The organism is Kribbella sp. NPDC056861 (assembly GCF_040687575.1).
Taxonomy (GTDB): domain Bacteria; phylum Actinomycetota; class Actinomycetes; order Propionibacteriales; family Kribbellaceae; genus Kribbella.
The window spans coordinates 1019658-1133759 of sequence record NZ_JBFBNQ010000001.1; the positions used below are offsets into that span (position 1 = coordinate 1019658).

A 114102-nucleotide genomic window follows, 5' to 3' on the forward strand; every position below is an offset into this window, starting at 1 on the left:
GCCCGGATCAGCGAACTGACCCCTTCCAGCACTTCCTGGGCCGGGGTATCCCGCTGGACTAGTTGCATAACCCAACTATATACATATTTAGTTGGTTTCTGCAACCATATGGATGGTCCGGGGGCTTGAAGTGGGTACTGGCTGGTATTAGCTGAGGTCGAGATTCAACCGAGCGAGCAGCCGGGCCAAGTCCGCCAGATCCGGCGTCTCCCAGCGATCCAGAATCGCCCGGAAGTCCGCCTGCCGCTGCGCCCGCATCGCGCCGAACCGGCTGGCGCCGATCTCGGTCAGCCGGAGAAGACGGGCGCGCCCGTCATCCGGGTCCCCCACCCGCTCGATCAGCCCGAGGCTCTCCAATTGGGTCAGCCCGCGGCTGACCGTCGACTTGTCCAACCCGAGCGCCTGCGCCACATCCGAGGCGCGCACCCCGGCCCGGCCGCTCGAAGTACCCAGCTCGATCTGGGAGATCAGCGCGTACCCGGCCGCGTCCATCTCCGGGTGCACCCGCCGCGCCATCATCATCTGCGCCGACCGCGACCGGCGGAACAAGGTGGACAGCTCGTGCTCCACGTCGGCAAGAAGCTGCAGGCTGCCCTCGGGCCGCTGGGTCACCATGCCGTTCACCGGACCACGATGCCGGCGTCGCGCAGAGCCTTCTTCACGTCCGCGATCCGCAGTTCACCGAAGTGGAAAACACTCGCGGCCAGTACCGCATCCGCCCCCGCCTCGACCGCCGGCGGGAAGTGCTCGGGCAACCCCGCTCCCCCACTGGCGATCAGCGGCACGTCGACCACCGCACGCACCGCCCGGATCAGCTCCAGGTCGAAACCCTTCTTCGTCCCATCGGCGTCCATCGAGTTGAGCAGGATCTCCCCCGCCCCCAACTCGGCGCCACGCCGCGCCCACTCGATCGCGTCCAGCCCGGCCGACTTGCGCCCGCCGTGGGTCGTCACCTCAAACCCACTCGGCTGCCCAGCGGACCGGCGTACGTCGAGCGACAGCACCAGCACCTGATTGCCGAACCGGTGTGCGATCTCCTCGATCACCGCCGGCCGGGCGATCGCGCCGGTGTTGATCCCGACCTTGTCGGCCCCCGCCCGCAACAGCCGATCCACATCAGCCGCCTCGCGCACCCCGCCACCCACGGTGAGCGGGATGAACACCTGCTCAGCGGTCCGCCCGACCACGTCGTACGTCGTCTCCCGCGACCCGGACGACGCGGTGATGTCGAGAAACGTCAGCTCGTCAGCGCCCTCGGCGTCGTACAGCCGAGCCATCTCCACCGGATCACCGGCATCACGCAGATCAGCGAAGTTGACACCCTTGACCACCCGGCCGGCATCGACATCCAGACAGGGAATAACTCGTACGGCGAGGCTCACGCGCCAAGCCTACCGATCCGGCGTCGCTCTCCACGCCAAATATCACCGCACGGCACGCAACTCCGCGCCGTGCTCACGTCCTGGCCCGAGGTCTTGCCGACGTGGAGACGGCGGTCTACTCTCACTGGAAATTATTAGGAAGGTTTCCTATTAGTTAGGATCCATGATCCTCGCACCTCACCATCGAAGGCGCCGCCGGCTCGCAGTACTCGCCGCGGTTGGGTTGGCTTGCGGAATGCTGCCGATCACCGCGGTCACCGCCTCCACTCAGCCCGGTGTTGCCTCGGAGTCCCTGTTGTCTCGCGGCAAGACGGCGACCGCCTCTTCAACGGAAAGCAGCGCCTTCGCGGCGAAGCTCGCGGTCGACGGCAGTACGACGACCCGCTGGGCCTCGCGGGAAGGGCGCGATTCCGAGTGGATCCAGGTCGACCTCGGTTCTTCGGCGAACCTGAGCCGGGTGAAGCTGAACTGGGAGGCGGCGTACGGCAAGGCCTACCGGGTGCAGGCTTCGGCGAACGGGACCAGCTGGACGACTCTGCACTCGACGACATCGAGCGATGGTGGCGTGGACGAGATCGCGGTGTCAGGGAGCGGGCGGTATGTGCGGATCGCCGCGACGAAGCGCGGTACGGCGTACGGGTACTCGCTGTGGGAGTTGGAGGTGTACGGGTCGGTTGGTGGCGGCACCCCGCCTCCGACTGGTGGTTCGGTGGTGGACGTGTCGACGGGCGCGCAGTTGCAGGGTGCGTTGGCGAATGCTCAGCCCGGTCAGACCATCCGGCTCGCGGCCGGGCAGTACCACGGTGACTTCCTGACCCAGAAGGCCGGAACGGCGGCGGCGCCGATCACGCTGACCGGGCCGTCGACCGCAGTACTGATCAACGATGGACCGACCGGGACCGCGCCGGCCTGCCCGGCGCCGACGGCCGGGTGGGACTCGGGGTACGGGCTGTGGTTGTTCGGTGCGCCGTACTGGAAGCTGACCGGATTCACCGTGCAGGACTCGAAGAAGGGCATCGTGCTGGACAACTCCCAGCACGTGACCATCGACGGGGTGTCGGTTCACCACACCGACGAGGAGGGCGTGCACTTCCGCCGGTCGTCCGCCGACGGGGTGATCAAGAACTCGAAGATCGCCGACGCGGGGCTGGTGCAGCCGGGGTACGGCGAGGGCGTGTACCTCGGGTCCGCCGGGTCGAACTGGAGCTGCCACGGCAACTCGGGTGGAGTGGACAAGTCCGACCGGGTGCAGGTGCTCGACAACCAGCTGGGTCCGAACATCGCGGCCGAGGCGATCGACGTCAAGGAGGGCACCACCGGCGGGGTCATCCGCGGCAACACCTTCAACGGCCGCGGCATCTCGGGCGAGAACTCGGCCGACTCGTGGGTCGACGTCAAGGGCTTCGGCTACGTGATCGAGAACAACACCGGGAGCTTCTCCTCCCCCGGCACGTTCGCGAACGGCTATGAGACGCACAACCCGTCGTCTACACCATCCTTCCCGAACGGCTGCGGCAACGTCTGGCGCACCAACGCCTCCGACCTCGGCGGCGTCGGAGCGTATGCCGTCTTCATCAGCTCCACCTCCAAATGCGCCGCTGATCCGAACGTCGTCCACGCCTCCAACACGGTCCGGAACGCCCGTACCGGCCTGACCAACGTGCCGGTCACTCCCTGAGCCGCTCCCTGAGCCGCTCCCGCTGCCGGGCCATGCGTCCGGCAGCGGGAGATTGACTCATGAGCCAGACTTGGGCGGGTGACTACTCCTGAATCGCAATGGCGTACGCCGCCGCCCGAGATCGCCGAGCACGCGGCCGCCATGCCGGGTGGCTGGGTGTACGAGATCGACCACGAGCTGGTCGACGACCCGAACGGCTTCGTCCCGCCCGAGGCGGTCCGCGGTGGCTGGCGGGTCGACGACGCAGGCAAGGCGACCGGCGAGTTCGTGCCGAACGACAAGCACGGACCGGTACAGGACGACTTCACCACACTGACCGAACCGGACCACTGGCTCGGCTGGCTGGGCGACAACCCGGGTCAGACCGTCCGCGACAGCATCGAACTGACCCTCGGCCAGCAGGTCGAAGGCGCGAAGGTCCAGTGGCTGAAGTTCCACGGCACGCCAGAGTTCCTCACCGGCGGCAAGAAGCTCCCCGACGACCCCGGCCGCATGCAGGTGGTCCGCACCGGCCTCGCCGTCCAGTTCGCGCTTGCCGTCGTCCAACCCGACGGCCGCCGAGACACCCTGACCGGCGTCTTCAGCCTGGCCGTCGCCGGAATGGACGAGCCCGAGGCCCGAGAGCGCTCCTGGCTCGACCTGGGCGCGACGATGGAACAGATCGGCCCACTCCTCGCCACCCGCCTCGCGGAACTGGACCAGCAGTCTGATGACCATCCCGCCTGAGTCTGCCGCGTACACCACCATCCGCGAGGGAATCGCTCTTCGCGAGCAAGGCCGCTCCCCCGAAGCGAAGACCCTGATGGAGGCGATCGTCGCCGAGGTCGAGAGCGGCGACGACACCTTCGCCAAGATCTTCCTCGCCCACTCACTCGCCGACGTCCAGGAAACCCCCGAAGACGAACTCGCCTGGGACCTCCGAGCCCTCGCCTTCATGGCCGACCTGACCGACCAACACGCCCTCGACCGAGGCAACCCCGGCGGCAAGAACGCCCTCCTGCCGTCGCTGCACCTCAACCTGGCCGTCGACTATCACCGCCTAGGTGATGACGCCAATGCCCGCCGACACTTCGCACTAGGCGAGGCACACCTGGGCGCACTCGCAGACGACGCCTACGGAGACAGCATCCGCACTGCTTTCGCTGAAGGCCTCTGAGACAACTGTGGACGGAACCCGCTCAAGGGTCCCGTCCACAGTCAGTTCCAGCACGGCGGATGACCGGGGTCTACTTCCTGACCTTCTCGACCACCTCTCACGAGACGATCAACCCGAGTCAACCCTTACCGCCAGGTCGGCCGCGGACCCAGTATTACAAGGCGATCGATGCTTCGGCGCCAACCAGTTGATGTCTTCTCGGCGAGCGGGCACAAGCACGCGCGCTGAGCAGTAGAAACCTGCGCAGGCGAGCTGCGTCCACCCGCAACACCTGCACGGGTGGACGCAACACAGCCACACCATCCGCATCACGAGCACCCCGCAACTAGGCCGGGGTGGGCACGCCGCTCTCCCCCGCGATATGAGTACGGGTGGGGCGAAACAGCTCCACCACCATCAGCTGGCCGCGCCGATGAGCTTCCATGGCTCGTGGTCGGGGTCGGCGCCTGTGCCTGGCGCGTTGTTCTGGTTCCACCATTTGGCTTGCCAGACCTTGCCGTTGTACTTGACCGTCGTCTGCTCGACAGCCTGCGTCGCCGGGTCGTAAACCTTGGCCGAGTCCCAGTTGCCCGCACTGCAACCACCCGCCGGGGGTGTCGCCGTGCCCAGGCCCTTGAGGTTGTCGGTCACCGGCGAGTACGCCGTACCGCCGATCGACAGGCTGGTATTGACCGGCCCGGTCACCGGCAGGAAGTAGATGATCGGCAGGTCGAGCGTCTTCCCGGCGGGGATGATCTGGCAGTAGGCGAGGGTCGTGCTCACCCGGTGGAAGGTCGAGCCGGAGGTCAGCTTCCACTGGCCGCCTTGGTCGCCGGTCTGCCAGTTGACGTCCTTCACCAGCGGCGACGTCGACGCCGGCAGGTCGAACGACAGCGTCGTGTCCTTCCCACCGCCCAGAGTCCGACCGGTGTTGTTGGTGATCCGGACCGTCGGCGTCAGCGGCCACAGGTTCGCCGTCGTGGTCGGGTAGTTGACCATGTCCACACTGATGTTCGCGGTCACCGACGGTGCGGCGCCACTGCTCCCGGCGCGCAGATTGTTGCTATAGGCACCAGAATTGCCGAGCTTGTCGTTCAGCCGGGTGGTCAACGTGTAGCCCATCCCGCAAGGATGCTGGGCATCGACGACCTCCGGACACGCGAAGTCGCCACCCAGCTCCCACATCATCACGCCACCAGCACCCGTACTCCGAACAAGCTCCGTGACAGCGTCGATCCCCTGCTCGTCCTCGGTGGACAGGAACACCTTCTTGTCGTTGTTCCACAGCCACGACGTCTTGGTCGTGTCGTCCCAGTGCCGTGCATAAGTACCGGACAACCGATCGGTCGCGTCGGTCTCCGGGGTCAGCCCGACGTTCGGCGCGTACCTGGGGAGGATGTTCTTCTCCAGGTTCTTGGTATGCCAGATCGGGTTCGTGCCCGAGCCGAGCTCGCCGCCGTTGTTCGTGTCGTCGTGCCAGATGTTGTCGATCCCGACCGCGCCGTCGCCACACGGACGCCGGATCCCGGTGCCCGGCTCGCAACCTGCCTTCTGCGAGTTCCCCCACAGTCCGTTCGTACCGCCCGTGACGTTCTTCCACCCACGCGTGTAGTACGGCACCCCGACGTTCACCCGCCCGGCCTGCAGCGCGCCGCGAAGATACTTCAGCGCCCAGTTGGTGTTGAAGTACCCGATCCCGCCGTACTCCGGTACCGAGTACTGGTCGGCCAACTCAGGATCCTTGCCGTCGTCGAACAGCGCCGCGTTCGGCCCGACCACGTCGTTCCAGGTGCCGTGATAGTCGTACGCCATCAGGTTGGTGAAGTCCTGGTAGTCCAGCGCAGTCTGGTTCGCCATCCCGCGCACCAGGTAGCCAGAAGCCGACGACGCCGAGGTGACCATGTAGTACTTGTTGTCCGCGACCGAAGCCCGATTCAGGGAGTCGCGCAGGGTCTTCATCAGCGCGGTGTAGGCGATCGGCAGGCCCTTGCGCCGCGGATTGGCCGCGCTCCAGTCGTTCGGATTACCCGTGTCGTCCAGCACCGTCGGGTACTCGAAGTCGATGTCGACGCCGTCGAACCCGTAGGTCCGCAGGAAGTCCACCACCGAGCTCGAGAACGTGTCGATCCCACCCTGATTGACCGTCCCGTCGGTGTTCGTGGTCATCGAGTAGAAGCCACCCGACCCGGCCCAGCCACCGACCGAGATCAGCGTTTTGACCCGAGGGTGCAGCCGCTTGTACTTCGTCAGCAGGTTGAAGTGACCGCGGTACGGCAACGAGGTGTCCATCTCCGCCCCGGTCTGACCCGGCCACTCCATCCCCGTCGCGGGGTTGTCGGCACCGGCCGCGCCCACCGAGATGCGGTTCCCGTCGACGGTGGCGAACGCGTAGTTCAGGTGCGTGACCTTCGACCACGGGATGTTCTTCACCAGGTAGTGCGGAGTACCGTCGGCGCCCGTCCTGCCACCGTTGAAGTAGGCAACAACTCGGCGATCGCGACCTTGCCCGAGCCACTCCCGGCCGTCGCTCTGGTAAATCTTGCAGTACGGGACGGCTACGCCCGGCGTGGTCGCCAGTCCGTCGGGCCGGCAGTCGTCTGCCGCCGGCGCCTTGGCTGCGGCCGGCCGCGGGCCGCCGTCGTCACCGCCCGGGTGCTGCTCCATCGGGTCGCCGACGCCACCGTTGTCGTCCACCGGATCGGCGCCGACCGGATTGCGCTCGACGATCTCGTCGATCAGCCCGCCACCGGGGAAGTCCATCATCACCACCCCGGTCCGCGACATCGAGGGCTCGCCGCCGAACTTGTCATCCCGGCCGGGGTAGAACTCCGGGCACCGGCCGTTCGTGTTGTGCAGGCACTGGATCAGGAACTCGTTGACCCCGTTCGCGGTCGGAGTACCGCCTGCCACGGTGAACGGGTGCGCACCGGAGCCAGAGCCGCTGGTGTAGTTCACGTACATCGAGTTCGGCTGGTACACATGCTCCCGCTCACCCGGCCGGCTCAGGTCCCACACGCCGTTCGTACGCCGCATGTGGGTGCGGACCTTTTCCCACTTGTCGTCGATGTCGCTGACATCGTCGACCTGGTAGTCGTCCTGCACCCATTCCTCGTTGGACCCACCACCGGGGTACGGCACCTTCAGCCCGTACCCGCCGTAGATCCCACCACGTACGCCGCGGAAACCCATCAGCACGATCTTGCCGCGCGTCTCGCCCAGCTTGGGAGTGTCAGCCTGGCCGGTGCCGGTCACCGACGGCGTCCAGAAGAGGTTGCTCCAGTTGGTCGCCGGGTTGGAGGCGTCGCCGTCGCCGGTGTACGCCTTGCCTTCCAGGTACGAGCGCAGCGTCTTGAGCCGCCACTCGTCGTTGCCGTACCCGTCGGCGTCGTTGCAGGACCCGGTCTCACCGGTGCACTCGGCCTTGAGGTGCAGCAGGATCGTCTCGCGGGGATGCGCGGCGAGAAAGGCCTGTGCCTTGGTCAGCACGTCGGCGAAGTTGGCCCACTGGTAGTACGTGCCGTGGTGGACGGTGAAGCTCATCCCGGCATCGCCCTTGTCCACCCGGACCCGGATGTCGATGGCCCGGATGCCGGCGTTGAACTGCTTGGTCAGCGTCTGCGCGCTGTAGCCGTGGTTCTCCTGGGTCTTCGTGATGCTGGTCGTCACCGGGTCGCAGCTGTCGCCGCCGGTACCGGAGTACCCGCAGAGGGCCAGGCTGTCGTGGGTGCCTGGCACCGAGAGCTTGTCCAGACCGGTGTCGCCGGGGACGCGACTCATCCAGTCGACGTTGGCCGCGGACGCGGACTCGAGGCTGTTGTAGTACTCGTTGGCGGCGGCGGTGCCGGTGGTGATCACGAGCGAGGCGGCTGTGAGCGCCACCGTCGTCGCGGCCGCGAGAAGCAGGCGGAGTCTGGGCATGGGTTCACCTTCGGTCGACAGGGGGCGGACGTCGATCGCCTCGATAGTAGGGCCATGGAAACGCTCCCACAACTGTCGGTGCTCAATACGCTTCGATGAGTAGCCGATAGTGGCCACTACTCGGTGATACTGTGTACTGGTACTACGTAGCACGTAGTACCAGAGCGTGGAGGAGCCCGATGGACGACCTGACCGAGATGCTGAAAGGCACCCTCGAAGGCTGCGTGCTGGAGATCATCGGCGCCGAGGAGACCTACGGGTACGCCATCACCCGGCAACTCAACGAGCTCGGCTTCGCCGACGTCGTCGAGGGCACGGTCTACACCATCCTGCTGCGGCTGGAGAAGAACGGGCTCGTCCAGGTGACGAAACGACCGTCCGGTCAGGGCCCGCCGCGCAAGTTCTACGCGCTCAACACCGCGGGCCGCGAGGAGCTCGCGAGCTTCTGGACGAAATGGGACTACCTCACAGCACGGATCGAAAAGCTCAAGGAGGGCGGCAGATGAACTTCTGGGAGACCATCACCGGCAGCGACATCAGCAGGGAGTGGAGGGCGTTCGAGGTCCGGGCCGAGGCTTTGCCGAACGACTTCCGGGCCGCCTGGGACGAGATCAAGACCCATCTCGCGCCGTACTCCGATTTCACCGGCCGCAATCTGACCCCGATCCTCGACGGCGCTCTGGGCCTGCTCGAAGAAACTGCCGCCGACGGGCAAACCATCTACCAGGTCGTCGGCGACGACATCGTCGGTTTCAGCGCAGCGCTGGCCGGCGGCGAGGGCGCCCGAAACTACCGTGACCGCTGGCGCGAACAGCTGAACCGCAACGTCGCCAAGAAACTCGCCCGGTTAGGAGACTGAGATGGGCATCCAGGACATCATCGAAGGCAAAAAGCAATGGCGAGCCCACATGGCACGAGTCAAGGCGCTCCCACCGGACTACCAGATCGTCTACCAGGAGATCCAGCGCTATCTCTTCAAGGTCGGCCCGGTCGACCTGCTCGGTGACTCGCTGCTCTCCGGCATCGTCGACTTCTTCGAGGAAGGCGCCGCGTCCGGCAAGGGAGTCATGCAGGTGATCGGCCCCGACGTCGCGGCATTCAGCGACGGGCTGATCGCGGACTCGCCTACCTATGCGGACCTCTACCAGAAATCCCTCGGCGAGAAATAAGGTCTGCAGAAGCCGCGGCAAGGTGTCGGCCGGGGTACCGGCGGGTCGTGGAATCCTCGATGCCCAGCAGAACCGCTCCTCGTGTGCTCATCGCCGGCGCCAGCATCGCCGGCCCGACCCTTGCGTACTGGTTGCACCGCTACGGCTGGCAACCGGTACTGCTGGAGCGGGCAGCTGAGCTACGAACGGGTGGGCAGAACATCGACGTCCGCGGCGCGGGGCGCGAGGTCGCCCGGCGGATGGGCATCGAGGACGACATCCGCTCGGCCGGCACCGGCGAACTCGGGATCCGATTCATCGGCGGCGACGGCGGAACTGTGGCGCGATTCCCCGCGGGGACATCTGACACTGCCGGGGCCACGGCCGAGCTGGAGATCCTCCGTGGTGATCTCGCCCAGCTGCTCGTCGAACGCACCGCGGAGCACGCGGAGTACCGCTTCGGGGACTGGGTGACTGGACTGCACGAGGACCCGGCCGGCTCTGGCGTCACCGTGTCGTTCGCCCACGCCCCTGACGAGCAGTTCGACCTGGTCCTCGCCGCGGACGGAATCGGGTCCAGCACCCGAAGCCTGGTGTTCGGCGACGACGAGGTCGAGATCCGGTCGCTGGGGATGGAGATCACCTGGGCCACGATCCCGCGTACTGCGGCCGACGACGACTGGTGGCGCTGGTACAACGCCCCCGGCGGGCGGACCATCAACCTCCGCCCGGACCCGGTCGGCACGATCCGCGCGAGCCTGTCGTATCCGAACGACCGGAACGGCTCCGGTACCGAGTACAGCTCCCTCGACGAGCAGCGCGCCGTTCTGCGCGAGCGCTTCGCCGACGCAGGCTGGGAAGCTTCTCGCGTCCTAGACGGCTTCGACAAAGCCGACGACCTGTACTCCCAGTCGATCGGCCAAGTCCGTGCCCCGCAATGGTCCCGCGGCCGCGTCGGCCTGCTAGGCGATGCGGCCTACTGCGCCTCCCCGGTCAGCGGGATGGGCACCAGCCTGGCCCTAGTCGGTGCCTACGTGCTGGCCGGCGAACTCGCCGCCCACGTCGACCACCGCGACGCCTTCCGGGGTTACGAACGAATCATGCGCCCGTACGTCGCCCAGGCGCAGAATCTCCCACCCGGCGTCCCCCGCATCGCCAACCCCAGATCCCCCGCCGGAATCAAACTCTTCCACCTCGGCCTGCGGGTCGCGTCCAACCCGCTGGCCGGCAAACTCGGCGAGCGCCTCTCCACCCCACCCGCCGACCAGATCGACCTGCCGAACTATTCCCACCTGGAGCGATGAGCCCGAGTACGTTGGGGCGAAACGGCCCCACCACACCACTAATCGCTCCGGCCGCAACCAGGTCGGGTGAGCGGGCTGCTTAAGCCCACAACACCAGTGCGGGTACACCCGCTACGGGTCCCACGACATCACCGAACGATCGGGCTGCGAGCACCCCTCAACCGGGAACGGGTGGGCACGCCGCTCTCCCCCGCAACGCGAGTACGGGTGGGGCGAAACAGCCCCACCCATCAACCCGTGACTACTTCCAGGCCCGGCGCTTCTGCCCGGCAGGCTTCACCGGGGTGGTCGACTCCCACACTCGACGCCAGCGAGCAGCGTCTGGACCGGACTGGGAAGGCGAAGTACCGGCGGCGACCCGGCGGCGGGCCTCCCACCAAGTCGAGCCTTCTTCATCCAGCAGAGCAGACACAGCAGCAGCGATCCGCGGTGCGAACTCGCGAGCAGTCTCGCCCTTGGCGGGGTACAGCGGGTCGCCGTAGCGGACACCGACATTAGGCCGACCAGGAACCGGCCACCCACGCCCACGCGGCATGGCAGCAAACGACCCCTTGATCCCGACCGGGATCACCGGGACGCCTTGCTCCACAGCGATGTACGCCGCACCCATCCGGAAGCGTTCCATCCAGCCATCCGGCGAACGAGTGCCTTCAGGGAAGACGACAACGTTCCAGCCGTCCGCCAGCAGGTCGCCTGGAGTCGCGCTCAGCTTGCCGCCGCGGCGCTCGATCGGGAACGTGTTGAACACGATCGCCGACGCCGTCGCCCGCCACCACGTGTCGAAGAAGTAGTCCGCCGCGGCAGCGACGGCCGTCTTGCGACGCATGTCGTCGGGCAGGGTGCAGAGCACCAGCGGGGTGTCGAGATGGGACGAGTGGTTCGCCACGATGACGGCCGGCCCGTGCACCTTGCGGAGCGAGTCGAGCCCGCTGACCTGCGGGTTCACCTCGAACCGCAGGACCGAGTTCAGCGCGCCCTTCTGCAGCACCTCGCGGACCGCGATCGCGGCCGGTGTCCGGGCCCAGCGGGTCGGGAAGACCGAGGTCTCCTTCTTCACCACGTACGGCTCGGCCGACCGCGGCACCTGCGGACGGCGACCCCAGCGGAAGCCGCGCGCGACCTGCTTCACGTCCCGCGCGGTCTCCCGGCTGAACTTGACCAGGTTCGTCCCCATCAGCGGACGTCCGCGAGCAGGTGCGGCGGGTTGTGCAGGTAGGTGATGGACGGCGACCGGCCGACCGAGTGGCTGACCATCTCCAGCGCGTCCTGCAGGGTCGAGGCGGACCGGAAGCCCATCCGCTCGACCGTCTTGCGGTTCGCGCCGACCCAGACGATGTCGCCGCAGTGGTCCAGCGCGTGGCTGATCCAGTACCACATGTAGAACGGGTGCACGCCGTGGTAGGCGTTCGAGGTCCGGTACAGGTGGATGTACCACGGGTCCTCGGCGTACTGCTTCTCGAACTTCGCCTCGATGGTGGCCGGGTCGGTCGACTCCGACAGCACCTCCTCGAAGAAGTCCACGTACGACGGGTGGTGCAGCTGGCTGAACTCGTAGTCCACCGGGTGGTACAGGATGACCGCGCCGTCCTTGCGCACGATCGGCTGGCCCCGGTAGGAGTTGAAGTAGTAGCCCAAGCCCATGCAGGCGGCCAGGATCGGGTTCATCACCGAGTTCACGTTGTACGGGCCGACGAACGGCACGCCCATGATCGCGACGTCGGACTGCCCCTGCACCTCGACCAGCTGCTGCTTGTGCACCGCCTCGATGGTCTTCTCGTGCACCGGCTCGATCTTGCCCGCGTTGATCCCGGTCAGGCCGTAGTTCGAGCGGACGTCCTGGAAGATCTTGCGCCGGGCCTTGGCCGGGGCCAGCGCGAGGCCGCGCTTGGCGCCGAGCATCGCGGCCTGGTCCTTGATCGACCACTCCCACTCGCGCTTCTGCAGGAACTCCAGCCCACCGCCGAAGATGTCGTTGTTGAGCGTGGTCTCGATCTGGAAGACCTTGACGTGCTCGGTCAGCACCTCGCCCATCCGCCAGGCCGAGTGGTGCATCTTGGAGGCCTTGTGGTCCATGAAGGACCGCGAGTGGATCATCGTGTGGCTGTTGTGGTGGTGCTTCAGCGATTTGTACGACGCCAGCCCGATCGACGTCGACTTGTGGCCGCCGTCCATCGCCACCAGGTTCACGTTCACGTAGACCAGCAGGTCGGACTCGGCCGCCCGCTTGGAGATCTCGACGTCCTCGCCGTGCTTGGTCTGCCCCAGGTGGGTCAGGTTGTCGGCGTCCTCGGCATCGAAGTTGTAGAGCTTGCCGTCGGGGAAGAACGACCGGAAGACCCGCTCGCCGACGATCTCGCGCAGCTCGTTCGGGGTCAGCCGGCGGTGCAGCGCGTTCGCGGAGATCAGCTCGACGTCGTCGACGCCGGCGTCCGCGGCCATCGTCAGCACGGCCTCGATCACCCGCTGGCGGATGTCCGGCTTCTTCATCGGCGGCAACGGCAGCGAGATGTCGTCGAAGGCGATCGTCAACCGCATCCCGGGCGTCAGCAGCTCCGGCAGCGGCTCCGACTCGATCGGGTGCAGCAACGCGTTCTGGATCGCCTCCTCGACGTCGCGCACCGCCGGCAGCGCCTCCGGCGGGTACACCACCCGGGTGCCGAGCGGGAAACGCTCCAGCAGGAAGCCTTCACCGTTGTGCACGAGCAGCGGCGGCGTCCGGTCGTCCACCTCAAGCACAAACCCTGGCCGAGACATGTCAGAACCTCTCTCGTCGTACGTTCAACGGTGCAGCAACAGCGGTAGCGATCACAGCGGCGGTCATGAGGCCCTCACATCGAAGGCCACCTTCACGGTGCCCAGCCGGCCGGCGGACTGCGCGTGGTCGAGCGCCTCACGCCAGCGGTAGAGCGGGTACTTCGCCCCGACGATCCCGTCCAGCGGGGCCTTCTGGGCCAGCTCCAGCGCGGTCTCGAAGGCGGGCCGGCCGTTCGGCTCCCCGCGCGAGGAGGCGTACGTGCCGGTCACCTCCAGCTCACGGAACCACACCGGCGACAGGTCCGCGCCCGTCGACGGCATCCCGGCCAGGACCACCCGGCCACCGGCCTTGGTGACCCGCAGCACGGTGTCGATCGAGTCCTTGCTGCCGACCGCGTCGACGGCGACGTCGACCCCGCCGAGCAGGAACTCCTTGGCGTTCAGCTCGGGCTTCAGCCGGAAGGCGCCAGTGGCCCGGCGTACTCCGCGGAAGACCTCGTCGGGCGCGACCACGTCGCTCGCCCCGAACGCCCGGGCCAGCTCGCGCTGCTTCGGGTGCTTGGCGACGACCGTGATCCGGCCGGCCTGGGTCAGCTCACGCAGCGCGAGGGTCGCGAACAACCCGACCGCGCCGGCGCCGCTGACCAGGACCGACTGACCCGGCTGGACCTTGGCGCGAAGAGCAGTGTGTACCGCGCCGGACAACGGCTCGGTCAGCACAGCCCGCTCGTCCGAAAGGCCCTCCGGTACGGCGTACAGCTGGCTGCGGTGGGCGACCATCACGTTGCCCCAGCCACCACCGGTGTCGGAGCAGAAGCCGGTCTGCAGACCAGGCGAGACGTGGCCGACGGTGATCCGGTCGCACAGGTTGGTCCGGCCGGCGGCGCAGCCCTCACAGGGTTCGACGCCGCGCGCCGCGCAGGTCAGGACGCTGTCCATCACCACCCGGGTGCCCTTCGGCAGGTCCTCGCAGTCGTCGAGCAGCTCGCCGACGACCTCGTGACCCGGTACGAACGGCAGCGACACCAGCGCCGAGAAGTACAGCTTGGTGTGGCCGGTGACCATGCCCAGGTCGGAGCCGCAGATGCCGGACAGGATCGGCCGGATCCGTGCCCAGCCTTCCTTGTCGGCCTTCGGCTCGTTGATCGTGACGAGTCGCAGCGGCGCGGCCGGGCCGGTCAGGATGGCCGGGATCCGGCTCCCCATCGCCTTGGCAGCAAGGAACTTGGCCGGTGAGCGGTACATCTCGAGGGCGAGCATCATCGGGCGTTCACCCCGGGGATCTCCAGACGCGAAGAAGTGGCGGGTGTCTTCCAGTCGACGATCTGCCAACGCGCGGCCCGGGCGGCCCGGAACAGCGACACGTCCGGCGAGACCGCGACCGGGTTGCCGACGGTGGTCAGCATCGGCAGGTCCGAGTGGCTGTCGGCGTACGCGAACGACTTGGACAGATCGATGTTCGTACCGCGGGCGCGGTGCTTGATCCACGCGGCCCGGGACTCGCCGACCAGCGGCGGCCCGGTCAGGTAGCCGGTGCAGCGACCACGGTCGTCGACGGCCAGCTCGGCCGCCACGATCTCGTCGAACAACGGCTCCAACGGCCGGGTCAACGGCCGGACCGCGCCGGTGATCAGGATGGTCCGGTGACCGGCCGCCTTGTGCTCGCGGATCCGGCGTACGGCCGCGCCGCTGAGCCGCTCGAGCACGTGGCCGGCCAGCGTCTCGTCGACGATCCGGTTCAGCTCTTCCAGCTCCGCGCCCTGGTAGCGGCGGTAGATCGTCCGCAGGAAGGTGCCGCGGTCCTTGCGCTCGGCCGAGATCAGCTTCGGCAGCTTGCGCAGCATCGCGCCGATCTCGCCGACCCGCTGGTGGCTGTCCAGTTCGGGCAGCCGCATCCACAGGTAGGTCTCGATCACGTTCGAGGACAGCAGCGTGCCGTCCATGTCGAACGCGGCGATGATCTCGGCGTCGTCGGAAGGCTGAACCTTCTTCAGCGTGCCTGCGGTCTCGGCGAGCGACTTGTTCCGCTTCTTCCGGACCACGTCGAGCCGGCGCAGCGAGTCGGTGACGCTCGGGCAGTGCACTTCCTGCAGGTAGTGCTGCCAGTCCACGATCGAGGTGTCGCACCAGAACTTCTCCTGGTCGTCGCCTTCGAGCGCGTTGTGCAGGGCTAGAACGTTGTCGTCGATGAACTGCAGCTCGGCCTGCGCGTACTCGGAGTACAGGTCCATGTAGCGGCGGAGGAAGTCGATCCGGCGCTTCTGCACGTCGAGCTCGCGGGCGTACTTGCGGGTCCGCTCGCCGCGCGGCACGTGGGTGATGATCGAGTCGGCGATCTTGTGCGCCTTCTCGCCGTACCGCAGCATGCTCTCGACCGAGTCGCCGCCGGGGAACTTCCAGACCGGCAGCCGGACCGCGCCGCGCTCGCCCAGGTCGAACGGGTGCTTGGAGAAGTACGCCCGGACTCCGGCGTACAGCTGCTCGAAGGTCAGCGGGTTCCGGGCGCCGGAGCTGACGTGGTAGTACTCCGGCTTCGACAGCTCCGGCTCGGTGGCCATCACGGCGCAGATCGCGCCGACGACGTGGTCGACCGGGATGATCTCGACCACGGAGTCGGGGCTGGCCGGGAACTCCGGCAGCTCACCGCGGCCGTAGGCCAGGATCAGCGGCTCGGCCATCTTGAAGCCTTCGATCCAGCCCGGGTGCGGGCTCTGCACCGCGGACTCGATGATGGCCGGGCGGACGATCGAGGTCGGCAGCTTGGACGCGAACTCCTCGACGACCCGCTCGCCGAGCGCCTTGGTGAAGGTGTAGCAGTCGGTCCAGCCGAGCGAGCGAGCCCGCTCGGTACCGGTCTCGATCAGCTTCTTCGCGACCCACTCGGTACGCCGGCGCTCGGTGTCGGCCGCCGCGGTCAGGTGACCGGCGCGGCGGTGCAGCTTCTCCGACTCCTTGCGGAACCGGATCAGCATCGCGGCGCTGCGCGAGGTCTCCTCGATCCGGGACTTCATCGCCATCCCGGCCTCGGCCTCGGTCCGCCAGTCGACGTTGTGGTCGACCGGGGCCTCGGGGATCGCGCCGCGGCGACGGCCGGCGGTGTACGCGGTGGAGATGTGCACGTAGTGGACCGGGCGGCCCTCGCTCGCCTCGACGATCCGCTCGAGCAGGCTCTTGGTGCCCAGCACGTTGGTGGTGAAGGCCTCGTGGATCGGCGGGTCGAAGGAGACGTCGCCGGCGCAGTGCACCACGATGTCGAGATCCTTCGGCAGGGCCGGCACGTCGGACAGGTCGCCCTCGACCACCTCGACCCGGGCGGCGGTCAGCTCGGCGGCGTCGGCGTACGGGGTGCCCTCGCCGTAGAACGGCTTGAAGATGTCCTTCTTGAGCATCTGCGCCATCCGGTCGGTGCCCTTGAGGGACCCCTTCGGCCGGATGATCGCGACCACGGTGGTGCCGGGCAGATCACCGATCATCCGGTGCAGCAGCGCCTCACCGACGAATCCGGTGATGCCGGTGACCAGGACCTTCTTGCCTGCCAGCTTGTCGGCCAGGCTCACTTGTCGCCTCCACGGGTGAGTTCGAGTGCCTCGGTCAGGGTGAACGCGCCGGCGTACAGGGCCTTGCCGACGATGACGCCCTCGACGCCGTCGCTCACCAGCGTGCTCAGCGCGCGCAGGTCGTCCAGGCTGGAGACGCCGCCGGAGGCCACGATCGGCTTCTCGGTCCGCGCGCACAGGTCGCGGTACAGGTCCAGGTTGGGGCCTTGCAGCATGCCGTCCTTGGTGACGTCGGTGACGACGTACCGCTCGCAGCCGGCCGTTTCGAGCCGCTCGAGCACCTCGTAGAGGTCGCCGCCTTCCTTGGTCCAGCCCCGCGCGGCCAGCGTGCGGCCGCGGACGTCCAGGCCGATCGCGACCCGATCGCCGTACTGCGCGATGATCCGGTCGCACCACTCCGGGTCCTCGAGCGCGGCGGTACCGATGTTGACCCGGCGCGCGCCGGTGGCCAGCGCAGCTGCCAGGGAGTCGTCGTCGCGGATCCCACCGGACAACTCGACCTGTACGTCGAGCTTGCCGGTCACCTCCGCGAGCAGCTCACGGTTGCTGCCGCGACCGAACGCGGCGTCCAGGTCGACCAGGTGGATCCAGTCGGCGCCGGCCTCCTGCCAGGCCATCGCGGCGGTCAGCGGGTCGCCGTACGAGGTCTCGCTACCGGCCTCGCCCTGCACCAGACGGACAGCCTGCCCATCCGCCACATCCACGGCAGGGAGCAGCACCAGGTTCTCAGACATGGGCCACACCTTAGATGCCGGAGTTCGTTGTTTCGTAACCCACTACCCTGCTGAGTCGTTGAGATCCGATCTGTCGCAGCAATACCAGTACTGCGAGTGGTATCTACCAACCGGAGGCTCAGTCAGTCGGTCGCCTGAGCACCAGGACGCCCGCCGGGAAGGTCGGCAACTCGCCGTCGGGGTCAGCCGCCGCGTCCCGCTCGAACTCGGCGAATCCGCGGTCGAGCTCGTCCGCGTCGATGTGCTCGAAGGTCGAGAACGCCCGCAGCTTCAGTCGCTCGTACAGCGCCTGCCGCGTCCGCACCTCCGCCGCCTCGACCCACTGTGGTTCCTCGTCGGCGACCAGACCGGCCTGCGACGCCAGGGACCGGACCTCGTCGAACGGCAGGTACATCGCGGCGTCGACCTGGCGGGCGGTCGGGAAGTACCTGTACCAGTAGAGATCGGGCATCCGGTCGCCGAACTGGGTCCGGAGTACGACGGCGCCGCCTGGCCGTAGTACTCGGTTGACCTCTCGGAAGCCCTGCAACGGGTCGGTCCAGTGATGGATCGTCAGGAACAGCCAGACCAGATCGCAGGACCCGTCCGGCAACGGGACCGCCTCGGCGGAGCCTTCGAGATAGGTCACGTCCGGATGCGGCGCCGCCTGCTCCCGCATGCCCGCCGACGGCTCGACGCCGTACACGGGTCCGCCGAACGTCTCGGCCAGCGCGGGAGTGAAGCGCCCGGTGCCGCAGCCCAGGTCGAGGACGGTCAGCGGTCGCTCGGCGGGAGCGACTCCGGCGGCCACCTCCATCCAGATGTCCAGGCTGTCTGCCGGTAGCGAGCGTCCCGCGGCGTAGACCTGATGAAGCCGACCGTCGTAGTCCACCATCACCCGAGCCTAGCGGCGGGAACGTAGCCGGTCTTGTCCTTTATCGCGGCTGCCGCGGCAGCGAACCGCTCGGCCTCTGCTGCCTGGCCCGCCTGCCGATTCGTCTCGGCGAGCAACCGGGAGGTCCTGCATTCCACGATGCGCAGTCCCAGCTCGGTCGCCAGGTCCAGCGCCTGGCTGCCCTCGTCGAGCGCGATCGCCAGGTCGTTGCGAGCAAGCGCGGCAGCCGCCAGCCCAAGCCGAGACTCGGCCTCGGTCCCCCGATGACTGAGCCGTACTGCGATGCCGAGCGCCTCCTGATGACTCTGCACCGCCTCATCCACGCGCTGCTGGCCGAGCCGGACGGCGCCGAGCACGTTGAGAGCCGTGCCCTGATGCCACTCCAGTCCATCCCGACGGCTGATCTCCACTGCGATCTCGGTCAGCTCGGCGGCCTCCGGGATGCGGCCGAGGTCCAGGTACAGCCGGGCGACCTCGTAGTACCCGGCGACGGCAGGCCGGTCCACCATCTCGAGTGCTCCGACCAGATCTGTTTCGGCCCCGACCAGCTTGCCCTGCAGCCGGAGCGCCGCGCCGCGATTGATCAGCGTCACATGGCGCTGGTACGGCTCGGGCCCGATCTCCCAGGCCTCGTTGGCCGTCGCGATCGCGTCGTCGAGTTGACCCAGGCCGGCGTAGACATCACTCAGGCAGTGGACCGCAGGCGACACGTCGGTCTTGCCGAGCGATCGGAAGAGCTCCACGCCACGCAACAGCAGATCGGCGCAACCGGTGATGTCGCCGAGGTCGTTGTAGGCCATCCCCAAATTGCAGAGCAGCGCTGCCTCACCCAGCTCGAAATCGACCTCTCCGTAGCAAATGCAGCCCGCTGTCTCGTCCTCGATCGCGGCCGCCGGATAGCCGGTGGTGAAGTGCAGTACTCCGAGGCTGTGCAACATCGCGCCCTCACCGCCCTTGTCACCGGCCGCGACCGCAGCGCGCAGGCCGGACGTCGCGGCGCGACGCCAGGGCCCGATCCGGAGCAGCCTGGCGAAGTACTGCCGCAGTACGTCGGCGATCTGCCAGGCGACCTGGCTCGGTCCGCGATCGGCAGCACGCTCGATGCAGGCGATCAGGTTCAGTTCTTCGGCAGCAAGCCACGAATTGGCCTGGGTCGCGTCGTCGAACGGGTTCTCGTCGAACAGCCGTCCGGTCAGCCGGACATGGGCCTGGTAGTCGAAGGCGACAGCAGCATCGGCGGTGCGCAGGTACCAGTCCGACAGCCGCTGCCAGGCCTCGTCGGCACCAGGCTCCACCTCGGCCCGGCCGACGGCGTACAGGCGGATGAGATCGTGCATCCGGTACCGGCTGTGCTCGCGCTGCAGCAGGTTGACGCTGGTGAGCGCGTCCAGCAGCGGGGCGACCTCACGTGGTGAGCAGCCGAGCAGCGCTGCCGCGGCAGGCGCAGTGAGGTCGCCGCCAGGAACCACGCCGAGCAAGGCAAACAGTTGACGTGGCAGTGGCGGCAGGGACTCGTAGGACAACGCGAATGCGGCCGCGACCGCCGTATCCGGTTCATCGCCGATCGCCAGGGCAGCCAGGCGATCGCCGGTCCGGAGCTCTTCGGCGTACTCCGCGACGGACTTGTCCGGGTGGGCGGCGAGCAGACCGGCCGCGATTCGCAGCGCCAGCGGGAGATGCCCGCAGAGTTCAGCCAACTCGACGGCCGCGGCCGGTTCGACTGCGACCCGATCGGCGCCGAGCATGCCCGCGAGGAGGTCGGTGGCCTCGACAGGTTCGAGCATCGTGAGGCGGGTCCCCCGGGCGCCGACCGTGACCGACAGACCGGTGAGGTCATTGCGACTGGTGACGAGGACGGCGTTGCCCGCGGTACCGGGGAGGAGGGGGCGGACCTGTCGCGCATCTCGTGCGTCGTCGAGCACCAGGAGAACGCGCCGATCGGCCAGGGTGGATCGCACCAGCGCTGCCCTGGCATCCAGCTCGGCAGGGATCTCCTGGGCGTCGACCCCGGCCAGGCCGAGCATTTCGCCGAGTACGTCGAGCGGCTCCCTCGGCGTACCGCTGGCGCCCGCGAGGCGGACATGCCAGTGCCCGTCGGGAAAGTGGTCCCGCAACCAGTGACCGAGGCGAACGGCGAGCGCCGACTTCCCGACGCCCGGCGCGCCGGAGACGACCACGACCGGCATCGCCTGAGGATCGAGCAGCCGCGCGCTGATCTCCTCGATCACCTGCTCGCGGCCGACGAAGTCACTCAGGTCCATCGGCAACTGCCAATGCCTGCGCCAGCCACCCGCCGACGCGTGGTCAGCTGTTGCCGGCTCCTGGCCGACCGCCGGCACCTCGCCGGTCAGGATCGCCTGATGCAGAGCCCGTACTTCGGCCGCAGGCTCAACTCCTAGCTCCTCGGCGAGCACAGCCGTCAATTCGCGGTACGCCGCCAGCGCCTCGGCCTGCCTGCCGCTGCGATAGAGCGCGAGCATCAGGTGCACCCAGACGCGTTCCCGTAGCGGGTGTTCCTTGGTCAGGACCGTCAGTTCGCCGATCAGGCTGGTGTGCTCGCCAAGGGTTAACCGTGCCTCGACCAGCTTCTCCATGGCGCGCAGCCGATCGAGCACCAGCCACGGCCGCCCTTGCAGCGACTCGGCCGCGGTGTCGCCGGCCAGTGGAACCTCTCGCCACAGGTCCAGTGCCTGGGTGAGTATGCGCTTGCGTTCCCGGGGATCGTCGACAGCGTCTGCTCGCTCGACCAGTGCCTGGAACTCGGCCAGGTCGAGCTGATCCTCGGCAACCTCGATCAGATAACCGCCGGGCACGGTGCGCAGCGAGTCAGCCGCCGGTCCGAGCGCCGCTCGCAGCCTGGAGAGTGACGTGTGCAGAGCGCGCTCGGGACCCGCCGGCGGTTCGCCGCCCCACAACGCCTCGATCAGCGTCTCGGGCGCGACCACGCGATTCGCCTCGATCAGAAGAGCGGTGAGCAACGCCCGCAGCTGCTTGGCGCGCAGGGGTACGACCACGCCGTCCACCCGGACCTCGGTCGGCCCGAACACGCGAAACCGCAGCCGCTCCATACGTTGTCGCCCACCTCCCGCGCGCTAGGGCAGGACGTAACCGTAAGCGAAATCAGGTCGAGAAGCGGTCATATCCGAGGCGCGGGACCAGCGGCGGGAGCAGCGGCGGGAGCAGCGGCGGGAGCAGCGGCGGGAGCAGCGGCGGGAGCAGCGGCGGGAGCGTAGCCGGTCTCGGCTGTGATCTCGGCTGCCCGCGCTGTGAGGCGTTCGGCCTCGTGCGGGTCGCCCGCCCGGCTGTGCGCGTCGGCGAGCAGCAGCGCCGCGCGGCATTCGACGATCCTCAGCTGCAGTTCACCAGCGATGGCCTGCGCCTTGCGCCCTTCCGCCACCGCGCCGTTCAGCTCTTCGCGGCTCAGAGCGACCGCGGCCAGGCCCAGACACGCCTCCGCCTCAGTCGCCCGCTGACTGAGCCGTACTGCGATATCGCGCGCCGTCGTGTGCTGCAGGGCAGCCTCGTCACTCCGGCCTTGCCCGAGACGAGCCGTCCCGAGCGCGTTGAGACCGGCCGCCTCGTGCCACTCCTGCCCGTGCAACCGGCCGAAGTCCACCGCGGTCCCGGCATGCGCGGCCGCCTCGTCGAACCGGCCGAGATCGGCGTACAGCAAGGCGATCTCGTAGTGGATCGCGAGCTTGACGTCCGGAATCAGCCCGAGCGCTTCGGTCAAGTCAGCCTCGGCCTGCCCGAGGTCGCCCAGCAACCGGAACGCCGCGCCGCGATTGATCAAAGCGATGTGCCGCGGATAGGGATCGGGGGCGACCGCGATCGCCTCGTCCGCGGCCGCCACTGCCTTCTTCAGCTCGCCGAGGTTGTACGCGACGTTGCTCAGGGCATGAAGCGCCGGGCCCATCGCGACCGTCTGCCCGAGCGACCGGAACAGACTGATCCCGCGCTCCAGCAGGTCCAGCGCGCGCACCGATTCACCCAGGTCGTCGTGGCCGATGCCGAGATTGCACAGCAGAGCCGCTTCACCGAGGCGGAAGCCGATCTCGGCGTAGCACTCACTGGCCACGGTCAGCGCGGCGATCGCGGCCAGGTTGTCACCGGCGTTCCCGTGCAGCACGCCGAGGCTGTGCTGCATCAGCCCCTCCCCGGTGCGGTCGCCGGTCAGCTGGGCGGCACGCAGTCCGGCCTCGATCGCCCGCCGCCAGTTCGCCAGCCCGTCACCGAGGTTGAAGTAGTGCCGCAGGACGTCGGGCAGTCGCCAGGCGAGGTCATGGGGTCCGATCTCGGCGGCCCGCACGATGCAGGCGACGAGATTGTCCTCTTCGACAGCCAGCCACGCGGCGGCCTGATTCGCGTTGTGGAACGGGTTCTCCTCGAACAACTGGCCGGCCATCCGGATGTAGGGCCGATGGGCGAAGTCGACCGCGGCGTCGGTGGTCACGAGGTACCAGTTCGCCAGTCGCTCCCATGCTGCATCGGCGCCGGGCTCGACCTCCGCGCGGCCGACCGAATACAGGCGGATGAGGTCGTGCATGCGATAGCGGCTGCGTTCGCGTTGCAGGAGATTGGCGCTGGTGAGGGTATCCAGCAATGGACCGACCTCCCGCGGAGTGCAGCCGAACAATGCGGCTGCGGCCGGTGCGGTCAGGTCGCTGCCGGGGACCACTCCGAGCAGGGCGAACAGTCGGCGCGGAAGCGGAGGGAGCGATTCGTAGGACAGCGCGAAGGCGGCCGCGACCGCCGTGTCCGGTTCACCGCTGATCGCCAGTGCCGTCAGTCGGTCACCGGCGCGGAGTTCGTCGGCGAAGTCCGCCAGCGACTGCTCCGGGCGGGCCGCCAGCAGACCGGCCGCGATCCGGAGAGCGAGTGGGAGGTGATCGCACAGCTCCGCCAGGTCGGTGGCCGCCGCAGGCTCGGCGGCGACCCGCTCGGTGCCGAGCATTCCGCCGAGCAGGTCGGTGGACTCCAGCGGGTCGAGGATCCCGAGCCTGGTGTGCCGGGCCCCGATTGCCACCGACAGGCCGACGAGGTCGTTGCGGCTGGTGACGAAGACGGCGTTGCCCGCAGTACCGGGCAGGAGTGAACGGACCTGATGGGTGTCGCGGGCGTCGTCGAGTACGAGGAGCACCCGGCGGTCCGCGAGTGTGCTGCGTAGCAGAGCCGCTCGGGGATCGAGCTCGGCGGGCAGGTCGTACGGGTCGATTCCCGCCAGCGCAAGCAGTTCGCCGAGGACATCCCGGGGGTCCCGGGGCGAGCCACTCGCGCCGGCCAGGCGTACGTGCCACTGCCCGTCGGGGAAGTCGGCCCGCAACTGGTGGCCGACCCGGACCGCGAGCGCGGATTTCCCGACTCCCGGCAGACCCGAGACGACCACCACCGGCATCGCCGTGGCCTCGCGCAGCCGCCCGTAGATGTCGGCGATCGTCTTTTCGCGACCGACGAAGTCGCTGAGGTCCGCAGGCAGTTGCCAATGCTTCTGCCAGCCTTCAGCAGGCGCCTCGTCGGCCGGCGGCGGCTGGTCTGCCGCCGGGACCTCGCCGGTCAGGATCGCCTGATGCAGACTCCGTACTTCGGCCGCAGGCTCGACGCCCAACTCCTCGGCGAGCACAGCCGTCAGTTCGCGGTACGCCGCGAGCGCATCGGCCTGCCTCCCGCTGCGGTACAGGGCGAGCATCAGCTGCACCCACAGCCGTTCGCGGAGGGGATGTGCCCTGATCAGGATGGTCAGCTCGGCCAGGAGATCCGCGTGTTCGCCGAGCGCGAGGCGGGCGTCGACAAGTTGCTCCATCGCGCGCAGCCGATCGAGCATCAGCCAGGGCCGGCCGCGCAGCGATTCGGCCGCACTGTCACCGGCCAGCGGGACGTCCCGCCACAGGTCGACGGCTTGGGTGAGGATCTGCCGACGTTCGCGGGGATCGTCGAGACTGTCTGCCTGCTCGAGCAGTGCCCGGAACTCGGTCAGGTCGAGTTGGTCAGTCGTGAGCTCGATCAGGTAGCCGCCCGAGACTGTGCGGATCGACTCGGCGGCCGTGCCCAGCGCAGTACGGAGTCTGGAGACCGCGGTGTGCAACGCGCGCTCGGGTCCGGCCGGTGGCTGGTCCGGCCACAGCGCCTCCATGAGGGTCTCCGGCGTTACTACCCGGTTCGCGTCGACGAGCAAGGCCGTCAGCAAGGCGCGGAGCCGCTTGGCGCCCAACGGGACGAGCACGTCGTCCACCCGGACCTCGGTCGGCCCGAGCACGCGAAACCGCAGCCGCTCCATCCGTTGCCGCCTACCTTCTGTCAGCGCCTCGGCGCAAGAGCTCAACGAGACGACGCTCGCCGCTCACGGTAGGGCATCAGCCGACGAAGACGTCGTACCCCAGCCGCAGGATGAGCGCCGAGACGACCACCAGGAAGATCACCCGGACGAAGCGCGAACCACGAGCCACCGCGGTCCGGGCGCCGAGCAGGCCGCCGACCATGTTCGCCAGCCCCATGATCAGCCCGAGCCGCCACAGCGGAGCGCCGTGCACGGCGAAGACGGCGATCGCGGCGAGGTTGGTGGCGACGTTCGCGATCTTGGCCTTGGCACTGGCCCGGAGGAAGTTGTAGCCCATCAACCCGACCAGCGCGAAGATCAGGAACGAGCCGGTCCCCGGCCCGACCGCCCCGTCGTAGAACCCGATCAGCAGCCCGACCCCACCGGCGGCGAGATAGTGCGCCCGGCCGTCGAACCGCAGGATGGTCGCCGACCCGAGATCAGGCTTGACCCAGGTGTAGATCGCGACGCCGATCAGCAGCACCAGCACGATCGGCTTGAACCACGCCATCGGGATCCTGGTCGCCACCACCGCCCCACCGGCCGCCCCGATCGCGGCCAGCCCGGCCAGCGGCAGCACGGTCCGGCGATCCGGCCGCACCTTGATCCCGAACGTGACGGCGCTGGTCGCCGTACCGAACAACGAGGAGATCTTGTTGGTGGACAGGATCTGGGCGGGCGAGGCGTTCGGCAGCCCGAGCAACATGGCCGGCAACTGGATCAGCCCGCCGCCGCCCACCACCGCGTCGATCCAGCCCGCCGCGAAAGCAGCGAGCACCAGCAACAGGATGGTCAGGAGCGAAACGTCAGGCACCCCTGAATCCTCCCGTAAGGCCATTATCCCGCTCTACCCTTACAGCTGACAGAACGGCGTGGCGAGTGCCACAGTGATCCGATGGGCTCATCGATCCTGCCGCCCGAGGGCGAGCACCTCGCAACCGGCTGGGAGCCCGAACTCCCAGCCGCTGACTCGCTGGTCCGCCAGGCAGTCCTGGCGCACGCCTCCTGGGCAGTCGACGCCGCCCAACGCGCCGGCCGCCCCTGGCACGACGGCGACTCCTGGGCCGGCGGCATCGTCGCCGACCGCGGCTCGATCACGAACTGGGTCGTCGCCAAACAACCCGTCGACCCCAACGCGATCCTCACCGAGGTCGCCGCGCTCTTCCCGCCGTCGGTCCCCTACCTGTACGTCAGCCCCTGGCCGACCGGCGACCTCCGCCCCCACGGTCTCGGCCTGGCCGGGCACCCACCACTCATGCTCCGCCTCCCCGGTACTGCGACCACTCCACCAGCCACGTCGCTGGAGATCCGGCGGGTGACCACTGCCGCCGGGTTGGAAGACGCCGAGCGTGTTCTGGTCGAGGGCTATCCGTTGCCTGAGTTGCAGCCCTACTCCCCCGGCAGCCTGTACTCCGCTTCGTTCCTCGACGGCCCGTCAACAGTCTTCGTCGGGTACGACGGCGACGTACCGCTGGCAACCGCCACGGCCCACACGGCGGCCGGGGTGACGGTGGTCGAGAACGTCGCCGTGATGCCTGCCGCACGAGGTCGAGGCGCCGGCGCTTCGGTCACCTGGGCGGCTACCACCCACCATCCGGACCAGCCCGCCGTTCTCATCGCCAGCGACGACGGCCAGCCGGTCTACGAACGACTCGCCTACCTACGTGTCGAGCGCTGGACCGTCTGGGTGCGAGGCTGACCGCCAACTGCAGCTCTTGGAGGGGACTTGGATGGACGAGCGGACTTTGGAGCAGGCTGAACCTGCTGTCCAGGAGCGGATCCGGACGAGCTTCCAGTTGCAGGGGTTGATGTCGCATCTTGGCGCCCGGTTGAGTCATATCGGGCCCGGGCGGGTGCACATTGTTTTGCCGAGCCGTCCTGAAGTGACGCAGCAGCATGGGTATTTCCATGCTGGGGCTACTAGTTCTATTGCGGATAGCGCAGGTGGGTATGCGGCTTTCACGCTGTTTCCCGAGGGGACTTCGGTGCTGACGGTGGAGTACAAGATCAATTTGCTGTCACCGGCTGAAGGTGAGTATTTGGAGGCGGTGGGTGAGGTGCTGAAGGCGGGGCGGACGCTGAGTGTTTGCCGGCTGGAGGTTTATGGGGTGGTGGGGGCGAAGCGGTCGCTGGTGGCTACGGGGCAGCAGACGTTGATCCAGATAGAGGCCCGCGGCGAGGGGTAAGTTGCTGGGGTGATGTTGTGGTGAGTGTGGGCGGGGTCGTTGCCTGCTGAGCATGTGCGACTAGCCAGGCATCACTGCGTCAAGCCCAGTCACCTGCCGATCGAACAGATCGGTTAGCCACCACCGTGCTGCGCGTCGCCCGACCCTGGCAAGCAGCAACGGACTGCCCCAGCCGCGTGCAGATCGCGCATCGCGACCACCACGCAGTCGCACTCGCGCGACGAAGGAGCGGCTTCACGGGCGGGCGGGAGCACCCAGAGCAGCGAGCGACGCAGGAGCGAGCCGCGCCGGGCGCGCGGGACGCAGTACCCCACAAAACAAAACCGCCGCCCCCACCCGAAGGTGAGAGCGGCGGTCGAAAAGCATCAGCCGCGAACGACAGCCACCAGATGATCAACAACCTCGCCGACCGCGACATCGGAGCGCTCGCCCGAGCGACGGTCCTTGACCTCGATCGTCCCGTCGGCAAGCCCCTTGCCCACCACAGCGATCGTGGGGACCCCGAGCAGCTCGGCGTCCTTGAACTTCACCCCGGGAGAGACCTTCTCCCGGTCGTCGTAGATCACCGACAGCCCCCGCCCTTCCAGCTCGGCAGCGATCGACGCCGCCTTGGCGAACAGCTCAGGGTCCTTGCCGGTAGCAATCAAGTGCACATCGGCGGGCGCGATCTCGCGCGGCCAGATCAGACCGAACTCGTCGTGGTTCCCCTCGGCGATCGCAGCGACAGCACGCGTCACGCCGACACCGTAGGAGCCCATGGTGACGGTCACGAGCTTGCCGTTCTGGTCGAGCACCTTGAGGTCCAGCGCCTCGGCGTACTTCTTGCCGAGCTGGAAGATGTGTCCCATCTCGATCCCGCGCGCCGACGACAGCGGACCCGAACCATCAGGCGCCTCGTCACCGTCGCGCACCTCGGCCGCCTGGATCGTGCCGTCGGCGGTGAAGTCGCGACCGTGCACCAGGTTGAGCACGTGGTACCCGGTCTTGTCCGCGCCGGTCACCCACGCCGAACCCTCGGCGACCCGGGGGTCGAGCAGGTAGCGGATCTTCGACGAGTTCTCCGACCCGAGCACACCGGGACCGATGTACCCCTTGGCCAGCGCCGGGTTCTTCTCGAAGTCGGCCTCGTCGAAGGCGACGACCTCGGCGGGCTCGACCTGCGCGCCCAGCCGCTTCTCGTCGAGGTTCCGGTCGCCCGGTACGCCGATCGCCAGCGGCTCGCGGGTGCCGTCGGGGTTGACCAGCATCACGATCACGTTCTTCAGCGTGTCCGCCGCGGTCCACGCGCGACCGTCCGGGCGGGCGTGCTTCGCGTTCAGCACCTCGACCAGGGTGTCGATGGTCGGCGTGTCCGGAGTGTCGACCACCTCGGCGGCGGGCACACCGGAAGCGTCCAGGGCCGGTGACTGCGGCACCAGCACGGCCTCGACGTTCGCCGCGTAACCACCGGCGGAGCGGACGAAGGTGTCCTCGCCGTTCTCGGCGATCGCCAGGAACTCCTCCGACGCCGAGCCGCCCATCGCGCCCGACATCGCCTTCACGATCACGTAGTCGAAGCCGAGCCGGTCGAAGATCTTGATGTACGCCTGCCGGTGCAGGTCGTACGACGCCTGCAGCCCGTCCTGGTCGATGTCGAACGAGTACGAGTCCTTCATCACGAACTCACGCCCGCGCAGCACGCCGGCCCGCGGCCGCGCCTCGTCGCGGTACTTGTTCTGGATCTGGTAGATCGACAGCGGCAGATCCTTGTACGACGAGTACAGGTCCTTCACGACGAGGGTGAACATCTCCTCGTGCGTGGGCCCGAGCAGCATGTCGGCGCCCTTGCGGTCCTTCAGCCGGAACAGGTTCGGTCCGTACTCCGTCCAGCGGCCGGTCGCCTCGTAGGGCTCGCGGGGCAGCAGCGACGGGAAGACCAGCTCCTGGGCGCCGATCGCGTCCATCTCCTCGCGCACGATCGACTCGACCTTGCGCAGCACCTTCAGCCCGAGCGGCAGCCAGGTGTAGACACCGGGCGCGGCACGACGGATGTAGCCGGCCCGGACCAGCAGCCGGTGGCTCGGGACCTCCGCGTCCGCCGGGTCCTCGCGAAGGGTGCGAAGGAACAGCGACGACATGCGCAGAATCACGGGAATCTCCAAGCAAGTGAACAGGTGGTGGAAGAACTACTGACAGCAAAGAGGATATCCGGCCGCCGGTAGCAATCTCACCACCTTTCCACAGGCCCCCTCTAGCTGCCTTCGCGGGATGCCTTCAGCGCCGCCCGGATCATCGGGATCTGCAGCGGCAGCCGGGCGAATCCGATCGCCTTGGCCCGCGGTGATCCCTTCCGGTTCAGGTCGAGCGCCATTTGCACGTTCGCCGGGAAGACGGCGGCCAGCAGGCCCACACTGGCCAGCCCGGCCGCCCGTCGCGTCCGCGGGTGCAGCAGCCCCGCCGCGCAGGCGATCTCGGCCACACCGGAGGCGTAGACGAGCTCTTTCTTGCGCGGCAGCTGCCGCGGCACGATCTTCTCGAACGGCTCCGGCCGCACGAAGTGCAGCACCCCCATCACGCCGAACATCACGGCCAGCCCGGTGGTGCTCTTGCTCCGTCTGCTCATGCGGACGACCATAGCCGATCGTGTTACCCGCGGGTAAGGAGCCTACGGAAGCTTCCCGTACGGCGTCGCCGCCGCGCGGGCGGCGTACAGCAGGGCCTGTTTCTGGGCCGGCCACAACGTGCTCGAGAAACAGCTGTACGCCGGGAAGAAGCCGCCGCAACTCCCCGAGTCCGGCCCGATCTCGAACGTGTACGACGGCACGCCGCGGGTCCCGTACAGCCAGTCGTCGGTCGCACCCGGCGCGAAGTACCCGACCCCGCCGTCACCGGTCGAGACCGGATACCCGTTCAACGCCCCCATCTTCTTGCCCAAGGCAACCAGTGCGGCGCGGTTCGGCGCGGCCGTGTTGGTGTACCCGTACGGCGCCAGGATGTCGTTGCCGAAACTGTGCAGCGTCAGGAACACGCCGGTGGTGTCGGCCGCGGCCGGCTCCCCCACCGCGCCCTTGGTGTCCCGGAAGATCTTGTCCAGCAGCCCTTGGACCGCGACGGTCTCCGGCTCGGACACCGCCTTCGGCCCGGGATAGGTCTCGTCGCACGGACCGCCCTGTTGCACGTCCCACTGGAAGCTCGAGTTCCGGTTCAGGTCGACGCCGGCGTCGGCCACCGGGCAGCCGCCCTTGGTGTTGTCGACGTTCTTGCGCTGCATCACCGGCTCGCTCGGGTTCGTCGCGACCACGTCGACACCGTCGGGATTCGCGATCGGGATCACCCACAGCTCGCGGGTGTCCAGCAACGAGGTGATCGCCGGATCCGACCCGTACGACGTGACCAGCAGATCGATCCACTGGTACGCGATCTCACCGGTCGCGATCTCGCGCGCGTGGATCTGGGTGTGCAGCACGAACTTCGGCTTCTTGCCGGTGCTGTTCAAGGCACAGTCGCCAGCAGCACGCTTGCTGATGCACAAAGCCTGGATGTCGTGCCCACCCTGGCCCTTGGTCTTCTTCCAGGAGTCGCCGATGTCGTACAGCTTCACCAGGTCCGGGTGTGCGGCTGTTACCGCCGCGTTGTGCTGCTCGTGTCCTGCAGTCGTGTGATAGCCGCCGTAGTACGTAGTACCGGCTGCGGCTGCTGTGGAGCGGTCGACCGGCTGGTAGACGGTGCCGGTCTTGCCGACGATCACACCGCGGCCACGGAGGCGGTTGGCCTCGGCAGGAGTCGCGACGAGCGTGGGGCGGGCAGCGTGGCCGTGGGTGATGTCGTAGCCGTCCCGAATCAGGTCGGCAGCAGTCAGCCCGGCGGGCAGCTTGAGCGAGTAGTAGGAGGGCCTGTTGTCGACAGGTGCCGGGGGCACGGCTGCTGACGGGCCTGGGGCGAAGCCGGCGACGGCAATCGCGACGGTGGCCAGGCTGGCCAGGGAGACAGCAACTCTTCGCATGAAGTTCCTTCGGCTGGGCGGGGGCGGCGCTGCCGCTCAGCAAACCTCACCAGTGGTCACCGGACCATCACAGTGAGCGCTCAGCCTTAGAACAGGATGGTGGCAAAGGTCTCGATGGTCCGGAAACCGACCCGCTCGTACGCCGCTCGCGCGGGCGTGTTGAAGGCGTTGACGTAGAGCGTGACCACCGGCGAGATCTCCCGCGCCAGCTCGACCACGGCCGCCATCCCCGCGGCAGCCAGCCCCTGGCCACGTCGTTCCGGGTCCACCCAGACGCCCTGGATCTGGCAGACGCCGCTGCCGACCGAGCCGATCTCGGCCTTGAAGACGACCTTGCCGTCCTCGATCCGGGCGAACGCGCGGCCGGCCCGGATCAGCTCGGCCACCCGCGACCGGTAAAAGGTGCCGTCCGGTCCCGTCTGCGGCGGTACGCCGACCTCCTCCGTGTACATCGCCACGCAGGCCGGGTACAGGATTCCCAGCTCGACCGGCTCGACCTGGCGGACCAGCGGGTCGGGCGCGATCACCGGCGAGTCCTCGATCACCATGAACGGCTGCTCGCCGCGGACCTCCCGCGCCGGACCCCAGTGCGGCTCGAGCGCGGTCCACAGCTGGTCGACCGCCCGGGCCGGGCCGAGGATCTGGAAGCAGTTGCGGCCCCGGCGCAGCGCGTACGCCGCGAACGAGCGCAGCGCGGCCTCCCCCGCCCCGACCGGCACCATGTTGCCGCCGGCATGGCAGAGCGCCTCGAGTTCGCCCTTCTCGACGTATCCCCAGACCTCCGCGCCGCGGCGCGGGTCGAGCCCCGAGGCCTGCACCAAGGAGTCGACGAAGACGTTCACGACCGGATCGCGGGCGATGACGGCCCTCGCTGCTGAGAGGTCGCGAGGACCCAGTACCCGTACGCCCACGCCGCAGAACTTAGCTGATTACTTCGCCTTCGGCGCGCAACGGGTCGTGCGCCGCCGCAATTCGCCGCAACGGCGAGGTCCAGGCGACCCCGACGGCGACGAAACCGAACAGCCCCATCACCACCATCGCGGGCCGTACGCCGAGCTGGCTGCTGATCACTCCGGCGACGATCGAGCCGAGGGTCCAGCCCACTCCCCACGACAACATCCGGCCGGCCGTGTTGACTCGGCCGAGCAACTGCTCCGGCGTCACCTGCTGCCGGTAGGAGACGGAGTTGACGATCACCAGCACGTACGCCGAACCCCAAGTCAGCAAGGCGATCGAGGCCAGCGGCCAGCTCGGCATCAGCACCGTGACGATCCCCAGAACGGCCGAGAAAGGAAGCGCGTAGAGCGTGATCGCGGCCGCCGGCAACCGCTTCAGCAACCGCGGCAACGCGACCGCGGCGGTCAGCCCGCCGATCCCCCAGGCGCCGAACACCAGCCCGAACCGCAGACCCGAAGTACCGACGTCCAGAACGCGGTCGCACCAGACCACCATCAGCGCGACGAACCCACCGCCGGCGAACGACTGCAGCGAGCCCACGATCGTCATCGTCCGCACTCCGGCGTGGCGGACCAGGAACAGCACCCCTTCGGCGATGTCCGCGAAGATGACCCGCGGCCGCAACGGTGCCTGGTCGGCCCGCTGCTCCGACATCACCCGGACGATGCCGCGGACTGCGAGGGCCGAGGCAACGAAACTCAGCGCGTCCAGCGTGAGCAGACTGGCCGGGCTGAGCACCGCGAGCGTGAGTCCCGCGAGCGGCGGGACGAACAGCTCGATCAGGCTGCCCGCGGTCCACACCGCCGCGTTCGCCTGCGCGACCCGCGCCCGCCCGACCAGCACCGGCAACGCCCCGAAGTTGGCACCGTCGAAGAACGTGAAGACCGTCTGCACGACGAACCCGACCACCAGCACCTGCGCGACCGTCAGCACCCCGAGCAGGTGCGCCACCGGGATCGAGCCGATCACCACGGCGTTGATCAGGTCGGCGGAGACCATCACCCGCTTGCGGTTCCAGCGATCCGAGAGTGCGCCCGCGAACAGCCCGGTCAGCAGGTACGGCGCTGCCTCCAGCGCCGTCACCAACGCGGTCAGGAACGGCGAACCGGTCAATCGGTAGACGAGCACAGGCAAGGCGACAGCCGTCACCATCGAGCCCGTCATCGAGAACGACCGCGCCAGCCAGTACCGCCGGAAGTCGGCGTCGTCACGCAACCTAGAGGTCAAGGGCCATCCACATCAGCTCATCCCCGAGCTCACGATCCGGCGTACTCCGCGCCGTCCCGAACCCATTCTTGCGGTAAAACCCGATCGCCGGTTCGTTCGTCACCAAAACATCGAGCAGTAACTGATCGACCCCTCTCGGCAACGCCGCGATCGCCGCGTCCAGCAGCGCTTTGCCGACGCCCTGCCCCTGGTACTCCGGCAGCACATAAAGCTTCCACATCACCCAGAAACCCTGCTCCTGCCCGAGCCCGACCATCCCCACGACCTGCTCGTCATCGGCAACAGCCACCAAGGTGATGCCCTTGTCAATACTCCGCTCGACCGCCTGCACCGACCACCACTCGGCCAGCCCGTGCTGCATGAACTCGTCCGACACCAGCCCGTCGTACGCCACCGGCCAGGTCTTCAGCCCGACCGCCCGCACCGCCTCGACATCGTCGAGCTCCGCCCGCCGCACCCGGATCATCCGAGCACCCGCACGCTCTGCCCGTCGGGATCCTTCACAGTCAGCACGCCGTCGCTCAACTCCGCCGGATATCCAGCCGATGCCAGCCGCGCGGCCACCTCCGCCAGACTCTCGGAGGTCGCCAGCTCGATCCGTACGTCGAACGCCGCTGCCTCCCGGAACTTCACCAGCTCGGGACTGTCACCACCGAGCACCGCGAGCAGACGCTCCCAGCCGGCCTGGTCGGCCGTCCCGAGCACCGGCGTCACCGACCACCGCACATCCGGCTCCGCGGCATGCAGCTTGTAGCCGTAGAGATCCTTGCTGCGCTCATCGATCCACAGCTTGGCGCCGTCCGGCCCACTCGCCGTCAGCACCCGCCCGAACGCCTCGTCGAAGATGCTGGCGTCGTCGTACCCCGCCGCCTCGAACCGGCCCAGCAGCTCGTCGATGTCATCCGCCTCGAACGCCAGCTTCGTCTCACCCTGCGCGGCTCCCGTGGTGGAGCCGGTGGCACTGTGCAGCGCCACCATGCCCCGGCCGGCGACCATGTCGACCCAGCCGCCGCGCTCCGACTCGATCCGCGAGCGCAGCCCCAGCGCTTCCAGAAACGCCCGCATCCCGGCCACCTGGTCGGTGAACCGCAATGGGCGAACCACTACCTCCGTCATCCCCGCGCCTCCTGATGCTCGGCCAGGTACGCCGTCAACGCCTGCTCGACGAGGGCGGACAGGCTCGCGCCCTCGTCGATCGCCTGGTGCTTGATCCGGCGGATCAGCTCCGGTGGCAGGTAGACGTTGAACTGCGCCTTCTTGGCGGCTTCCTCGGTCATGCTCGGATGCTAGCAATCTAGCTAGCTACCAAGCAAGAGGCGCGGAGTGGTTCAGACCACCGTCAGCAGCGCGTCGTCGAGCTCCTTCAGTAGTTTCGCCTTCGGGCGGGCGCCCACCACCGACCAGATCAGCTCGCCGTGATGGAACAGCATCAGCGTCGGCAGCGCCATCACCCGGTACTTCGCGGAGATCGCCGGGTTCTCGTCGGAGTTCACCTTCACCACCGTCAGCCGGTCGGCGCGCTCGGCGGCGACCTGCTGCAGGATCGGCACGATCTGGTGGCACGGCGGGCACCACTGCGCCCAGAAGTCCACCAGCACGGGCTTGTCGGCGCCCAGCACCACCTGGTCGAAGTTGGCCTCGTCCGCGGTGAGTAGTTCGGTCATACCTTGGTCCTCCAGTTCTCGGCATCGGTCAGGAGGTCGGCCAGCTTGGCTCGTAGCTCGGTCAGCTCGGCGATCCGTCGATCCACCTCGTCGATCCGGGCCCGGTACGCCGTCAGTGACGCCGGGCAGACGTCGGCGCGATCGTTCCCGGCCCGCAGGCACTCGATGAACGGATACGTCTGCTCCGCGGTCAGCCCGAGCGACAACAGCGCCTTGACCTCCCGCACCACGATCACGTCCTCGGCGCTGTAGAGCCGGTACCCGTTGGCCTCTCGCCGGGGCTTCAAGAGCCCCTGCGACTCGTAGTACCGGACTGCCTTGACCGTCACGCCGGCCTCAGCCGCCAAGTCACTGATGTGCATGCCGCCTCCTCTGACCACGACGCTAAACCCTGCCCCTGGGGGCAAGGTCAAGCGTAGGTGTCAGGGTGCTCAGTGCAACTCGGCGCGAAGCCACTCGCCCAGGACCTTGGCGCTGGCCTCGACCATCGCAGGCCAATCGAGGGCGGTCTCGTCGGCCGAATCGGAGACGTGCTTGACCAACCGCACCGGTACGCCGAACTGCCGGCAGGCGAACGCCACGCCGTACGCCTCCATGTCGACCAGGTGGGCTCGCTCGGCCAGCTTCGCCCTGACCACCGGATCGGTGACGAACACATCGCCCGAGGCGAGCACCGTGCCGTCGCCGCCCTCGATCAGCAGCGACTCCTTCGGGTCCAGCCCGATCGCCCGGACGGCTTCCGCGTTGATGTCGTGGTTGACGACCTCGCTCGGCAGGTAGAGCCCGGCCAGGCCGTCGCGCAGCGCGCCCGTCGTACCGATGTTCAGGACGACCAGGTTGCAGGTGTCGCGACCGGCCAGGGCCTGCGCGGTGATCACCGCCGCCGCCGTCTTGCCGACCCCGGTGATGACCACCGGGATCCCTTCCGGAACGTACCGAGCCTCGCCGCGGGTCGCGCTGACCACCATGTACTCCGTCACGCGGCGAGGGTACCGGTCACCCGAAGCTGAAGGTGAAGGCGGAGACGCCCGCGCTGTAGGTCAGCGTCATCGTCTTGCGTTCCTGAGCGGGCTTGTCGACCAGCTGGTAGGCGTTCGGCGTACCGGAGACCTTGACGATTTTGTCCGGCTCGCCGGGGATCGACACGGTCACGGTGCCATCGCCGGATAGGACGTGGAACACCTTGGCCGCCTGGAAGTTGAGGCGGGCCTGCGAACCCTTGCTCGAGGTGACGCTCTGCGTGCCGACCGCCCAACTGCCGCCGAGGCTGAAGGTGTCGTCCGGCTGCGTCGCGTTGAGGCCGAAGGCAACGGTCTTGTTCGGGGTGAGCTTGCCGGTGCCGTTGAGGTTGGTCGACCTCGAGTAGCCCAGGTAGGTCTCCGGCGTGGTGCCCTCCGCGCCGATCGAGTCCGCCTGCACAGTGCCGTCCACCGGCGACGGCAACTGGACGTTCGGGTTGGCAGCCTTCAGCAGTTCGCGGATCTGGTTCTCGGTCTGGCCGTAGTCGCCTTCACCGAACTTGATCGACCGGACGGTGCCTTCGGCATCGACCAGGTACTTCGCCGGCCAGTACTGGTTGCGATAGGCGGTCCAGGTCGCCAGGTTGTTGTCCTGCCCGACCGGATAGCCGATCTTCTCCTTGCTGATCGCCGACTGCACGTTGCCGGCCGACTTCTCGAACGCGAACTCCGGCGAGTGGATGCCGACAATCTGCAACCCGAGCGACTTGTACGCCTTGTCCCAGGCCAGCAGGTGCGGGGTAGCACGCTGGCAGTTGATGCACGAGTAGGCCCAGAAATCGACCAGTACGACCTTGCCCTTCAACCCGGCCAACGTCGCCGGCTGCCCACCCGGGGTGTTGAACCACTTCTGCGTACCCCGAAACTCCGGCGCCGCGCCACAAGAAGCCAACTCCGCGACACCTGGGGTGCACTTGGCCAGCTCTTCGCCGCCGACCCCGATCGCCGGGGCCAGCGCGCCCTGCACGGTCTTGTTCTCCGCGACCTTCTTCTCCAGCCCGCTGGTGTAGCTGGGCAGCGAGCGCTGGATCACGTCGGTGATGTTGAAGGCCAGCGCGATCGCCAGCAGGATCATCACGATGCCGCCACCGACGCGGAAGCCGCGAGCGTGATCGCGGTACGCCTTGACCCGCTGCGAGATCCGCGACCCGGCGGACGCGAAGATCAGCAACGGCAGCGCCGCGCCGAACGCGAAGGACACAGTCAGTACTACCGTCCGCCAGCCAACGTTGCCGGTCGCGCCGGCGACAGTGATTGCCGCGAGCACCGGTCCGGCGCAGGGAACGTAGAGGGTGCCGAGACCAAGACCGAGGACGAAGGCGCCGTTGTTGTTGCGGTTGATCTTCGGCAGCCGGTAGAACGGCTTCTCGATCCAGTGCCCGAGGGCGGGGAAGATCAGGCCGAGGCCGACCAGGGTCAGGATGGTGAGTCCGCCCCAGCGCAGGAAGTCGTCCGGCAGGCCGAGCGCGGACAGGATCACCGAGCCGGCCAGCGTGAAGACGCTGAAGCTGACGATGATCCCGGCGATGATCTTCAGCGGCCGCCAGTCCCGGGCCGGTTTGCCGAGCTCGACCTCCTCCACCAGCACGTCGCCGTCGGCAACGGTCTTGCGGGCAGGCTTGGCAGCGGTGTTGTTGGTGCCGGCGAAGAAGATGATCGGCAGCATCGGCAGGACGCACGGCGAGACACCCGTGATCAACCCACCCAGCAATCCGATCAGGGCCAAGGTGATCATGGTGCTCCATCCGAACGCAGTGACGAACAGGTCACTGGCACTTCGGGACGGCAGACCACCCGGATGGGCGCGGCGCCGGTTACGCCGCGCTTACCGCAGGCCCCGCTGACCGCAGGCTGCGCTTACTGCAGTGGGGGAATCAGCTGACGGTGACGGTGGGCTCGCCGCCCTGGACGGACTCGCCCATCTCCTCGGCCAGCCGCATCGCCTCTTCGATCAGGGTCTCGACGATCTTCGACTCGGGCACCGTCTTGATCACCTCGCCCTTGACGAAGATCTGGCCCTTGCCGTTGCCGGAGGCAACACCGAGGTCGGCTTCGCGGGCCTCGCCCGGACCGTTCACGACACAGCCCATCACGGCGACCCGAAGCGGGACCTCCATGCCCTCGAGGCCGGCGGTGACCTGCTCGGCCAACGTGTAGACGTCCACCTGGGCGCGGCCGCAGGACGGGCAGGAGACGATCTCCAGCTTGCGCTCGCGCAGGTTCAGCGACTGCAGGATCTGCAGGCCGACCTTGACCTCCTCGACCGGCGGCGCGGACAGCGAGACCCGGATGGTGTCACCGATGCCCTTGGCCAGCAGCGCGCCGAAGGCGACCGACGACTTGATCGTGCCCTGGAACGCCGGGCCGGCCTCGGTGACGCCGAGGTGCAGCGGCCAGTCGCCCGCCTCGGAGAGCAGCTCGTAGGCCTTCACCATCACGACCGGGTCGTTGTGCTTGACCGAGATCTTGAAGTCGTGGAAGTCGTGCTCCTCGAACAGCGACGCCTCCCAGACGGCCGACTCGACCAGCGCCTCGGGGGTGGCCTTGCCGTACTTCTTCAGCAGCCGCGGGTCCAGCGAGCCGGCGTTCACGCCGATCCGGATCGAGGTGCCGTGGTCCTTCGCGGCGGCCGCGATCTCCTTGATCTGGTCGTCGAACTTGCGGATGTTGCCCGGGTTCACCCGGACCGCCGCACAGCCCGCCTCGATCGCGGCGAACACGTACTTCGGCTGGAAGTGGATGTCGGCGATCACCGGGATCTGCGAGTGCTGGGCGATCTCGGCCAGCGCGTCGGCGTCGTCCTGCGACGGGCAGGCGACCCGGACGATGTCGCACCCGGCCGCGGTCAGCTCCGCGATCTGCTGCAGCGTCGTGTTGACGTCCGAGGTCAAGGTGGTGGCCATCGACTGCACGGAGATCGGAGCGTCGCCACCGACCAGCACCTTGCCCACCTTGATCTGGCGGGTCTTGCGGCGCGGGGCGAGGGTCGGCGGAGGCAGCGCGGGCATGCCCAGGGAGATGCTCATTTGTCCTTTGTCCGTTGGAGGAGGTTCTTAGCCGTTGAAGAGTCGGATCGGGTTCACGATGTCGGCGATGACGAGCAGCACGCCCATCACCACGATGACGCTGGCCGCCACATAGGCGATCGGCAGCAGCTTGGCCACGTCGACGTACCCGGGATCGGGCCGGCCGAACAGCTTGGCGAAGCCGCGCCGGATGCCTTCCCAGATCGCGCCGATCATGTGCCCGCCGTCGAGCGGCAGCAGCGGAATGAAGTTGAACAGGGCGAGGAACAGGTTCAGCGAGGCGAGCAGCGAGACCAGGAACGCGATCCGGGCCGGCACCGTCAGGTCCTGGTTCGAGGCGACCTCACCGGCCACGCGGCTGGCGCCGACGACGCTCATCGGGCTGTTCTCGTCGCGCTCGCCGCCGACGATCGACTTGGCGACGCCGACCAGCTTCTCCGGGAAGTTGCCGAGCGCCTTGACGGTGGCGACGGTCAGCTCGCCCATCTTGTCGACGACGAAGCCGAAGTCCTGCCGGACCACCTTCTGCTCCGGTGAGACCCCGAGGAAGCCGACCGAGACGATCTTGTCCGAGCCGGCCTTCTCCACCACCTGGTTGAGGATGGTGTTGGTGGTCAGCGTCACCTGCTGACCGTTCCGCTCGACCACGATGGTCGCGGCCTTGTCGGTGTTCGCCCGGATCAGCGGGGTCAGGTCGTCCCAGGAGTTGATGGTGCTGCCGTTGAAGGACAGGATCTTGTCGCCGACCTGGAAGCCGGCCGTCTTGGCCGGCGAGACCTTGTCGGCGTTCGTGCAGACGCGGTCCGGCTTGGCTGCCTCCGACGCGGGGATCACACAGTCGGTGACGGTGGCGACGGTGGTCTGAGCGACGTTGGCGCCGTACAGCATGAACAGGCCGCCGAACAGGACGAACGCGATCACCACGTTCACCAGCGGGCCGGACGCCATCACGATCAGCTTCTTCCACCACACCTTCTGGTAGAACAGCCGCCCGTTGTCGGCCGGATCGATCGTCTCGTACTCCGCCGTGCGGGCGTTCTCGACCAGCGACTGGATCGGCCCGGTGTTGGCCTTGCGCACCTTGCTCGGGTCCTGCCCCTTGGCCGGCGGCATCATCCCGATGATCCGGACGAACCCACCGGCCGGAATCGCCTTGAAGCCGTACTCGGTCTCCCCGCGCTTGGTCGACCAGACCGTCTTGCCGAAGCCGACGAAGAACTGCGTGACCTTCATGCCGAACGCCTTCGCGGGCAGCATGTGACCCATTTCATGCAGCGCGACCGACGCCAGAATGCCGATCACGAACAGCACCACGCCGATGAAAGTGAGGAGTGCGCTCATACCTGTGTGGTCTCCTGGGCCTCTTTGTTGCCGCTGTCGTCCGTGGTACCGGTCAGTTCGCGGGCCCGGGCGCGGGCCCAGGCGTCCGCGGCGAGCACGTCGTCGACGGACAGTTCCTCGTACGAGGGTACGTCGTGTTCGGTCACCACCCGGGCGACGGTGTCGACGATGCCGAGGAACGGCAGCCGGCCGTTGCGGAACGCCTCGACGCAGACCTCGTTCGCCGCATTCAGGACGGCGGGCGCAGTACCGCCGCGCTCCCCCGCCTCGCGGGCCAGCTGGACGGCCGGGAAGGCCTCGTTGTCGAGCGGCTCGAACTCCCAGGAGGACGCCGTGGTCCAGTCGCAGCTCGGCGCGGCGTCCGGAATCCGGTCGGGCCAGCCAAGTGCGAGCGCGATCGGCAGCCGCATGTCCGGCGGCGAGGCTTGGACCATGGTGGAGCCGTCGACGAACTCGACCATCGAGTGCACGATCGACTGCGGGTGCACGACGACCTCGATCCGGTCCATCGGCAGGCCGTAGAGCAGGTGCGCCTCGATCACCTCGAGGCCCTTGTTGATCAGGTTCGCGGAGTTGATCGTGATCACCGGGCCCATGTCCCAGGTCGGGTGGTTGGCCGCCTGCTCCGGGGTCACGTCGGCCATCTCGGCGCGGCTGCGGCCACGGAACGGCCCGCCGCTCGCGGTCACCACCAACCGGCGTACCTCGTCGGCGGTGCCGGCGCGCAGACACTGGGCGATCGCGCTGTGCTCGGAGTCGACCGGAACGATCTGGCCCGGCTTGACCCGCTTGACGACGAGTGGGCCGCCGATGACGAGTGACTCCTTGTTGGCGAGCGCGAGCGTCGTACCGGCGTCCAGGGCGGCCAGGGTGGGCCGCAGTCCGACTGATCCGGTGATGCCGTTCAGTACGACGTCGCAGGTCAGGCCGGCCAGTTCGGTCGAGGCGTCCGGCCCGGTGATGATCTTCGGGATCCGGAACTGTCCCTGGGCATAGCCGCGCTTCTGCGCCTCGGCGTAGAAGGCCAACTGCAGGTCTTGCGCCGTCGTGGCCTTGGCGACCCCGACCACCTCGACCTCGAACTCCAGCGCCTGCTGCGCGAGCAGGCCGACGTTGTCGCCGCCCGCGGACAGCGCGAGCACCCGGAACCGATCCCGGTTCCGGCCGATCAGCTCGAGGGCCTGCGTCCCGATCGAGCCGGTCGAACCGAGGATGACGACGGTGCGTTGATTCACGCGACCTATTGTCACAGGTGCCGGCCACCGGTCGGGCCTCGGCAGCGCTACCGTTGGCTCATGAGTCTGGAACAGCCCCCGCCCGCCCGCAGGGCCTCCGATCACGACCGCGAACGCGCCGCCGCGGTGATCCAGGAAGCGCACAGCGACGGCCGGCTGGACTTCGAGGAACTGGACGAGCGGCTGACGCAGATCTACGCCGCCAAGACCGAGATCGAACTGCGAACCGCCACCGCGGACCTGGAGCCGGTCGCGCACGGCAGCAACTCGGCCGAGCTGACGATCCGCGCCAAGCACAGCGCGCAGAAGCGCGAAGGCGCCTGGGTGGTGCCGGAGCGGGTCACCGCCGTCGCCGAGCACTCGTCGGTGAAGCTCGACTTCACCGACGCGGTGGTCCGCTGGCGTGAGGTGCACGTGGAGGCACACGCCAAGCACAGCTCGGTGGTGATGGTGGTGCCGCACGGCTGGAGCGTCGACATCGACAACGTCGACATGGTGCACAGCGCGGCCAAGAACAAGGCGACCGCGCCGACCGCGGGCGGCGTACGGCTCGTCGTCACCGGGCAGGCCAAGCACGGGTCGATCGTCGTCCGGCATCCGCGGAAGCGGCACTGGTGGTGGCCCTGGTACTCGAAGTGAGGCCATCGGGTGCTTCGACTGCCTCGACTGCTTCGAGTGCCTCGAGTGTGAGTTCTTCCTCAGGGTGTTGAGGCGCTGTTGCCGTTAGCGTGTGGGCATGACCGTTTCGCTGGATCTCGTGGATGTCGACTCGCTGCTCACCGAAGAGGAAGTCGCGATCAGGGCGACGGCCCGGCGCTTCGCGGACGAGCGGTTGCGGCCGCAACTGCCGGAGTGGTTCGAGTCGGCGAGCATTCCGGCGCGGGAACTGGCGAAGGAGCTCGGCGCGCTCGGACTGCTGGGGATGCACCTGACCGGCTACGGATGCGCCGGTCTCGGACCGGTGGCCTACGGGCTCGCCTGCCTGGAGATCGAGGCGGCCGACTCCGGGATGCGGTCGCTGGTGAGCGTGCAGGGATCGCTGGCGATGTACGCGATCTGGAAGTACGGCAGTGAGGAGCAGAAGAACGAGTGGCTGCCGCGGATGGCCGCCGGCGAGGCGATCGGCTGCTTCGGGCTGACCGAGCCCGACTTCGGGTCGAACCCCGGCGGCATGCGCACGAACGCGCGCCGCGACGGCGACGACTGGGTGCTGAACGGTTCGAAGATGTGGATCACCAACGGGTCGGTGGCCGACGTCGCGGTGGTCTGGGCCAAGACGGACGATGGGGTGCGCGGTTTCGCAGTACCGACTGACACGCCGGGGTTCTCGGCGCCGGAGATCACCCGGAAGATGTCGCTGCGGGCCTCGGTGACGTCGGAGCTGATCTTCGACGACGTCCGGCTGCCGGCCTCTGCCCTGCTGCCCGAGGCCCGCGGACTGTCCGGCCCGCTGGGCTGCCTGAACGAGGCACGCTTCGGGATCATCTTCGGCGCGATGGGCGCGGCCCGCGACTGCCTGGAGACCGCGATCGCGTACGCCGGTGAGCGCCAGGTCTTCGACAAGCCGCTCTCGGCGTACCAGCTGACCCAGGCGAAGCTCGCGGACATGGCCGTCGAGCTGAACAAGGGCATCCTGCTCGCCGTCCACCTCGGCCGCCTGAAGGAGAGGGGCACACTGCGCCCCGAACAGGTCAGCGTCGGCAAACTCAACAACGTCCGCGAAGCGATCGCGATCGCCCGCGAGTGCCGCACGATCCTGGCCGCGAACGGCATCAGCGGCGAGTACCCGATCATGCGGCACGCCAACAACCTCGAGTCCGTCCTCACCTACGAAGGCACCTCCGAGGTGCACCAACTCGTCATCGGCCAAGCCCTGACCGGCCAGGCAGCCTTCCGCTGAGTGCATGACCTTCCGTGAATCGGGTACTTTGAGTAAGCACTCATTCACGGAAAGTCACTCCTGGAGGTGGCGATGAGGATCAACGGGGGAATTGCGGTCATCGTGGTCGGTGCCGTTCTCGCTTTCGCGGTTCGTGGCGGCGACTCGAGCAAGATCAACCTCACCGCGGTCGGCATCATCATCATGCTCGGCGGCGTCTTCGGGCTCTGGTTCTCGTACCGGCTGGCCAACGCCAAGCACGCCGACGAGATCGAGCTGATCAAGCCGTCGGTCGAGGAGCAGTACACGACCGAGCCGCATCACTATGTGATCGACGAGCAGATCGACGTCACTCCCAGCCATATGCCCAAGGAGTAGTCCGGCTCAGACCAGGCGGGCGCCGCCGTCGAGGTGCAGGACGGTGCCGGTCAGGAACGGATTGGTGATCGCGCCCAGGACCGCCGCCGAGATGTCTTCCGGAGTACCGATCCGGCGGGCCGGGTTACGCGTCGCGACGTCGGCGAACATCTTGTCCTTGTCCGCGCCCATCCCGTCCCACGCACCGGAGTCGACGATGCCCGGCGACACCGCGTTGACGCGGACCGGCGCCAGTTCGACCGCGAGCGCCTGAGCCAGGAACGCCACAGCACCGTTCGTGGTCGCCGTGACGGCCATCCCGGGCCGCGGCCGCCAAGCCACGATCCCGGAGAAGAGCGTCACCGACGCCGTCGGCCGCAGATGCTTGACCAGCAGCAGGGCACCGATCACCTTCACATCGAAGGCGCGGGTGATCACCTCCCGGTCCAACTCCTCCACCGGACCTTTCGCCGGAGCGTTGGCCAGCGAGATCAGGTGATCAACCGGTCCGTGCTGCTGCGCGAGCGCGGCAATCGACTCTTCGTTGCTCAGGTCAACGACCGCGGTCGCCACCTCACCTTCGATCGCCTCAGCCACAGCCCGTACTGCGGAAGCGCTGCGCCCGGTGATCGTCACGTGCGCGCCCTGATCGACGACGTCCTGAGCGATCCGCCGGCCGATCCCCGACGTTCCCGCCACGATCACCACTTGGCTGCCTTTGAGTTCTGTCATGCCATCCAGCCTGATCGCCGAAACCCATCAGCACAAAGACAACTTTTTGTGGCCACCCATAGAATTCTCCTATGCCAACGCTCCGAGCCCTAGAGTGCTTCGTCGCCACCGTCGAGGCGGGATCGATCACCCAGGCCGCCGCGCGGTTGCACCTGTCCCAACCAGCGCTCTCCCACCAGATCGCAGTCCTGGAGAGCGAACTCGGCTCTCCCCTCCTCGAACGACTCCCCCGCGGAATCAGGCCGACCGCAGCCGGCCGGGAGGCGCTCACCCACGCCCGCGGAGCCTTGGAGGCGGCTGACCGCGTCGTCCAGGCAGGTCGCGCGGTGGCCGCACTCGACGAAGGACAACTCCGGATCGGCTGCGCCGGCTCGATGACCGCCGGCCTGGTCGCTCCCCTGCTCCGCACCTGGCGCAAGCGTCACCCCCGCGTCCGCCTGGTCCTGCAAGAACGGAACAGCGCCGACGCACTAGCGGCGATGATCACCGCCGACGAGATCGACGTCGCGATCAGCCCGCGACCGACCCGCTGGGACGGCGCCGTCGACCTCATCAGCAGCGAGGAAGTCGTCGTCGTCTTCGCCACCGGCGACCCCCTCGGCGATCAGCCCGGTCCCGTCCCGATCAGTGCCCTGCACAACTACCCAGTCATCCAGTACGCCGGTCCGCATGGCCTGGCCGGCTGGCTCGACGGACTGTTCGTCGAGCACCACGTCTCGCCTGAGGTCGTCATCCGCACCAGGCAAACCACCTCGGCGCCCGCCTTGGCCGCGGCGGGGCTGGGAGCGGCCGTAGTACCGGTCAGTGGGGTGCCGGCCGGGTTTGCGGGGACCGTGCATCGACTGGATCCGCCGCAGTCGCGGGATGTGGTCGCGCTGACGGCCGGGCGCAGCGACGTACTCGTGGCACGGTTTGTCGCTTCGGCTCAGGCAACCGGTCTGCGGATCCCGGCCGCTGTGGCGCGCCAGCTCGATCCGGTTTAAGACTGGCTGAAGACCGCGCCTCAGGCTGGGCGGAAGAAGGGCGGGTGGTTGCCATGACCGACAAGAATCGCGACCTGCTGGAGCGTCTCTGGCCGATGGACGGGCAGCTCGCGCTGTCCGCCGAGGCCGAGCACGAACTGCGGACCGAGGACTACGTGCTGGAGATGCCGCAGTCCGGCGAGCGGATCGTCGGCCGGGACACGATGCGCGCGATGCAGCGCGAGTATCCGGCACCGCCCTCGATCGAGATCCAGCGGATCATCGGCGAGGGCGACCACTTCGTCGTGCTCGGGCGCTCGGACTACGGCGGCGAGATCTTCCATGTGGCGAACATCGTCGAGTTCGCCGACGGCCGGATCGCCCGCGAGACCCGGATTTACGGATCGCCGTTCGAGCCGCCGGCCTGGCGCGCGAAGTACCAGTGAACGCTACTTCGCGACCTCGGTCGCGCGGGATTCGCGCACCACGGTGACGCGGATCTGGCCCGGGTAGGTCAGCTCCTCCTCGACCTGCTTGGCGATGTCGCGCGCCATCACCTGGGCGGCGATGTCGTCGACCGCATCCGGCAGCACCATCACCCGGATCTCGCGGCCGGCCTGCATCGCGAACACCTTCTCGACGCCGTCGTGGTGCATCGCGATCTCCTCGAGCCGCTCCAGCCGCTGCACGTAGGCCTCGAGCGACTCGCGCCGCGCACCCGGCCGGCCACCGCTGATCGCGTCCGCGGCCTGGGTCAGGACCGCCTCGACGGTCCGCACCTCGACCTCGTTGTGGTGCGCCTCGATGCAGTGCACGACGTCGAAGTCCTCACCGTACTTGCGGGCCAGCTCGGCCCCGACGATCGCGTGACTGCCCTCGGACTCGTGCGTCAACGCCTTGCCGATGTCGTGCAGGAACGCGCCGCGCTTGCAGCGCTCGGGGTCGAGCCCCAGCTCGGCAGCCATCATCCCGGCGAGGTGCGCACACTCGATCAGGTGCTTCAGCACGTTCTGCCCGTACGACGTGCGGTAGCGCAGCAGCCCCATCGTGCGGACCAGCTCCGGATGCAGATCGGTGATGCCGACATCGGCCATCGCGTCCTCGGCGGCCCGCTCACACAGCTCGGCGACCTCGCCCCTGCTGCGCTCGTAGATCTCCTCGATCCGGCTCGGGTGGATCCGGCCGTCGAGCACCAGCGAGTCGAGGGTCAGCCGCGCTGTCTCCCGGCGTACCGGGTCGAAGCAGGACAGCAGCACCGCCTCGGGGGTGTCGTCGATGATCAGGTTGACGCCGGTGGTCTGCTCGAAAGACCTGATGTTGCGGCCCTCGCGGCCGATGATCCGGCCCTTCATGTCGTCGCTGGGCAGGTGCACGACCGACACGACCGACTCGCTGGTCTGCTCCGAGGCCAGCCGCTGGACGGCGCCGGTGATGATCTTGCGGGCCTTGACCTCGCCCTCGTCCTGCGCCTGCCGCTCGATGTCGCGAACGATCGTGTGCGCGTGCCGCTTGGCCTCCGCCTCGATCGCGTGCACCAGCTCGGCCTTGGCCTGCTCGGTGGTCAAGTTGGCGACGCCCTCCAGGATCCGGCGGCGCTCGTCTTCCAGGTCGCGGATCTCGGCCTTGCGCTGATCGAGCTCGGCGAGCTGGGTGGTGAGTTCGCTCTGCCGCTCCTCGATCCCGCGGTGCTGCTCGTCGAGGCGTTCCTCGCGCTCGGTCAGCCGGTGCTCGCGGCGCTCCATCTCGAGACGCTGCTCGCGCAGGTCCTCGCGAATCGACTGCGCCTCGGACTCGGCCTCCCGGCGTACGTCGGAGGCGCGCTGCTCGGCTTCCCGCCGTACGTCGGACGCCCGGGTCTCCGAGTCGCGGCGGATCTCCTCAGCGCGGGTCTCGGAGTCACGCCGGATCTCCTCGGCCCGCTGCTCGGCGGACTCGGCGCGCACCCGCAGTACGGCGGCTGCTTCCTCGGCCTGCCGCGTGACGCGATCGGCGGCCGACTTGGCGTCGGCAGTGATAGTGGCCGCCTCGAGCTTGGCGTTCGCCTCGGCGGCGGTGTGGGCCGCGGACACGTCGGCGACCTTGCGGCGAGACAGCGTGAACCCGATCCAGCCCAAGAGGCCGACGATCAGCAACCCGATCAGAACGAGCCCCACAGATGCTGCCGTCGGCATGGCCGCGAGTGCCATCGGCGTCTCCCCTCTGCGAGTCGCGCCCGAGGGCGTGACGTTGTCGGCGTCAAGGGAGCACACAGCGGGGTACGACGATGAGCACCACCCGGTGCGGCGGTGCGTCGAACCCCCGGCAGGGCCGGGTCGTCCTATGCGGCAGCTCGGTCGAGCGTTGGTCTCGTGTCCCGCGCCACTGGTGATGGCCCGGGTTTACGGCCGGTCACGCCGGCCGCTGCTATGTACGCCACCTTGCGGTGGAGTGATCCCTTACTGAATCCGAGGCTAGGCGCGGCTATCCACAGGGTCAAGACGAACACCCGTGCACCGGATTCCCGGTCAAATCGAGACCTTGGTTGTCTCACTCAGGGTGAGCGGGCTGTGGTCGGGGTGCGACGGCGCCCGCCCCCTCAGACCAACGACCCGGCTCTCCACGCCGTGAGGCTGGAGAGCCGGGTCGCTGAAATGACTCCAAGCCGACTATCTCGGCCCGGGAAGCCCGCCGTCCGAGGTACCGGTCACAGTACTCCCCGTCGTCGCACCTTCAGTCCCGGAACCAGCCGAACGACTCGGGTTGCTTTCGACGTCAGGGGTCTCCCCACCGACAACCGAGCCATCCACAGCATCCGGCGACGCCTCGTCGACAGTCTCCGCGGCGTCATCCGCAGTACCGGTCGCCTCGGCGTCACTCGAGCCGCCCTGATCTACTCCAGAATCATCTGCCCCAGGCGCCGGTGTCGGTGCCTGCTCAGCGGGCGTGGCCTCACTCTTCTGCTCGGTCGAGGTGTTCCCGGCATCACCGGCGGGCTGCGAAGACTCAGCATGAGTGTCGACATAGCTGCCGACCTTCTCCTGGACCGAATCGACCTTCTCGGCGTACTTCCCGCCGGTCTGCTTGTCGATCAGGTCGCCTGCTTTCTCCACGCCCGCCTTGATCTTGTCCGGGTTTTGCTTGACGACATTCCGGAGCCAGTTCTTAGCCTGTTCCTGGAAATCGTTCATTGCACCCTCCGAGAGGTGTCAGGGGCGGATCGGACGAAAATCCCAGCCTACGGACCAGTCAAAACGATCCGTACTTCGGATCAGACACCGTCAGCCCTCACCCGTCAACGTCCCTCGCCGCTGGCAGCCCGCTCTCCTTGCCTCAGTCACCTATTCACAACCTCACAAGCCGGCGTCTGAAGCCAACCTGACGCCGTTTGACGAACCCCCCGCCGGCGCTCACCGCCGTATCGGCTACTCCCCGTCGCCACCCGACTTCTCAAGCAGCTTGTCCAGTACCTCGCCCGCCTCGTCGTATCCAGCATCCGCGATCCGCTGCAACTCCCGTAGATCCCGCGCCTCAGCCGCCCGCCGAGTCAGCAACTCCCCCGCGTGCATCGACCCCTCGTCCAGCAGCTCACTCAGCTCATCCACATCCCCGCGCCCATCGGCAAGATCGGCCAACCGATCCAGCGCCTTCTCGTTCCCGTCATCCGCCAACGCCCGCAGGGTCTCTCGATCAGTCGTCATAACCCGATGGTCCCCCGCCGGCCGTCCACCCAGCGCCACACCCCACCCACTGTGCCGAGCCCACCGCTCACAGCCAACCGCTGCTTGAAGGCTCCCCGCCCAGCCCGAGCAACCCCATCGGCGCGCAAATAGTCCCGAAACAGCAGCGCATAACGCGCATTCGGCCCTCCCACGAGCCGAATATGAATATTGCACCTCCGCCCACCCCCCGGCGGCGCGAACACCAACTTCCGGCACTCCTACCCGCCAGAAATCTCCACCCGATTCCACACCTCAGGCTGGCACCTGAAACCGCCCTCAGCCAGCGCCGAGACAAATTCCTCCTCCACCAACGACCCAGTACGAACCTGTACGTCGATGCAGTCCTTCGCCGCCAACCCCGGCACCGATGTGGACTCCACATGGTCGACTGCCAAAGCCCGACTCCCCAACCTCGAGCGCAACTCATCAGCGATCAACTTGAACTCAGCCGGCCACTCCGGCCGATAGTCGACAACACAAACCCCCGAGCGAACCTCAATCTGGGAACGGCATCCCCCGATCCTGACAGAGCATCACCACGCGACGGGCGCTAATGCCGAATCAATCCCCCAACTCGGATCGACGCGACATGCCCACTCGCCGGAGTCGCCTGCGCCAAAGCAATCCCCACATCAACCACTACCGACCGAGGCAGTCCGGCGATCTCCGACACCGGAGTCCACACCGACTCAGCAGTCTCACCATTCGGCTCCGGCCGAAGCTCCCCGCCGATGATCCGAACCCCATAGAAAACCCCAACATTCTGATGCAAGGTTCCAGCCGTGCTCTCAGCCGCGGAGATCAACCGGGAATCCACCCCCAGCAACCGTTCCACCACGCCATCACACCCGGTCTCCTCGGCAACCTCGCGAATCACCGCATCAAACGGATCCTCACCATGCTCGACCTTGCCACCCGGAAGAGTCCACCAACTCCCCTCTCCTTTCGGCGACACATACCGAGCAAGCAACACCCGCCCACCCTCGACACAAACCGCGTACGCCGCCAGCCGAAAACTCATCCCAGCACCCTAATCAACCACCATCTCCCCCGGCCATTCGCGATCGCGCGCTGCCGGACGGCGGCCAGGTCCAACACGGTCCAGGTCAGCTACACCGTCGCCCCACACAACCGACTCGCGCTCCCCGACCGCCACAGCTACCACCTCCACCACCACTGACCTCGGCCACAGCCACCACCACCGCCACCGCCACCGACCTCGGCCACAGTCACGACCAAGGCGGACTGACCCCTCCGCTGCGAGGATGACCAAGTGGAGTCCTACGTCGAGCGCCCGCCACTGCCAGCTCTGGCAAACGTGGTGCGCACAGTCTGGATCCAACGCACCGGCACAACGCCGTACACCCAACGCCACCTCCCCACCGGCGGCGTCGAACTCCACTTCCCACTCGGCGGCAACCCCCACCTCATCGGCCCCCTGACCGGACCCAAGCTCGAGCTCATCCCCCCGAACACCACCATCATCGGCGCGCGCTTCCACCCAGGAACACCACCGCCACTCCCCACAGTCCTCGACGATCTGGTCGACCAACGCCTAAGCCTCATTGACCTATGGCGCACTTCGGCGACCCACCTAGCAGAAACACTGGCCCAGGCCACCACCCCCGAGCACGCCCTCCTGTCACTACAGGCAAACCTCCTGCACCAGTTTCAAAGCACCGCCCACGTAGATCCACTGATAACCCAAGCCGTCAAAGCACTCATGCCCTGGCACCCGGTCAACATCAACAAACTCGCGACCGACCTGACCCTCTCCCCCAGCCAACTCCGCCGCCGCTGCCTCCAAGCAGTAGGAATGACCCCCAAAGTCCTCCAACGAACCCTGCGCTTCCAGGGCTTCCTCGCCCTGGCCCAAGCCGGCGCAACCCCCACAGGCACCCAAGGCACAGACGGCACCGCCGGCCTGGCAATCGACGCAGGCTACGCCGACCAAGCACACCTCAACCGCGAATGCCTCCGCCTAACAGGCCTAACCCCACGCCAACTCCTAGGCGGCACAACCAACCAGTGCTCCTGCGACCACGACCACACCGCCTCATACCAACCCTTCCTAGCCCTCCGCCGCAGCCTGTCCCTACCCGCCTAACCCCACGCCACTAGCTCAAGCACCCTCCTCCAACACCTCAAGCCCCAACCCCAGCCCTCTCCGACACCCGCACGGCATGTACGCAGGCCGGAGCATGGCGCGGGACGCACAACAGAGCACGAGCGCAACAGAGCAAGTGCGACGCGGCTACCAGAGCGGGGTGCAGCCGGGCGAGGGTGCGGTGCATCGCGGTCGGGGGTGCGGCAGAGCCGGGGTACAGGCTGCCCCAGCTGGAATGCGGTGCAGTGCGCCCGAGTGCGGTGCAGCCAGCCGGGATGCAAGAGAGCGGGTGCGGGTGCATCAGGGCTCGGCGCGCTGCGGCCGGGGTGCGGTGCAGCCAGGCAGCATGCGACAGAATGGGGTGCGACACAGGTGTACCAGTGCGAGTGCCAGGGTGCAGCCGGGCGAAGGTGCGGTGCGCTACGGCCGGGGTGCGGTAGAGCCGAGGTACGGGTGCCCCGGGCAGAGTGCGATAGGTGTGCTCAGCCACCCCCAGCATGTCCTTGCCGTCGAACCCCTCTACCCCGTCCCCCGCAGTACGGCGGGCTGCGGTGCGGCCGGTCTGAGCAGTACAGCCCCGGTGTGGTACTGCCAGAGCCCGTCAGTGACGGCGTGCGGTGCGGCAGAGAGCGGGACGCGCTGCGACGCGGGTGCACCAGAGCAAGTGCGCGGCGCAGGTGAGCGAGGCGCCTTGCGGCGGGTGCTGCGGTGCACGGCCCACGGTGCGTTGCTGCCAGAGCCGGGCCGGGGTGGCGTGCGATGCGGAAGAGAGCGCGAGGCGCTGCGCCACGGGTGCATCAGGGCGGGTGTATGGCGCAGCCTAGCGAGACGCCTTGCAGCCAAGGCTGTGCTGTACGTCCCGGGTGCGTTGCTGCCAGCGCCCGGCTCGGACGGCGTGCGATGCGGCACACAGCGGGGTGCCGCGACGCGGGTGCACCAGAGCGGATGCGCGGAGCAGCCGAGCAAAGGGGCTGTCCGGCCAGGGCTGTGCTGCGCAGCCCCGGTACGTTGCTTCCACAGCCCGGCTGGCACGGCGTGCGGCGCGGCTAAACAGCCGGGTGGGGTACAGCCAGGCGGATGCAACAAAGCGGCGTGCGACGCGAGTGCACCAGACCGGGTGCCGGAGTGCAGCCAGGCGGGGGTGCAGTGAACTGCGACTGGAGTGTCACAGCGCCGCGGTACCCATGCCTCGGCGGAGTGTGCGGTAGGCATGCTCGGCCAATCCCAGCATCCCCTCGCCATCGGACCCTTCGAACCCGTCCTGCGCAGTGCGGCCGGCTGCGGTGCAGCCAGGCGGGATGCACCAGACCGGGTGCTCGGGTGCTGCCGGCCGAGGGTGCGGTGAACTGCGACCGGGGTACCGCAGAGCCGCGGTCCGGCGTGCCCTCGGCAGAGTGTGCGGTAGACATGCTTAGCCACCCCAACATCCCCTCGCCATCGAACCTTTCGAACCGTCACCCGCAGTGCGACCGGCTGCGGTGCAGCAGGTGCCGGGGCGCGAAGCGCGACCGGCTGCGGTGCTGCGGGTGCCGAGGCGTGCAGTGCGCGGTGTTGCCGGCTACTCGGCTTCGAGGCCGGAGTCGTTGAGGAGTGGGAGTTCTTCGTCGCTGGCGTCTAGTGCTTGTTTGATGATGCTCATCGCCAGGGCGCCCGGGTAGCCCTTGCGGGCGAGCATGCCGACGAGGCGGCGCATTGCTACCTGGCGCTCCAGGTTGCGCATCGAGCGGAGCTTCTTGCGGACCAAGGCTCGTGCGGTGGCTTCTTCTTGGTCGGGATCGAGTTCGTCGAGGGCGTCGCGGGCCATCTCGTCGTCGACTCCACGACGGCGCAGTTCCTGTGCGAGGGCTCGCTTGCCCAAGCCGCGACCACGGTGGCGAGATTCGACCCATGCGTTCGCGAAAGCAGCGTCGTCGATCAGCCCGACCTCGGTGAACCGATCGAGTACCTCGTCCGCCACTTCGTCGGGAATGTCCCGCTCGGCCAGCATGTCGGCCAACTCGGCCCGGGTCCGCGGTTGCCCACTCAGTTTGTCGAGCAGAATCGTCCGAGCCGCCGAGTGCGGATCGGTCGACGGATCACGCTCAGCATCCACCGACGCATCCGGTCGCTTACCCCCGAACGGCCGACTCCTCTGAAACCCGGATCGCCGCCGCCCACTGCTCCGCGAAGGCTCACTGTAAGACCGCTCGCTGGAAGCCACCTCAGCGGCGACTTCCTCTTCTTCCGCAGACGATTCGCTGCCTGACGATCCGGTTGACGACGCAGCACTCGCGACCGGCTCACCACGAGGCGCTCTGCCAGACGGCGCATCAACTTCAGCCGGCTTCTTGCTGGATGTCCTGCTGGACGACGCACTCGCGGGCGGCTCGTCGGCGGCACCGGACGTGTCTTCAGCATCGCCCCAAGGATCCGGCGACACGACAGCACGAGCACCAGCAGCCGCAGCACCGTCGGCAGCGCGCTGATCAGGCTCACCCGCTGTGCCATCAGCGTCGCCCCACGGATCCGGTACTACGACAGCGTCCGCGCCAGCACTCTCTATCTCGCGCTGAGCATCACCATCTGAGGTCTCGTCAGCATCACCCCACGGGTCCGCCGAGGTTGCTGCCCCGGAAGCGGCGCCGCTTACACCGGCAACGGCATCGCCTGCTGCGTCGACGTCATCGCCCCATGGGTCTCCCACGGCCGCTGCCCGCGCGGTATTTGCTCCGTGACCAACAGCATCTGGTGCGCTGTCGTCATCACCCCAGGGATCCGTCGCGGCAACTGCCCTCGCCCTGGCGCCACGTGCACCCCGGCCAGCAGCACCGTCCGCTGTGCCGTCGACACCACCAGATATGCCGGCGATGTCGCCCCACGGGTCTGACGACATCGCCGCGCCGGTACCAGCGCTACGCGCACTGTGCCGAGGGCCACTGCTCTGTGAGCTGTCAGGAGACTCGTCGACAGCCCACTCGGGCATACCGTCGGGACTGCCCTCGAACTTGTCGAAGGCATCGCCAGACACCCGGCGATCGGTGATCGACTTGGCGCGATCACCAGTCGCGGGACGATCGGCGGCTGACTTGGCACGACCACCGCTCGCAGGACGATCGATGTCCGACGCGGCACGACCACCAGTCGTCGGACGATCGGTGCCCGACGCGGCACGACCACCAGTTGCCGGGCGATCGGTCGCCGTCTTGGCGCGGCTGCTCTTCGCGCGACTGGTCTTTCCGGCCCGAGGCGCGGAGGACTTCTTGGGTGCCCCGAGTTCGCCGTTGACGCTCCACGGCAGCGGCTGGATCGGGGCCCGGGGTGCTTCTGGATCAGGCTCCACCGGCTTCGGTGGAGTGATTCCCGCGAGACCCCGGCGTACTCCGGCGGGCAACTCCGGCAAGGCTTTCTTGGAACTGCCTGGCCTGGAGCTGCCCGGACGGTTCACGCCGGGAGTCGAGGGCTGATCAGAAGTCGACATCAACCTCGGCCGCTGCCTCAGCCGGCTTGTCCGCCGCCGTCACGCCGATGCCCATCTTGTCCTTGATCTTCTTCTCCAGCTCGTTGGCCAGATCCGGGTTGTCGCGCAGGAAGTTCCGCGCGTTCTCCCGGCCCTGACCGAGTTGGTCGCTCTCGTAGGTGAACCAGGCGCCGGCCTTGCGGACGAAGCCCTGCTCCACACCGAGGTCCAGCAGGCTGCCCTCACGGCTGATGCCCAGGCCGTAGATGATGTCGAACTCGGCCTGCTTGAACGGCGGGGCCACCTTGTTCTTCACGACCTTGACCCGGGTCCGGTTGCCGACGAAGTCGGTGCCGTCCTTCAGCGACTCGATCCGGCGCACGTCGAGCCGGACCGAGGCGTAGAACTTCAGCGCCTTACCACCGGTCGTCGTCTCCGGGGAGCCGAACATCACGCCGATCTTCTCGCGCAACTGGTTGATGAAGATCGCGGTGGTGTTGGTGCCGCTGACCGCACCGGTCATCTTCCGCAGCGCCTGGCTCATCAGCCGGGCCTGCAGACCGACGTGGCTGTCACCCATCTCGCCCTCGATCTCGGCCCGGGGCACCAGCGCGGCCACCGAGTCGATCACGACGATGTCGATCGCGCCGGAGCGGATCAGCATGTCGGCGATCTCCAGCGCCTGCTCACCGGAGTCCGGCTGCGAGACCAGCAGGGCGTCGGTGTCGACACCGAGCTTCTGCGCGTAGTCCGGGTCGAGCGCGTGCTCGGCGTCGATGAAGGCCGCGATCCCGCCGGCCTTCTGCGCGTTCGCCACCGCGTGCAGCGCGACCGTCGTCTTACCGGAGGATTCCGGGCCGTAGATCTCCACCACACGACCGCGCGGCAGGCCGCCGATCCCGAGGGCGACGTCGAGCGCGATCGACCCGGTCGGAATGACCTCGATCTTCGCCCGCTCCTGGTCGCCCAGGCGCATCACCGCGCCCTTGCCGCAGTTCCGCTCGATCTGCGTCAGCGCGGTCGCCAGCGCCTTCTCGCGATCCGCGGCCTTGCGGTCGTCCTTCGCCGCTGCACCAGCCATGTGACTGCCACCTAACCCATCTACTATCGGGGCCGCTGTCACAGCCGCCCGGAGGAAATTCGTTGTCGCCAGAGACGGTATGGGTTCCCACGGACAGTTTCTGGTGCCGGAGCGAATCTGTGGAAAAACCCGGCACATCCGAGGAACTCGTACGAGTCAAAATAGCCCGAACACCTGTTCGAATCACAATTGACACGCCGAGGAACCCCGGAGATCGTGACTGGACCGCCGACTCCCTACCCTGGCCAACGTGACCGACCGTCCCGACGTCCCCGACTCCGCCGTCGTCCTGGCTCTCAGCCGGGTCGAGTTCGGCATCGACTCGGTGCTCGACGCACTCCGCACCCAGGATCCGTTCGGCATCCGCAGCACTCTGGCCGAGTACTCCGCCCAGGAGCAACCCAACCTGGCCGAGAAGGGCCTGATCCTGGCGATCGACCGGCTGCTGCAGATGAAGGTGCCCGGTCATGCCGAGTGGCCGACGCTGCCGCTGGGCAAGCGCTGCGACTGGTGGGTGGAGCGCCTTGGCGGCTTCGCTGCGGTCGTGGCGGGTCTCCCCCGGCTCAGTGGCGCGGCCGCTGACGCCCTGCCGATCAAGGACACCCTCGGCGCCGCAGTACAGGCCATGGTGATCGGCGCGGTCTGCCGTGAGTACGGCGTCGAGGCGCACGCGGACCGGACCGCCGTGATCGCCCGAGTGCTGACCGCTCGCCCGATTACGCCGGACGACGTACTCCGGTACGACGATCCGACCGCTGCCGGCAAGGACGTGGCTGAGCAACTCGGGCTCGGCAAAGAGTCGGACGAGGCGGGTCTCCGCAAGGGCGTCCGCCTGGTGTGGCGGATTAGCAAGCTGATGGGCGGGCTCGGTGAAGTGTTCGAGGAGCGTCCCCGCGGCAGCATCGGCGCCAGGATGCTCGGCAAGCTCCCGGCGGTCGGAGTGGTCGGCGGCTTCTTCGACGAGCGCAAGGGCATCCGCAAAGCCGCGTACGCCGCTGCCGAACTGCTCAGCACGAGCGCCTTCCGGGTCAAACCGATCCGATAAGCACTGTCAGCCGCGGCGGGCCACTGAGAGGATCGCTCCATGAACGCGATCGCCATCGTCCATCCGGATCCGACCTGGGCCGCGCAGTACGACAAGACGGCTGAAGTGATCAGCAACATCCTCGGCGATCTCGTCGTACGGATCGACCACATCGGCTCGACCGCTGTGCCCGATCTGCCGTCCAAGGACGTTCTGGACATCCAGGCGACCGTCGCGACCGAGTCCGAGCTGGAGGACGCCGTACAGCTGCTGGTGGCGGCCGATTGGGAGGCCAGGCCACCTCGGCGCGACCACCCGGTGCCCGGTCTGCCCACCGACGAGTTCCAGTGGGTCAAGCGGTTGGTGATCGAGCCTATGTATCGCCGTCGGGTAAACCTGCATCTGCGCGTGATCGGCCGCGCCAACCAGCGGTACGCGCTGCTCTTCAGGGACTATTTGCGCGCCCACCCGGACACGGCAGCGGCGTACGGCGAGTTTAAGCGGCGGGCAGCGGCGTTGCCTCTGGAATCCACCGGCGAGTACGCCGACCTGAAGGATCCTGTCTGCGACCTGATCTACCTGCCTGCCGAGGAGTGGGCGGCACGCACGAACTGGTCCGTCTAGACGACGGACCAGTTCGGCAGTCAGAGCTCGCTGGGTGGCAGTTGGAGGTGCGCCCAGACGGCGCGCCAGACGAACTTGGCTGCTTCGCCGTCGGCCAGGGCCTCGTTGACCGTGCGGCCGCCGAGCTCACTCACCGCCTGGGTCTCCGCCCAGGTTCGCGAGTAGGCAGGGCCCAGATGGCTGTCCATCCGGGCCCAGAACTCCGTCAGTCTCATTACTGCCCGTCGTTGTCCGGCGGCCGGTTCCAGCCACCTTGCTGTCCGCCCTGCTGCGGCGGCTGACCCCAGCCACCTTGCTGCGGAGGTTGTCCGTGCGGCGGCTGGCCTTGCTGAGGTTGCCCCTGAGCGGGCGGGCCTTGAGGCGTCTGACCCCAACCACCCTGGCCCTGCTGCGGCGGACCTTGCGGCGGCTGCTGCGGGCCCCACTGGCCCGGCTGTCCCTGCTGCGGAGGCTGCGGCTGCCCAGGGTACTGCCCCGGACCAGGCTGACCGTACTGCTGCGGCTGCTGACCCGGCTGACCGTATGGACCCGGCTGCCCCGGGCCTTGCGGACCAGGCTGGCCGTACCCACCAGGCGAACCCTGCGGGGGCCCGTACTGACCAGGTGCACCCTGCTGGCCGCCGTACTGGGGACCCCACTGGCCCTGCGGCTGACCCGGGTATTGCCCGTACTGGCCTTGCTGCTGCGCCTTGGCCTTGCGCCCACGCAGTACGAAGAAGGCGACACCGCCCGCGACGAGCAGCAGAAGCACGATGATCAGGATCAGCGCCCAGGCCGGGAAGCTGCTGCCGGCCTCGGAGGTCAGCGACACGTTGCCCAGCTTGTCGAGGCTGTCGTACGTCGCCGTCCGGCCGTCCACCTTGGCGCCGGCATCGTGCTCGAGGATCTTGCCCGGCATGGTGATCTTGAAGTCGACCACCGGAGTGCTGCCACCGGTCCCGCTGCCGAGGTTCAGCTGCTTGACCGTGACGATGAACTTGTCGCCGTCCTTGCGGAAGCCGACGCCGTCACCGGTCGACGACCCCATCTCCTTGAACGGCACGTTCTCGAACGAGCAGTCCGAGCCGACGTACTTGTCGTCCTCGAAGGCCTTGCAGGTGACGCCGTCGGTCGCGGTCGTCTTGATCCCCTTCTCGACCTGCTGGCGGATCGCGTCGAGCGACTGACCGCTGCTGGCCACCAGTTGCTTGTCGACGCCGATCTGCATGGTGCCGGAGACGGTCTCGTTGGAATTCACCTTGAGGTCGGCATCGAGCTTCACGCAGCCGGTCAGACCGACCAGGCAGGCCACGATGACGAGCGCGGTGCGCACGCGGTTCTTCATGCGGCTGATCATTCCAGAAGACGGGGACAGTCCGGCCACGGGAAGGTCGCGCCGGAAACTGTCGGAGCGGCCGGGCAAGATGGGGAGCGTGCAGAAATCCAGCGCGTTGAGCCGCTTCTCGCCCGCGACCCGGGCGTGGTTCGGCGACGTCTTCGAAGCGGCCACCCCGGCCCAGCTCGAGGCGTGGGACGCGATCACAGCGGGCCGGGACGCGCTGGTGGTCGCTCCGACCGGTTCAGGCAAGACGCTGGCGGCCTTCCTGTGGGCGCTCGACCGGTTGGCGACGGTGCCGCCGCCGGAGGACCCGAAGCTGCGCTGCCGGGTGCTCTACGTGTCTCCCATGAAGGCCCTGGCGGTCGACGTCGAGCGCAACCTGCGCGCACCACTGATCGGGATCCGGGAGACCGCCCGGCGGCTGGGCGAGGCTCCGATCGATGTCGAGGTCGCGGTCCGATCAGGCGACACGCCGGCCAACGAGCGCAGACGATTTGCCACGAAGCCTTCCGACGTACTGATCACGACCCCGGAGTCACTGTTCCTGCTGCTCACTTCGCAGGCGCGGGAGTCGCTGCGGGGCGTGGAGACGATCATCATCGACGAGGTGCACGCTGTGGCCGGCACCAAGCGTGGCGCACACCTCGCGCTCACGCTCGAGCGGCTCGACACGTTGTTGCCCAAACCGGCGCAGCGGATCGGGCTGTCGGCGACGGTCCGGCCGGTCGAGGAGGTCGCCCGGTTCCTGGGTGGCGGGCGACCGGTGAAGGTGGTCCAGCCCAAGTTCACGAAGCAGTGGGATCTGAGCGTCGTCGTGCCGGTCGAGGACATGGCCGAGCTGGCCAACACCGAGGTCGAGACGTCCGGCTCGGCCGCCGGGCAACCGCGGCACGCGTCGATCTGGCCGCACGTCGAGGAGCACGTCTTCGATCTCATCTCGGCCCACCGCTCCACCATCGTCTTCTCGAACTCGCGCCGCCTGGCCGAGCGCCTGACCGCCCGGCTGAACGAGATCGCCGCCGAGCGGGCCGAGCTCGAGCTGGCCGAGGCGGGTTCGCCAGCCCAGGTGATGGCTCAGTCGGGCGCTTCCCTGGCCGCTCCCCCGTTGATCGCCAAGGCCCACCACGGTTCGGTCAGCAAGGAGCAACGAGGCCTGATCGAGGCCGATCTGAAGTCCGGCCGGCTGCCTTGTGTGGTCGCGACCAGCAGCCTTGAGCTCGGCATCGACATGGGCGCGGTCGATCTGGTCATCCAGGTCGAGGCGCCGCCGTCGGTCGCCAGCGGCCTGCAGCGGGTCGGTCGCGCAGGGCACCAGGTCGGCGCGGTCTCGCGTGGCGTGCTGTTCCCGAAGTTCCGCGGCGACCTCATCGACACGGCCGTCGTGGTCCAACGGATGCGCGACGGGCTGATCGAGAGCCTGCACATCCCCGCCAACCCGCTCGACGTGCTGGCGCAGCAGGTCGTCTCGATCGTCGCCCTCGACACGATCGACGTCGATGAGCTCTTCGCCCTGGTACGCCGGTGCGCCCCGTTCGCGACGCTGCCACGATCGGCGTACGACGGTGTGCTGGACATGTTGTCGGGGCGCTACCCGTCGGACGAGTTCGCCGAGCTGCGGCCGAGGATCGTGTTCGACCGGGTCAGCGGCGAGATCTCCGGCCGGCCCGGTGCGCAGCGGCTCGCGGTGACCAGCGGCGGCACGATCCCCGACCGGGGCCTGTTCGGCGTCTTCCTGGTCGGCGAGACCACGAACCATCGCGTCGGCGAGCTGGACGAGGAGATGGTCTACGAGTCCAGAGTCGGCGACGTATTCACCCTGGGCGCGTCGAGCTGGCGGATCGAGGACATCACCCACGACCGGGTGCTGGTCTCCCCCGCACCCGGCCAACCAGGCCGTTTGCCGTTCTGGAAAGGCGATGCGGTCGGCCGTCCGGCTGAGCTGGGGGCCGCGACCGGGGCGTTCATCCGGACGATGGCCGCGCTGCCTGCGGCGAAGGCGGTCAAGCGGGCGCGCGACGGCGGCCTCGACGAGTACGCCGCGAACAACCTGGTCGCCTATCTCGGCGAGCAGCGGGAGTCCACCGGCCGGGTGCCCGACGACATCACGATCCTGGTCGAGCGGTTCCGCGACGAGCTGGGCGATTGGCGGGTCTGCATCCATTCGCCGTACGGCGGGCAGGTGCACGGACCGTGGGCCCTGGCGATCGCGGCCCGGCTGCGCGAGCGCTACGGGATGGACGCGCAATCGGTCTCCGGCGACGACGGCATCGTGCTGCGGCTGCCCGAGACCGATGAGCCGCCGCCTGGCGCCGATCTGGTGCTGTTCGATCCGGCGGAGATCGAGGAGATCGTCACCGCGGAGGTCGGCGGGTCCGCGCTGTTCGCCGCGCGATTCCGTGAGTGTGCGGCGCGAGCGTTGCTGCTGCCCCGGCGCAATCCGGGCAAGCGATCGCCACTGTGGCAGCAGCGCCAGAAGTCGGCGCAACTGTTGAGTGTGGCCAGCAAGTACGGGTCGTTCCCGATCGTGCTGGAGACTCTGCGCGAGGTGCTTCAGGACGTCTACGACCTGCCGGCCCTGAAGGACCTGCTGACGGGCATCGGTGAGCGCCGGGTTTCTGTCGTCGAGGTGGAGACCCCTGAGGCGTCGCCGTTCGCCAAGTCGCTGCTGTTCGGCTACGTGGGCGCCTTCATGTACGAAGGCGACACTCCACTCGCTGAGAAGCGGGCTGCCGCGTTGGCGCTCGATCAGGGTTTGCTGGCCGAACTGCTCGGCCGCACCGAGCTGCGCGAACTGCTCGATGCCGAGGTCGTACTGCGGACCGAGGCTGAGCTGCAACGCCTTGCCGAGGATCGGCGTGCTCGTGACGGCGAAGGACTCTTCGACGTACTGCGCCTGATCGGTCCGCTGTCGTTGCCCGAGGCATCGCAACGAAGCGTTGACGGCTCGGATGCCGAAGCCTGGTTGACCGAGCTCGCTGCGGCGCGGCGCGTGGTCCGGGTGCGAGTGGCGGGTGAGCACCGCTGGGCTGTGGTGGAAGACGTCGCACGGTTGCGTGATGCCCTCGGCGTACCGCTGCCGCCTGGGGTCGCCGAGGCGCATGCCGAGCCGGTCGCGGATCCGATGGGCGACCTGGTGTCGCGCTATGCCCGCACGCACGGACCTTTCCGGGCCATCGATCTTGCGACCCATCTCGGCGTCGGGGTCGCGGTCGTGACGGACACTCTGCGTCGGCTGAGCGCGGCCGGACGGGTGGTCGAGGGCGAGTTCCTGCCGGGCGGGATCGCAATGGAGTGGTGCGACAGCGAGATTCTCCGGTTGCTGCGGCGCCGCTCGCTGGCCGCGCTGCGCAAGGAGGTCGAGCCGGTCGACCCGGCTGCGCTCGCGAGGTTCTTGCCGGCCTGGCAAGGCATCACGAGCAGCCGCGGCCGCGGGTACGACGTACTGCTGGGTGCTGTTGAGCAGTTGGCCGGATGTTCCGTTCCCGCGTCGGCGCTGGAGTCGATTGTGCTGCCGTCCCGAGTGCCTGGGTATCAGCCGTCGATGCTGGACGAGTTGACGGCGACGGGTGAAGTGGTGTGGGCCGGGTCTGGCTCGTTGCCGGGGACGGATGGCTGGGTCTCGCTGCATCTGGCGGACAACAGCGATCTCACGCTGCCCGATCCGGATCCCACCTTCGAGCTCGGCGAGACCCACCAAGCGGTGCTGGACGCCTTGTCCGGCGGCGGGGCGTTCTTCTTCCGACAACTGAGCGATGTCGTTGGCTCGACAGCAGGGGTGGTCGACGACGAAACACTCGTCGGCATTCTCTGGGATCTCGTCTGGGCAGGACATCTGACGAATGACACGCTGGCACCAGTTCGCTCCCTGGTCGGCGGCGGCCGGGGTAGCCACCGGACCCGCCGTACTACGCCTCGCGCGCGCCCTGGGCGTGCTCTGCGGCCAGGGCGGCCGACGATGCCTGCGCGCAGTGGGCCACCGACAGCGGGCGGGCGGTGGTCGTTGCTGCCCGAGCGCAACGCGGACACCACCCGGCGCGCTCATGCGGCCGCGGAGACACTGCTGGATCGCTACGGCATCGTCACGCGCGGCTCAGTGATGACCGAGCGCACCCCGGGTGGGTTCGCGGCGGTCTACAAGGTGCTGAGCGCCTTCGAGGAGTCCGGTCGTTGCCGCCGTGGGTACTTCGTGGCGGGGCTCGGGGCTGCTCAGTTCGCCTTGCCTGGTGCGGTTGACCGATTGCGGGCGATGGCTGAGTTGCCGACCGGCGGCGGTGCGCCGAGCAGCCGGGTGAAAGAGGAGCCGGCGGCGCGGGCCGTAGTACTGGCAGCTTCTGATCCGGCCAATCCGTACGGCGCCGCGCTCCCCTGGCCTGATCGGGAGAATGCCGGTGGGCACCGGCCAGGGCGGAAGGCCGGTGCGCTGGTGATGCTCGTGGACGGGAGACTGATTGTGTACGTCGAGCGTGGCGGGCGAACCGTCTTGAGCTTCACCGAGGATCCGGAGCTGCTGCAACCAGCCGTGGACGCACTCGCGCTGGCGATCAGGGACGGCCACCTCGGCAAGCTCAGCGTGGAGACGGCGGATGGCGAGCAGGTGCGGCATACGGCGTTCGGCGATGCGTTGGCGAAGGCCGGGTTCCATGCGACGCCGCGTGGCCTCCGGCTGCGAGCGTGAGCTATGCCTGAAGGAGACACTGTCTGGCGGGCCTGCAAGCGGCTCGACCAGGCATTGAGTGGGCAGGAACTGACGCGCACGGACTTCCGGGTGCCGGCCCTGGCCACCACAGATTTCAGCGGGCAGAAGATGCTCGAGGTCGTTGCAAAGGGCAAGCACTTGCTGATGCGGCTGTCGGACGGCGTGACGATTCACAGTCACTTCCGGATGGACGGCAGTTGGCATCTGTATCGGCCTGGCGAGTCCTGGAAGGGCGGACCGGACTATCAGGTACGGGCGGTGCTGGAGACCGCCAGCTGGGTCGCCGTCGGGTATCGGCTTCCCGTGCTCGAACTCGTTGCGACTGATGCCGAAGACACCGTGGTCGGCCATCTCGGCCCGGATCTGCTGGACCCTGGCTTCGATCGGGCCTTGGCGCTGGCCAATCTCACGGCCGAACCGGACCGAACCATCAGCGAAGCGCTGCTCGATCAGCGGAATCTGGCCGGAATCGGGAACTTCTACCGGACCGAGGTCTGCTTCCTGCTCGGCATTCATCCGTGGCGCCCGGTGGCGTCGGTCGACCTGGAAGCCGTGGTTGACCTCAGCCGCCGGCTGATGAAGGCTAATCTGCGGCACGCTGCGCAGGTGACGACCGGGGTGGATCGACCGGGTCAACGCTCCTACGTGTTCGAGCGGGCGGGCAAACAATGCCGCCGATGCCGCACGACGATCCGGACCGGTCCGATCGGCGAGCCCCCTCGGGAGCGGGTCAGCTACTGGTGTCCCACCTGCCAGCCCGAGCACTGAAATCCGCCTGTGGACGAACCGCTGCTCCGGCGGAAAGACGGATATCTTCCCTATCGAGTCGAACATCTGTTCGATTTCGAGAGGAGAGGGTCATGAGCGAGATCTGCGGCGGCATCGACAACCCCGAGTACCAGCAGCGTCTGCTGACCAACATCCAGCGCTTCGGCTGGACGATCCAGTTCATCGAGGGCGACCAGGACGGGCGAAATCCTGCCTATGCCTACACCCTCGGGCTGAGCCTGCACGGGCATCCGGAGTTCATCACCTTCAACTGCCACCCGGATCTGGTCGCGCGTGAACTGCAACCGCTCGTCGAGGCGGTGTTCTCCGGCCGGCATTTCGACGAGGGCGACGACCTCGCCGACCTCTTCGCACCCCGACTGCTCCGGATGCCGGACTCAACGACCCACCTCTACACGGCCAACACCATGTTCAGACGGTCCGCCGAACCACCGATCCAGGCACTACAGCTCGTCTGGCCGACCAGGACTCCATGGCTGGAGAGCGGACGATGAGCATCCGCGAACTGCTGCCTGGATCAGGCTGCGGAGGCAACGACCTGGGGCTCGATGACCGCGTGTGCCAGTACCAACGCCTCTTCACGGGCCAGATCCTCGCTCACCTCGGCGAAGACCGTGGACAGCGGGACGTCCAGCGCCATGCAGATGGCGGCGAGCAGTTCGCTCGACGCTTCCTTCTGGCCGCGCTCGACCTCCGAGAGGTAGCCCAGGCTGACCCGAGCATCGGCAGACACCTCGCGCAAAGTGCGCCCCTGGCGCAGCCGCTTGCGCCGCAGGACGTCGCCAAGAAGGCCACGAACCAGCACCATGAGGTTTCTCCCTTCCGCCTGTCGGACCGAACCTACTCGCACCGTAGGCCGACCGTGGAGACCAACGGTACCCGTTGCTGGGTCACTACTCCTCGCAATGTCCAGCTTCGGTGCGCCGTGCCAGTCTGCCTTACCTGTTCCCATGGTGGTCTCAACACCCCGATCAGGCCAGTTCTTCCGCTACCAACTGCGCGGCGAGTTCCAGCACGGCCCGCACACTCCCCTGACGGACCGCTGCGCGATCACCGGTCAGCGCGAGCTTCCGGACCCGTACGACTCCTGGCCCTGCGGCCGCGACGTAGACGGTGCCGGCTTCGATACCCGCCTGGGGGTCCGGCCCAGCCACACCCGTCGTGGCTAGCCCGTAGGTGGCCCCGAGTCGCTCTCGTACGCCTGTCGCGAGTGCAGCGGCCGTGTCTGGGTGGACTGGGCCCACATCGGCCAGGAGATCCGCTGGGACGCCTGCGAGGGAGGCCTTCAGATCGGTGGCGTAGACGACTACTCCGCCGCGGTAGACCGCCGAGACGCCTGGCACGTCTGTCAGCGCCGCACCCACTAGACCGCCGGTCAGCGACTCGGCTGTCGCCAGCGTCTGCCCGCGCTCCTTCAGCCGCGCAACCAAGCTCAGCAGCACCTCCGCAGACCCATCCTCAGCGGAGGTGACTCCACCGCTGAGGGGCTCAGCAGCGGTCATGGGAGAGGGCGTTTGGCCGCGGCTCGCAGGCGGAGAGCGCGGCCGACGTAGTCGAGACCGGTGACGATGGTGACCAGGACAGCTGCAGCCATGAAGGCGACGGCGGTCCAATGCAGGACAGCGACCGAATGCCAAGGAAGGAGGTAGAGGCCGAGAGCGATCGCCTGCAGCACCGTTTTCAGCTTGCCGCCGCGGCTGGCCGGCATCACACCGTGCCGGATCACCCAGAAGCGGAGCAGGGTGACGCCCCATTCGCGAACCATCACCAGGATCGTCACCCACCAGGGCAGATCGCCGAGGATCGAAAGGCCGATGAAGGCTGCCCCAGTGAGTGCTTTGTCCGCGATCGGGTCGGCGATCTTGCCGAAGTTGGTGACCATGTTCCAGCGGCGCGCGATGTCGCCGTCGAACCGGTCGGTGACGATGGCGACCAGGAACGCCGCGGTGGCGAGCAGCCGGTTGCCGTCGGTAGTGCCTGCCTCGCGAAGGAGCAGCCAGACGAACAGCGGGACCAGCACCAGCCGCAGTACGGTCAGCGCGTTCGCCACGTTCCAGGCGCTGGGCGCGCTGATCGGGCCGGCGGCGGCGCGCGGCACCGGATTCGTCGGCGGGATCGTCACGCGGTCAGGTTAGCTGCCGGGACGCCCTCTCGGGTGCGCACCTGCGCGGCGAATGCCGCGACCAGGTCGACTCCCTCGCTCCCCACCACCTCGGCGGAGACCAGATCGCCGATGGCGAGATCCGCCGGGAATCCGGTCAGCGTCGTGGAGCCGTCGACCTCGGGGCCCTGGTGCGCCGCGCGGCCCTCGGCGGTGTCGCCGTCGATGGACTCGACCAGGATCTCGACCAGCTCGCCGATCCGGGCCTCGGCTCGCGTCGAGGTGAGGTCCTCGGCGAGGCGGGTGACGCGGTCCAGCCGGGCCGCGATGGTGTCCTCGTCCAGCTTGCCCTCGTACGTCTCGGCCTCGGTGCCGTCCTCGTCCGAGTAGCCGAACACACCGATCGCGTCGAGGCCGGCGCGGGAAAGGAAGTCGCAGAGAATGTCCACGTCCTCCTCGGTCTCCCCCGGGAAGCCGACGATCACGTTGCTCCGGATACCAGCCGTCGGCGCCTGCGCGCGGACCTGGCCGATCAGTTCGAGGAAACGCTCCGAGTCACCGAAGCGGCGCATCCGGCGCAGCAGCGGGCCGGACGCGTGCTGGAAGGAGAGATCGAAGTACGGGACCACGCCGGGGGTCGACGCCATGGCGGTGATCAGGGTGGGGCGCATCTCGGCGGGCTGCAGGTACGAGACTCGGACGCGGGTGAGGCCCGGTACTTCCGCGATCTCCGCGACGAGTGTCTCGAGCAGGCGCAGATCGCCCAGGTCCTTGCCGTACGAGGTGGAGTTCTCGGAGACGAGGAAGACCTCGCGGACGCCATTCTCGGCGAGCCAGTGCGCCTCGCCGAGCACCTCGGTGGGGCGACGGGAGACGAAGGCGCCGCGGAAGGCGGGGATGGCGCAGAACGCGCAACGGCGGTCACAGCCGGAGGCGAGTTTCAACGGGGCCATCGGGCCGCCGTCGAGACGACGGCGCATGATGCGCGGGCCGCTGGCGGGCGCCGAGGTGAGGTCGGGGGCGTCGATGGTCAGCACGGACGGGTCGGAGGGCTTGGTGGTGCGGCCCTTCAGTCCGAGCTCTTTCGCTGAGGTGTCGCCGATGGCGTCCGTGGAGGCGTCGCCGTGGCCGGGGACGGAGACGCCGTGAGCGTTCGCGCGGTCGGCGGGGGCCAGCGGGAGGAGCTTGCGGCGGTCGCGCGGGACGTGCGACTGGTGCTTGGTGCCGGCCAGGATCGACCGGAGCTTGTCGGAGATGTCGGCGTAGTCGTCGAAGCCGAGCACCGCGTCGGTCTCCGGGAGCGCTTCGGCGAGCTGCTCGCCGTACCGCTCAGCCAGGCAGCCGACGGCGACGACAGCTTGCGTGCGACCGGATTCCTTGTAGTCGGAGGCGGCCAGCAGGGTGTCGACCGAGTCCTTCTTGGCGGCCTCGACGAAACCGCAGGTGTTCACGACCACGGTGTCGGCTTCGGCGGCGTCGTCAACGAGCCGGAAACCCCCAGCCTCGAGCCGGCCGGCCAGTTCCTCGGAGTCAACGTCGTTGCGGGCGCAGCCCAGCGTGACCAGGGCGACGGTGGTGGGAGTCGTAGTCATCACCCACGAGTATGACGCGTCCCTCTACAGCACCGAAATCAAGTGCGGTGGTTGAGTTGCTGTTCGGCGGTGGGGCGGGGTTTTGAACTGTGCTGGAGACGTGGGGTCGTGGCAGTGGGGATCGGTCCGGCGAGCCGGCGGGGATCGCGCCAGGCCCAGCTTGAACCCCAGTGCGGTGGGCGTGGGCGTCCGGTGCGGTGGTGCTGGGTAGTGCGGAGGTGCTGCACAGTGTCGTGGGCGTCCGGCGCTGGGTAGCGCGATACTGCGGTGGTGAGGCGCGGTGCCGTGGGCGTCCGGCGCGGCGGTGGCGGGTGGTGCGGCACGGTCCCGTGAGCGTCCGGCGCGGCGGTGGCGGGTGGTGCGGCACGGTCCCGTGAGCGTCCGGTGCGGTGGTGGCGGGTGGTGCGGCGCGGCGCCGTGGGCGTCCGGCGCGGTGGTGGCGGGTGGTGCAGCCCGGTGCCGTGGCGTCCGGTGCGGTGAGCCGGTGCAGTCGTGCGGCGTGGGGCGGTGAGAGCGGGGCGGTGAGAGCGGCTCCTCGCGGCGGGCTAGTCCTCTGGGGTGGCTATTTTGCCGGTGGGGAGGATCGTGAAGCGCTTTGACGGCGGGGTGGTTTTGGTGCCGTTGATGAAGACCGTGATGTTCGAGCCGTTTTCCAGGGTTACGCGGATTTCGCCGGCGTAGTTGATGGTCTGGGTGGAGCCGGGGCCGAGGACGCCTTGGAAGAGTTTTTGGCTCTTGGAGTTGCGGATGGTGACGTAGGAGCCGTCGCCGCGGGCGGTGAGGACGAGTTTGGTGCGGAGGGGGGCGGCGGGCTTGGTGGGCTTCGCCGGGATGGTGGGCTGGAGCGTTGGCTTGGCGGTCGGCTTGGGGGCCGGGGTGGTGACGGCGGCTGTGGGGGTGGTCTTGGAGGCGTTGGCTTCTACGTCGCTGGGGAGGGTGAAGAGGCGGACCATGCCCCAGCCCATCAGGCCGACCAGGATGGCGCCCAGGACCACTGCCCAGCGGGGGCGGGCCGGGTGCAGGGTCGGACGTTTGGAGGTGGCTCGTTCCTCGCGACGGGTCCGGTCCGGCTGGGTGGCCGGGTGGGTCTCGTCGAACTTCGCCAGCAGTACGTCCGGGTCGACCTTGACCACGCGGGCGATCGCGCGGATGTGACCGCGGGCGTAGAAGTTCCCGCCGCAGCGGGAGAAGTCGTCGGCCTCCATGGCGGTGAGCAGTCCGGATCTGATCCGGGTCGAGGTACTCAACTGCTCGATCGTCATGTCGGCCCGTTCGCGGGCCGCCGTGAGCTCGCTGCCGATGCTCACGCCCCACCACCTCTCCACCGTCTACAAGTCGGATTGCCGATCCGCCGACCTCACAACAGTCAACGGCCTGGGCTCGACGGGGTCACGCGAGGCTCAGAGTTGTTCCCTGACCGGACACCTGGTGTCCGCCAGCATGTGCAGAGCCTGGACCACTTCCCCGTTGGACGGCGTGGCCGTCAACCCGAACGGTACCGCGAGTGACGTGCCGGTCAGCCGACGGTTGGCATCGGTGACCTTGCGAGTCGCGGCCGGCATCTCGCCGAGCACCGGGCCCGGGTCGAAAAGGTGCACCGCGATCCGGCCGTCGTCGAGCAGGTGCCGCCGTCTGAGCACGGTGACCTCCTCGATTTCCTCCCAGCGGGTGCCGATCCACTCGTTCCGGATCCGCAGCCGGATCCCGACCTCGTCGGCGACCAGCATCGCGCCGACGGTCAGCGCCCGCGCGCAGATCACCGCGAGCACGCCGAACGCGGCGGCGGCGATCCAGCGCAGTACGCCGGTCGGGCTGGTCGACCCCGAGGCCGCGAAGCCGATCGCGACCAGGCCGGCCCCGACCGCCAGTGCGCCGTGCACCTTCTGGGAGGCGCGAACGGTGAATTCGTCGTGGGTGGCTGGATCGATGTCGACAGCGTGCTGCTCAGACCGGGGCATCGCGGTATGGGCGGTCACGGGTCACTCTCCTCGCAATGTGGCGACGAAGGCTTCTAGGTCGTCCGGTTTCACCAGTACGTCACGGGCCTTGGAGCCTTCGCTCGGCCCGACCACACCCCGGCTCTCCAGGATGTCCATCAGCCGGCCCGCCTTGGCGAAACCGACCCGGAGCTTACGTTGCAGCATCGACGTCGAGCCGAACTGGGTGGAAACAATCAGCTCGGCCGCCTGCACGACCAGGTCGAGGTCGTCGCCGATCTCGTCGTCCAGGTCCTTGCTCGGCCCCGGCACCACGGTGACGTCCTCGCGGTACGTCGGTTGCAGCTGCTCCTTGCAGTGCTCGACGACCGCCCTGATCTCGTTCTCGGTGACCCAGGAACCCTGGATCCGCATCGGCTTGCTCGCGCCCATCGGCAGGAACAGACCGTCACCCTGACCGACCAGTTTCTCGGCGCCGGGCTGGTCCAGGATGACCCGGCTGTCGGCCAGCGACGAGGTCGCGAAGGCCAGCCGGGACGGCACGTTGGCCTTGATCAGACCGGTGACGACGTCCACCGAGGGGCGCTGGGTGGCCAGCACCAGGTGGATACCGGCGGCCCGGGCCAGCTGGGTGATGCGGACGATCGAGTCCTCCACGTCGCGCGGCGCGACCATCATCAGGTCGGCGAGCTCGTCGACGATCACCAGCAGGTACGGGTACGGCGTGAGCACCCGCTCGCTGCCCGGCGGCACCTTCACCTTGCCGCCGCGGACCGCCTTGTTGAAGTCGTCGACGTGCCGGAAGCCGAAGGCCGCCAGGTCGTCGTAGCGCATGTCCATCTCGCGGACGACCCACTGCAGCGCCTCGGCCGCCTTCTTGGCACTGGTGATGATCGGCGTGATCAGGTGCGGGATGCCCTCGTAGTTGTTCAGCTCGACCCGCTTGGGGTCGACCAAGATCATCCGCACCTCGTCCGGCGTGGAACGCATCAGCACCGAGGTGATCAGCGAGTTCACGAACGACGACTTACCCGAGCCGGTCGCGCCGGCGACCAGCAGGTGCGGCATCTTCGCCATGTTGGCGACCACGAAGCCGCCCTCGACGTCCTTGCCGAGGCCCGCGACCATCGGGTGGTGGTCGTTGCGCGCGGTCGAGGACCGGATCACGTCGCCGAGGCTGACGATCTCCTTGTCGACGTTCGGGATCTCGATCCCGATCGCGGACTTGCCCGGGATCGGCGACAGGATCCGCACGTCGGCGCTGGCGACGGCGTACGCGATGTTCTTGCTGAGCGCGGTGACCTTCTCGACCTTGACCGCGGAGCCGAGCTCGACCTCGTACCGGGTGACGGTCGGGCCACGGGTGTAGCCGGTCACCTGGGCGTCGATACCGAACTGCTCGAACACCTCGGTCAGCTTGCCGACCACCGCGTCCGAGGCCTTGGTGCGGGCCTTGTGAACCGAACCAGGCTTGAGGATCTGGCCGTCGGGCAGCGTGTAGGTGATGTCGCCGGAGAGGCTGAGCTGCTCCACTCGCTGCGGCAGCGGCGTGTGCGGCGGCGGCTCGGGAGCCGACTCCGCTTCCGACTCTGGGTCGAGCGCCTTCTTCGAGGCGCCGCCCTTCATCGCGCCGGCGACGGCTCCGTAGATCGGCGGGGCGCCGGCGGTGGCTGCCGCGGCGGCATCCGCGTCGACGTCGTACGGGTCGTCGTCGGTCTCGATCGGGGCCTTCTTGCGACCTCGCTTGGAGATCTCGCGTCCCTCGAGCACGGGCGAGTCGTACGGCTTGATCGTCGGCTCGCCGTCGTCGTCCAGAGCGGCCTTGGCACGCCGCTCCTTCCGGGTGAGCCGGACGGTGTCGTCAGCCTGCGCGGCGACGGACGGAGCGTCACCCGGGATCTCGGTGCGTCCGAGCAGTACGTCGAACGCAGCGCGCACCCGCAGCGGGATGGCGTAGATCGGGGTTCCCGTGACAACCAGCGCGCCGAAGATCGCCAGCAGCACCAGCAGCGGCGCCGCGACGTACTGCGTGAGCAGGTCGGACAGCAGCGAGGAGACGAAGTAGCCGATCGCTCCCCCGGCGTCCTGCAGCCTGCCGTCGGCCGGGTTGCTGGGCCGCGGCAGTCCGTTGGCGATGTGCACCAGACCGAGCACACCGAGCGAGAAAGTCGTCCAGCCGATCACCTGGCGACCGGCCGGGCCATTGCGCTCGGGGTCGCGCATCGTGCGCACGGCGACGAAGAGGAGCAGTAGCGGTACGGCCCAGCCCAGCATGCCGACGCTGCCGCCGACCACTGTGCGAACGCCGTTGCCGACTGCGCCAGGGAGGTTCCACCAGATCGCGGCGGCCACTACGAGCGCCAGACCGATCAGCGTGAGGCCTGCCCCGTCGCGACGGTGGGCCGGGTCGAGGTCACGAGCGCCGTGCCCGATCCCACGGACCATGCCGCCGAGCAGGTGAGCGAACCCGATCCAGAGCTTGACCAGGCCGCGGGCGATGGCCAGCATCGCGGACGCGAACGGACCTGCACTGCTGGGTTTGGGTGTGGCTGTCCGCGCAGCGGTGGTGCCACTGCGCTTCGTGCTCTGCCCACGCTTCTGCGCGGCTGATGGACGGGAGCGGCTACCAGCTGCCGCGCCACCCTTAGCTGGGCCGCTGGCTGCCGACTTCCGCGCCCGCGCCGTGGAAGACGTGCGGGTCGCCATGTCTAGCAGGCTACCCCGACTACCACTCGAGTCACACGTGTCACACGCCGATCACACCGCCCCATCCGTAGCGTCACGACACCGACGGCAACCCCCATCCAACCCCGTACTACGCGCCGGTGGTGCCGTCGAGTTGCTCCCGCAGCAGGTCGGCATGACCGCAGTGCCGGGCATATTCACCGATCAGGTGGATGTAGATCATCCGCAGCGACGAGACCTCGTCCCGGAAGGTGAACTGCTCGTCAAGCGAGTGCCCCTCAGCGGCCTGATCGGAGAGCGCCCACTCGGCGATCAGACCCTCGTACTCCGCCTGAGCACGGCTCGCGTCGATCAGCTCGAAGTCGGCGTCCTTGCCGAGCGCCGGGTCGAAAACAGGCTCGGCCGGGTCGCTCGCGGCGAAGTAGATGCGAAACCAGATCCGCTCCACCTTGGTCAGATGCCGGAGCAGTCCGAGCAGCGTCAGATTCGACGGCGGCGACGGCTGTGCGGCGAGCTGCTCGGCGGTCAGGCCGGCGCACTTGTGCAGCAACGTGGCCCGGTAGAAGTTCAGATATCCGGCGAGCAGTTCCGGCTCGGGAGCGATCAGCGAGCCCTCGGGCCGATCGACCTCGGGTGCGGTCCAAGTCATCCGCGCATCCTCCCCCGGCACTGCCCGCACGAGCCATCGCTTTACTTCGAACCAGAAATCAGCGATCCCGTCACGCCTGGCGTCTCACGATACGTGCGAGTATCCCAATCCATGAGATAGCTGCTGGCGCACCCAGCACTTCGTTGGCTACCTTCGTTGGCAGGTCATGAGTGCCAGCGCCAAGCCCCAGCTCGCTGGCCGGCAACCCTCCTCCGCGGTGGGGTGCCCTGGGTGAGGACCCGGCCGTTCGGATACCCCGTTTCGGCAAGTGCGGACCCCCCTGGGAGCCAGAACCATGTCGATTCTCTCCATCCTCGAGACTGCCAACACCGCCGTGACCACCCGGCCGGCTGTCGCCAGACTCACCACCGGCAGCATCCCCGCCACCGTCGCGAGCGACCTGCTGGTCCCGCTGGCCGACGGCCGCGTCACCGACTACGCGAACTTCGACCACGGTGCGAGCTCGCCGTGTCTGGAGTCGGTGCGAGCAGCGGTCGAGGCCGCGCTCCCGTCGTACGCGTCGGTGCACCGCGGCAACGGGTACGCATCCCGCATCACCACCCAGTGGTACGAGCGGGCCCGCGCCGAGGTGCACGGCTTCGTCGGCGCCCGCGAGGACGACCAGGTGATCTTCACCCGCCAGACGACCGACGCCCTCAACCTGCTGGCCCGTGCACTCCCGGCCGACGCGACCGTGATCGTGTTCGAGTCCGAGCACCACGCCGCTCTCCTCCCCTGGCCGACCGATCGGACCATCCGGCTCGCCGCGCCGACCAGCCACACCGCTGCCGTCACCGCGGTCGCCGACGCACTGCGCACCGCTCCCGAGGGCCCGCGCCTGGTCGTCCTCACCGGCGCGTCGAACGTCACCGGCGAGATCTTCCCGATCGCCGAGATCGCTGCCGTGGCCAAGGCGCACGGCGCCCGGATCTGCCTGGACGCCGCGCAGCTCGCCCCGCACCGCGAGGTCGACATCCAGCAGCTCGACGTCGACTGGGTCGCCCTGTCCGGCCACAAGCTCTACGCCCCGTACGGCGCCGGCGCGCTGATCGGCCGCGCCGACTGGCTCAACGCGGCCGACCCGTATCTGCTCGGCGGCGGCGCAACCGCCTCGGTCACCAGCGACACCACGGTCTGGAACCAAGGTCCGGCCCGGCACGAAGGCGGCTCCCCCAACGTGATCGGCGCGATCGCGTTGGCCGCCGCCTGCGCCGCGATCACCGAGCACCGTGAGGCCATCGAGCAGCACGAGCGCAGCCTGCTCGCCCGGCTTCGCACCGGTCTGGCGCAGATCGCCGGCGTCAACACCTACGACATCTTCGGCGCCGACGCGGATCGCGTGGGCACGGTCTGCTTCACCATCGACGGCGTCAGCTCGACCCTGGTCTCCGCTGCGCTCTCGGCGGAGTACGGGATCGGTGTCCGGGACGGCAAGTTCTGCGCGCACCCGCTGGTCGGCCACCTGCTGGCCGACTCCCCGGAAGCCACCGCCGTCCGCGCGAGCCTCGGTCTCGGTACGACGCGCGAGCACGTCGACCGTCTCGTCAACGCGGTCCGCAGCCTGGCCGTCAACGGCCTCGCCGCGGAGTACGAGGAGTCGGGTCACGGCTGTCAGCCGATCGGCGACCCGCGCGACCTCGTAGCCCCCAGAATCTGGTGAACCGGTGGCCTGACCACTGCTCGGTCAGACCACCGATCAACAACCTAGATACCCGGCTCCAGACCTGTGTGGTGAGCAGCAAACGCCAGCAGGTCCGCCCACTCCGACGCAACCATGGCCGCGGGCTTCCCGAAACCGTGGCCGGTGTTGACCTCGATGCGGCTCAGGACCGGGCCATCCCCTGTGTGGGCGTGCTGCAGCGTCGCCATGAACTTGTGGCTGTGCAGCGGCACCACCCGATCGTCATGGTCGCCCGTGACGACCAGCGTCGCCGGGTACGCCGTACCGTCGCGCAGGTTGTGCAGTGGCGAGTAGGCCAGCAGGTCCTCGAACTGCGCGGGGTCGTCGGGCAGCCCGAAGTCCGAGGCCCAGGCAGCGCCGACGGTGAAGAGATGGAAGCGCAGCATGTCCATCACGCCGACACCCGGCAGAGCTACTGCGAACAGGTCGGGCCGCTGCGCCATCACCGCACCGACGAGCAGACCGCCGTTGCTGCGCCCGTGGATGGCCAGCTGCGCCGGCGTCGTCACCTTGGTCTCACAGAGGTGCTCCCCGACCGCGATGAAGTCGTCGAAGACGCTCTGCTTGTTGTGCAGCCGTCCGGCGTCGTGCCAGTCACTCCCGTACTCGCCGCCGCCCCGCAGGTTGGTGATCACCAGCACGCCGCCCGCTGCGAGCCAGGCCGGCCAGCCGGGCCGGTAGTCGGCCAGGATCGGGATGCGGAAGCCGCCGTACCCGTACATCAGCGTGGGTCGCGGCTGGTCGAACGTCAGGTCGGCCCTGCTGATCAGGAAGTACGGCACCTCGCGCCCTGGCTCGATCCGGCGCGAGATGGTGATGTCGGGCGACAAGAAGCCGACGCCTGCCGGGACCAGCTCAGGAAGCGCTCTGAACTCGCCAGTGGCCGCCGAGACGACGTACGAGACCGTCGGGTCGGTGGTCGAGGACAGGCCGATGAACACCTCGTCGTGCTTGGTCGATGCGTTCAGTCCGACCACCGCGCCACCGGGCACGGGCACCACGCGACCGTTGCTGCCGTCGAGGTCATGCAGTGCCAACACCGGCTGCGCGTCGAGCAGGGACAGCACTGCAAGGCCGGCTGCTGTACCGCGAACGGATTCCAGGGTTCCGTCGCCCTCGGGGATGAGGTCGGTGAAATTGCCGGCCAGGTCGGAGCTGACCACTCGGCCTCGCGACGCGTCGCGGTCGGTTCGCAGTACCAGGTGGTCACCGGACATCCGGACGAAGACGTTCTCGTCGCGGAACTCGTCGATGACCTTGACCGGCTCCCCCAAGCCGCCATCGGTGAGGGGATAGAGCCACAGCCTCGTGGCCGGGTCGGTGCCTTTGCTGATCGTCACCACGAGGTAGCGATCGTCGTCGGACACCTCGGGACCGATGAAGAGCTGGTCGTCGTCCGGGAAGCTCAGGACCAGCTCGTCGTCCTCCTGCGGCGTCCCGACCTTGTGCAGCTTCAGCTGACCGCCGCCGAGTGCCTGCGTCTCGGTGCCTTCGCTGCGGCCACTGGCCGGGTAGTGCAGATACAGGTACGCCGATGAGTCCGGCAGCCAGGTCGCCTCGCAGAACTTGGCACGCGTGACCACGTCATCCACGTCGGCGCCCGTTGCGACCTCCCGAAGCCGGAAGGTGGTCCAGTCGCTACCGCTCTCGTTGACGCCGTAGGCGAAGTACCGGCCGTCGGGGCTGACGGTGAAGCTGGCCAGCGAGTCAGTGCCGTCCGCCGAGAGCTTGTTGGGGTCGAGGATGACCCGGCCGCCCTCGAGCAGTCCCTCGAGCGAGTCGGCGACGTACACGATGTCCTGCGCCTGCGAGCCGTCGTTGCGGCCGGCGAAGTACCAGCCAGACTTCAGCCCCGGTACGCCGGCCCGCGGGCGCGCCAGGATCGCGGTCATCGTCTCCTGGAACCACGCCCGCTCGGGGTAGCTCGACAACTCGGTGTCGGTGGCAGCGTTCTGGCGACCGACCCAGTCCTTGGTCTCGGCGGAGTCGGCGTCCTCCAGCCAGCGGTACGGGTCGGCGATCTGGTGTCCGTGCAGGGTGTCGACGACGCTCTCATCACGGCGGCTCTCGGGGTACTCGGCGCTCATGTCAGCAAACCTAACCCGGTACCCCGAGCAGCCTCAGCAGGTTTTCCCTACCGGCGTTTGGCCGGCGGCAGCTCCTTGCGCCAGAGCACCTTGCCGTACAGGTCTCGCAGTGACGCGGTGAAGACCTCCGTGCGCGGATCGATCGCGACGTGACCGAAGAACTGGTTCCCTCCGGACGGCGGCTGGTTGGGGAAGTCGGCTGCCTTCACGAAGTCCAGCCGGGGACCGAAGGTCGGGTCGAGCGCGTTCGGCCCGAAGGTGCCCGCATTCACCGGACCGGCCACCAGCTCCCAGAACGGGTCGAAGTCGGTGAAGGCCGCGCGGGACGGGTCGTAGTGGTGGGCGGCGCAGTAGTGCACGTCCGCGGTCAGCCAGACCGTGTTGCGGACCTTGCGGCGCTTGAACTGCGAGAGCACCCAGGCGATCTCGTGCTCCCGGCCACCGGGCGCCCCGGCCAGGCCATTGGCGACCGCCTCGATCTCGGTGCCGTCCGGCACCAGCACTCCCAGCGGCATGTCGCTGGCGATCACCTTCCAGGTCGCCTTGGAAGCAGCGGCCTCACGAACCAGCCAGGCTGCCTGCTCGGCGCCCAGCATCGCGACCGGTCCGGCCACACCCGGTGCCGGGTTGGCGCCGCGGTAGGTGCGCATGTCCAGGCAGAAGACATCGAGCAGCGGTCCATAACTCACCTTGCGGTAGATGCGGTTCCGGCCACCCGGGTGGACCATCGGCAGGTACTCCTGGAACGCCTGCCGGGCCCGGGACGCCAGTACGTCGACCCGCTTCTCGGTGTAGCGGGCATCGGTCAGGATCTCGCCGGGGTACCAGTTGTTGACCGTCTCGTGGTCGTCCCACTGGCTGACGATCGGCACCTCGGCGTACAGGTCGCGGACGTTGTGGTCGAGCAGGTTGTACTTGTAGCGCCCCCGGTACTCCGCCAGCGTCTCGGCGACCTTGCTGACCTCTTCGGTCACCACGTTCTTCCACACGGTGCCGTCCGGGATCGCCACCTCGGCCGCGATCGGGCCGTCGGCGTAGATGTTGTCGCCGGAGTGCAGGAAGAAGTCGGGCCGGGTCTGGTGCATCGCCTTGTACGCGATCATGCCGCCGAAGTCGGGGTAGATGCCGTAGCCCTGCCCGACGGTGTCGCCGGTCCACACGAAGCTCACCGGGCGGTTGCGGCCCGGCGTACTGAAGGATCCGTCGGTGGTCTGGCCGCGACGGCCGTAGGCGTCCTCGAAGCCGATCCGGTAGTCGTAGCGCTGCCCGGGCCGCAGGCCTCGCAGCGGAAGCTGGGCGGTGTAGTCCTGGTCGGCCGAGGTGACCGGGCCGCGCAGCCGGATCGCCCGGTCGAACCGGCCGTGGCTGGTGAGATCGACCACAAGCCGAGCGCGCCGGTCGGTACGCGACCAGAGCACGGCTGAGTCTGCGGTGACATCACCTGACATGATCCCGGACGGCAACGCAGGCCGGTCCCGGCGTACGACGGAAGGCGTTGCCGCGGTGGCGGTCACGCTGGGTACGGCGGCGGTCGCACCCGCGGCGGCAGTGGCGGCCAGCAACTGGCGGCGGCTCAAGGTCATGCTGCCGAAGGTGCTCCTCCTGAGTGACGTGCAGGTGGCCGCCGAACGAACTGCCTGACAACTCGGCAGAGGCTTGTGCCGGGACTGATGATGGAGTCCCATGAACCGGAAGGGCACGCTGGGAATGACACGGGAACACCGCCTCACGCAGGTCTTCATCACACTGGCCGACACGCTCACCGACGACTTCGAGCCGGCCCGTTTCCTGCGCATGCTCGCCGATGCGACGGTCGAGTTGCTCGAGGTGGACGCGGTCGGCCTGACCGTCTCCGGCGACTGCGGCGTACTGCGGGTGCTGGCCACCCCGGCTTCCCCGGCCACCCAGGTGGACAACTACGGCAGCTACGCCACCGCCGAGATGCTGCCGCTGTGTCTGCGGGGCGAAGTGATCGGCTCGATGGACCTCTTCCGGACCACCGCCGTCGAGTTCAGTGAGCAGGACCTCACCCTCGGTCAGGCACTGGCCGACATGGCGACGATCGGCCTGCTGCACGAGCGTGGCGCGCGCAGCCGCGACGAGGTCTGCGGGCAACTGCAGCACGCCCTGGACAGCCGGGTGCTGATCGAGCAGGCCAAGGGAATGCTCGCCGAGCGAGCCGGTCTGAGCCTGCTGGAAGCCTTTACCGCAATGCGTTCCTACGCCCGCGGAAAGGGCAGCAGCCTGACCACGGTGGCCACCGGTGTGCTGGACGGCACACTCCAGACCGCCGCCTTGCTGACCCGCTGAGCCTGTCCACGCCACACCACCGCCGGACTCCGGTTGCGAACTACCTCCCCGCGTGGTTCCGTTGGGGGCCACAGCCACTTTCTCGTGGCGCTGCCCTGGACCCGGTGGCGCATCTCGACCGATGCACTCCGGATGGGGCGTTCTCCTTGTCGCAACTGCTCGCCGAAGACCCGCACCCCCAAAGGCCGCAAGAGAAACACGCGAGCCTCTACAGCGACCTGCTGCGCACGGTCCGGGACCTGGGCCTGCTGCGACGCCGCTACGCCTACTACTGGACCCGGATCGGGCTGGTACTGCTCGCGCTGGGCGGCGTCATCACCGGCTTCATCCTGCTCGGCAACTCCTGGCTGCAGCTGCTGATGGCCGGCGCGCTCGCGCTGATCCTGGTCCAGGTCGCGTTCCTCAGCCACGACAGCGCGCACCGGCAGATCTTCGACTCCGCCACCTGGAACGACTGGACCGCGCGGATGCTGGCCGGCGGCCTCGCCGGGATGAGCATCACCTGGTGGAAGAACAAGCACAGCAAGCACCACAACGCGCCGAACCAGATCGGCAAGGACCCGGACATCGCGATCGGCGTGATCGCCTTCACCCCGGACCACGCCGACAGCCGCAAGAGCGGCTTCCTGAAGTGGTTCCAGGCCCGCCAGGGCTGGCTGTTCTTCCCGCTGCTGACACTGGAAGGCCTCAGCCTGCACGTGTCCAGCCTGCAGCACCTGTTCCGCCGCGGCGCGACCAAGGTGGAGCGGGTCGAGGCAGCGGTCGTCGTCTCGCGACTCGGCCTCTACGTCACCGCCCTGTACGTCGTACTGCCGTTCGGCAAGGCCAGCGCGTTCCTCGGTCTGCAGCTCGCCGTCTTCGGCGTCTGCCTCGGCGGCTCGTTCGCCCCGAACCACAAGGGCATGCCGCTGGTCCCCGCCACCATGAAAATCGACTTCCTTCGCCGTCAGGTGCTGATGTCGCGCAACATCCGCGGTGGCCCGATGGTCGACTTCGCGATGGGCGGCCTGAACTACCAGGTCGAGCACCACCTGTTCCCGAGCATGCCCCGGCCGACCCTGCGCCGGGTGCAGCCGATCGTGCGCGAGTACTGCGCACTGCACGGCGTGAAGTACACCGAGGTCGGCTTCCTCGAGTCGTACAAGGTCGTCGTCGACTACCTGAACAACGTCGGCATCCGCGCCCGCGACCCGTTCCAGTGCCCGCTGGTCAGCCTCTACCGCAAGTAACTAGCTCGACAGCAGTGGCAGGGCAGCGGCCAGCGCGTCATCGGCCGCCACCCTGCCCAGCGCGTGATGGTCGGCCATCACGGTCGCCCCTTGGAGCAGCATCAGCAACTGGCGCCCGATCCGGTCCGGGTCGGCGACCCCCGCCGCGGCCGCGATCTCCGTGAGCAGCGCCTGATAGCTGTCGAGGTGCTGGACCACCATGCTGCGCGCAGGCTCGAAATGCCGCTGGGTGGCCGCGTTCACGAGCGCGCAGCCGCGGTAGTTGGGCTGCTCGAACCACTCCCCCAGCACTGCGAACACCGCGGTCAGCTGGGCGACCGGGTCATCCCCGCCCGTCTGCGCCGCGCGCCGCAACCAGGCGTTGTTGCGGTCGCTGCGCGCCTGCAGGACGGCGGCGATCAGCCCGTCCTTCGAGCCGAAATGCCGGTACAGGGTCTCCTTCGAGGCTCCGACCGACGCGCAGAGCTCGGCGATTCCGACCCCGTCCAGACCTCGGTCGTAGAACACGACGGAGGCGGCCTCGAGCATCGCCGCACGGGTCCGTTCGGGATCGAGCGAGGTTCCTTTGGCGACCGGCATGGGATAGATGGTACCGATCGGCCCCATCTCTTGTTAGCGTTGCGATGGTACCGACCGGTTCGATCAAGCTGAGGTGCGAATGAAGCCTGCGAGCACAACCCCTTACCTCGTTTCCAGCGGTGGCCACGAGCTTCCCGGAGTACTGCATCTGCCGGCCGGCGACGGACCGCATCCGGCCGTCCTGCTGCTGCACGGCTTCCCGGGCTGGGAGTGCAACTTCGACCTCGCCCACGCGCTCCGCCGCGCCGGCTACGCCACCCTCGTCTTCCACTACCGCGGCTCCTGGGGAGCAGCCGGTGCCTGGTCATGGACCCACGCGTTGCAGGATGCCGCCGCCGCGACCACGACCCTGCGCCAGGACCCGCTGATCGATGCCGAGCGGCTGGCCGTCATCGGCCACAGCATGGGCGGGTTCGTCGCATTGCAGACCGCCGCGGCCGACCCGGCGATCCCCGTCGTGGCCTCCTTCGCAGGCTTCGACTTCGGGGCGGCCGCGACCGCGCCCGATTCCGACCAGTACGTCGAACCGTTCGACGGCGACCTCCTCCCGTTGCAGGGCACAAGCGGCCGGGCCCTGGTCGACGAAATGGTTGCCCATGGCCCGGAGTGGCGGCTGGCCGCGCTCGCGCCGCGACTCGCCGATCGCCAGGTCCTCCTGATCGGCGCGAGCCACGACAGCGCGGCCCCACCCAAGCTGCATCACCAGCCGCTGGTCGAGGCGTACCAGGCCGCCGAGCATCACCTCTGGCCCACTGACCACTCACTGTCGGACCATCGCGAAGAGCTGGCCGAGACGATGGTCGACTTTCTGAAGCGGAGGCTCTGAGCCCGTAGGGTGAGGCTCATGTGGTGGGGATTGCTTTGCGCGCTGGCAGCCGCTCTGGCCTATGGCCTGGCGACGGTGATGCAGTCCATGGCGGCGCAGGCAACACCAGGTGGGGACGGCGCGGTCGACCCACGTCTTCTCGTCCGGGTGATCGGGCAGTGGAAGTTCCTGGCCGGGATCGGGCTCGACCTACTCGGGTTCGGCTTCCAGCTCGCTGCTCTGCAGGTGCTGCCGCTCTTCGTGGTGCAGGCGGCGCTGGCTGCCAGCCTCGCGGTCACGGCGGTCGCAGCGCGCTTCCTCGGCGTACGGCTGGGTCGGCGTGAGTGGGCAGCTGTTGCTGCGGTCTGTGTCGGCCTTGGGCTGCTCGGGATGTCTGCAGAGAGCGAGGGCGTCCCGGACGTCGGCAACGGGCTGCGCTGGGGACTCGTCGGCGCCGTCGTACTGCTCGGCGCGATCGGGCTCTCCAGCGGATTCGCGCCACAGCGAATGCGAGCGCCGCTGCTGGGGCTGGTCGCCGGTCTGAGCTTCGGCGTGGTGGCGATCTCGGGGCGCATCATCCCGAGTCTCAAGCCGGTGGACCTGCTGACCGAGGTCGGCACCTACACCGCGATCGTCGCCGGGGCGTCGGCGATGCTGTTCCTCGCCTCAGCCCTGCAACGCGGCAGCGTGACGACGGCAACAGCGATGTTGGTCGTCGGCGAAACCGTCTTCCCCGCCGCCGTCGGCATCATCGCGCTCGGCGACCGCACCCGCCACGGGTACGTCGTACCGGCGGCGGCTGGGTTCGTCCTGGCGATCGTCGCCGCGTTGGCTCTCGCCCGCTACGGCGAGCTCAGCTCGACGGAGGAATCTCCCCCGAGCCGCGAATCGTCAACTTCACCGGCACCCTGACGGTCCGGCCCGGGCGATGCGGCTCGGGCAGCCGCTCGGTCATCAGCTGGATCGCGGTCCGCGCCATCACGTCGGCCGACTGCGTCACCGCGGTCAGTCCCGGGCTGAGCAGGTCACCGAGGGCCAGGTCGTCGAACGACACCAGGGCCACCCGGTCGCGGCGGCCGGCCATCCCCCGTAGTACCTCGGCGGTGGTCATGTTGTTGGCCGACAGGATCGCCGTCGCCGACTCAGGCCGATCCAGTACTGCGGACAGCGTGATCCCGATCCCCTCGGTGGTCGGCTCTGAGAGGTGCACCAGATCCTCGTCGACGTCGATCCGGTGCCGCGCCATCGCCGCCCGATAGGCGACCACGCGCTCGCGGGCCGTGAAGATCCGCTCGTCGTCACCGAGGTACGCGATCCGCCGGTGTCCCTGCCTGACCAGGTGATCGATCGCCTGGTCGATCCCCCCGGCGTTGTCGGCCAGTACTGCGTCCGCCTCGATCCCGTGCGCCGGCCGGTCGATCGTCACGACCGCCATCCCGGCGTCCACGTGCGGGGCCAGATAGTCCTGGGTCTCGCCGATCGGCGCCATGATCAGCGCATCTGGGCGCCGGGCAACGAACTCCAGGCAGACCGCCCGTTCGCGCTCGGGGTCCTCGTCGGTCAGGCCGATCATCACCACCGAGCCGCTGCCACGCGCCCACAGCTCGACCGCGCGGCCGAGCGAAGCGAAGAACGGGTCGCCGATGTCGCGGATGACGACCGCGATGGTGCCGGTCTTGCCGCGCCGCAGCATCCGGGCGCTCTCGTTCGGCGTGTAGTTCAGGTCCTTGATCGCGGCCTGGACCTTCGCGGTCAGCTCCGGGCTGACGTTCGGCTCCTCGTTGACCACCCGGGAGACGGTCTTCAGCGCCACGCCCGCCCGGGCCGCGACCTCTTTCATGGTGGGCCGACGCTGCCCGGCTCCATTCACACCAGTAATACTCACGACTGGCCCACCCCTCTGTATTAGGACTGCACGACGACCGGGATGATCATCGGCCGGCGACGATGCGTGTCGCTGACCCATTTACCGACCACGCGGCGGATGACCTGCTGCAACTGGTACATGTCGTCCACCCCGCTCCCGATCGCCTTGGCGATCTCTGCCTCGATCTTCGGCTTCAGGTCGTCGAAGACGGTGTCGTCCTCGGCGAACCCGCGTGCCTGGATCTCCGGCCCTGCGGTCAGTTTGCCGGTGACAGAGTCCATCACGGCGATCACCGAGATGAAACCCTCGTCGCCGAGAATCCTGCGGTCCTTCAGCTGGGTCTCGGTGATGTCGCCCACGGTGGAGCCGTCCACGAAGACGTAACCGCACTCGACCTTGCCCGCGATGACCACCTTGCCCGCGGCCAGATCGACCGCCACGCCGTCCTCGACCACCACCACACTGGCCTCCGGTACGCCGGTCTGCCGGGCCAGCTCGGCGTTCGCGTGCAGGTGCCGGATCTCGCCGTGCACCGGCATCACGTTGCGGGGCTTGACGATGTTGTAGCAGTAGAGCAGCTCGCCGGCCGAGGCGTGACCGGAGACGTGCACCAGGGCGTTGCCCTTGTGGATCACGTTCGCGCCGTGCCGGGTCAGGCCGTTGATCACCCGGAAGACCGAGTTCTCGTTGCCCGGGATCAGCGAGGAGGCCAGCACGACGGTGTCGCCGGGCTGGATCTGGACCACGTGGTGATCGTTGGCCGCGATCCGCGACAGCGCCGACATCGGCTCGCCCTGCGAACCGGTGGAGACCAGCACGACCTGCTCGGGCGGGTAGTTGTCCAGCTCGCGCATGTCGATCAGGGTGTCGCCGGGCACGGTCAGGAAGCCCAGGTCGCGAGCGACTGCCATGTTGCGGACCATCGAGCGGCCGACGTACGCGACCTTGCGCTTGTGCTTCACGGCCGCGTCCATCACCTGCTGGACCCGGTGCACGTGCGAGGCGAAGCAGGCCACGATGATGCGCTGGTTGGCCGCCTTGCTGAAGACGCCGTCGAGCACCGGCGCGATATCGCGCTCGTGGGTGGTGAAGCCGGGCACCTCGGAGTTGGTGGAGTCGACCATGAACAGGTCGACGCCCTCCTCGCCGAGCCGGGCGAAAGCGCGCAGGTCGGTGATCCGGTTGTCCAGCGGCAACTGGTCCATCTTGAAGTCACCGGTGTGCAGCACCAGGCCGGCCGGGGTCCGGATCGCCACCGCGAGCGCGTCCGGGATGGAGTGGTTGACCGCGACGAACTCGCACGCGAACGGGCCGAACTGCACCGTCTCGCCCTCGCGGACGGTCTGCAGCGGAACGTTGCGGTGCCGGTGCTCCTTGAGCTTGCCCTCGAGCAGCGCCAGGGTCAGCTGTGAGCCGACCACCGGGATGTCGCCGCGCTCGCGCAGCAGGTACGGCAGGCCGCCGATGTGGTCCTCGTGGCCGTGCGTCAGGACGACCGCCACGATGTCGTCCAAACGCTCCCGGATCGGCTGGAAGTCCGGGAGGATCAGGTCGACACCGGGCTGGTTCTCGTCCGGGAAGAGCACGCCGCAGTCGACGATCAGCAGCTTGCCGTCGTACTCGAAGACGGTCATGTTCCGGCCGACCTCACCGAGGCCGCCGAGCGGGATCACGCGCAGCGCGCCGGCCGCCAGTGGCGCCGGTGCCTGCAGATCAGGGTGCGGGTGGCTCATGCAATCAGTCCTGCCGTCTTGAGGTCGGTGGTGAGCCAGTCCACTTGCTCCCCGGTCGCCTCGACCAGCGGCGCGCGCAGCGTCGCGTGCTCGATCACACCGGCCAGCTTGAGCGCGGCCTTCACCATGATGGCGCCCTGGGTCCGGGTCATGATCGCCTCGACGGCGGGCACCAGTTGCCGGTCGATCCGCTGCGCCGTCGCGAGGTCACCCGCGACCACCGCGTCGATCAACTGCCGGTACTGCGGACTGGCGACGTGCCCGACGACGCTGGCGATCCCGACCGCGCCCATCGCCAGCCAGGCGAGGTTCAGCTCGTCGGCGCCGCAGTAGTAGAACAGATCGGAGTTGGCCAGCACCTTCGTCGAGGCGGCGACATCGCCCTTGGCGTCCTTCACCGCGACGATCCGCGGGTGCTCGGCCAGCGCGAGCAGTGTTTCGGTGGTGATCGGCACCCCGGCCCGGCCGGGGATGTCGTAGGCCATCACGGGCAGACCGGTGGCGTCGGCGATGGTGGTGAAGTGCAGCTTGATGCCCTCTTGCGGCGGCTTGTTGTAGTACGGCGTGACGACCAGCAGGCCGTGCGCGCCGGCAGCCTCGGCGGCCTTCGCGGACTCCACGCTGTGCGCGGTGTTGTTCGAGCCGACCCCGGTGACGACCTTCGCGCGGTCGCCGACCGCCTCGAGCGTGGCGCGGATGATCAGCACCTTCTCGGCATCGGTGGTGGTCGGCGCCTCACCCGTGGTGCCGTTCACGATCAGGGAATCGTTGCCCTCGTCGACCAGCTTGGTGGCGACCTGCTGGGCGGCGTCGAGATCGAGCGAGCCGTCAGGCCGGAACGGGGTGATCATCGCCGTGGTCAGCCGGCCAAAAGGAAGGGCCGTGGCGGCGGAAGGTGCGGGAGAGGACATGGAGCTCAGATTACCGCTCCCAGGCCTCAGGAAATGAGTAGGCCTCGTGGCTGTCCGCTCGGGGGTCCGGGCAGCCACGAGGCTCACTCGTCCTATCGGTGCCGCACCCGTGGTCGTTACAGCTTCCACCAAAAAAATCCGAAAAACTTCCTGGAAACACTCTCCGTAGGCATCTCATCACTCTTCGTCCATTATTTCGTGACTTCCGGAGCAGATAGCCTCCTCCGGTGACCACCACGAGGCCGCCCGCCGCCGCTCTGAAGTTCCTGACCCAAGCGATGATCTACCCGATCCCGTTCATCACCGTCGCGCTGTGGTTCGTGCTGGCCGACGGCGGCCACTCCGAGCTGCCCGGCGGCTGGGAGCCGATCGTCGTCGCCGTGCTGGCCGCCGGCGCCTACTCGTACTGCGAACTCGCCGGCTTCCGCACCCAGCCACTCGGCCCGGGCGGCACCCCCGACGCGATCGAGAAGCAGTCGTGGCAGCGCTTCTCCACCTCGACCCTGCTGCGCTTCGCGATCTGCGAGTCGGTCTTCTTCGTCGGGATCGCACTCGGCTTCGTGGCCCAGAGCTACTGGCTGGTGCTGCTCGGCGGCGTGCTGACCTTGGCGCTGGTCGGCTGGGAGGCCTGGCCGTCGCTGCGCAACCAACGCCGATTCGCCGCGTCGCTGGAGGCTGCCGGCCACCCGTCGTACCTGCTCGGTCGCGCTCAGGATGTGCTCGGCCGGCCGCAGGACCTGCGCTAGACGTCTGGTTCTTGCCATGCCGGATTTGGACACCGGGTTCGAGGGCCAACCGGGCCACCGGCGGGTGAGACTAACTGCAGGACAGTGACTGTCCGAAGGCGTGCTTCCAGCTGGTCCGCCCCTGAAGCGACCAGCTGATTTCCCCGAGGGTGGTGCGTCGCCGCTGGACCCTACTGCGGCGCACCACCCTCCCCCTCAGGAACCGTCCGCGATCCAGACCGAGGTGGTCGACAGGATCGCGTTGTAGAGGTTCTCGGCGATCGCCATCCCGCCGGGGAGCAGCAGCACCCCGGCGATGACCAGGGCGGGAGCGATCAGCAGGTTCTCGACCCAGCCGCCGGTCCGGAACCGCAGGAGCCGCGGCAGGCGAATCTCGTACCAGGTCTCGCCGCGGATCGGCAGCGGCCACAACCACGGGCATCCCGACTTGGTCAGGCTGTCGCCCAGGCAGTGCACGAACATGCCGACAGCAACGGCCACCCCGATCCAGCTGCCGATGCTGTCCAGCCCCGCATGCAGGTTGTGAGCAGCAGACTCCCCCGGCAACCAAGTGCCCGCGATCGTCCAGGCGCCCGCGGCGAGCACCAGCGTCAACACCCAGTCGCCCAGCGCATCAGCAGCCAGGATCAACCCGAGCAAAGCCACCGCCAGTACTGCGCGCCAACCACCGGCCGCACCAGCGCTCGACGTAGCCATGCCGAGCAGGATCGCCGCCGCCAGCGTGTGACTCGCATGCCGGTGCTGACCAGTGCCGTCCTCGTCGCGTGGTCCCTTGGTCAGCGAGTACAGCAAGCTCGAGAACGCGCGGACCACACTCGACACGAACCCGGTCAGCGGCCCGAGCAACCGGGACGCACCCGCGCCCGGGTGATCGAGATCCGGCAACAGCGCATAGCCCGCGGTCGCGGCGGCGAACGGAACCACCTCCGCCACCGAGGTCAGGCCGACCATCGGCGCGACGGCCAACCCGGCAACCCAGCCGGACAACGCATGCGAACGCCCCATCACGGCGCCCCACCCCCATCAGTCGTGAGCGCTGATTCTTTCAGCGCCCGCCGACAGTTCCGGGAAGCCACACGGAGCGACCTTCAGCGCACGCGATCGCTCACCGCCATCGCAGGACGGGTCTGGTGCCGGCCAGCGGTTCGGTGCCTTCGCCGAACGGGATGCCCTCGACCTGGCAGACCGTCCCGGCCGCCGGCAGCGCACCGGTCAGCAGGTAGGCGCTGGCTTTCGCATCGGCACAGCTCGAGGTGAACAGCGAGGTATGACCCCAGCCGTTGACGGTCAGGAGCCGGGCGTTGCCGAGAAGCTTCGAAGTGCTCACCGCCTGCTCGTACGGGGTCGCGGGATCCCAGCGTTGGCCGATCACCAGCACCGGATTGACGGTGCGCTGGGTGAAAGGCCCGAGGTAGCGGTCGCTGTCGTGACCCGGCCAGTCGGCGCAGACGCTCGCCGACCAGTTCCACGCGCGGCCGAAGTACGGCCACTTGCGATCAGCGGCATGGGCTGCGTTCGCCCAGGCGGAGGGGTGGGCCGGCTTCAGCGCGTCCGTGCACCAGACGCCGTTGAAGCCTTCACTGCTTGGGAAGTACGGCGTACCGGCAAGCGCTTTGCTCAGCTGCGGAACCGATCCGGACCCGACAGCGTGGAGGTACCTGGCCAGTACGTGGTAGGTCGCTGAGGAGTGCAGATTGTTGAGAGTCTCGGTCACCAGGTCGGCGTAGGTGACTCGCGAACCGTCCGGGAGTTCAACTGGCTTCCTGCGCAGCCGGGCCGCGAGGGCGTCGTACCGGGCCTTCGAGTGGCCGCCGCCGAAGACGCACCTCGGCCCGCCGGCGTCGCAGAGTTGGAAGAACTGCAGCAGCGACTGGTACGACCCTTGTTCGCTGTGCACCCGGGACTCCGGTGACTTGGTCAGCCACTCGAGCCCGCGGCCGGTCGCGACCGTGACCGGATCGAGGATGCCGTCGATGATCACCGCGCGGACCTTGGTGGGAAACAGGTTCGCGTAGACCGAGCCGATGTAGCTGCCGTACGAGAAGCCGGCGTAGGTCAGCTGCTGGTCACCGACCGCGGCGCGCAGCCGGTCCAGGTCCCGGGCGACGTTGGCGGTGGACATGTGGTTGATGATCGGCCCGGCGTACTTCCGGCACGACCTGGTGTAGGCGCGGTCGAAGCCGACCCACGCGCGCTCCTCGGCCGCAGTGACCGGGAACGCGAACGGCGCCTTGACCGCGTCGGCCTGCTCCTGGGTCTGGAAGCAGGTCAGCGGCGAGCTGCGCCCGACTCCACGCGGGTCGAAGCCGATCAGGTCGAAGCGCGCCCGGACCTCGTCGGAGTACAGCCACGGGCCGAGGCCCTGGACGAACTCGGTGCCCGATCCGCCCGGGCCGCCGGGGTTCAGGAACAGCGAGCCGATCCGGCGCTCCGGGTCCGTGGCCTTCAGCCGGGACAGCGCGATCGGGATCTTCGGACCGCTCGGGTCGTCGTAGTCCAGCGGCACCTCGACCGTCGCGCAGTCGTACTCCGGGAACAACTCGCTGCAAAGCTCCCAGGCGATCGGCCGGCTGGATCCAGCGGCCGCCGGCATCGTGATCAGGAGGCCTGCAACGAGTGCGCCGAGCGTGGCCAACGTCGTCCAGCGTCGTGACATCCGCGGCCCCCAAGGCTCAAGAAGCTGAGCCGAGGATTCTTCCCCAAGCAGGAGCTCCGTGGAGCGCGTCTGCAGCTTCCTGCAATCAGGCGTCGAAGTCGAGCGTGACCTTGTCGCTGGTCGGGTGCGACTGGCAGGTCAGCACGTAGCCGGCCCGGATCTCGTCCGGTTCGAGCGCCCAGTTGGTGTCCATCCGGACCGTGCCCTCGACGACCTTCGCCCGGCAGGTGCCGCACACGCCGCCCTTGCAGGCGAACGGAGCATCCGACCGTACTGCGAGCGTCGCGTCCAGCACCGCCTTCGCGTGCTCCCCCAGCGGGAACGTCGAGCGGCGGCCGTCCAGGATCACCGTGACCTCGGCCGCCTCCGCGTCCGTGACCGTCTCCTCGACCCGAGCCACCGGGGCCTCGTCGCCGACATGGAACAACTCGGCGTGGATGCGCTCGCGCGGCACCTGCTGGTCGATCAGCAACTCCTGCGCGCCGACGACCATCGCGTACGGCCCGCAGAGGAACCACTCGTCGACCGACTGCACCGGCAGGATGGTGGCGATCATCCGGCCCAGCCGCTCGCTGTCGATCCGCCCGTTGAACAGCTCGACCTCCGTCGACTCGCGCGACAGCACGTGCACCAGGTGCAGGCGCTCGGCGTACACGTCCTTCAGGTCGGCGAGATCGTCGGCGAACATCACCGAGCCCGCCGTGCGGTTCCCGTAGAGCAAGGTGACGCGGCTCTGCGGCTCGACCTTGAGGATGGTCGCGACCAGGGAGAGCACCGGGGTGATCCCGCTGCCGGCCGCGACGAAGGCGTAGTGCTTCGCGTTCGCGGGGTCGAGCGGTGTGCCGAACCGGCCCAGCGGCGTCATCACGTCGATCGTGTCGCCGACCTTCAGCCCAGCGGCGGCGTACGACGAGAACTCGCCGCCTGGGATCCGCTTGACCGCGATCCGCAGTACGCCGGACCCGGCCGGCGAGCAGATCGAGTAGCTGCGCCGGAGGTCCTCCCCCGGCCGCCGCACGGTCAGGTGCTGGCCCGCGGCGAACTCGTACTCCGCCGCGAGCTCTGCCGGGACGTCGAACGTGATCGCGACCGAGTCGTCGGTCAGCACCTCGATCGCCTGGACCTGCAACGGGTGGAAGGTGGCGCGGCGCCTGGTCATCGTCGTCATCGTTCAGATCACCTTGAAATGGTCAAAGGGCTCGCGGCAGGAGTTGCACCGCCACAGCGACTTGCAGGACGTGGACCCGAACCGGCTCAGCTCGCTCGTGTCGGGCGACCCACACAGCGGGCAGCGCAGCGTGAGGTTCAGCGACACCGGTCCCCCGACGGCCCGGCGACCGGTCGGCGGCGCGATCCCGTACTCCGTCAGCTTGGCCTTGCCCTCGTCGCTCATCCAGTCCGTGGTCCAGGCCGGCGACAACACCGTCTCGACCCGGCCCTTCAAGTGCAGCGAACTGAGGGTCAGCTCGACCTCGTGCTTGATCAGGTCCATCGCCGGGCAGCCGGAGTACGTCGGGGTGATCGTGACGACCACCTCGTCGCCCTCGTGCCGGACACCGCGCAGTACGCCGAGGTCGGCGATCGTCAGCACCGGCACCTCGGGGTCCGCGACCTCGCCGACCGCCGCCATGATCGCGGTGTCGGTCACCATGAGGCACCCGGATGAGCGCGCGCGATGTGCTGCAGCTCGGCCAGCAGGAAACCGAAGTGCTCGGTGTGACGACCATCGCGTCCACCGCTGTGCTGGTACGACGAGGTCGGCCGCTCGCAGGTCGACTCGTCGATCACCTGCGTGACCCGGCTCAGCCACTGCTCTTCCAGCGTCGACGGATCGACCGCGACGTCGAGCCGCTGCACCAACTCGTCGGAGGCGAACAGTTCCGCCGTGTACGGCCACATCGCGTCCAGGCCGGCCTGCATGCGCCGGTGGCTCTCCTCGGTGCCGTCGCCGAGGCGCAGGACCCACTGGGTGGCGTGGTCGACGTGGTACGCGACCTCCTTCACCGCCTTGCCCGCGACACCTGCGAGGGTCTCGTCGGCGCAGCCGCGCAGCTCCTCGTAGAGCAGATGCTGGTACGTCGCGAAGTACAGCAGCCGGGCGATGCTCTGCGCGAAGTCGCCGTTCGGCAGCTCGCACAGCTGCGCGTTGAGGAACGCGCGCTCGTCGCGGAAGTAGGCGAGGTCGTCCTCGGACCGGCCGGCGCCCTCGACCACCCCGGCGTACTGGAGCAGCGAGCGGGCCTGACCCAGCTGGTCGAGACCGATGTTGCCCAGAGCAACGTCTTCCTCGAGCTGCGGGGCAGCCGCGATCCACTCGGCGGTCCGCTGCGCCGAGATCAGCGCGTCGTCACCGAGCCGGAGCGTGTAGGTGAAGAGGTCGTTCACAGGTGCTCGACGCCTTCCGGGACCGTGTAGAAGGTCGGGTGCCGGTAGACCTTGTCGCCGGCCGGGTCGAAGAACTCGTCCTTCTCGTCCGGGCTCGACGCGGTGATGTCGGTGGCCGGGACGACCCAGATCGAGACACCCTCCTGCCGACGGGTGTAGACGTCGCGCGCGTTGCGCAGCGCCATCGTGGCGTCCGGCGCGTGCAGGCTGCCGACGTGCACGTGCGACAGGCCCCGGCGGGACCGGACGAAGACCTCCCAGAGCGGCTCGATCATGCTGCACTCCCCTGCGCCTTGGCGGCCTGCTTCTCGGCGTACGCCGCCGCGGCCTCGCGGACCCAGGCGCCGTCCTCGTGTGCCTTGACCCGGTGCGCCAGCCGCTGCTGGTTGCACGGACCGTTGCCCTTGACAACTTCATAGAGCTCGGTGAAGTCCGGCTCGGTGAAGCTGTAGTGCCCGGTCGCCTCGTCGTGGCGCAGGTCGTCGTCGGGCACCCGCAGGCCCAGCACGTCGGCCTGCGGCACGGTCATGTCGACGAAGCGCTGCCGCAGCTCGTCGTTGCTGTGCCGCTTGATCCCCCACGCCATCGACTGCTCCGAGTGGGTCGAGCTCGCGTCCGGCGGGCCGAACATCATCAGGCTCGGCCACCACCAGCGGTTCAGCGCGTCCTGCGCCATCTCCTGCTGCGCCTCGGTGCCGTTGCACAGCGTGTGCAGGATCTCGAACCCCTGCCGCTGGTGGAACGACTCCTCCTTGCAGACCCGCACCATCGCCCGCGCGTACGGACCGTACGAACAGCGGCACAGCGGCACCTGGTTGACGATCGCGGCGCCGTCGACCAGCCAGCCGATCGCGCCGATGTCGGCCCAGGTCAGGGTCGGATAGTTGAAGATGCTGGAGTACTTCTGCCGGCCGGCGTGCAGCAGGTCGAGCAGCTCGGCGCGGTCGACGCCGAGGGTCTCGGCGGCGGCGTACAGGTAGAGGCCGTGACCGGCCTCGTCCTGGACCTTCGCCATCAGGATCGCCTTGCGGCGCAGTGACGGCGCGCGGCTGATCCAGTTGCCCTCGGGCTGCATGCCGATGATCTCGGAGTGCGCGTGCTGTGCGATCTGCCGGATCAGGGTCTTGCGGTACCCGTCGGGCATCGCGTCGCGCGGCTCGATCCGGCCGTCGGCGTCGATCGTCGCCTGGAAGCTGTCCATGCGCCCGAGCATAGCCGACTTGTGACACTTAGTCTGCTGATCGCACAAGAAGTGTCACAAGTGGTGCTAGCACCACCCCGGAAGTGGAGTCAGGCCGCTGGGTCGGCGACCGGCGGGAGAGCAGGATCTAGGACAACAGCTCAACCCCTCCACAGTTTTAAGGACGCCTCCCATGACCACGACACTGATCGCGACGGACCACCGGGGCCCGGTCACCGGCGCGGAGCGAGCGCTGGCGCCGGACCTGATCCGCGGCGGGATGCTGCTGCTGATCGGGCTGGCGAACGCCGCCAACTTCGCCTTCGCCGGCCAGCCCGGCCTGAACGGCAGCCCGCACGGGCTGGAAAGAATCCTCAACTTCCTGAAGATCACCCTGGTGGACGCCCGGGCGTACCCGGTCTTCGCCGTCATGTTCGGCTACGGCCTGGTCCAGCTGGCCCGCCGCCAGCGCAACTCGGGCACCACGGCGAGCGGCGTACGGAAGATCCTGCTGAAGCGGAACGCCTGGCTGGTCGCCTTCGGGCTGGTGCACGCCACCTTGCTGTACTTCGGTGACTTCCTCGGCGCGTACGGGCTGGTCGGCATCGTCTGCACACTGGTGCTGCTCAACCGCGGCGACCGGTTCCACAAGATCGTCCTGTGGATCTGGGGAGCCCAGGTCGTCTACGTACTGGTAGCGGCAGCCCTGACCGTGCTGGCCACCGTCAACAGCTCCGGCCCGGCGCACGTGATGACCAACAGCCCGAACCCCTCGCTGGGCGCCACCAACTACTGGTCGAGCATGGTCGATCGGCTGCACGAGTACCCGGCGCACACTGCCTTCGTGCTCGGCTTCGTCGTGATCGTCTGGCTCGGCATCTGGGCCGCCCGTAAGCAGGTGCTGGAGAACCCGGCAGCGCACAAGACCCTGCTGACTCGCGTCGCCGTGGTCGCCATGAGCATCACCTTCCTCGGCGGCCTGCCGCAGGCTCTGGTCGCCGCCGGCTGGCTGCACGTCGACGAGGCCGCGATGAGCAAGATGGAGTTCCTGCACAACCTCAGCGGCCAGTACGGCGGCCCGGGCTACATCGCCCTCTTCGCTCTGCTGGTGATCCGGATCAACAAGACCAGCCTGCCGGTCCAGGCCATCTCCGCACTCGGTCAGCGGTCGCTGTCGGGCTACTTGTTCCAGTCGGTCTCCTGGATGATCCTGCTGGCGCCCTTCACCCTCAACCTGGGCGACCGGTTCGGCAACACCGCCTACACCGCTGCCGGGGCCGCAGTACTGGTCTGGACGATCTCGGTGATCGCCGCCTACCAGATGAAGAAGCGCTCGTACCGCGGCCCGGCCGAGACGCTGCTCCGCAAGCTCACCTACTGAGCTTTTCCGCACCGCCTTCGGCAGGACACCTCCCCGACGGGTGTCCTGCCGAAGGCCTTTGTCGGGGGCTTTGAAAGGATGCCGGTATGAATCACGACGACCTCGGTGTGCCGGAACCGGAAAGCCTGACCGCGATGGGCGCTGCCGAGGAGCCGATCGCCGAGTCGAGTGTGCGGCTGGCGTTGCCGGCCGAGGCGGAGGCGATCGGCGAGATCCAGGTCGCCGCCTGGCGTCGCGCGTACGACGGACTGCTGCCGGCCGAGGTGCTCGCCGACCTCGACGCGGCCCAGTTCGCCGCCCAGTGGCGGGCCGCGCTGATCGCTCCGGGCGAGGCGCGCAACCGGGTGATGGTCGCGCTGGCCGGCCGGACGCTGGTCGGCTTCGCCGCGATCACCGCCTCCGACGACCCTGACTCCGACCCGCGCCACGACGCGCTGGTCGCCGAGCTGGCGGTCGACCCCGAGGCGACCCGGGCCGGACACGGCTCGCGGCTGCTCAACGCGGTCGTCGACACGATCCGCGCCGACGGCTTCCGTCGGGTCACGGTCTGGATCAACTCGACCGACGACGTACTGCGGAGCTTCTACACCGACTCCGGCTGGGCGGCCGATGGCGCGCACCGCGAGCTCGACCTGTATGGCGACGGCACGGTCCGGGTGAAGCAGATCCGGCTGCACACCGACCCGTCGGCCGAGGAAGACGCCTAGAGCTTCAACGCGAACCGGCGGCGATAGTCGCTGGGTGTCAGACCGGTACGCCGCCTGAGCTGGATCCGCAGGTTGGTCGCCGTCCCGAGCCCGCAGTTCCTCGCGACCGCGTCCAGCCTGATCTCGCCTGCCTCCAGGAGTCTGCAGGCCAGGGCGACTCGCTCGGCCGTGAGCCAGGCGAGCGGAGTCGTGCCGAGCTCGGACTGGAAGCGGCGATGGAGTGTCGCCTGGCTCATCGCCGCCTGAGTGGCGATCTCGGCGATCGTGAGCGGGGCGGCGAGCCGCTCCTGGATCCAGCTGAGCAGCGGCGCCAACGAAGTGTCCGCGACAGGTGGCAACGGTTGGTCGATGAACTGGCGTTGGCCGCCGTCGCGATGCGCGGTGTAAACGAGTCGGCGGCTGACGGCGTTCGCGACCTCGGCGCCGTGGTCGCGCCGGATCAGGTGAAGGCCGAGGTCGAGCGCCGCCGCGCTCCCGGCGGCGGTCAGAATGTTGCCGTCGTCAACGAACAGCACGTCGGGCTGCAGCAGCACGTCGGGGTACATCGTGCTGAACAGCTCGGCCCAGCGCCAGTGCGTGGTCGCCCTGCGCCCATCGAGCACGCCGGCGGCGGCCAGGGTGAAGGCGCCGGTGCAGAAACTGACCAGCCTCGCGCCGCGCGCGGCAGCCCGGCGTACGGCGTCGAGGACGGCGGGCGACGGCGGCACTTCGGGGTCGGGACGGTTCGGCACGATCACGGTGTCCGCGTCGTCGACCTGCTCCAGGCCGCCGACTCCGGTCAGAGTGAAGAAGCCGTTGTGCATGGCGATCGCGGGCTCCGACGTACAAAGGACCAGCTCGTACCACTCACGGTCCAGCTCGGGGCGGCGCAGGCCGAACAACTCCGTCGCGACGCCGAGCTCGAACGGGTTGGAGCCCGCGTCGACGATCACCGCGACCCGGTGCGAGGATTCTTTCGACATACGCCATTTCTAGCACTCACCACACGGCGGCGCATCCGGTCACGCTGGTGACGTGACCAACGAACCGATCGACCTGCGCGCCGTCCTGACCACCTTCGACGAGCTCTGGAGCCCCCGGATCGCCGCCCGGATCAACGACTACGACGTCCGGGTGACGCATGTGAAGGGCGCCTACATCTGGCACGTCCACGACACCACCGACGAACTCTTCCTGGTCCTCGAAGGCCATCTCGACATCGGTATCCGAGACCCTGACGAACGCACCGTCTCACTCCCGGCCGGGTCCCTCTTCGTCGTTCCGAAGGGGATCTACCACTGCCCGTCTTCCGACCAAGGCGCCCAGATCCTGGTCATCGACCCAGCCGGCACCCCCACCACCGGCGACACCCACGACGCACTCCCCGACCACATCAAGACCCACACGGGCCTCGAGCTCTGACTCAGGCCACGCAGAACTCGTTGCCTTCGGGGTCCTGCAACACGAGATGGAGGTCGTCCGGATCCTCCGGTCGCTGGATGATCGTGGCGCCGAGGGCTGTCAGGCGGGCGGCTTCCTCCTGGATCCTGCTGCGGCGCGCGTCGCCCGACAGCCCGGGTGCGACCTTGATGTCGAGGTGCAGGCGGTTCTTGCCTGCCTTCGGCTCCGGGACCTTGAGGAAGAAGATGTCCGGGCGGTCGCGGACCTTGTCGACCAGCGTGCGACCGGTAGGACGCTGCTCGACCGGAATACCTTGTGCGTCGGCCCAGGCGTCCCAGCTGGTGAAGCCGTCCGGGACCGGCATCGGGAAGTCGTAGTCGCCGAGGGCTTCCCGCCAGAAGCCGGCCACCAGGTCGGGGTCGGCGCAGTCGAAGACGATGTGCAGGTCGAAGGCGGTCATCGGCCCTCCTGGTTGGCGCGGTAGAGGTCGCGGAGCAGGCAGATCTCGCCGCCGTGGTGCATCGTCTCGCGGTTGAGGTGGACGATCAGGGCGAGCATCGAGTCGTCGGCGAAGGGGCCGCCGTCCGGGCCAAGCGGCTTGGCCAGGCCGGCGTCGTTGAGGCTTCTGATCGCATCGCGCCACTTGCCGTACCAGTGGTCGAGGAACGCCAGCCCAGCATCGGCGGTGATCGGCAGGTCGGACGGCACGTGCCGCGGGTCGAACATCGGCGCATCGATCGTGTCGTCGAAGAAGGTGCTGTGCCGTACGGCGAAGCAGCCCATCGCGATGTGCACCAGCCGCCAGGCGATCGTCGGCACCGGGAGCGGCGAGGGCGGCGACGCTTCCCCATCGACCACGACCTTGCCGTTGCTGTCAGGATGCACCGTCCAGCTGGGCTGCGCCGGCGCCCACTGGTACTCCTCGTCGGTCAGCCCTTCCAGCCTCGGTCGCAGATGGAAGTCCCAGTAGAACTCCAGCTGCCCGATCACCAACTCGCCACAATCACCCATGCGCAGACGATAGAACCGGCCGCCGACAAAACCCGTCAGCGATAAGCCCGAGCCTGTACTTCGAACAGCTCCGCGTACCGCCCGCCGGCCGCCAGCAACTCCCGATGGCTGCCCGCCTCCACCAGCCGGCCGTCGTCGATCACCACGATCAGGTCCGCCATCCGCACCGTCGAGAAGCGATGCGACACCAGCACCGTGATCCCACCGGTCAGCGCGGCAGTCTCCTTCGACGCCTCCGCGAACCGTTCGTACAAAGCGTGCTCCGCCTCAGGATCGAGCGCGGCCGTCGGCTCGTCGAGCAGCAACAGCAACGGCCGCTCCCGCAGAAATGCCCGAGCCAACGCCAACCGCTGCCACTGCCCGCCCGACAGTTCCGCGCTGCCGGCGAACTGCGTCCCCAGCTGCGTATCCAGTCCCGTCGGCAGCTCAGCGACGACCGCCTCGGCCTCGCCCCGCGCCAACGCAGTACGGATCGCCTGATCGTCATCGACCCGCGCGAGATCCCCGAGCCCGACCACCTCGCGAGCCGTGAACTCGTACCGCACGAAATCCTGATACCCCGCCGACAACCGCCCCCGCCAACTCTCGGGATCCAGAGAGCTCAGCGGTACGCCGTCCACCAGGATCTGCCCGGCTGTCGGGTCGTACATCCGCGACAGCAACTTGACCAGCGTCGACTTCCCGGCGCCATTAGCCCCCACCAGAGCAACGCTGGTCCCGGCCGGGATCATCAGGTCGACCGACTCCAGCACCCGCTCGTCAGTTCCCGGATAGGAGAACGAAACCCCACGCAGCTCGATCCCCTCTCGCAACCGCTCAGGCGCCGCCGCGACACTGTCCTCCCACGCGTGATCGCGGGCGTAGTCGCGCAACCAGCGGTAGACGCCGAACTGCCGCAACGCCTGCCCTACATAGGTGACACTCTCCCCCGCCTCCGACGCCGCACCGTCGACCTGCGGCGCCAGCAACACCACCAGCGCCAGATCCCCAACCGACACAGCACCTCTACGAGCCTGCACGATCAGATAGACCACAGCGGCGAGGTACCCCAGCCGGAAGACGATCCGCCCCAGCGACCGGATCCCCACCCCGCGCAGCAACCCGCGGCGCTCATGCCAGGCAGCCATCCTGGCCTGCTCCTGGATCCGCCCGAGCATCGTCTCCCCGAGCCCGAACACCCGCAGCTCGACCGCCTGCCGGGGATCCTTGCTGATCGCGATCAACTCGCGCACGAGCCGGTTGTGCGGCTGCATCCGCTCAGCCGCTTCCTGCCGCCACTTCGTGCTCACCCCGGCCGCCCACACCTGCCCGAACGCCAGCAAGATCAGCCCGGCGAAGACCGGATGCACACTGCACAGCAACGCCAGCACCAAAGCAACATTGACGACAGTTGACAACAGGTCGATCAGCAACACCGCGAAGTACCCGAGCTCGCGCGCGTCGTCCCGCAGCTGCGACAACCGGTCCGCGACATCGGGCCGCTCGTGATGCTCGATGCCCGGGATGTGCGTGGTGAGTCGCAGGATGTCGGAGACCACCGCGCGTTCGACCCGATCGGCGGTCGCGTCCCGCAGATAGCCGGCGAAGGAGGTCAGCAGCAGCACAGTGGAAGCCCCGACGAGAAGCAGGATCCCGGAGCGGATCGTCCCCTCCCCGGCGCCCGCGACACCGTCGACGACCAGCTTCACGCCGTACGTGCTGATCGGCGCTGTCACCGCCCGCAGACACCACAGCAACAAGCTGAGCGACGAATGCAGCGGAGCCGCCCGGAACGCCGTGGCGAACCAGAGCGGCACGGTCCGCAAGTGATCACGCATCCCCGTCACCGCCGAGATAGCGATCAGCCTGCAGCCGGAACATCGTCGCGTACCGGCCGCTCGCCGCGAGCAGTTCGTCGTGCGTCCCCGACTCGACGATCCGGCCGCCGTCGAGCACGCAGATCCGCTGCGCGTCACGAACCACCGAGAACCGGTGCGAAATGATCAGCGAGCTCACTCCCCGGGTCAGCTCCAGGTACTCCGCGACCAACCGCGCCTCAGCCCGTACGTCGAGCGCCGCCGCCGGCTCGTCGAGCACCAGCACCCGCGACCCACCCTGTACTGCGAACAACGCGCGAGCCAACGCGATCCGCTGCCACTCGCCACCCGACAGATCGACGCCGCCCGCCCACGCCTTGTCCAGCACGGTTTCCCAGCCGCTCGGCAGCCCCTCGACCAGGTCATCCACCCCGGCGCGGCGAGCAGCCTCGACCAGCGCCGCCCGATCGCCCTCCTGCGCGACGTTTCCGAAGCCGATGTTGTCGCTGACCGGCAGCGGATACTGCGCGAAGTCCTGGACGATCGCCGCGATCTGTCGCTGCCAACTCTCCAGCGAGGCCGGACTGAGCGTGGCCAGGTCGACCCCGTCGACCGTGATCCGCCCACTGGTCGGTTGATAAGCACCGGTCAGCAACTTGACCAGCGTCGACTTCCCAGCGCCGTTGATCCCCACCAGGGCAAGCGCTTCACCGGCCCGCAACTCGAGGTCGAGCCCGTCGAACACCTTCCGCTCACTGCCCGGATAACTGAAACTCACCTGCTCGAACCGCACCGCCACCCGAGGCGCGCCGGTGAGATCCAGCTCGACCTCACCGTGCTCGGGATGCCGCTCGTTGATCACGTGCGCGATGTTGACCATCGCCTTGTACGCCGTCAGCCCGCGCCCCACCTGCAGCACCGTGTACGGCGTACTGGTCACCGCCAAGGTCAGGACCGCCGGCAACACCGTCGCGGCCTCGGCAACACTCAACTCTCCCCGAGACGCACGGACGGCAACCAGCACGATGGCCGCCGCGAACAGGACCTGAAACCCAGCCAGCGGGAGCAATCCCGCGATCGACCCGCGACGCCGTACTCGCCAGATCGGCAGAATCGCCGCGGTCCACTCGGCCCGATAACGCTGGACCAGCCACCCGTGCAGCCCGAAGACCCGCAACTCCTTGGCGCCCTCGTCAGTCCCGAGCTCGAACAGGTACCGAGCGCGCCGCTGCCCTTCCGTGATGCCGTGGTACGCGTCGATCTCGCCGCTGAGCTGCCGCGACTGCAGCCTCTCGGTTGCCAGGACGGCGACCGCGAGCACGCCCGCCACCAGCCAGTCGAAGAGCACGCCGACCAGGATCCCCTGGGCGATCAGGTTGAGCCGGGCCGAGATCAGGCCGACCACGTGGACGAGCGATGCGCCGATCGCCCAGCCGTGAGCGCCGCGAGCCCGCTCGTGCTCGTCGAGTACGGCCGGGTCGTCGAGATGGGCGATCCGGCGCGGTTCGAGCATCGGCCTGGCCAGTCGCGGCCACAGGTCGTGCGCGGTCGCGTTGGCCAGCGTCCACTCCGAGACGACCTGCAGGTCGGGCAGCAGGCCGCCGATCACGAACACGATGCCGAAGGTGACGAACAGCGCCAGGAAGGAGCCGAGCGGAGCCCCGTCGAGCACGGCCGGCATCTCGCCGACCACCCGGCCGATCAGCAGATTGAGCAACGCGCCGGTGCCGGCGGCGACCAGCGACAGCAGCAGGGTCGCCACCGTCGCGCCTGGCACCACCCGGTAGGCGTACCTCAGCAGCGTCAGCATCGGCTCGATCGTAGCGGCGCGGTCACGCTTTGAGGGGGTGGTGCTCGACCGCGACTACAGGACATGACAGATTGCGACGGTCCGATCACGCTTGGCCATTCCTTGGAGAACGTATGAAGTTCCGTACCCTGGCCGTCGCCCTGGGTATCAGCACCGCTGCTCTGCTCGCCGTTCCGGGCTCGGGGGCCACCGCCTCGTTGCAGACCGGGACCGAACGGGTCCAGACCGGTCCGAACAAGGTGGCCAATCGGTACCTCAAGCAGAAACTCGTCTGGACGCAGTGCGGCGATCCGGAGTACCGGACGTACTGCGCCAAGGTCACCGCCCCACGCGACTGGTCGAACCAGTACTCCGGCAACGACATCGATCTCGCCGTCAGCAAGGTGACTCCGGCCGGCAAGAGCAAGCGGCCCAGCCGAGTCGTCTTCGGCAACCCCGGTGGCCCTGGCGGCGCGGGTCTCGGGATGGCGCCGTACCTGGCGAGCCAGCCGGGCCTCGGTAGCGATCACCTGTTCGTCGGCTTCGACCCCCGCGGTACCGGTGACAGCGCCAACGTCACCTGCGAAGGCTCCCCCGGTTTCACCATGGACGCCCGGGACCGCGACAGCGCGAACCTCGCCCTCATCACCGAGGCCGCCGAGCTGACCAGGCCGTACTGCGAACGCCAGTCCCGCGGTCTGCTGCCCTACGTCAACACCGCGCAGACCGTCCAGGACATCGACCTGATCCGGCAGCTGCTCGGCTACGACAAGATCGACTGGGTCGGCTACTCGGGCGGCACCTGGCTCGGCGCGTACTACCAGACCTACTTCCCCGCTCACGTCGGCCGGTTCGTGCTCGACTCGAACACCGACTTCACCCGGCCCTGGTCGGACACCTTCACGGCCCAGCCGGAGGCGTTCGAACGGCGCTTCCGGGAGGACTTCGCCACCTGGGCGGCCGCGCACGATGCCGACCTGAACCTGGGAGCGTCGCCACGTTTGGTGATCAGGACCTATGAGCGGTTGCGCCGGGAACTGAAAAAGCAGCCGGCGGTCGAAGAGTTCCTGGACGGCTCGGTGAAGATCACCTACGACCAGAACGCACTAGACCAGATCATCTCCGGCGATATGTATACAAAGGCTGATTTCCAGTCGCTGGCACTCGATCTCGCATTTCTGCGCGAACTCTCCGCCGAACAGGCCAAGGGTGGCCCGCGCGCCGCCCAACGCAAGGTCGACGCACTGTCGGTGGCTCGTCAGCACGAACTCGTCCGGCGTGCGACCCGCGGCTCGGTCGGCCTCCCGCCACTCGGACGCTCGGTCGGCGGCCAGGCCTTCGCCGACGACGCCGAGAACGCGACCTTCACCGCGGTCACCTGCAACGACACCCCTTGGCCACAGGGCCGCGAGTACGGCGACCAGCTGGCCGCCCGCCTCGGCCCGAAGTACCCGCTGCTCGGCTGGGGCATGAACGAGAACCCCTGTCTTTACTGGGATCGTCCGGCGCTCGCGATGCCCACGCCGACCGGCAAGGGCTTGCCTACGACCCTGATGGTGCAATCGGTGAACGACCCCGCCACCAACCTGTCGCTGGCCACCTCGGCCCACCAGCGGTACGCCGGGTCGCGGCTGCTCACGATCACAGGCGAGGGCGACCACGGCATCTACGGCGGCGTGAACAAGTGCGCCGACAAGATCGTCAACACCTTCCTGACCACCGGCGTCGCACCGGCCAGGGACCTCAGCTGCAAGGGTGAGGGAATTCCGGCCCCGTCCGTAAATGAATCCGAAGAGCTCGACGACGGCGCTCCGCTGAACCGGATCGTCGGATTCACCAAAGCGGTCTCCGGATATCTGCGCTGACGGATTTTCCGCGCTGATTTCAGCGCATTTCCGGGCACAGAAAGCAAACGCCTCGTCACAATCCGCAAGATTGTGACGAGGCGTTCGTTGTCACCCCGCATTTGTCAGGGCTTTGTCAGGGTTCCGTCCCTGTGCCACGGAGCGTGACCACGGCAACCTTGAGTCAGCGCGGGAGATCCGGGCACCGGCTGGGAGGGCCTGGTGCTGGTGACATCGCCGAACGTGGCTTCGGCCGGCTGTGAGGTGGGGGGACTGCCTGGGGGGTCAGACAGAACGCAGCCGGCCGGAACCCGTTCAAGCGATGGAGTTTCCGGCTCCTTGATCCCTCGCGGGGTACCTTCGATCCCCCAGGTCGTGGTGCCTCGCGAGGCTTTTGTGTTTCTGGAGCCTTTGGCTAGCGGTGGCGGTCGACGTACTGCGCCTGGTAGAGCGACGGCGGGAACAACCCGGCTCGATTGGCGCCTTCGATATAACCGGCTGGCTGGCTGAACGGACCGTCCCCGGTGATCACTCCCCGGCAACCGATCGCGTAGTTCTGCGCCGTGGGCGGCTTCTGGACGACGAGCCTGGCGGTCCCGGTGTCACAGTTCCAGCCGACCGAGTGCGATGTCGCCCAGCCGTGTCCGGTGCCGTAGTCGCCGCGGTTGTAGATCCCCAACGTCAGGTCGACCTTCGGGGCGAGATCGCGATGGTTGTCCCACAGCAGCCCTTGGCTCCACCGCCGATGCCCTTCGCTCGACGCGAGCGCGCCTTCCGAAGTACCGCGCAGGAAGACGATGCCCGAGGCGCTGCTGGCCCCGTTCGAGATGAAGGCGTGCCGGGCCTTGGTCGCGTGGCAGTCCGCGAACAACACCTGCTGCGAGAACGACTCGCAGTTGAAGTTGTAGCGCAGCCCACCGGTGACGACCGAGGCCGGATCGAAGGCCCGGCAGTTCCGGACCGTCACCCGGGTCGCCTCGGTGGTCTCGACTCCCGCCTTGGCGAAGTGCAGGAAGGTGCTGTCCCGCACCCACGCATCCTCCACCTGACGGACCTTCACCCCAACCCACGCGTGCGCCTCGTCCACGTCCGGATCCCCCGCGAACTGGATGTCGATCCGCAGACTCTCCACCCCGACGCCGGTCACCAGGCCGGCGCGGTCCCAGACATAGAGGTAGGACTGCGACAGCTCACGCCGCAGATGCTCGAACAGCGGCACGTCGACTGTCACCGTGTTCCCGCGAATCGACGTGACGTAGCGGTTGTAGGTGATCGGCTGACTGTCGACCACCCAGCCCGCGTCCGTCGCCGTACCGCCATGGTCGATCGCGGCCAGCCAGGCTTCGGTGCAGGGGTGGATCAGGATGATGTTGTCACCCTTTTTGAGCGCACTGGCATCGGCGACCTCGAACGACCGAGACCCAACCTGCACCCAGTCACTGGTGATATCGGTGCGCGTGCCTGCTACTTGCCCTTTCCACCCGGTCGCCGCTGCGCCGCCGCCGAGCACGATCACGTCTCGCGCGACAGGCGTGTTGCCGGTTGCCTGGATGATCGTGTTGCGCCTGGGATCAGCACCATCACCGGAGCCTCGCAGTACGACGCCGGACTGGTCGACTCTCAGCGTGCCGGCCACCTGATAGTTGCCTGGGGCAAGCAGTAGCGCACCACGGAAGCCATCACGATCAGGGTCGCGCCGGCCGACCTCGTCGATCGCCGCCTGCAGTTGCGCGGTGTTGTCACCGTCGACCGGCCGAACGGTTCTGACCGTCCGGACATGCGGGATCGGACTGTCGCCGTGCTTGTAGCCGGCGTAACTGAAGTCGGGGATCCGGTTCCCCTCGGCGTCGGCGGAGTACACCAGCCGGTACTTCGCGTCGTAGCGGACTCGCTCGGACTGCCAGAGACCTGCCGCCGAGGCCGACGTAGCTGCGGCCTGGCCCATGCCGAGCGAGCCTAACGCGACCCCTCCGGCCACGGCTCCCCCAGCTCCGAGCAAGCTCCTCCTACTGAACACGTTCGTCATCGAGCACCTTCCTGATGGGCGGATCAGGCTGCCCATCCTGCGGTGCCCGCGACTACTTGGCAAGCGCTTACCGGAGCGTCGCGAACTGATTCCCACCAGGCGGAACTCGCCTCGTCTCAGGCGGCGCCAAGCGGGCTAAAGCCGACCGGACCGATCACTCGCAGCCCCCGGCCCCGGATACCCATCAGCCACCGCCGCTAACGGAGCAGCGCGCCCGGCCGACCACGCCGCCCGAAAAGCCCGCCGATCCAACGTCTGCTCGATCGACCGCCGGGTAGCCAACTGATCAGGCTTCTCGACCTCCGGCACCGGCGCCCCGATCACCTCACGGATCCCGTCAGCCGCACCGATCAAGAACGCCGCGTACTCCGTCCGCTCCCGCTGCTGAGCAACGGTCGCCAACTCCTCCAGCACACTCGCCGACCGCCACCGATCACCCAGATCACGATGCTCGGCCAAACTCTCATCCAGCAGATGCACCGCACGATCAGAGAACCCACGCCGCCGCTCGACGATCCCCAACTGATTCAGCGACCAGGCGACACCCTCGCGATATCCGAGCCGCTGCGACAGTGCCAGGCTCTCCAGCAAGAGATCCTCAGCCTCGACCAGATCCCCGCTGTACTGCGCGATCGTCCCCAAACTGATCAGCGACCAGGCCAGCCCCTCGCCGTCACCCAGCACCCGGAAGCTGTCGCGCGCCCGCCGGCACCGCCGCGCGCCGATCTCCAGATCACCGCGCAGCCAGGCCACGAACCCGAGATGGTTGTGCGCCCAGGACATCCCGGACCGATCGCCGAGACTCTCGAACAGGTCATAACTCTGGCAGTGCAGATTCTCCGCGGTCAGATAGTCGCCGCGCTCCCGAGCCACTCCCCCGAGCCGCTGCATGACCAACGCAGTACCGGCCGTATCCCCAAGCTCCTTGTACTGCGTGAGCGCCGACTCCAACCGCCTGGTCGCCACGTCGTACTCACACTGCAGGAACGCCAGCATCCCCGCTCCGAGCGAAGCCTTCGCCTGGTACTGCGGTTCGACACCAGCCGCATCCGTCATCGCGAGCGCACGCTCGAGCCAATCGCTTCCCTCGGCATAGTGACCGCGCAGGTAGCAGAACAACCACAATCCACCCGCCAGCCGCACGGGTTCGCCCGCCGTACCGGCGCGCAACGACCACGCCATCGCAGCGCGAAGATTGTCGAACTCACCATCCAGCCGATCGAGCCAGTCAGCCTGGTTCGCACCCCGCAGATGCCCCTCGGCTTCTTCGGCGAGCGCGATGTAGAACGCCGCGTGATGCCGCGCGACCTCCTCGGCCCGGCCACTCGCCGCCAACTGCCCGGCGGCGAACTCACGGATCACGGCAAGCATGTCGTACCGCGCGATCCCGCGATCGCGGCTGACCCGGATCAACGACTTGTCCACCAGCCGACTCGTCAGGTCAAGTGCCCGCGCTCGCTCCAGCGGACCGGGGACAACCGTCCCGGACAGCACCGCCGCAGCAGCGTTCAGAGTCCAGCCTCCGACGAACACCGATAGCAACGCGAAAAGCTCACGCTCGGCAGGCGTCAGCAGCTCATGGCTCCACCCGATCGCGCCGTGCAAGGACTGCTGACGCGGCCCCGCCGTACTGGATCCACCGCCAAGGATCCCGAAGGAGGTCTCCAGCTCGGCGGCGAGTTCCTCGACGGTCAGGACGTTCGTGCGGGCAGCGGCCAGCTCGATCGCGAGCGGCATGCCTTCCAGCCGGCGTACGACCCGAGCCACCTGCTCGCGTTGCTTGACCGGCTCGTGGCCGCGCGCGGTGGCGCGATCGACGAAGAGCTTCACCGCGGGCGAGGTGTCCAGCTGCTCGTCGGTCTCCGGCAGCGCGAGCGGCGGTACGACGTACACGCTCTCGCCGGGGATTCGCATCAGCTCGCGGCTGGAGGCGAGCACCGAGAGATTCGGGCAGTACTCGAGCAGCGCGGAGCAGATCGTCGCGGTCTCCGCGACCACGTGCTCGCAGTTGTCGAGCACGAGTAGCAGGTGGCGCCGCCCGATCTGCTCGGCGATCTCCAGGACCAGCCGCGCACCGTCGAGCGGATGCAGCCCGAGCGACGCGGCCAGGGCCGGAGCGACTCCCGCCGGGTCCGAAACCGGGGCGAGCGGCACCCAGCAGATACCGTCCTCGAAGTACTGCGGGATCTCGGCGGCCACCGCGAGGGCGAGCCGGGTCTTGCCGACACCGCCCGGTCCACTCAGCGTTGTCAGGCGGGTGACGCGCTCGCCGACCAGTCGGCCGACTTCAGCGAGCTCCTCCGTGCGGCCGACCAGCTCGTCCGCCTGGGCAGGTGGCGGTCGCAGCGCCGATCGGGGGCCGGAGTCGCCGTCGCGACGAGCCGCGGCGGTGAGCAGGGCGCGATCGGGCGGGCCGAGATGGAGAGCGTCCGCGAGCAGCCTGAGCGTGTGTGCCCGGGGCGCTCGTCGACGACCTCGCTCCAGCGCCGCGATGGCGTCGACGCTCAGACCGGCGAGCTCGGCCAGCTTCTCCTGCGACAGTCCGGCGTCTCTCCGGTGCCGGCGCAGCAGGTCACCGAAACCCGTTGCCTGGGCGTCGTCCGAGCCGCGGCGAGACCCGTCTGAAGGCAAAGGACGGCCCACCCAGTCTCCGACCTCGTACATGGCGGTCGCCACGCACCCCCTGAAGGTATCTCGATCCACACCGCGTTGTCAGGCAATCCCGCACCGTTCCCAGCCAACTCACAGGAAACTCCCACCTAGCGCCGCGGTGCCGCTCCCTGCGGGTGCCGCGCGATCGCTGTCCGCATCGAGGCACGAGCCCGCTTCCGGTCACCGGCCGCGTCGTACGCCGTCGACAGCCGGAACCAGACCCGCCAGTCGTCCGGAGCCGCCTCCGCCTCCTCTTTGTACTGCGTGAACGCGGCGTCCGCCGCAGCCCGATCGATCCGCCCGGACGGCCGCCTCGGCAGATCGTCGACCGGGAGCCCGCCCGACTCGGCCAGCTCCCGCGCCAGCGACTCGGTCTGCCGGCCGAACTGCAGCTCGCGCCAGACCAGGTACAGGCCGACCAGCGGGATCACCAGGACCGCGATCCCGAGCCCGATCGCGACCGGATCACCCGTGCCGATCAGCAGCACACCCCGCCAGCCGAGCAGTACGGCGTACGCGACGAAGACCACCGCGATCGCCACTACCGCACGCTTGGCAGTCATCTCAGCTGAGATCCATGAAGTGCTCGAGCCCGACGGTCAGCCCGGGCGTCTCGACGATCCTGCGCACCCCGAGCAGGACGCCGGCCATGAACGACTCCCGGTGGATCGAGTCGTGCCGGACCGTCAGCGTCTCGCCGATGTTGCCGAGCAGGACCTCCTGGTGCGCGACCAGCCCGCGCAGCCGGATGCTGTGCACGGGAATCCCGTCGACGTCCGTGCCGCGCGCGCCCTCGAGCTCGGTGCTGGTGGCGTCCGGGTTCGGCGCCGAGCCGGCCGCCCGGCGCGCTTCGGCGATGAGGTGGGCGGTGCGTGCCCCGGTGCCGGAGGGGGCGTCGACCTTGTCCGGGTGGTGCAGCTCGATGATCTCGACCGACTCGTAGTACGGCGCGGCCCGGGCGGCGAACTGCATCATCAGGACGGCGCCGATGGAGAAGTTCGGAGCGATCAGTACGCCGGTGCCGGCGCTGGCGTCGAGTTGCGAGCGCAGGGTGGCCAGCCGCTCCTCGGTGAAGCCGGTGGTCCCGACCACCGCGTGGATGCCGTGCCCGATGCACCAGCTGAGGTTGTCCATCACGACCTCGGGGCGAGTGAAGTCGACGACCACCTCGGCGCCCACGTCGGTCAGCGTGGACAGCTCGTCCCCCCGGTCCAGGGCGGCGACCAGCTCCAGGTCATCCGCGCTCTCGACGGCCTCGCACGTCTGAGCGCCCATCTTGCCTTTGGCGCCCAGCACCACAACCTTGATCATCCGTAGCCTTTCCTAGCGACCGACCCATCGGGCCAAGGATCTCACTGGACCCCGACCTGTCCGCGATCAGGGAGTACGGCCCGCCAGCTCGGCGGCCGGAACGTAGACCTGCAGGTTCATCGTGGTCGCGGGCGGTGCGATCAGCCGGTAGCCGGTCCTGAAGTCGAGCCCGCAGGTCCGCAGCGCGTCGACCTCCAGCTGGGTGACCCGCCGGTTGAAGATCAGCAACGGTGAGCGGTCCCCCGGCCTGGGTTGCTTGCCGGAGCAGATCTCCTTGATCGCCGCAACGGTCCGCTGCCGCTCCTTCGGGGCCAGCCAGGCCTCGCCGAACGGGCGGCCGCGCAGCATCAGGACGGTGCCGGCCATCTTGTCGAAGCCGATGATCGGCCGGCCGGACGGCGTCGTGTACGGCTTGAGGAGGGTGTCGAGCGCGGTGTACCCCTCGGCCGTCTCCGGGGTCAGCTTCAGGCCGCTGAGCGGCTTGAGGTCGGTGGCGGTGGTGAGCTCGCGGTACGGATCGGAGCGGTACGGGTTCAGGATCAGTCCGCCGTACGCGATCGCGGCGACGGCGACGAGCGCGCCGGCCGCCACCACGGCGGTCGTCGTACGGGCGACCGCGGGGGCTGTGTCGATACTCGCCACGACCACGATCATCAGCGCGGCCCACGCGGCGAACGCGTTGAAGCCGATCATGTAGAGCGGGGTGTTGGTGCCGAACGCCTGCACGAACGGCAACACGACGAGCACGCCGAGGATCACCCAGGAGCGCAGATTCTCCTTGCCCGGCGACCATCGCTTGGCGATCAGCGCAGTGATCGCGGTGATCACGGCAACCAGTACTGCGGCCAGCAGGGTGACCTGGAACTTGCCGTTGTTGACCGGGCCGCCTTCGAGACCACCCTTGTCGAAGGCTTGGTAGATCGAGACGGCCAAGCCGATGGCGGCTAGGAGCCAGGCGGCGATGCGTAGTACGGGATTTCGGGCGAGTACTGCGAACGCTGCGGCGATGAGCAGGAGGAAGTGCTGCTTGAGTGTCTTGCCCACCAGCTCGCTGCCGGTTGTCCAGTACATCTGCAGCAAGGTCGCTGGAGTGTAGGAGGTGTCTGCGATGAAGCGGTTGACCGCCAGGATGCCGGGGACGGCGACGGTCAGCGGGACCACCAGGAGGTGCACCACGAGAGCCACCGCAGCCACGCCGGCCAAGGCCCAGAGGATGCCTCTGACGACTCCCTTCAGCCCCTGGCCGCTCAGTACGACGACAGCGGCCGCGACGATCAGGGCGAGCACCACCACCGACGACCACTTCGCGACCACCATCACGCCCATCACGACGCCTGCCAGCAGGAGCGCCCAGATCGGCGGCTTGCGATCCTGCTCGATCGCGACGGCTGCCCAGAGCACGCACGACAACACGGTGAAGGAGCCGACCAGGATGATGTCGTTGTACCCCGGGCTGAGCGGCAGCCAGCTGTAACACATGCCGCCTGCCGCCAGCACGACCGCGATCCCGGCGAACTCCCAGAGCTTCGTCTTCGGCGCATCGGGCCGGCGCACCCGCAGCCAGCGCATCAGACTCCAGCCGAACAACACATGCCCGGCGATGATCATCACCAGCCGGAAGACCCGCAGCGCGACGATGTCCCAGTGCAACAGCTGGAAGATCGGACCGTAGATGTACTGCACACCCGTCAACGCCAGCGGGTTGCTGCTCCACCACCGGTAGGACAGCAGGTAGTAGCCCTCATCGGTGATGTCGAACCCATGGTCGATGGTCCGGACGGCGGTGACGATCCAGGCCAAACTCACCGCCACCGCCACCACGAGCACTCCGGCCAGCAAGCCGCGGTACGACGTACCGTCCCGCTCACTGCTGTCCGCAACCGGCTTGTGGCTCACCGGAGAACCTTAGACCGTCCAGCTAGTGCACTAGACCGGAGTCCCACGCCCTGTCGTTGACGGGGTCATCAGCAGGGTTATCAGCCGGGTTCGTCAGCGGGGTTCCGCGTCGGCCGAGCAGGTGTAGTCGCGGTCCGGGCGTTCGCCGGTGACCAGGAAGGTCGTCACCACGTGTTTGGCGCACTGGTTCTTACCGATCGGGTAGACGCCGTGGCCGCCCTGGTCGGCGGTGACCATCGTGGCGCGGTCGCCGAAAGCGCGTCGCAGCTGCTGCGCGCCGGCCAGGGGTGTGACCGGGTCGCGCTGGTTCTGGACCATGAGCACGTTGGAGGGGCCTCGATCGGTGATCTTGACCGGCGGCTCCACCGGCTCAGGCCAGAACGCACAGGGCTGGATGTTGGCTCCGGCCGCGCCGAACTGCGGGTACTTGATCCGGTCGATCGCGACATTGCGCTGGTAGGACGTGACGTCCTTCGGCCAGTTCGAGTCGTTGCAGATCATGTAGTAGCGGCCGGAGATCAGGCTCTCCGAACCCTTCGCCGCATCGGGATCCCCTGGGATCGGCGGCGGTGGCTGGTTGGCGTCCAGCGACTTCCAGACCGTGGCGAGCACCGGGAACTGCGATCCGCCGTACAGCATCACGAAGTTGATCAGCCGGAACAGCGTGCCGTCGAACCGGCCGTCGGGTGAATCGACCGGCTTCCTGTCCAGCTGCTTGGCGAGGGCCGTGTACTTCGCGGTCACCTGGGCCGGCGTCCGGCCGAGCCCGTACTCGCGGTGGTTCGCCGCGGCGTACTTCGCGAAGTCGGGGAACCGGTCCGCGAACCCACGCCCGTACAGGCGTTCGCTCGGGTAGTCCCAGCCGCCCGCGCCCAGGTTGCTGTCGAGCACGATCCGGTCGCTGCGCTGCGGGAACAGCGTGGTGTAGACCGCGCCGAGGTGGGTGCCCCAGGAGGCGCCGTCGTACGAGATCTTCTCCTCGCCCAACGCGATCCGGATCTGGTCCATGTCCCGCGCGCTGTTGGCGGTGCTGATGTGCGGCAGCATCCACGCGGTCTTGGAAGCCGCGCACTGCTTGGCGATCTGCTTCACCTCCGCGGCGCGCTTCGTCACGTCAGCCGCGTCTCGCGGGTACGGCGGGATGTTGCCGGGTGCTTGCTGTGCCGGCGTGAGGTCACACGTCACCGGGGTGCTCTTGCCGATGCCGCGCGGGTCGAAGCCGATCACGTCGTAGCTGTCAAGCACCGTCTGCGGCATCCCGGTCGCGACGAGGAAGGCCGGGTAGCTCTGTCCCGGGCTCGGGCCGCCGGGGTTGGTCAGCAGCACCCCGCGCCGCTTCTCAGGCTTCTTGCTCGGGATCCGCGAGACGGCGAGGTCGATCGTCTTGCCGTTCGGAGCGCGGTAGTCCAACGGAACCTTCAAGGTGCCGCACTGCATCCCTGCCGGGATCGGCACCGGCGAGATCTCCGCCGGGCACGCCTCCCACTTGATACCAGCTGCTGTTTCTGCCTGCGACACCCCAGGAACCAGGGCGATCGCCACCGATGCGACAACAAGGGTCAAAGGAACTGCTGTGCGTCTCATACTTCCCTCCGGACGAGTACTACGGACGCACCCCACTCTTCGCGCGCTCCTCGTCCGAGGCATCAACCCAGCGACCCTCGCGCATCAACCGAAAGTTTGCGGCGGGGGTTTTGCTCCCACCCGTACTCACATCCCGGGCCGGAGCGCCGTGCCCAACCAAACCCAGTTGGGGAGGAGCCTGCACGCGGACTGGCCCCGCGTTGCCCTCCCCACAACACTCTCGCGCCGACATCGCCGATGCGCCGACGTCACTCCTCGGCTGAAGTGCTTCTGCGGAAAGGAATTTCTGCCTCAGACAGCCAGGGCCCGCCCAGATACCGCCAAACCGACCAGCCAGTCGCAAGCACCGTCGGCCAGTACTGCGTCTGCGCGAGTGTCGCGTGGAGCTGTCGCGCGACAGCCGGGTCGACCTTGTTCTGCACCGTGATGTGTGGTCTGAACGGCTGCCGGTCCTGCGGGGTCAGCCATTTCGACCAGCGCAGTGCCAGCTGGTTGCGGATGGCTTCGAGCTTCGCGGACTGCGCCTCGATCGCGACGCCTCGGCCGAGTAGGACCGGCTGGGTGACAACCACGTCGAAGGGCGGCGGCGCGAGCTCGCGGAGGTCGGCGAGCACGTTGGGGAGCCAGCGGGCGGGTAGCTGGTGGAACAGCGTCAGATGGGCGCCGACCCGGTTCAGGTGGGGTGGGAAGTGGCGGCGGCGGAGTTCGTTGAAGATCGCCGTGCTGTGTTCGTCCAGGCGCAGCGTGACGATGAGCGGTGGCTCGGAGGACGAAGAGGGCGACGAGGGCGATGCCACGGACTGTCCTTCCTGCTGACGAATCTGCAAGCCGGATCAGGCGGATCCGGGGTCGGTCGCCCCCGTTGGCGGCCGGCCCCGGACCAGGCGGCTGTGGGTCAGTTGCTCTTGGCGCTGGTGTTGATCTCGCCGTTCACGCCGGCCGGGAAGAAGCCGCCCGCGGTGACGGTGGCGGGGTTGAGGTAGACGACGTTGAGCACCTGGCCGGCCGAGCGGCTGAAGGCGATGCCGTTCGTGTCGGTCGGGATGATGTTGGCGGTGTCGAGACGGTTCAGGCCCTGGTCGAGGTCGGTAGAGCCGTCCAGGCTGTCCCGGGCGTCCGAGATGGCGCGGGACGGGGTCGCCAGGCCGCGGTTCAGCAGCGTGGTACGGATGGTGGCCGCGTGGTACGCCTCGACCGCGAGGATGCCCGCGGCGGCCTCCAGGTAGGTCTTGTTGGTGATCAGCGGCGAAGCGCCCTTGTACGCCGTGACGCCGACGTCCTCGAAGACGAAGGCGGCCAGCAGGAAGTTGTCGTCGTTGGCATAGGCGTCGAACTTCTGGCCCGGCTTGATCAGCCCGGCGGCCAGCGCGGCCGAGGTGAACGCGGCGTCGATGTCGATGGCGGGACGCGCCACCTTCGCGCTGCCCAGCGCGGCCCGGAGGAACTTCACGTGGG

At 68.3% G+C, this 114102-nt stretch carries 103 protein-coding genes, 1 pseudogene and 1 riboswitch (2 of these 105 running past the window's edge); of the genes and pseudogenes, 31 read left to right on the plus strand and 73 right to left on the minus strand.

Translation table 11 applies throughout. The features are described 5' to 3' along the window. The 3 genes from AB0P21_RS04615 to hisF all read right to left on the minus strand — a co-directional run. Positions 1 to 68, minus strand: the start of a protein-coding gene (locus tag AB0P21_RS04615; protein WP_363693685.1) for a MarR family transcriptional regulator. Its footprint begins 418 nt before the window's first position; the window shows 68 of its 486 coding nt (coding positions 1–68); it begins with the start codon at positions 66 to 68; its stop codon lies beyond the left edge, outside the window. Between the two features lie 79 nt (positions 69 to 147). Next, complete coding sequence (locus AB0P21_RS04620) at positions 148 to 615, minus strand: MarR family transcriptional regulator (protein ID WP_363694421.1); 468 nt, start codon at positions 613 to 615, stop codon at positions 148 to 150. Positions 616 to 620: 5 nt separating this feature from the next. Then, a complete protein-coding gene (gene hisF / locus AB0P21_RS04625) occupies positions 621 to 1382 on the minus strand; it encodes an imidazole glycerol phosphate synthase subunit HisF (protein WP_363693686.1) in 762 nt (253 codons plus the stop codon). 163 nt (positions 1383 to 1545) lie between these two features. On the opposite strand from hisF, the gene AB0P21_RS04630 reads away from it, so the two are divergent. From AB0P21_RS04630 to AB0P21_RS04640, 3 genes are all read left to right on the plus strand, one after another. Beyond that, positions 1546 to 3060 (plus strand): discoidin domain-containing protein, encoded by a 1515-nt coding sequence (locus AB0P21_RS04630; protein ID WP_363693687.1) that lies wholly within the window; start codon positions 1546 to 1548, stop codon positions 3058 to 3060. Between the two features lie 78 nt (positions 3061 to 3138). Further along, on the plus strand, positions 3139 to 3786 hold the full coding sequence (locus AB0P21_RS04635; protein ID WP_363693688.1) for a hypothetical protein: 648 nt from the start codon (positions 3139 to 3141) through the stop codon (positions 3784 to 3786). Then, the gene (locus AB0P21_RS04640) at positions 3770 to 4216 is read left to right on the plus strand and encodes a hypothetical protein (protein WP_363693689.1); all 447 of its coding nucleotides are present in this window, start codon (positions 3770 to 3772) and stop codon (positions 4214 to 4216) included. Before AB0P21_RS04635 ends, AB0P21_RS04640 begins: the two co-directional genes overlap by 17 nt. Positions 4217 to 4612: 396 nt before the next feature. Here the strand turns inward: AB0P21_RS04640 and AB0P21_RS04645 are convergent, their stop codons facing one another. Continuing rightward, complete coding sequence (locus tag AB0P21_RS04645) at positions 4613 to 8113, minus strand: phosphatidylinositol-specific phospholipase C domain-containing protein (RefSeq protein WP_363693690.1); 3501 nt, start codon at positions 8111 to 8113, stop codon at positions 4613 to 4615. A 179-nt stretch (positions 8114 to 8292) separates the two neighbouring features. On the opposite strand from AB0P21_RS04645, the gene AB0P21_RS04650 reads away from it, so the two are divergent. The 4 genes from AB0P21_RS04650 to AB0P21_RS04665 are packed head-to-tail and all read left to right on the plus strand — an operon-like array spanning position 8293 to position 10565. Further along, positions 8293 to 8619 carry a PadR family transcriptional regulator gene (locus tag AB0P21_RS04650; protein WP_363693691.1) on the plus strand — a complete coding sequence of 109 codons (327 nt, stop codon included), beginning with the start codon at positions 8293 to 8295 and terminating at the stop codon, positions 8617 to 8619. Next, positions 8616 to 8972: a DUF1048 domain-containing protein gene (locus AB0P21_RS04655; protein WP_363693692.1), complete on the plus strand. Its 357-nt coding sequence runs from the start codon at positions 8616 to 8618 to the stop codon at positions 8970 to 8972. The genes AB0P21_RS04650 and AB0P21_RS04655 overlap by 4 nt, the downstream gene beginning before the upstream one ends. A gap of 1 nt (position 8973) precedes the next feature. Then, entirely contained in the window at positions 8974 to 9282 is a 309-nt protein-coding gene (locus tag AB0P21_RS04660; RefSeq protein WP_363693693.1) for a DUF1048 domain-containing protein, read from the plus strand. Between the two features lie 59 nt (positions 9283 to 9341). Then, on the plus strand, positions 9342 to 10565 hold the full coding sequence (locus AB0P21_RS04665; RefSeq protein WP_363693694.1) for an FAD-dependent monooxygenase: 1224 nt from the start codon (positions 9342 to 9344) through the stop codon (positions 10563 to 10565). 241 nt (positions 10566 to 10806) lie between these two features. Here AB0P21_RS04665 and AB0P21_RS04670 read toward each other — a convergent pair whose 3' ends face one another. From AB0P21_RS04670 to AB0P21_RS04710, 9 genes are all read right to left on the minus strand, one after another. Beyond that, a complete protein-coding gene (locus AB0P21_RS04670) occupies positions 10807 to 11739 on the minus strand; it encodes a lysophospholipid acyltransferase family protein (RefSeq protein ID WP_363693695.1) in 933 nt (310 codons plus the stop codon). Beyond that, a complete protein-coding gene (locus AB0P21_RS04675; RefSeq protein WP_363693696.1) occupies positions 11739 to 13319 on the minus strand; it encodes a lactate racemase domain-containing protein in 1581 nt (526 codons plus the stop codon). Before AB0P21_RS04675 ends, AB0P21_RS04670 begins: the two co-directional genes overlap by 1 nt. Before the next feature lie 63 nt (positions 13320 to 13382). Then, positions 13383 to 14582 (minus strand): zinc-binding dehydrogenase, encoded by a 1200-nt coding sequence (locus AB0P21_RS04680; RefSeq protein WP_363693697.1) that lies wholly within the window; start codon positions 14580 to 14582, stop codon positions 13383 to 13385. After that, positions 14579 to 16876: an HAD-IB family hydrolase gene (locus AB0P21_RS04685; protein ID WP_363693698.1), complete on the minus strand. Its 2298-nt coding sequence runs from the start codon at positions 16874 to 16876 to the stop codon at positions 14579 to 14581. Before AB0P21_RS04685 ends, AB0P21_RS04680 begins: the two co-directional genes overlap by 4 nt. Next, a complete protein-coding gene (priA, locus tag AB0P21_RS04690) occupies positions 16873 to 17610 on the minus strand; it encodes a bifunctional 1-(5-phosphoribosyl)-5-((5-phosphoribosylamino)methylideneamino)imidazole-4-carboxamide isomerase/phosphoribosylanthranilate isomerase PriA (protein ID WP_363693699.1) in 738 nt (245 codons plus the stop codon). Before priA ends, AB0P21_RS04685 begins: the two co-directional genes overlap by 4 nt. A gap of 118 nt (positions 17611 to 17728) precedes the next feature. Continuing rightward, positions 17729 to 18484: a class I SAM-dependent methyltransferase gene (locus AB0P21_RS04695; protein ID WP_363693700.1), complete on the minus strand. Its 756-nt coding sequence runs from the start codon at positions 18482 to 18484 to the stop codon at positions 17729 to 17731. Further along, entirely contained in the window at positions 18484 to 21552 is a 3069-nt protein-coding gene (locus AB0P21_RS04700) for a BTAD domain-containing putative transcriptional regulator (protein ID WP_363693701.1), read from the minus strand. The genes AB0P21_RS04695 and AB0P21_RS04700 overlap by 1 nt, the downstream gene beginning before the upstream one ends. A gap of 68 nt (positions 21553 to 21620) precedes the next feature. Continuing rightward, on the minus strand, positions 21621 to 24758 hold the full coding sequence (locus tag AB0P21_RS04705) for a BTAD domain-containing putative transcriptional regulator (protein ID WP_363693702.1): 3138 nt from the start codon (positions 24756 to 24758) through the stop codon (positions 21621 to 21623). Between the two features lie 76 nt (positions 24759 to 24834). Further along, the gene (locus AB0P21_RS04710; RefSeq protein WP_363693703.1) at positions 24835 to 25611 is read right to left on the minus strand and encodes a TSUP family transporter; all 777 of its coding nucleotides are present in this window, start codon (positions 25609 to 25611) and stop codon (positions 24835 to 24837) included. 81 nt (positions 25612 to 25692) lie between these two features. Between AB0P21_RS04710 and AB0P21_RS04715 the strand changes: the two genes are divergently transcribed. Further along, positions 25693 to 26496, plus strand: a complete 804-nt coding sequence (locus AB0P21_RS04715; protein WP_363693704.1) for a GNAT family N-acetyltransferase — start codon at positions 25693 to 25695, stop codon at positions 26494 to 26496. Between the two features lie 31 nt (positions 26497 to 26527). Beyond that, complete coding sequence (locus AB0P21_RS04720) at positions 26528 to 26983, plus strand: PaaI family thioesterase (RefSeq protein ID WP_363693705.1); 456 nt, start codon at positions 26528 to 26530, stop codon at positions 26981 to 26983. Positions 26984 to 27348: 365 nt separating this feature from the next. Here AB0P21_RS04720 and AB0P21_RS04725 read toward each other — a convergent pair whose 3' ends face one another. From AB0P21_RS04725 to dxr, 15 genes are all read right to left on the minus strand, one after another. Next, positions 27349 to 29112 (minus strand): proline--tRNA ligase, encoded by a 1764-nt coding sequence (locus AB0P21_RS04725; RefSeq protein WP_363693706.1) that lies wholly within the window; start codon positions 29110 to 29112, stop codon positions 27349 to 27351. A 101-nt stretch (positions 29113 to 29213) separates the two neighbouring features. Next, positions 29214 to 29585 carry a DoxX family protein gene (locus AB0P21_RS04730; protein ID WP_363693707.1) on the minus strand — a complete coding sequence of 124 codons (372 nt, stop codon included), beginning with the start codon at positions 29583 to 29585 and terminating at the stop codon, positions 29214 to 29216. Between the two features lie 42 nt (positions 29586 to 29627). Next, a complete protein-coding gene (locus AB0P21_RS04735) occupies positions 29628 to 30965 on the minus strand; it encodes a M14 family zinc carboxypeptidase (RefSeq protein WP_363693708.1) in 1338 nt (445 codons plus the stop codon). An 86-nt stretch (positions 30966 to 31051) separates the two neighbouring features. Further along, complete coding sequence (locus AB0P21_RS04740; protein ID WP_363693709.1) at positions 31052 to 31876, minus strand: GNAT family N-acetyltransferase; 825 nt, start codon at positions 31874 to 31876, stop codon at positions 31052 to 31054. Between the two features lie 10 nt (positions 31877 to 31886). After that, positions 31887 to 33149 (minus strand): MFS transporter, encoded by a 1263-nt coding sequence (locus AB0P21_RS04745; RefSeq protein ID WP_363693710.1) that lies wholly within the window; start codon positions 33147 to 33149, stop codon positions 31887 to 31889. Next, complete coding sequence (locus AB0P21_RS04750; RefSeq protein WP_363693711.1) at positions 33139 to 33615, minus strand: N-acetyltransferase; 477 nt, start codon at positions 33613 to 33615, stop codon at positions 33139 to 33141. The genes AB0P21_RS04745 and AB0P21_RS04750 overlap by 11 nt, the downstream gene beginning before the upstream one ends. Further along, a complete protein-coding gene (locus AB0P21_RS04755) occupies positions 33612 to 34265 on the minus strand; it encodes a VOC family protein (RefSeq protein ID WP_363693712.1) in 654 nt (217 codons plus the stop codon). The genes AB0P21_RS04750 and AB0P21_RS04755 overlap by 4 nt, the downstream gene beginning before the upstream one ends. Further along, on the minus strand, positions 34262 to 34426 hold the full coding sequence (locus AB0P21_RS04760; protein WP_363693713.1) for a CopG family transcriptional regulator: 165 nt from the start codon (positions 34424 to 34426) through the stop codon (positions 34262 to 34264). The genes AB0P21_RS04755 and AB0P21_RS04760 overlap by 4 nt, the downstream gene beginning before the upstream one ends. Positions 34427 to 34477: 51 nt before the next feature. Further along, entirely contained in the window at positions 34478 to 34813 is a 336-nt protein-coding gene (gene trxA, locus AB0P21_RS04765; RefSeq protein ID WP_363693714.1) for a thioredoxin, read from the minus strand. Continuing rightward, entirely contained in the window at positions 34810 to 35175 is a 366-nt protein-coding gene (locus AB0P21_RS04770; RefSeq protein ID WP_363693715.1) for a MerR family transcriptional regulator, read from the minus strand. Before AB0P21_RS04770 ends, trxA begins: the two co-directional genes overlap by 4 nt. Before the next feature lie 69 nt (positions 35176 to 35244). Further along, positions 35245 to 35793 carry a nucleosidase gene (locus AB0P21_RS04775; protein ID WP_363693716.1) on the minus strand — a complete coding sequence of 183 codons (549 nt, stop codon included), beginning with the start codon at positions 35791 to 35793 and terminating at the stop codon, positions 35245 to 35247. A 16-nt stretch (positions 35794 to 35809) separates the two neighbouring features. Next, positions 35810 to 37567, minus strand: a complete 1758-nt coding sequence (locus tag AB0P21_RS04780) for a cytochrome c biogenesis protein CcdA (protein ID WP_363693717.1) — start codon at positions 37565 to 37567, stop codon at positions 35810 to 35812. Between the two features lie 139 nt (positions 37568 to 37706). Further along, a complete protein-coding gene (gene ispG, locus AB0P21_RS04785) occupies positions 37707 to 38858 on the minus strand; it encodes a flavodoxin-dependent (E)-4-hydroxy-3-methylbut-2-enyl-diphosphate synthase (protein ID WP_363693718.1) in 1152 nt (383 codons plus the stop codon). 27 nt (positions 38859 to 38885) lie between these two features. After that, a complete protein-coding gene (locus AB0P21_RS04790) occupies positions 38886 to 40199 on the minus strand; it encodes a M50 family metallopeptidase (protein WP_363693719.1) in 1314 nt (437 codons plus the stop codon). After that, positions 40196 to 41434, minus strand: a complete 1239-nt coding sequence (gene dxr / locus AB0P21_RS04795) for a 1-deoxy-D-xylulose-5-phosphate reductoisomerase (RefSeq protein ID WP_363693720.1) — start codon at positions 41432 to 41434, stop codon at positions 40196 to 40198. Before dxr ends, AB0P21_RS04790 begins: the two co-directional genes overlap by 4 nt. A 60-nt stretch (positions 41435 to 41494) precedes the next feature. Here dxr and AB0P21_RS04800 point away from each other — a divergent pair, with 60 nt between their 5' ends. The 3 genes from AB0P21_RS04800 (at position 41495) to AB0P21_RS04810 (ending at position 43691) form a co-directional block, all read left to right on the plus strand. Beyond that, positions 41495 to 42073, plus strand: coding sequence for a DUF1707 domain-containing protein (locus AB0P21_RS04800; protein ID WP_363693721.1), 579 nt, complete (start codon positions 41495 to 41497; stop codon positions 42071 to 42073). 97 nt (positions 42074 to 42170) lie between these two features. Next, the gene (locus AB0P21_RS04805; RefSeq protein WP_363693722.1) at positions 42171 to 43334 is read left to right on the plus strand and encodes an acyl-CoA dehydrogenase family protein; all 1164 of its coding nucleotides are present in this window, start codon (positions 42171 to 42173) and stop codon (positions 43332 to 43334) included. A gap of 72 nt (positions 43335 to 43406) precedes the next feature. Next, positions 43407 to 43691 (plus strand): hypothetical protein, encoded by a 285-nt coding sequence (locus tag AB0P21_RS04810; protein ID WP_363693723.1) that lies wholly within the window; start codon positions 43407 to 43409, stop codon positions 43689 to 43691. Between the two features lie 6 nt (positions 43692 to 43697). Here AB0P21_RS04810 and AB0P21_RS04815 read toward each other — a convergent pair whose 3' ends face one another. After that, positions 43698 to 44402 carry an SDR family oxidoreductase gene (locus tag AB0P21_RS04815; protein WP_363693724.1) on the minus strand — a complete coding sequence of 235 codons (705 nt, stop codon included), beginning with the start codon at positions 44400 to 44402 and terminating at the stop codon, positions 43698 to 43700. Between the two features lie 71 nt (positions 44403 to 44473). Here AB0P21_RS04815 and AB0P21_RS04820 point away from each other — a divergent pair, with 71 nt between their 5' ends. Next, entirely contained in the window at positions 44474 to 45385 is a 912-nt protein-coding gene (locus AB0P21_RS04820; RefSeq protein WP_363693725.1) for a LysR family transcriptional regulator, read from the plus strand. Positions 45386 to 45438: 53 nt separating this feature from the next. Then, positions 45439 to 45810: a nuclear transport factor 2 family protein gene (locus tag AB0P21_RS04825; protein ID WP_363693726.1), complete on the plus strand. Its 372-nt coding sequence runs from the start codon at positions 45439 to 45441 to the stop codon at positions 45808 to 45810. 3 nt (positions 45811 to 45813) lie between these two features. On the opposite strand, the gene rny is transcribed toward AB0P21_RS04825, so the two are convergent. The 5 genes and pseudogenes from rny to AB0P21_RS04850 all read right to left on the minus strand — a co-directional run bounded on the left by rny (position 45814) and on the right by AB0P21_RS04850 (position 50083). Continuing rightward, positions 45814 to 47550, minus strand: coding sequence for a ribonuclease Y (gene rny / locus AB0P21_RS04830; protein ID WP_363693727.1), 1737 nt, complete (start codon positions 47548 to 47550; stop codon positions 45814 to 45816). A gap of 459 nt (positions 47551 to 48009) precedes the next feature. Continuing rightward, positions 48010 to 48531, minus strand: coding sequence for an antitoxin (locus AB0P21_RS04835; protein WP_363693728.1), 522 nt, complete (start codon positions 48529 to 48531; stop codon positions 48010 to 48012). A 234-nt stretch (positions 48532 to 48765) separates the two neighbouring features. Next, the gene (locus tag AB0P21_RS04840) at positions 48766 to 49041 is read right to left on the minus strand and encodes a hypothetical protein (RefSeq protein ID WP_363693729.1); all 276 of its coding nucleotides are present in this window, start codon (positions 49039 to 49041) and stop codon (positions 48766 to 48768) included. Then, positions 49038 to 49583: pseudogene (locus AB0P21_RS04845) on the minus strand (GrpB family protein). The gene AB0P21_RS04840 and the pseudogene AB0P21_RS04845 overlap by 4 nt, the downstream one beginning before the upstream one ends. A gap of 29 nt (positions 49584 to 49612) precedes the next feature. Next, a complete protein-coding gene (locus tag AB0P21_RS04850; RefSeq protein WP_363693730.1) occupies positions 49613 to 50083 on the minus strand; it encodes an NUDIX domain-containing protein in 471 nt (156 codons plus the stop codon). Positions 50084 to 50335: 252 nt separating this feature from the next. Here AB0P21_RS04850 and AB0P21_RS04855 point away from each other — a divergent pair, with 252 nt between their 5' ends. Next, positions 50336 to 51169: an AraC family transcriptional regulator gene (locus AB0P21_RS04855; RefSeq protein WP_363693731.1), complete on the plus strand. Its 834-nt coding sequence runs from the start codon at positions 50336 to 50338 to the stop codon at positions 51167 to 51169. 1558 nt (positions 51170 to 52727) lie between these two features. Here AB0P21_RS04855 and AB0P21_RS04860 read toward each other — a convergent pair. Both AB0P21_RS04860 and AB0P21_RS04865 read right to left on the minus strand, forming a co-directional pair. Continuing rightward, complete coding sequence (locus AB0P21_RS04860) at positions 52728 to 53261, minus strand: regulatory protein RecX (RefSeq protein WP_363693732.1); 534 nt, start codon at positions 53259 to 53261, stop codon at positions 52728 to 52730. A gap of 533 nt (positions 53262 to 53794) precedes the next feature. Beyond that, a complete protein-coding gene (locus tag AB0P21_RS04865) occupies positions 53795 to 53998 on the minus strand; it encodes a hypothetical protein (protein WP_363693733.1) in 204 nt (67 codons plus the stop codon). A gap of 266 nt (positions 53999 to 54264) precedes the next feature. Here AB0P21_RS04865 and AB0P21_RS04870 point away from each other — a divergent pair, with 266 nt between their 5' ends. Continuing rightward, a complete protein-coding gene (locus AB0P21_RS04870; protein ID WP_363693734.1) occupies positions 54265 to 54612 on the plus strand; it encodes a hypothetical protein in 348 nt (115 codons plus the stop codon). Here the strand turns inward: AB0P21_RS04870 and recA are convergent, their stop codons facing one another. Then, positions 54613 to 55686, minus strand: a complete 1074-nt coding sequence (gene recA, locus AB0P21_RS04875) for a recombinase RecA (protein ID WP_363693735.1) — start codon at positions 55684 to 55686, stop codon at positions 54613 to 54615. It lies immediately after the preceding gene. A gap of 250 nt (positions 55687 to 55936) precedes the next feature. Here recA and AB0P21_RS04880 point away from each other — a divergent pair, with 250 nt between their 5' ends. Further along, positions 55937 to 56731, plus strand: a complete 795-nt coding sequence (locus tag AB0P21_RS04880) for a hypothetical protein (protein WP_363693736.1) — start codon at positions 55937 to 55939, stop codon at positions 56729 to 56731. A 39-nt stretch (positions 56732 to 56770) separates the two neighbouring features. Further along, the gene (locus tag AB0P21_RS04885; RefSeq protein ID WP_363693737.1) at positions 56771 to 57334 is read left to right on the plus strand and encodes a GrpB family protein; all 564 of its coding nucleotides are present in this window, start codon (positions 56771 to 56773) and stop codon (positions 57332 to 57334) included. Positions 57335 to 57354: 20 nt separating this feature from the next. On the opposite strand, the gene AB0P21_RS04890 is transcribed toward AB0P21_RS04885, so the two are convergent. Both AB0P21_RS04890 and AB0P21_RS04895 read right to left on the minus strand, forming a co-directional pair. Continuing rightward, on the minus strand, positions 57355 to 57549 hold the full coding sequence (locus AB0P21_RS04890; protein ID WP_363693738.1) for a DUF3046 domain-containing protein: 195 nt from the start codon (positions 57547 to 57549) through the stop codon (positions 57355 to 57357). Next, on the minus strand, positions 57549 to 58658 hold the full coding sequence (locus AB0P21_RS04895; protein ID WP_363693739.1) for a hypothetical protein: 1110 nt from the start codon (positions 58656 to 58658) through the stop codon (positions 57549 to 57551). Before AB0P21_RS04895 ends, AB0P21_RS04890 begins: the two co-directional genes overlap by 1 nt. A gap of 79 nt (positions 58659 to 58737) precedes the next feature. On the opposite strand from AB0P21_RS04895, the gene AB0P21_RS04900 reads away from it, so the two are divergent. From AB0P21_RS04900 to AB0P21_RS04910, 3 genes are all read left to right on the plus strand, one after another. Beyond that, positions 58738 to 63327 carry an ATP-dependent helicase gene (locus tag AB0P21_RS04900; protein ID WP_363694423.1) on the plus strand — a complete coding sequence of 1530 codons (4590 nt, stop codon included), beginning with the start codon at positions 58738 to 58740 and terminating at the stop codon, positions 63325 to 63327. A gap of 3 nt (positions 63328 to 63330) precedes the next feature. Then, the gene (locus tag AB0P21_RS04905) at positions 63331 to 64116 is read left to right on the plus strand and encodes a DNA-formamidopyrimidine glycosylase family protein (protein ID WP_363693740.1); all 786 of its coding nucleotides are present in this window, start codon (positions 63331 to 63333) and stop codon (positions 64114 to 64116) included. A 92-nt stretch (positions 64117 to 64208) separates the two neighbouring features. Next, complete coding sequence (locus tag AB0P21_RS04910; protein WP_363693741.1) at positions 64209 to 64631, plus strand: DUF4262 domain-containing protein; 423 nt, start codon at positions 64209 to 64211, stop codon at positions 64629 to 64631. A gap of 23 nt (positions 64632 to 64654) precedes the next feature. Here AB0P21_RS04910 and AB0P21_RS04915 read toward each other — a convergent pair whose 3' ends face one another. From AB0P21_RS04915 to AB0P21_RS04950, 8 genes are all read right to left on the minus strand, one after another. Then, the gene (locus tag AB0P21_RS04915; RefSeq protein WP_363693742.1) at positions 64655 to 64945 is read right to left on the minus strand and encodes a helix-turn-helix transcriptional regulator; all 291 of its coding nucleotides are present in this window, start codon (positions 64943 to 64945) and stop codon (positions 64655 to 64657) included. Positions 64946 to 65108: 163 nt separating this feature from the next. Next, a complete protein-coding gene (locus AB0P21_RS04920; RefSeq protein WP_363693743.1) occupies positions 65109 to 65639 on the minus strand; it encodes a CinA family protein in 531 nt (176 codons plus the stop codon). Further along, complete coding sequence (pgsA, locus tag AB0P21_RS04925; protein ID WP_363693744.1) at positions 65636 to 66259, minus strand: CDP-diacylglycerol--glycerol-3-phosphate 3-phosphatidyltransferase; 624 nt, start codon at positions 66257 to 66259, stop codon at positions 65636 to 65638. The genes AB0P21_RS04920 and pgsA overlap by 4 nt, the downstream gene beginning before the upstream one ends. Beyond that, positions 66256 to 67830: a 30S ribosomal protein S12 methylthiotransferase RimO gene (gene rimO, locus AB0P21_RS04930; RefSeq protein WP_363693745.1), complete on the minus strand. Its 1575-nt coding sequence runs from the start codon at positions 67828 to 67830 to the stop codon at positions 66256 to 66258. The genes pgsA and rimO overlap by 4 nt, the downstream gene beginning before the upstream one ends. Positions 67831 to 68375: 545 nt before the next feature. Next, complete coding sequence (locus AB0P21_RS04935; protein ID WP_363693746.1) at positions 68376 to 69137, minus strand: RodZ domain-containing protein; 762 nt, start codon at positions 69135 to 69137, stop codon at positions 68376 to 68378. A 93-nt stretch (positions 69138 to 69230) separates the two neighbouring features. Next, on the minus strand, positions 69231 to 69806 hold the full coding sequence (locus AB0P21_RS04940) for a hypothetical protein (protein WP_363693747.1): 576 nt from the start codon (positions 69804 to 69806) through the stop codon (positions 69231 to 69233). A 3-nt stretch (positions 69807 to 69809) separates the two neighbouring features. Then, positions 69810 to 72473, minus strand: coding sequence for a DNA translocase FtsK 4TM domain-containing protein (locus AB0P21_RS04945; RefSeq protein WP_363693748.1), 2664 nt, complete (start codon positions 72471 to 72473; stop codon positions 69810 to 69812). A 109-nt stretch (positions 72474 to 72582) separates the two neighbouring features. Beyond that, positions 72583 to 73101 carry a DinB family protein gene (locus AB0P21_RS04950; RefSeq protein ID WP_363693749.1) on the minus strand — a complete coding sequence of 173 codons (519 nt, stop codon included), beginning with the start codon at positions 73099 to 73101 and terminating at the stop codon, positions 72583 to 72585. Positions 73102 to 73263: 162 nt separating this feature from the next. Continuing rightward, positions 73264 to 73378: riboswitch (SAM riboswitch) on the plus strand. Between the two features lie 18 nt (positions 73379 to 73396). On the opposite strand from AB0P21_RS04950, the gene AB0P21_RS04955 reads away from it, so the two are divergent. Beyond that, positions 73397 to 74761 carry an aminotransferase class V-fold PLP-dependent enzyme gene (locus tag AB0P21_RS04955; protein ID WP_363693750.1) on the plus strand — a complete coding sequence of 455 codons (1365 nt, stop codon included), beginning with the start codon at positions 73397 to 73399 and terminating at the stop codon, positions 74759 to 74761. Positions 74762 to 74805: 44 nt separating this feature from the next. Here the strand turns inward: AB0P21_RS04955 and AB0P21_RS04960 are convergent, their stop codons facing one another. Then, on the minus strand, positions 74806 to 76869 hold the full coding sequence (locus AB0P21_RS04960; RefSeq protein ID WP_363693751.1) for a prolyl oligopeptidase family serine peptidase: 2064 nt from the start codon (positions 76867 to 76869) through the stop codon (positions 74806 to 74808). Between the two features lie 47 nt (positions 76870 to 76916). After that, positions 76917 to 78452 carry an alkaline phosphatase D family protein gene (locus tag AB0P21_RS04965; RefSeq protein ID WP_363693752.1) on the minus strand — a complete coding sequence of 512 codons (1536 nt, stop codon included), beginning with the start codon at positions 78450 to 78452 and terminating at the stop codon, positions 76917 to 76919. 124 nt (positions 78453 to 78576) lie between these two features. On the opposite strand from AB0P21_RS04965, the gene AB0P21_RS04970 reads away from it, so the two are divergent. After that, positions 78577 to 79179, plus strand: a complete 603-nt coding sequence (locus tag AB0P21_RS04970) for an ANTAR domain-containing protein (protein ID WP_363693753.1) — start codon at positions 78577 to 78579, stop codon at positions 79177 to 79179. A 104-nt stretch (positions 79180 to 79283) separates the two neighbouring features. Then, positions 79284 to 80408 (plus strand): acyl-CoA desaturase, encoded by a 1125-nt coding sequence (locus AB0P21_RS04975; RefSeq protein WP_363693754.1) that lies wholly within the window; start codon positions 79284 to 79286, stop codon positions 80406 to 80408. Here the strand turns inward: AB0P21_RS04975 and AB0P21_RS04980 are convergent, their stop codons facing one another. Further along, complete coding sequence (locus AB0P21_RS04980) at positions 80409 to 80987, minus strand: TetR/AcrR family transcriptional regulator (protein ID WP_363693755.1); 579 nt, start codon at positions 80985 to 80987, stop codon at positions 80409 to 80411. Positions 80988 to 81066: 79 nt separating this feature from the next. Here AB0P21_RS04980 and AB0P21_RS04985 point away from each other — a divergent pair, with 79 nt between their 5' ends. Beyond that, a complete protein-coding gene (locus tag AB0P21_RS04985; RefSeq protein WP_363693756.1) occupies positions 81067 to 81813 on the plus strand; it encodes an alpha/beta fold hydrolase in 747 nt (248 codons plus the stop codon). Between the two features lie 18 nt (positions 81814 to 81831). After that, positions 81832 to 82704 carry a hypothetical protein gene (locus AB0P21_RS04990; RefSeq protein ID WP_363693757.1) on the plus strand — a complete coding sequence of 291 codons (873 nt, stop codon included), beginning with the start codon at positions 81832 to 81834 and terminating at the stop codon, positions 82702 to 82704. On the opposite strand, the gene AB0P21_RS04995 is transcribed toward AB0P21_RS04990, so the two are convergent. From AB0P21_RS04995 to dapA, 3 genes are all read right to left on the minus strand, one after another. After that, positions 82646 to 83632 carry a LacI family DNA-binding transcriptional regulator gene (locus AB0P21_RS04995; RefSeq protein ID WP_363693758.1) on the minus strand — a complete coding sequence of 329 codons (987 nt, stop codon included), beginning with the start codon at positions 83630 to 83632 and terminating at the stop codon, positions 82646 to 82648. The two genes, AB0P21_RS04990 and AB0P21_RS04995, sit on opposite strands and share 59 nt — an antisense overlap. Before the next feature lie 65 nt (positions 83633 to 83697). After that, entirely contained in the window at positions 83698 to 85392 is a 1695-nt protein-coding gene (locus AB0P21_RS05000) for a ribonuclease J (protein ID WP_363693759.1), read from the minus strand. Further along, complete coding sequence (gene dapA, locus AB0P21_RS05005) at positions 85389 to 86303, minus strand: 4-hydroxy-tetrahydrodipicolinate synthase (RefSeq protein WP_363693760.1); 915 nt, start codon at positions 86301 to 86303, stop codon at positions 85389 to 85391. Before dapA ends, AB0P21_RS05000 begins: the two co-directional genes overlap by 4 nt. Positions 86304 to 86530: 227 nt before the next feature. On the opposite strand from dapA, the gene AB0P21_RS05010 reads away from it, so the two are divergent. Further along, positions 86531 to 87049, plus strand: coding sequence for a hypothetical protein (locus AB0P21_RS05010; protein ID WP_363693761.1), 519 nt, complete (start codon positions 86531 to 86533; stop codon positions 87047 to 87049). Between the two features lie 195 nt (positions 87050 to 87244). On the opposite strand, the gene AB0P21_RS05015 is transcribed toward AB0P21_RS05010, so the two are convergent. The 7 genes from AB0P21_RS05015 to paaA form a co-directional block, all read right to left on the minus strand. Next, a complete protein-coding gene (locus tag AB0P21_RS05015) occupies positions 87245 to 88054 on the minus strand; it encodes a metal-dependent hydrolase (protein ID WP_363693762.1) in 810 nt (269 codons plus the stop codon). Positions 88055 to 88154: 100 nt separating this feature from the next. Next, positions 88155 to 89705 (minus strand): alpha/beta hydrolase, encoded by a 1551-nt coding sequence (locus AB0P21_RS05020; protein ID WP_363693763.1) that lies wholly within the window; start codon positions 89703 to 89705, stop codon positions 88155 to 88157. A gap of 85 nt (positions 89706 to 89790) precedes the next feature. Beyond that, a complete protein-coding gene (gene paaE / locus AB0P21_RS05025; protein ID WP_363693764.1) occupies positions 89791 to 90873 on the minus strand; it encodes a 1,2-phenylacetyl-CoA epoxidase subunit PaaE in 1083 nt (360 codons plus the stop codon). Between the two features lie 3 nt (positions 90874 to 90876). After that, complete coding sequence (gene paaD, locus AB0P21_RS05030) at positions 90877 to 91356, minus strand: 1,2-phenylacetyl-CoA epoxidase subunit PaaD (protein ID WP_363693765.1); 480 nt, start codon at positions 91354 to 91356, stop codon at positions 90877 to 90879. Next, positions 91350 to 92090, minus strand: coding sequence for a 1,2-phenylacetyl-CoA epoxidase subunit PaaC (gene paaC, locus AB0P21_RS05035; RefSeq protein ID WP_363693766.1), 741 nt, complete (start codon positions 92088 to 92090; stop codon positions 91350 to 91352). The genes paaD and paaC overlap by 7 nt, the downstream gene beginning before the upstream one ends. Continuing rightward, the gene (paaB, locus tag AB0P21_RS05040; RefSeq protein WP_363693767.1) at positions 92087 to 92365 is read right to left on the minus strand and encodes a 1,2-phenylacetyl-CoA epoxidase subunit PaaB; all 279 of its coding nucleotides are present in this window, start codon (positions 92363 to 92365) and stop codon (positions 92087 to 92089) included. Before paaB ends, paaC begins: the two co-directional genes overlap by 4 nt. Continuing rightward, positions 92362 to 93291, minus strand: coding sequence for a 1,2-phenylacetyl-CoA epoxidase subunit PaaA (gene paaA / locus AB0P21_RS05045; RefSeq protein ID WP_363693768.1), 930 nt, complete (start codon positions 93289 to 93291; stop codon positions 92362 to 92364). The genes paaB and paaA overlap by 4 nt, the downstream gene beginning before the upstream one ends. A 172-nt stretch (positions 93292 to 93463) precedes the next feature. On the opposite strand from paaA, the gene AB0P21_RS05050 reads away from it, so the two are divergent. Both AB0P21_RS05050 and AB0P21_RS05055 read left to right on the plus strand, forming a co-directional pair. Then, positions 93464 to 94651 carry a DUF418 domain-containing protein gene (locus AB0P21_RS05050; RefSeq protein ID WP_363693769.1) on the plus strand — a complete coding sequence of 396 codons (1188 nt, stop codon included), beginning with the start codon at positions 93464 to 93466 and terminating at the stop codon, positions 94649 to 94651. A gap of 86 nt (positions 94652 to 94737) precedes the next feature. Further along, complete coding sequence (locus AB0P21_RS05055; protein WP_363693771.1) at positions 94738 to 95358, plus strand: GNAT family N-acetyltransferase; 621 nt, start codon at positions 94738 to 94740, stop codon at positions 95356 to 95358. Here the strand turns inward: AB0P21_RS05055 and AB0P21_RS05060 are convergent. Further along, positions 95355 to 96320: a helix-turn-helix domain-containing protein gene (locus AB0P21_RS05060; RefSeq protein WP_363693773.1), complete on the minus strand. Its 966-nt coding sequence runs from the start codon at positions 96318 to 96320 to the stop codon at positions 95355 to 95357. The two genes, AB0P21_RS05055 and AB0P21_RS05060, sit on opposite strands and share 4 nt — an antisense overlap. A 52-nt stretch (positions 96321 to 96372) precedes the next feature. Here AB0P21_RS05060 and AB0P21_RS05065 point away from each other — a divergent pair, with 52 nt between their 5' ends. Next, positions 96373 to 96759: a cupin domain-containing protein gene (locus tag AB0P21_RS05065; RefSeq protein WP_363693774.1), complete on the plus strand. Its 387-nt coding sequence runs from the start codon at positions 96373 to 96375 to the stop codon at positions 96757 to 96759. Between the two features lies 1 nt (position 96760). Here the strand turns inward: AB0P21_RS05065 and AB0P21_RS05070 are convergent, their stop codons facing one another. Genes AB0P21_RS05070 through AB0P21_RS05085 form a run of 4 tightly spaced genes read right to left on the minus strand, consistent with a single transcriptional unit; the run spans position 96761 to position 101355 of the window. Continuing rightward, on the minus strand, positions 96761 to 97198 hold the full coding sequence (locus tag AB0P21_RS05070) for a VOC family protein (protein WP_363693776.1): 438 nt from the start codon (positions 97196 to 97198) through the stop codon (positions 96761 to 96763). After that, on the minus strand, positions 97195 to 97749 hold the full coding sequence (locus AB0P21_RS05075; RefSeq protein WP_363693778.1) for a DinB family protein: 555 nt from the start codon (positions 97747 to 97749) through the stop codon (positions 97195 to 97197). The genes AB0P21_RS05070 and AB0P21_RS05075 overlap by 4 nt, the downstream gene beginning before the upstream one ends. 35 nt (positions 97750 to 97784) lie before the next feature. Then, entirely contained in the window at positions 97785 to 99566 is a 1782-nt protein-coding gene (locus AB0P21_RS05080; protein ID WP_363693779.1) for an ABC transporter ATP-binding protein, read from the minus strand. Beyond that, positions 99559 to 101355, minus strand: coding sequence for an ABC transporter ATP-binding protein (locus AB0P21_RS05085; RefSeq protein WP_363693781.1), 1797 nt, complete (start codon positions 101353 to 101355; stop codon positions 99559 to 99561). The genes AB0P21_RS05080 and AB0P21_RS05085 overlap by 8 nt, the downstream gene beginning before the upstream one ends. A gap of 113 nt (positions 101356 to 101468) precedes the next feature. Here AB0P21_RS05085 and AB0P21_RS05090 point away from each other — a divergent pair, with 113 nt between their 5' ends. Continuing rightward, entirely contained in the window at positions 101469 to 103199 is a 1731-nt protein-coding gene (locus AB0P21_RS05090; RefSeq protein WP_363693783.1) for an alpha/beta hydrolase, read from the plus strand. Positions 103200 to 103593: 394 nt separating this feature from the next. Here the strand turns inward: AB0P21_RS05090 and AB0P21_RS05095 are convergent, their stop codons facing one another. The 8 genes from AB0P21_RS05095 to AB0P21_RS05130 form a co-directional block, all read right to left on the minus strand. Next, a complete protein-coding gene (locus AB0P21_RS05095) occupies positions 103594 to 105123 on the minus strand; it encodes a hypothetical protein (protein WP_363693784.1) in 1530 nt (509 codons plus the stop codon). A 216-nt stretch (positions 105124 to 105339) separates the two neighbouring features. Further along, on the minus strand, positions 105340 to 107868 hold the full coding sequence (locus AB0P21_RS05100) for a tetratricopeptide repeat protein (protein WP_363693786.1): 2529 nt from the start codon (positions 107866 to 107868) through the stop codon (positions 105340 to 105342). A gap of 95 nt (positions 107869 to 107963) precedes the next feature. Beyond that, positions 107964 to 108419: a hypothetical protein gene (locus tag AB0P21_RS05105; protein ID WP_363693788.1), complete on the minus strand. Its 456-nt coding sequence runs from the start codon at positions 108417 to 108419 to the stop codon at positions 107964 to 107966. A 1-nt stretch (position 108420) separates the two neighbouring features. Next, a complete protein-coding gene (gene dapB / locus AB0P21_RS05110; protein WP_363693790.1) occupies positions 108421 to 109167 on the minus strand; it encodes a 4-hydroxy-tetrahydrodipicolinate reductase in 747 nt (248 codons plus the stop codon). A gap of 66 nt (positions 109168 to 109233) precedes the next feature. Beyond that, the gene (locus AB0P21_RS05115; RefSeq protein WP_363693792.1) at positions 109234 to 111063 is read right to left on the minus strand and encodes a hypothetical protein; all 1830 of its coding nucleotides are present in this window, start codon (positions 111061 to 111063) and stop codon (positions 109234 to 109236) included. 93 nt (positions 111064 to 111156) lie between these two features. Beyond that, positions 111157 to 112647, minus strand: coding sequence for an alpha/beta hydrolase (locus tag AB0P21_RS05120; protein ID WP_363693794.1), 1491 nt, complete (start codon positions 112645 to 112647; stop codon positions 111157 to 111159). A gap of 248 nt (positions 112648 to 112895) precedes the next feature. Continuing rightward, positions 112896 to 113444 (minus strand): 2'-5' RNA ligase family protein, encoded by a 549-nt coding sequence (locus AB0P21_RS05125; RefSeq protein WP_363693796.1) that lies wholly within the window; start codon positions 113442 to 113444, stop codon positions 112896 to 112898. 98 nt (positions 113445 to 113542) lie between these two features. Beyond that, positions 113543 to 114102, minus strand: partial view of a ferritin-like domain-containing protein gene (locus AB0P21_RS05130; protein WP_363693797.1) — the 3' portion only. Its footprint extends 367 nt past the window's final position; the window shows 560 of its 927 coding nt (coding positions 368–927); its start codon lies off the right edge, out of view; its stop codon occupies positions 113543 to 113545.

Bases quoted from the DNA above. Each gene is read 5' to 3' on its own strand.
- AB0P21_RS04620 (WP_363694421.1), bottom strand. From the start codon at position 615: ATGGTGACCCAGCGGCCCGAGGGCAGCCTGCAGCTTCTTGCCGACGTG.
- AB0P21_RS04630 (WP_363693687.1), top strand. From the start codon at position 1,546: ATGATCCTCGCACCTCACCATCGAAGGCGCCGCCGGCTCGCAGTACTC.
- AB0P21_RS04640 (WP_363693689.1), top strand. From the start codon at position 3,770: ATGACCATCCCGCCTGAGTCTGCCGCGTACACCACCATCCGCGAGGGA.
- AB0P21_RS04645 (WP_363693690.1), bottom strand. From the start codon at position 8,113: ATGCCCAGACTCCGCCTGCTTCTCGCGGCCGCGACGACGGTGGCGCTC.
- AB0P21_RS04650 (WP_363693691.1), top strand. From the start codon at position 8,293: ATGGACGACCTGACCGAGATGCTGAAAGGCACCCTCGAAGGCTGCGTG.
- AB0P21_RS04655 (WP_363693692.1), top strand. From the start codon at position 8,616: ATGAACTTCTGGGAGACCATCACCGGCAGCGACATCAGCAGGGAGTGG.
- AB0P21_RS04660 (WP_363693693.1), top strand. From the start codon at position 8,974: ATGGGCATCCAGGACATCATCGAAGGCAAAAAGCAATGGCGAGCCCAC.
- AB0P21_RS04665 (WP_363693694.1), top strand. From the start codon at position 9,342: ATGCCCAGCAGAACCGCTCCTCGTGTGCTCATCGCCGGCGCCAGCATC.
- AB0P21_RS04670 (WP_363693695.1), bottom strand. From the start codon at position 11,739: ATGGGGACGAACCTGGTCAAGTTCAGCCGGGAGACCGCGCGGGACGTG.
- AB0P21_RS04675 (WP_363693696.1), bottom strand. From the start codon at position 13,319: ATGTCTCGGCCAGGGTTTGTGCTTGAGGTGGACGACCGGACGCCGCCG.
- AB0P21_RS04680 (WP_363693697.1), bottom strand. From the start codon at position 14,582: ATGATGCTCGCCCTCGAGATGTACCGCTCACCGGCCAAGTTCCTTGCT.
- priA (WP_363693699.1), bottom strand. From the start codon at position 17,610: ATGTCTGAGAACCTGGTGCTGCTCCCTGCCGTGGATGTGGCGGATGGG.
- AB0P21_RS04695 (WP_363693700.1), bottom strand. From the start codon at position 18,484: ATGGTGGACTACGACGGTCGGCTTCATCAGGTCTACGCCGCGGGACGC.
- AB0P21_RS04700 (WP_363693701.1), bottom strand. From the start codon at position 21,552: ATGGAGCGGCTGCGGTTTCGCGTGTTCGGGCCGACCGAGGTCCGGGTG.
- AB0P21_RS04705 (WP_363693702.1), bottom strand. From the start codon at position 24,758: ATGGAGCGGCTGCGGTTTCGCGTGCTCGGGCCGACCGAGGTCCGGGTG.
- AB0P21_RS04715 (WP_363693704.1), top strand. From the start codon at position 25,693: ATGGGCTCATCGATCCTGCCGCCCGAGGGCGAGCACCTCGCAACCGGC.
- AB0P21_RS04720 (WP_363693705.1), top strand. From the start codon at position 26,528: ATGGACGAGCGGACTTTGGAGCAGGCTGAACCTGCTGTCCAGGAGCGG.
- AB0P21_RS04730 (WP_363693707.1), bottom strand. From the start codon at position 29,585: ATGAGCAGACGGAGCAAGAGCACCACCGGGCTGGCCGTGATGTTCGGC.
- AB0P21_RS04735 (WP_363693708.1), bottom strand. From the start codon at position 30,965: ATGCGAAGAGTTGCTGTCTCCCTGGCCAGCCTGGCCACCGTCGCGATT.
- AB0P21_RS04750 (WP_363693711.1), bottom strand. From the start codon at position 33,615: ATGATCCGGGTGCGGCGGGCGGAGCTCGACGATGTCGAGGCGGTGCGG.
- AB0P21_RS04755 (WP_363693712.1), bottom strand. From the start codon at position 34,265: ATGACGGAGGTAGTGGTTCGCCCATTGCGGTTCACCGACCAGGTGGCC.
- AB0P21_RS04760 (WP_363693713.1), bottom strand. From the start codon at position 34,426: ATGACCGAGGAAGCCGCCAAGAAGGCGCAGTTCAACGTCTACCTGCCA.
- trxA (WP_363693714.1), bottom strand. From the start codon at position 34,813: ATGACCGAACTACTCACCGCGGACGAGGCCAACTTCGACCAGGTGGTG.
- AB0P21_RS04770 (WP_363693715.1), bottom strand. From the start codon at position 35,175: ATGCACATCAGTGACTTGGCGGCTGAGGCCGGCGTGACGGTCAAGGCA.
- AB0P21_RS04780 (WP_363693717.1), bottom strand. From the start codon at position 37,567: ATGATCACCTTGGCCCTGATCGGATTGCTGGGTGGGTTGATCACGGGT.
- ispG (WP_363693718.1), bottom strand. From the start codon at position 38,858: ATGAGCATCTCCCTGGGCATGCCCGCGCTGCCTCCGCCGACCCTCGCC.
- AB0P21_RS04790 (WP_363693719.1), bottom strand. From the start codon at position 40,199: ATGAGCGCACTCCTCACTTTCATCGGCGTGGTGCTGTTCGTGATCGGC.
- AB0P21_RS04800 (WP_363693721.1), top strand. From the start codon at position 41,495: ATGAGTCTGGAACAGCCCCCGCCCGCCCGCAGGGCCTCCGATCACGAC.
- AB0P21_RS04805 (WP_363693722.1), top strand. From the start codon at position 42,171: ATGACCGTTTCGCTGGATCTCGTGGATGTCGACTCGCTGCTCACCGAA.
- AB0P21_RS04810 (WP_363693723.1), top strand. From the start codon at position 43,407: ATGAGGATCAACGGGGGAATTGCGGTCATCGTGGTCGGTGCCGTTCTC.
- AB0P21_RS04815 (WP_363693724.1), bottom strand. From the start codon at position 44,402: ATGACAGAACTCAAAGGCAGCCAAGTGGTGATCGTGGCGGGAACGTCG.
- AB0P21_RS04820 (WP_363693725.1), top strand. From the start codon at position 44,474: ATGCCAACGCTCCGAGCCCTAGAGTGCTTCGTCGCCACCGTCGAGGCG.
- AB0P21_RS04825 (WP_363693726.1), top strand. From the start codon at position 45,439: ATGACCGACAAGAATCGCGACCTGCTGGAGCGTCTCTGGCCGATGGAC.
- rny (WP_363693727.1), bottom strand. From the start codon at position 47,550: ATGGCACTCGCGGCCATGCCGACGGCAGCATCTGTGGGGCTCGTTCTG.
- AB0P21_RS04835 (WP_363693728.1), bottom strand. From the start codon at position 48,531: ATGAACGATTTCCAGGAACAGGCTAAGAACTGGCTCCGGAATGTCGTC.
- AB0P21_RS04840 (WP_363693729.1), bottom strand. From the start codon at position 49,041: ATGACGACTGATCGAGAGACCCTGCGGGCGTTGGCGGATGACGGGAAC.
- AB0P21_RS04850 (WP_363693730.1), bottom strand. From the start codon at position 50,083: ATGAGTTTTCGGCTGGCGGCGTACGCGGTTTGTGTCGAGGGTGGGCGG.
- AB0P21_RS04870 (WP_363693734.1), top strand. From the start codon at position 54,265: ATGTCCGACGCGGCACGACCACCAGTCGTCGGACGATCGGTGCCCGAC.
- recA (WP_363693735.1), bottom strand. From the start codon at position 55,686: ATGGCTGGTGCAGCGGCGAAGGACGACCGCAAGGCCGCGGATCGCGAG.
- AB0P21_RS04885 (WP_363693737.1), top strand. From the start codon at position 56,771: ATGAACGCGATCGCCATCGTCCATCCGGATCCGACCTGGGCCGCGCAG.
- AB0P21_RS04890 (WP_363693738.1), bottom strand. From the start codon at position 57,549: ATGAGACTGACGGAGTTCTGGGCCCGGATGGACAGCCATCTGGGCCCT.
- AB0P21_RS04895 (WP_363693739.1), bottom strand. From the start codon at position 58,658: ATGAAGAACCGCGTGCGCACCGCGCTCGTCATCGTGGCCTGCCTGGTC.
- AB0P21_RS04900 (WP_363694423.1), top strand. From the start codon at position 58,738: ATGGGGAGCGTGCAGAAATCCAGCGCGTTGAGCCGCTTCTCGCCCGCG.
- AB0P21_RS04905 (WP_363693740.1), top strand. From the start codon at position 63,331: ATGCCTGAAGGAGACACTGTCTGGCGGGCCTGCAAGCGGCTCGACCAG.
- AB0P21_RS04910 (WP_363693741.1), top strand. From the start codon at position 64,209: ATGAGCGAGATCTGCGGCGGCATCGACAACCCCGAGTACCAGCAGCGT.
- AB0P21_RS04915 (WP_363693742.1), bottom strand. From the start codon at position 64,945: ATGGTGCTGGTTCGTGGCCTTCTTGGCGACGTCCTGCGGCGCAAGCGG.
- AB0P21_RS04920 (WP_363693743.1), bottom strand. From the start codon at position 65,639: ATGACCGCTGCTGAGCCCCTCAGCGGTGGAGTCACCTCCGCTGAGGAT.
- rimO (WP_363693745.1), bottom strand. From the start codon at position 67,830: ATGACTACGACTCCCACCACCGTCGCCCTGGTCACGCTGGGCTGCGCC.
- AB0P21_RS04945 (WP_363693748.1), bottom strand. From the start codon at position 72,473: ATGGCGACCCGCACGTCTTCCACGGCGCGGGCGCGGAAGTCGGCAGCC.
- AB0P21_RS04950 (WP_363693749.1), bottom strand. From the start codon at position 73,101: ATGACTTGGACCGCACCCGAGGTCGATCGGCCCGAGGGCTCGCTGATC.
- AB0P21_RS04955 (WP_363693750.1), top strand. From the start codon at position 73,397: ATGTCGATTCTCTCCATCCTCGAGACTGCCAACACCGCCGTGACCACC.
- AB0P21_RS04960 (WP_363693751.1), bottom strand. From the start codon at position 76,869: ATGAGCGCCGAGTACCCCGAGAGCCGCCGTGATGAGAGCGTCGTCGAC.
- AB0P21_RS04965 (WP_363693752.1), bottom strand. From the start codon at position 78,452: ATGACCTTGAGCCGCCGCCAGTTGCTGGCCGCCACTGCCGCCGCGGGT.
- AB0P21_RS04970 (WP_363693753.1), top strand. From the start codon at position 78,577: ATGACACGGGAACACCGCCTCACGCAGGTCTTCATCACACTGGCCGAC.
- AB0P21_RS04980 (WP_363693755.1), bottom strand. From the start codon at position 80,987: ATGCCGGTCGCCAAAGGAACCTCGCTCGATCCCGAACGGACCCGTGCG.
- AB0P21_RS04985 (WP_363693756.1), top strand. From the start codon at position 81,067: ATGAAGCCTGCGAGCACAACCCCTTACCTCGTTTCCAGCGGTGGCCAC.
- AB0P21_RS04990 (WP_363693757.1), top strand. From the start codon at position 81,832: ATGTGGTGGGGATTGCTTTGCGCGCTGGCAGCCGCTCTGGCCTATGGC.
- AB0P21_RS04995 (WP_363693758.1), bottom strand. From the start codon at position 83,632: ATGAAAGAGGTCGCGGCCCGGGCGGGCGTGGCGCTGAAGACCGTCTCC.
- AB0P21_RS05000 (WP_363693759.1), bottom strand. From the start codon at position 85,392: ATGAGCCACCCGCACCCTGATCTGCAGGCACCGGCGCCACTGGCGGCC.
- dapA (WP_363693760.1), bottom strand. From the start codon at position 86,303: ATGTCCTCTCCCGCACCTTCCGCCGCCACGGCCCTTCCTTTTGGCCGG.
- AB0P21_RS05015 (WP_363693762.1), bottom strand. From the start codon at position 88,054: ATGGGGCGTTCGCATGCGTTGTCCGGCTGGGTTGCCGGGTTGGCCGTC.
- AB0P21_RS05020 (WP_363693763.1), bottom strand. From the start codon at position 89,705: ATGTCACGACGCTGGACGACGTTGGCCACGCTCGGCGCACTCGTTGCA.
- paaE (WP_363693764.1), bottom strand. From the start codon at position 90,873: ATGACGACGATGACCAGGCGCCGCGCCACCTTCCACCCGTTGCAGGTC.
- paaD (WP_363693765.1), bottom strand. From the start codon at position 91,356: ATGGTGACCGACACCGCGATCATGGCGGCGGTCGGCGAGGTCGCGGAC.
- paaB (WP_363693767.1), bottom strand. From the start codon at position 92,365: ATGATCGAGCCGCTCTGGGAGGTCTTCGTCCGGTCCCGCCGGGGCCTG.
- paaA (WP_363693768.1), bottom strand. From the start codon at position 93,291: ATGGACAGCTTCCAGGCGACGATCGACGCCGACGGCCGGATCGAGCCG.
- AB0P21_RS05050 (WP_363693769.1), top strand. From the start codon at position 93,464: ATGACCACGACACTGATCGCGACGGACCACCGGGGCCCGGTCACCGGC.
- AB0P21_RS05055 (WP_363693771.1), top strand. From the start codon at position 94,738: ATGAATCACGACGACCTCGGTGTGCCGGAACCGGAAAGCCTGACCGCG.
- AB0P21_RS05060 (WP_363693773.1), bottom strand. From the start codon at position 96,320: ATGTCGAAAGAATCCTCGCACCGGGTCGCGGTGATCGTCGACGCGGGC.
- AB0P21_RS05070 (WP_363693776.1), bottom strand. From the start codon at position 97,198: ATGACCGCCTTCGACCTGCACATCGTCTTCGACTGCGCCGACCCCGAC.
- AB0P21_RS05075 (WP_363693778.1), bottom strand. From the start codon at position 97,749: ATGGGTGATTGTGGCGAGTTGGTGATCGGGCAGCTGGAGTTCTACTGG.
- AB0P21_RS05080 (WP_363693779.1), bottom strand. From the start codon at position 99,566: ATGCGTGATCACTTGCGGACCGTGCCGCTCTGGTTCGCCACGGCGTTC.
- AB0P21_RS05085 (WP_363693781.1), bottom strand. From the start codon at position 101,355: ATGCTGACGCTGCTGAGGTACGCCTACCGGGTGGTGCCAGGCGCGACG.
- AB0P21_RS05090 (WP_363693783.1), top strand. From the start codon at position 101,469: ATGAAGTTCCGTACCCTGGCCGTCGCCCTGGGTATCAGCACCGCTGCT.
- AB0P21_RS05095 (WP_363693784.1), bottom strand. From the start codon at position 105,123: ATGGGCCAGGCCGCAGCTACGTCGGCCTCGGCGGCAGGTCTCTGGCAG.
- AB0P21_RS05100 (WP_363693786.1), bottom strand. From the start codon at position 107,868: ATGTACGAGGTCGGAGACTGGGTGGGCCGTCCTTTGCCTTCAGACGGG.
- AB0P21_RS05105 (WP_363693788.1), bottom strand. From the start codon at position 108,419: ATGACTGCCAAGCGTGCGGTAGTGGCGATCGCGGTGGTCTTCGTCGCG.
- dapB (WP_363693790.1), bottom strand. From the start codon at position 109,167: ATGATCAAGGTTGTGGTGCTGGGCGCCAAAGGCAAGATGGGCGCTCAG.
- AB0P21_RS05120 (WP_363693794.1), bottom strand. From the start codon at position 112,647: ATGAGACGCACAGCAGTTCCTTTGACCCTTGTTGTCGCATCGGTGGCG.